Raw genomic sequence first — 115,343 nt, 5'->3', positions numbered from 1 at the left:
GCTACAAATACTGTCTTAACTCCCTTTTGCTGAAGCTCTTCAGCTCTCCTAAAAAGATCCTCTGGACCTGTGCATATAATGATTTCACCTATCGCCATTTCTCATGCCTCCCCTTGGCGTATTTTAATGCTTGTTGTTTGCGCCACAGCGCAATTTGTTAACAACCGAACGTCTTTAATGATAGTACCAAATCCATTGTTTGTCCATTGCTGAAATGTGAACAAATTGTGAATTTGAGATTATAATTAAGAAGAGCCTCTATCATTTTGTATGACAGAGGCTCATTTTTTTTACAAACTGGAATTATTATAAGTTCATGCCCGCATTTTTTTGTCGCGTTTTTCTTTCTTTAATCATTTGCTTGTACTGTGCCAAGCTCATCATTTTCTTTGGGCGCTTTGTGTATTTGATTTTAAGTTCCTCTGGCTTGTACATCTTCATGATGCCAGTGTATGTGATAAGTGAGCCGTCAGACTTTGTAACACATCGTCTGTTTATATGGATATGATAGTTTGAAACCGAACCGTTAATGATAAGCTCTGCAATACCCTTATCATCGCTGATTTCACCACTGTTAACCTTTGCCTGAAAGGTGTAAATATCCATAATCATGCTGGCTTTATCTTGAATTTTCTTTTGAGCCTCTTTAGCAGCCTGGATAGTCTCCTGATCTGGGGCTTCTATTGTAAATCTATTACCCATTTCCTTATTCCTCAAAAACTTCAGTCATTTTATCACAATTTACCCACAATTTAAAGATGCACAATTATCCTTTAATTCTTCCAATCAGATAACATGCTCCAAATAGAATGCAATCTACCGCCACAATTGTGGAACCTACTGGTGTGCCTGCAAGTATAGAAATAATGATTCCTGCAAGAGCACAAATCATTGATGATACTGCCGAAAAGATTGTTACACTTTTAAAACTCTTCAAAATGCTCATAGCTGACAATGCCGGGAAAATTACCAAAGCAGATATAAGTAACGAGCCCACCAAATTCATTGCAAGCACAATTATTACAGCAATTACTGTGGCAATAAGCAGATTGTAAAGATTTACCTTTGTGCCTACCGCATTGGCAAAGTTCTCATCAAATGTAACTGCAAAAATCCTGTTGTAAAACAATATGAAAATCAAAATCACTATAACAGCAAGAATTCCACAAGCCCATACATCAGCCTTTGTAAGTGTAAGGATAGATGTTGAGCCAAAAAGTGTTGAGCATACATCACCAGATATATTAGCTGATGAAGGGAAAAGATTCATAATCAAGTAACCAAATGCAAGTGCTCCTACTGAAAGCATAGCTATTGCTGCGTCGCCTTTTATTTTCGCGTTTTGGCCCTTTCTTAGCAAAAGGATAGCAAACAGAATTGTCAGCGGAAGTACGATAATCATCTTGTTTGTAAGCTGAAGAACTGTTGCTATAGCAAGCGCGCCAAATGCTACGTGTGATAATCCATCTCCAATAAATGAATATCTCTTAAGAACGAGAGTTACCCCTAAAAGCGATGAACAAAGAGCTATGAGCACACCTACAATCAACGCATATCTTACAAATGGGAATCCCATATACAAAATAAGTTTATCTAACATGACATTCCCTCCATATCATTAACATTTAAAACTCTGGTTGCATAGTCTTTTACAGCAACCATATCATGGCTAATCATGATAATTGTAAGCCCCTCATCGTTAAGCTTCTTTATAAGCTGATACATCTCCTCTGTGACAATAGGATCAAGGCCAGCTACTGGCTCATCTAAAAGCAGTACTCGTTTTGTTGCACATAAAGCTCTAGCAAGAAGTACACGCTGTTGCTGCCCTCCCGATAGCTCTCTATAACATCTGTCCTTTAAATCTTCAATGCCCATTCTTTTAATATTTTCCATAGCTAAGGCTTTATGTTCCTTAGTATAGAAAAACTTTTTCTTTAGGCTATTCTGGCAACCTGAAAGAACAATCTCAAATACCGAAGCAGGGAAATCCCTTTGAACTGCTGACTGCTGTGGTAAATAGCCGATTTCATTTTGAATAAGACCATCCCCAAACTCAATGCTGCCGGAAATAGGACTTTGAAGCCCCAGCATAGTCTTCATCATTGTGGACTTTCCCGAGCCATTCTCCCCGATAATACAGAAATAATCTCCTGCATTAATCTCAAAATTAATATCTGAAAGAACTGCCTGGCCTTCATAGCCGACGCATAAATCCTTTGCTGTTAAAAGTGCCATATTGCCTCCTAATTTAGTCCCTGACTAAGTATATCCAAATTTCCTTCCATCACTGAAAGATATGTAACGCCTGCTGCTACATCTTCTGATGTAGTAGACTGCATGGAATCAAGTGTAAGAATCTGAGCATCCTTAGCTGCTGTGTTTTCAATAATAGTTTTAGCTATTTTTTGATCTGAGTTTTCTATCGTAAATACGGTATTAAGATTAAGCTCATCCACCTTTCCTGCAAGGAAAGTGACAGTTTCAAAGCTGGCCTCTGTCTCTGCTGAGCAGCCAACGAATGCAGCATAATAGTCAATACCATAATCATCTACTAGGTATCTAAATGGAAAACGATCTCCAAAGAGAACTGTTTTTACTGATGCTTCATCAATTGCAGCCTGGTACTTTTCATCAAGCGCAGCAAGCTCCTCGATATAAGCTGCTGCATTGGCTGCATAAGTATCTGAGGTATCAGCATCTACTGTTGCGATAGCCTGTTCAATGGCATCCACAAGAACCTGCGCATTCTTCAAAGAAAGCCATACATGCTCGTCGTACTCAACCTCTTCCGCTTCACCTTCTTCAGCCTCAGCTTCTTCCTCTTCCTCGGCCATCATTCCTTCTACTACTTCCTCTTCCTTTACAGATGAGCCTAAAACATCAAGAAGATTTACAACCTGCATATCTTTATTGGTAGCCTCTGAAAGAGCATCCTCAACCCACTCATCAGACTCACCGCCAACATAAATAAACACATCACATGTAGCGATTTTCATAATGTCCTCTGCCGTTGGCTGATAGTTGTGAAGATCCACACCATTGTCCAAGAGCATTGTTATATCAACATTGCCATTGGCGCCAACGATTTCTTTAACCCAATCATACTCTGGGAAAATAGTGGTCACTACAGAAATCGTATTATCTGAATTTGTATTATCCACTGATGAATTATTTTCTGTGCTTGCACCACATCCTGTAAAAGCTGAAACGCCAAGTGTTGCAGCTGCAAGTAAAGAAATTATTTTATTAGTTTTCATTTTTATTATCTCCATTCTTAAAAAATTTTACCAAAACAGAACCTGCATTGTTTCAAAATGCAGATAAAATGACAATAATCTTTAAGAATCTAGTCTTACCTTTTGGGAAATCAATGTAGCCTGAATAGACTCAAAAGAATAGTCCTGGAAAGCTTCTGTTAAAAGCTTATGTATGAATAGGACTACCGCAGCAACTATCAAGCCTGTACCGAATGTTTTTAGAGCATTCTCGCATTGTTCCAAAATAGAACAAACAGGACAGTGATTGCTATCTTCACAGTGATGTGATACATGCTCAGAAATATAAATATTAGAAAAGAACATCATAAATAAAGCAGCTGCGATAGCTACTGTAGCAATTATGATACTTTGAAAATTGCTGTTTTTCATGATTACCCCTTTCCTAATTAGACAAATCTAACCAAATATCACTGTCATGATACTTATTACTAGATACTTTGTCAATTTGCAAAACTCCACATTAAAAGCCAAAAATCAAACTAAAAATTTTGTTATTATTTCTTGACATATGAATAGCTGTTCAAATTAAAGAATTAGTTGTTAGAATATTCACACAACTGCTGAAGTTTTATGATATTATACTAATAGGATTTTTTGAGCGAAAACTAGAATTTAATGAGAGGAGGCTCTTTTATGTACGACTACATAGCAATAGAACGTAAATATGGTAGTGGTGGTCATGAGATTGCAGATAAGCTTGCAAAGAAGCTTGGATATCAGCTTTACGATCGAGGGGTTGTTGTTGAGACTTGCAAGCGAATGGGACTTCCTTATGATCAGGTTTCTGGAATGGACGAGCAGACTCCTGTAAAAGCTCTTTTTAAGGCTTCAGGAACTGACAATACTTCCATGGAAGAAAAAATCTATAATACTGAGGTAGAAATCATTAAAGAAGCTGCCGAAAAGCCTGGCTGCGTTTTTGTTGGTCGCTGTGCAAGTGAAATACTAAAGGACAAAAAATGCCTTAAGGTTTTCATTACAGCAGACGATGCTTACCGTATGAAACGTGCAATTAACGTGGAAAACATTGAAGCTGACAAAGCTGAAGAAGTTATGAAACGTTTTGACAAAAAACGTGAGAAATTCTTTACCACACATTCAGGATATAAATGGGGCTCCACAGACTACTTCGATCTAGTTCTCAATGTTAGTGAACTAGATGAAGAAGCCTGTGTTGCAATGCTTGAAGCATTAGTTAAGTTTTAAATATGCATCAATTCCACATTTTAATCTATCAAGGCCATCCTGTAGGGTGGCCTTTGTGCATGCCACATTCATACGAAGGAAATTGGCACCTGTGCCACCATAAGCTGTACCAGCTGATAGGTAAAGACCTGTTTCTTTTCTAATAAAAGCAGCAAGCTTATCGCTGGAAATATTTAAAGTTGAAACATCAATCCACAAAAGATATGTAGCATCTCCTCTTACCACATGAAGCTGTGGAATGTTGGCATCCACATACTCTTCTACAATACGTCTATTTTCAAAGAGATATTCTCTCAATTCATCAAGCCACTGCTCACCCTTTGTGAAGGCGACAACTGCTGCATGTGCTGCAAAAACATTTGGCTCAGCAACTTCGTCAGTATTGATTCCACGCCATACCTTATGTCGAAGAAACTTGTTTGGAACAAAAATGGCAGCTGTCTGTATACCAGGGATGCTGAAAGTCTTTGTAGGTGCGATGCAAGTGATGCTGATATCCTTACATGTTTCTGACACCGAAGCAAATGGCACATACTCCTTGCCTGGTGCTGTCAAGTCACAGTGGATTTCATCTGATACCACGGTAACCCCATACTTCTTTGCTAGCTCTCCCACCTTGGCCAAATCTTCCTTTGACCAGATTTTGCTGACTGGATTGTGTGGGTTACAAAGTACCATAAGACTAGCCTGTGGATCAGACATTTTCTCTTCAAGGTCTTCAAAGTCCATCGAATATACGCCATCCTCGTATTTCAAAGGATTCTCTAATACTCTGCATCCGTTATTCACAATGCTATTGAAAAAGATGTTGTAAACTGGAGTCTGGATAATAACCTTTTCATTTGGAGTAGTAAGCTTTCGTACAATTGATGAAAGGGCTGGAATTACTCCTGTACAAAACATCAGCCAGTCTTTTTCAATTTTCAGACCATGACGACGGTCCCACCAGGAAATATAAGCCTGATACCAGTCATCGTCTACATCAGTGTATCCAAACACACCATGTGCCACACGTTGCTGAAGCGCCTCTATTATTTCTGGGGCGGTCTGAAAGTCCATGTCTGCTACCCACATAGGAAGCTCATTTTCCTTCACGTCCCATTTCATGGAATCTGTACCACGTCTGTTTATCTCAACGTCAAAATTATATTTACCCATAATTATCCTAAATCCTGTCATAATCAAAATCTTCGCTATGCTCGATTTTAATTATGAATTCTCCACTCTACGACCTCTTCCTTTTTGCCTACTGCCTGGCATTTGATAATAGTCTTTTCAGGATCAACGAAATCCTTTTCTACAATCAAAGTCTCGATTTCAGGTGCTGAAATAGTACCGCTGATTGGGTTAAATACGCTATCAATCTTGTTTGTAATCTCTGCATCGATATTCTTTGCATACTCGAATGAAAGTGTAGTATTGATAAGCTTACAATTTTTCATTGTAAGATTGTCGATGTAGCAAAGTCCCTGGAGACTCTCGATAGTACAATTTACAAATGTAAGATTCTTAGCATTCCATCCAAGGTACTCACCGCAGATGTATGAATCATATACAGTAACATTCTCTGTATTCCAGAATGCATCCTTTGAAAGGATAACTGAATTTCTGATAGTGATATTCTTGCCACCATCAAATGAATAGTTACCATCAAGTCTGAGATTATCAATTTCGATGTTCTCAGAGTTCATAGCAAAGTAATGTCCCTTTGCTGTAACATCCTTGAGATTGATGTTCTTACACATCCAGAATGTTTCTTCTGCATTTGTGAGATCTACATTATTAAGTGTAACTCCATCACATCTTCTGAAATTCTTTGGAGCTGTGATAAGAGAATTCTTGATTTCGATATTGTTTGTGTACCATACACCAGAACGAGCCATCTCGAACCAGTTACAGTTTTCTACCTTTACATTGTTTGAATACCAAATTGGATACTTCCACTTAAACTGAGAGTGGTATACCTCTATATTTTTGCTTTCCTTTAATGGTGACTCTCCCTCATCAAAGATAGAGTCGTAAATAACAGCATCCTCAGCTGCATAAAGGGCTCTCTCTCCTTTGAAAAATTCCTGTCTATATTCTTTCATATTACTATAACCTCCGAATTCATACTTATAATACTTCCTAAAGTTAACTTTAGGTCAAGGTATGTTTTCAATTTTATTCACGACATATATTCTAACATCTAAATTTGATTTTGTAAAATTAAATAGTACGTCTTGATGTCAAAATTCTGTTAAATATCATTATAAGATTGATAATTCCGTCGGTAAGTAACACAATTCCAAGAAATACCATATACCATCCCAAAGTATCCTTTGGCGCTACCAAAATGAATCCTCCCAATATAATGAGGATAGAGATTTCAGCTATAAGCTTTATCTTTTCCCCTCGTCTTTCCTTCTTTTCCGTTCTCTCACAGAGATTTCTAAAAGCAATGGCATTGCGGTAGGCCCAAGCTAAAAATGATACGCCAATTACTGCACTACCTATCAAGAAAATGGCATCTTCTTTTACAAGAAGCATAGCGTATACACCAACCATTCCAAGACATATATATACTCTTGCAGATTCTTCCTGTAGATTCCACTTCGCCTTGTATAAATGCCTGATAGTAACCCCTACCTCAAACACTATTACTGCAAACAAAGCCAAGCTAATGGCAGTCTGTAAAATGTATTCTGGAATGATAAATAAAACTACACTACACAGAATCATTCCCAGATAAGGAAGCCAATCCTTCTTTTTAATCTCTTCCTTTATCTTTTTAGCCTTCTTTTCATCTGGCGCTTTATCTAAAGCTGCTGTGATAGGCAGCTTCATAAAGGTCTTTACAGTCTCTTTATCAAGAGCTAAAAGCTCAATCATAATCTTTTCTATGGCGAAAGGTCCCTTCGCCACTACCTGACTGGTTGTTTTAATGCCTGCCTTATCGATAGCATTAAATAGGTCGTTAACAAAGCTTGTTCGCTTAGTATTGTTAACACTTTCAATCCACTGATTAAGAACCTGATTTATAAAAACACATCCCGGATCAAATCCATCACTAAAAAAGGCATGTCCATGATCAACTGCCCAGGATGTAGGGTCATGCTGCATGACGCCTTCATTTGTGCTCTTTACAATTACCTGTGGAATATCGTGTTCTTCAAACAGCTGTCCAAAAATAGAATACTCCGGAACATATCTGGTTGCTTTATCTTTTATTTTTGAAACACAGGATTTATCGCATACTTCCGGACAAAGACCTGGGCCATCATTCAGATACACTTGCTCTATCCACTTTTGATATTCGTCTGAAATATGTGTAGAAGCATAAAGCGCAAGATTGGCACCTTTGCTGTGACCTGCCACTATTACCTGATGTTTTTCATCGAAGGCTTCTTCCAAATAAGCTAAGGCTTTCTTTTGTGCCTCAGTCTCAGTAAAGCTTATCATGAAATCTTCCTTCCAGCCTGCCATGGTATCGTCCGTTCCACGGTATGCCACGAATCTGATTTCATCTGTTAAATCAAAGGTCATAGCAGAAAACTGGGCTGATATTGATTCATCCAATACATCCTCATGCTTTACTAAAAGCATTTCTCCGTATCTTTTAGAATCGGCAGCTAAAGTAACAATTTCTTCTCTGCCGTAGAATGTGCCCTGGATTCCAGTTTTGGCCATCACTTCATAAACAACATCCCTAAATGGTCTAGGCTTATCAAGCTTTACATCCTCAAGTATCAGATATGCAAGCTTACATAGGATAAAGTTGTCCACCTCTGTAAGTGGCTTCTCCTGAAATGAGCGGTCTTTGTACCATTTTATATAATCAATTACGTTATCCATATTATGCTCCACAGATTATAAAAAAATAATAGTCACTATAAAAATAGTAACTATTACTTTTCCCAAATACAATAAAGCAAATATTAAATTTTTGAAAACTTTTTGTTACTGAAGGTTTTCATCATAATCCATATAAATTTCCTTATTCACTGGTGTGTAAACCATGTATGTTTCTTTACCATAGATAAGTGATGCTGGCACCTCCCATGGCTTGCCATAGTAATAACAGTCAGCCACCAACTTTTCATCTGCAATAATCTGTGCCACATCGAATTCCATATTAATAGAAACCAGTCCATCTGGACTATCCACAGATAGCTTTTTGCATTGCAACTCTTTTCCGCCACATACTGAAAACTCTTCTGGATAATCTAGCTCTGGTATATAAATACTGTCCTCAATGGCCAACTTTGTGTGGCATGTTTCCTTGCTGATATTTCTTTCAACAAAGACTTTTCCATCCACCTTTCGCAAATATAGTGCAACCTCCCATGGAATAGTGACTATAGTTAAATCTCCTACCTGGTCATGGCTTACATGGGTAGAATCATCCACCGCAATCACCTTTCCATCCACAGAATACTCAGACTTTACCCCAGGCACTGCTGCAAAGAACAATGTACTATCATACTTGCACAGTAATTGAGCAGTAGCATATTCAATGTTGTGTTTTGCAAATGATAAATTGAAAGGCAGAATAAATGCCACATCACCCTGCACGTCAAACTGAGGGAATTTTCCGCTTCCAGTATCTATTACCACATTCTTTACATCGTTAAGCTTCAAGCTTCTTTGGTGATGATTAATAAATACGAAACCACTATGACCATCAGTACGCATTGCATATCTAAGGCTATCTGCATCATCAGCTTCCACAAAAGTCTGACTTCCTACATGCACCATTGGTGCCAAAATATCGCCAAAATCATTTATAAACATGTGAAGCAGATTGCATAGTCTGTATTGATTCCTGACCTGGCCATACTGACCGATGCAAGTCATGAAATCATAGTTTAAGATTGCATAGTCATTTGGGTATCCTGTAGCCTTGCTTTCATGTAATGTGGAAAGCTTGCCTAGCTTGTTAGTGCCACCATGATACATGTAATAGCCCACCAAGTTATTACCACAGCCAAGCTTTACCAAACTAAGTGCATAGGCATCCATTGGCGCCACATATGGCCTACGTATATACGAAGTAGGAAGTCCACTGCCCAGCTCACAAGTAGCAAATGGATAATCCTCATAAGGAAGTCTCCAGCCCTCGTCATCTGTTTCATTAATCAAATCTACACCTATGGCAGCATCATTTCTGATGGTATTAAATGTGAAGTGATGTGATGGAGGAAGCGGCTTTGTATGATCTAGCCATGGAGCATCCACATATGCGCCAAACACTGGCAGAAATTCCTTTACTGGAAACTTTGCTCCGTACAATCTATCCCATCCTGTCACAGTCCAAATAGGCACATCAAAACCAATTGAAACAGCTATTTCCTTGAGCTTTCCTAAGTGTTCGCACTGATCTACAAGCTCATTTTCAATCTGAATTCCAATAATAGGACCACCATCTTTGAAGAAAAGCCCCTGCACCTGCTCATAAATCTTTGAATACCAAACTCTAACACATTCCAAATATCCAGCGTCATTTGTTCTCAGCTTGAATCCCTTTTTCAAAAGCCAATCAGGGAAACCACCATTTCTAACCTCTCCATGGGCCCATGGCCCAATCCTTAGCATCACAGTAAGCCCCAGCTTGTCGCAAAGCTCCACGAAATATCGTAAGTCCCTATCCCCAGTAAAATCATACTGCCCTTCTATCTCCTCGTGATATATCCAAAACACGTAGAAAGCCACTGTTGTAATTCCGCCAGCCTTCATCTTGGCCAGCTCCATCTCCCATTCACTACGAGGATATCGCACAAAGTGAAACTCCCCCATTATTCCAATCCAAGGCTTCCCATCCTTCTCAAGGTACAAGCTGTTGACCTGGTAACTTCTACCATCTTCTCTAACCTGCCCCAAATTGAGATGATTACGTTTTATCTCAGCCTTCTTGTACTCTTTAAACCCGTATTCCATTTTCCTTCTCCCAATATTTAAACTACTCCTATGATAACAAAAAAATACTCTTATGGCTTGCCATAAGAGTATTTTCCTTTATAAATCTGTAGTTTCCACTGATTTCTCATATACCTCCGAGCTATCTGTGTGAAATATTGCTTTTTCATCAAAGACGCTTTGTTTATTGTTGATGGCATAGGCATCAGCCATGGCGTGAAACACATCTCCGTTGTCTGCATTTAAAGACACAGTACCAGGCTTTGTAATAAAAAGTTCATCTACCTGCTCGCCGTCTTCGCCTGACCATTCCTTGTGTTTGGCCTGCTCTTCTCGGGCTTCTTCCTCATCAGTTATCATTTGTAAGTATGCTTCCCAGTCAACAGATCTCATAGCAATATCCTTTCATATCACACTAATTATTTGTGTAATTTAATGGTTAATACATTAAGTCCTAGTAAGCTCTGATAATTGGCGCTGTCAGCTAGACGCATTACCATTTTGATACCAATATTCTTTGTCACATCCTCGGAATTCATATGTGAAGACATATCTACTGGATCGAATGAAATACAGTCGTCTTTAATTCTAAGGACCGCTTCATCATCCTTAAAAACAACTCGAGCTTCCAGATAATGCTTTTTACTATCATGAGTAAAGCCATGTTCAATAACATTTCTAGTCATTTCTTCTAGACAAAGAGCTGAATACATAGCCTTTTTCCTGTCCATGCCATGTTCTTCGCAAAAGCCTTGAACAGCTACTGATGTGTTGGATACATCCTCTGTATTTTCTATAGTCATAACAAGTCTATTGTTATCCTCTACACCAAAATCCTTTTTGAATAAAAGCCATTCATCCCAGGTCTTTGGAATACGTTTCCAAAAAACAATAGCATTTATCGGATATACGATAGATGAAATAACAATTCCTATAGGAGTTGCAAGCCAGATTCCCATCGGTCCAAATATAGGTGCCAGTATTGCAGCTGGAACCACAACGCTAAAGAATCCGTCTACCATCGAAAAAATATTTACACAAGCATTCTGCTCCATTGCTTGCAGATAGTTTGACTCAACAAGCACAATCAATATCAGTGGTATAGAAATATCGTATAAAATAAAGTACTGAAGGGCATAATGGTATACAAGCGTAGTAGAATCCGGGAAGAATATTCCAACAAATAATTTAGATGTGGCAAGCACTACAACAGTAATAATAACTGTTAATACAAGGCCCTTTGTAAAACAAACCTTTATCAGTTCCTTTATAGCATCCTTATCCTCTTCACCGATATTTATGCTGGCAAGCATACGAACAACAGCTCCTGCTCCCAGGCAAAATGCAATGAAAAATCCACCTATCATTCCCAGTGCAGATTTTGCTGCCAAACCAGCTTCACCTGCATAGGTCAATATAATTCTGTTCAAAACAAAATCTCTTAATCCAAGACAAAATACAAGGAGTGCTCCAGGTGAACCTATCTTAATTAAATTCCAGGTATCTTTCCAAAGAATCTTTTTAAATTCATAGTAGAGCTGAGGCTTACCAAAGAAATAATAGGTTACCAATATAATGAAATATATCCAGTTACAAAAGCTTGTAGAAAGCGCCAGTCCCCAAACTCCCATATTAAAGTAGGACACAAAAACAATATCAAATGCAATATTGAAAACAATCATTGCACCTATTCCAATATAGTTTCTTCTGCTCTGGCGTTCCAGCTGAAGAAATGCAACCAGCTGCTGTGATAACATCATAGGCAAAATTCCAAGTGAATATCCTACTATGTATGTCATCAGTTCACCCTTCAGCTCAGCATTACTTCCGCAAATATCGGCTATGTAACCTGGAAATAGAATACCTACAGCTGTACTGATTGCACCTACCATTATTGTGAGTGTAACATTTAAAGAAAATATTCCTCGGGTCTTTTCCAAATCTCCACTACCCATGTACCGGCCACTTATTACAGAGCTTCCTCCAAGAAATACCGAACTGATGGCATTTAATGTGCTTACAATTCCCATAAAAAGACCAATAACACCAACTGATTCAGCGGCTATAAATCTTCCTGCGACAACACCGTCAATCATGGAATTGATAGAACCCATTGCTACAATCAAAATCTGCACTGGCAATAATTTAAAAAATAATTTGCTTGTCATTGAACTGTTATTCATAGCCTTCTCCTAGCCTTCCATAACTAAGCTTGTACTACATTTCCATCAACCATAGGAACATACTCATCCTTCATTTCCTGAATATCGTGCATTCGGGCTTGTTTTAAACTCTTATTGTATGCTCCAATTCTGGCTTTTTGAGATTCCTCTGAGGTATAACTCTTAAACTTTTCTTTACGTAATAGATAATTAGGGTCCTCATTTGAAAAATAAGTCATACTAGGATCGGTAGCCATATCCTCTAATGAGGTAATTGCTTTATAATCTTCCGGACTTAAGAAGAAATTTCTACGAGGATCCCCCACTCTATACATTTGACTAAGAGTTTCTCTTTCCACCTTTGCAGCTATCTCTGTCATCTTGTTGACATAGGTTTGCATTCGGGTGAGCTGCATATTTATCTTTTCTTCAGACCAGCCCAAATCACGATAAATCAGCTTTTCAGTATCCCAGTTTTGAATCATTTCTTTGATTTTATCGAAGGCTTCTTTATCTGCATGCATCATTGTTGGTAAAACGATGGTCTTTTTGTTGTTCCTAAGCTCCACCTGTTTGTCCTTCTTTTGATTGACAAATTTTTCTACTAATTCATGGTCATTTTTATATAAGGAGCCTACATGATAAAATAGAGTTTGTAATTGATAATCAAATTTACCGGTGTATACCTCATTGGACCTCGTTATACCATCGCTATAATTCTTATCTACTTGAGTGAGTTTATTTGTTTTATATTCAACAGTTTCTTTTTCCTCGTCACCATAGGTTATACCTTCAACTACCTCTTCAGCATGAAGCTCATTATAATTATCATACATTTCCTTCAACAAACTGACTGCTTCTAGCAGCTGAAGTTTTGATTCTTCATTCAAATCAGCGAATTGGGCTTCCTTTGTCATCTTGCCATCGCGCATGTACAATATTCTCTTTACGGTTTCCAAAGCGTTTTTAATATTTTTCTCTGATATCTCTCCTCTGCCTGTTATAACATTTGCTCTATTCAAGAAAGTTATACATGTGTCAGTATCTTTAAAGACCTCTAGCAGCTTATTTATTTGACTCTGATATGGGTGAGCTTTAACCATCTCTTGCTTTTCTTCATTCCATGCATACCCATATTTACCTCGTTGATTGTTTAATATATACTGAGTCTCGTCAAAGAAACCACCATTTTCCTTTGGTACTTTTACATCAAAAACGCTTCTTGGATTAGCCACATTATAGTAGTAGTTATAATAATCACCACCAACTTCTACTTCATGCTCCAGTGGAGGTAACATTCCCATTTTCTTGTCCAGCGGGATATTGCTTTTTCCAAAAGACTGATCATGGTCATATGATTTAATACTTATAATCTTTATAGTCTTTACATCTTTTGGCAATTTCTTATTTCCACGTAAGATTTCTTCCAATGGTGGAACTGTAACGCATTTAAAATTTCGCCAATGTCTATCTACCTGTAGAGTGATAGTGTCAAACATCTGTAGACGTGTAAGGTTTCTAACTGCATTTGGTGTATATTGAATTTGTGCCCCATTCTTCTGAGCCAGCTCAACTACCTGCAACATTTCTATACCAGGTGCATCCTCTAAAACGGTGCACTCAACTTCTTTTCTCTTTGTCTCACCTTTTAGCTTTACATTTACAATAGCGGACTGACTCTTTGTAACAACATCAGTAAAGCCAAGTCTTTCTGCTGTTCTAGAACATGCTGTATTATTCTTTGCCAAAACTTCATCATTATCATTAAGTCCGCCACGTTCCATCTGCTGACCATATAGTTCTGCATCTTTTCCTGTAGTTCTAGTCAGAAACATTCTTATATTTCTACTACTTGCATTCTTTTCCTTCTGAAGTCCTACAATGGCATTAATCAAATCTTTATCAGCCGCTGCATCAAGCCCAAAAGTGCCGCTATTTATACATTGCATTAATTTATCAGCTTCTGAAATCTCTTCCTTAAGCTTCATGTTTTCCATTTCTGCAATGCGTGCTCTTAAGGCATCGGCTATTTCTTTTTGCTGATTTAATACTTCTTGTTTCTGATTTGTATCTGTTAAATGTTTTAAGCGCTCTCTAGCTGCATTTAAATCTGCTTTCTTGGCTTCATTTTCCTGTCGTATAGCTTCATTTTCCCTGTCTAAATCCTGGAAAAACTTATCAAAGTCTCGGCCTAGGAAATCCAAGTATCTCTTTGTCATGGCAGACTTGCCACCACCAGCATTTTCAAGGTTAGAATGCATTTTATTTAGAATTGCGATACCACCAGCATAGTCCGCTTCTGATAGATAAGTCCTTAATCTAGCTTCCTCCTGCGCCTGATTGTCATGGCTGGCTTGCACCTGTTTAGCTCTTCGCTCTAAATATCCTGATAAATCAGAAGATAAAGGTGGCAAATTTTCCTTTAAGTAACAGGTCTTTATTTCATTTTTTTCTCCTTTGTACTGGATTTTATAAACATCTGTTGAGTTTCCTTCCGGCTGCCATTCCTCGTTAATTACCTGAATAGAATTCATTCTGTACAGTACTTCGTATGCCGGAATCTTACCCTGCTGTTTGTCAATAACAGAATTAGCCAGCTGGTCAACGCCAACTATAAATTGGCCACTTTCCACCTGGAGACTTTCTTTTAAATCCTGTACCTTTTTCAAACGTCTGATGCCTGCAGAATGTTTCGGATGCTTCTTTTCAATATAAATGGAACATGCCTTTATTGCTTCTCTGTAAGCATTAGAATATATTTCTTTTGTCTGTTCCAAATCTACAACACTGCCCTTCATTGGCAATTCCTTGTTTAAAAGGTTATACAGACCGTTAGTCATGTTTTTGACTCTCTTCATTTCTGGAGAGTCCTTGCCATACCATTTTGAATCCTGATCAAGAATACGGGTGCGGTTGTTAATCAAGCTACGTCTAGCCTTAACTCTTTCTTCAAAGGTTGTACTCTGCTGCTCCACTTGCTCCGTATTTAGCTTCTGTTCTAATGCAATATTATCCTGCTTAAGTCTGGCTTTTTCTGTCTTATCAGTAAGAGCATTCTGGCCCAGAAGCATCTGATTTTCCTCGTATTTCATAGGATTCAAATCAAATTCTTCCTGCTGAACCACCTGGTTTTGAGCTTCCTCTTGAATCTGATTTTGAATTTGATTTAGATTGAAATTATCTGACATAAAATTTGCCCCTCCTAATACTCCCTAGAGTAAAACAGATTCTCCAAAAATTCGTATTCACCACTTGGTAAAGAATCCTCATAGAAATGCTCATCCTCTGTAGATTCTCTATCCGCAGCTTCCCCCGTAATATAGTCTGATACATGGGTCCATCTATACCTGATTTCTGCTGGTGTTACTTCAGGAAAGGCTCTCAATATTATTTCCTTACTAAATAAATGAGAGGCAATAACATGAACTAATTGGCTACTGTCAATATTATCTCCTACAGCAATTAATGCCCTACGAAGCACTTCTATTCCTGCAGCTGGACTATCTGCTCCAATAGCAATTGGGAAAAAGCTATTATTAAGCCTTGTTACCGCAAATAATCCATGAGGCTTGCCCTTCATAGTAATAATGAAACTCATCTCATTAACACAAACAGCTCTTAATTTTTCTGGCTCATAACTAAGTATTAGCTTTCCCTTTTTTTCTATAGCGTTTATAGCATCAAAAAAATCCTTGTTGTCACATTCCATCAGAGAAATCTGATTATATTTTGGATTGAGTTTTTCCTTTGCACTTTTATACAATGCCTGCTGATCAAAGCAATCCTTATCTGCTATCCACTCATTATCTAAATCTTCATATAAATCAAAACCCAGGGTTCTGAAATATCCTTCGATTTCGACAGGCTCATCCTCGCTCATCATCTGCCATGATATACGCACAGCCACCGATGGTATGTCATTTTGCTCAGCCACCTTCATAACTCTATCCACAAGCTCTGCTGCAAGCTCTTGATTCCTATAACTTTCATCAATATACAGCCACTCAATTACAATACGATTATCATGAACAGAATAGATTATTACCCCAGCAGGATACAGCTTCCCAATTTCTAAAGGTGCCATAGCTCCGATGCCATATGCATCTGGAAGCTTAAAACGTTCCATAATTGAGTTTGAACAAAGTCCCCCATAATAACCAATGTTATCGTTATCCAAAATATAATAATTCATGCCTTCCTCCTTACTGAATTATGATATTTCCGTCCAATCGGTTTTTATCGTCAAGCCCTGCTGATTTTTCATCATACATTTGTGCATTCATATCAAGATATGTATATCCATCCATAGATGATGTCTTTTCCAGATAGATAATATTTAGGTTTGCACGTACCGGAACAAACTGCCTCAGCAAATACATAATCTGCATCCGCTTGTCTTCTGGCACAAACTGCTCCACAAACAAAACCACATCAAATGGAGTTTTTCCATAAACATTTTCATCAGAATCCTGATTGTCCATCATTGCCTGCTCTACAATGATTGGCTTCTCATCAAGAACAATCTCGCATATTTTTTCTAAGGCACTTCTGGTGCCCTTCATTCTATTTAAGCTGTATAGATTTTTTACAAGTGTTCGTAGCTGCTCCTCTGTAAGGAAATTGCCCTCCACATTTACTCCCATCCAGCTGGCAAATACAGGTAGCAATTCCATAGGTGCAGTATCGATATTTAGCATCTCGGGAGCAGCTTCAAGTTGCTCCTGAAAATCGTTGTATATAGTTGAGAAAATCGAAAGATATTTTTTCAAAAAATCATTGTTTTGCTGATATACCTCAGGCAGTGTCTGGAAGAAGTTGTCACCTGGCAAAAACATTCTGATGTTTGATATCTTGCATTCATCTGTTCCCAGTATTTCCAAATAGATAAAGCAGTATCTTCCAATTACATCAAAAAATATTGCATCTTCTGTGGCAAGATATACCTTTTTCTCTACCAATGAAAACGCCTTCGCCTTTTCGACCAAAGATATTTTTGTATTTAAAAAGTATTCATCCCATGTCAATTCATCATTCATATATTTGTTATCAGTTGCAAATACATGAACTTTAAATAGGACCTCCTCGCTCTTTTCAATCTTCATTGAAAATCTGCCCCAAGGTGTTTCAGTATCGCCGCTATCAAGAGCCTGGAAAAACACACCATGGTCATAACAGTCTGTATTAATGCTGATGGTGTTATCCTCAAATGTGGCTTCATGAAAGGCTGCTTTTTCAAGACGGTTTTTATGAAATGAATAGTTTCTTAAATAAGCCATGTTTACTCCTCAATCTGTGTCTCTATATCAATGAATAATTCACCTGGTACTAGTAACGCATTATTGTTTGGGACAATGTCCATTCCATTTAGTTTTGCATGAACTCTGTCACGTGGTGTAATACTGAAATCGTAAACAAAGTCCACACATTCCAGCTGTTCCAATTCATGGAACAAATCATGGAAGGAAAGAACCTCTCCAAAATTCTTTTGACCGTTTGCATAATCCAATTCTTTATTTAAAAGAGTTTGAATGTCTTCCTTGCAATTTTTGTAATTCTTTTTTACATAAACCGTTCCGTGAACATCTACTGGTACATAGCTAGGCTGCACCAAAGAAACCTTTGTTGTAAGCATCCTGCGCTCCTGTAGATACTCGGTTATAACCTGCTGATAAAGCTCTGAAATGATTGGCTGCTCCTTTTCAGAATATGGCATCAATGTAACTGAAATCTCATTACTATTAGGCTCTTTGTATGCATGAACCTTTCTAATGCAAAGCTCAGGTATTTCCTTTACCAACTGCTCATAATCACTTTCTCTAACAAGTGTGTATGGGCTTCTAAGGTCTCCTAAAAATCTGGTAGAAAGCTCTTGAACTGTCTCTCCTGCACGTCCTCCTTCTCCTGGGGCTGGATTCGTAAATACGATATCAGACTGATAACCCTCTGGAATAAATTTCTTTCCTGCAAGAATATTTCCTTTTTCTCCCTGGGTTACAGCACAACCGCATACATAAATAACAGAGTTGATATATTTGCCTGCATCATGAACAACTATGTGCCCTACATTTTCATCGATGCTGTAATTAACAATCCCATCACCAGTTCTATCTGGCTTCACAAAGCTATATGACAAGCTGTGGTCAGGTTCTTCCGTTTCCACCAAAAGTGAGAAGGATTCTTTCACCACGTTTTCAACATTCAAATCAAATTCCTGATCATCAAATCCATACAATTCGCCTATACGATACTGTCTCATCATTCTATCGTTGTAGGCCACCACCTTAATGGAATCACTGCCTGCTGCAATATGATTGCTAAACTTGAAAATGAATTGACCATAGCCAGCATGTTCATAGTCGTATGTTCTTTGACCTCGCTTTAATTCCCCTGCAATGTACTCATAGTATTTGCCGTCCTTTTCCTTGCAATATACTCTGAAATATCCTGCCTCCAACAAATCCAGATACAAAGGAATTTCCTTGCCCTTTGGAAATGTAAGGCAGGTACTTTCTGTATTCTTTTGCCAAACTTCAAATAGGAAACCAAATACGCCATCTAAAACAGGAACAACATCATAATTTGATTTTTCAAGTGTTCCTCTAATTACATAGCCTTTTTTCTTGTATTGTTTCATGGTGCCTGCAGTCTGTTTGATTCTTAATTCGCCGCTGGCCACCATGCCACCTGTATAATCGTGAACTGTAATAGGCTCAAAGCCTTTTTCGGTATAAACCTCCCATTTGATTTCACCAAAGGAATTAACAAACTTTCTATCCACTGCTGGGTTGCGCCACTCATTGTGGGAATTTCTTATATAGAAAATCACCTCATCTCCAGATGCTATTGGATTTTCAATTTGAAAATAAATGGCCGTCCCTTCCTTGGCTTCTTTTCCAAATGGATAACGCTCAACATTCATCTCCTCCACAAGCAGCATAGAAAGGTCCTCAATTTCTCCTGTACTAGTCTCATTAAAAATACCGATAAGCTTGTTGGTTCCTATTTCAACTTGCCTGTTTGACTCATATGACAGGTCTCCAAGGACAAATCTCTGGTTAACAGGAATCAAAAATGGTTGTGAGGCATTTTTTGTTTCAAGAAGAACTCTTGCACATTTATTGATGTTCCTCTTAAAGTTCATCATGTTTAAAAGCTTCTCCTGAACCTGTGGTGAAACCGAGGCAATCTGACGCTGTTGATTCAACTGGAAGGCAAGCAAATTCTCCAGGATTGTCATTCCTGGATCAGAAAGATGAAAATTTGTCCAGTCTTTACAATACAATGGAATCTGCATTTTAGCTTTGTCCATCGCCTCATCAAATGTATCCAGTTTTTCTTCCTGTAAAAAAATCATCCCCCGTACCTCACATTTGCATTAATTAAATGTATGAATTCTATGCTCTCCGCTTACTACTACAAAAAAGGCGTTGTTTGGTAAATCTTCCAAGCTGACATTATGTGTACCGTTAGCATCTGTGTACTCTGCAACTATTTCCATTCGTTCTACTCTATTGGCCCCAGTTACAGAATTAAGCTTCATAAATATCTGCTTTCTTCTTGGTATCACACCTATATTCCAGCCATGATGACCTTCTGAAGATATTGGATTTAAATATTCATTCAACACCCGCTTCATTTCTTCCATTACAACAAAGCTGTCTTCTGATAAATCACGTCTAATCCATGCATCAACAGATATCTTTACCTTCAATGGCTCAACTACGAAAACATCATCTTCTGATATGGTAAGCTCACTATTTTCCACTACATAACGCTTTATAGATGGTGCCAGTCTTTGGAAAGTAAGAGAATTCTTTTCAAAATCCTTCATCAACACAATAATATTGATTCGATTTGTGTACTCCCTCAGATATTGATCAACTCCGCTTACTACAGCAACATGCTCAATGTTATTTGACATGGCACTAATATCACGAATGAAATCTGATGAGGACACTAGTCTGCCACTATTGCTAAGGAGATTTGCTCCATGCTTTAGTATATTTTGGAAGCTTTCGATATTGTTGCCCCCTGATGCAGGAAGTGGATTGGTTATATCTCCAATAAATTCCAAATACTCCATGGATTGGTTGATTGAGCCTTCGTTTACATTTCCATTTTCTCCGTCGCAGCTTCGTACAAAAACTACAAACGCTGGTCCATCCATAACTGTAGGAGTCTTTGTATACAAACCATCTCCAAAGAATATCTTGTTTGTAACTCTATTTAAAATGTAATGTCTATCTTCCTTACCTGAAAATTCTAAGGAGTCTACCTCATCCCACTTCACATAGAAATTCTGAATAGCACCTAATATATCTACATTGACATGGACTTTTTCCGGGCTATTCTTCATAAGCCCTTCCATTTGTTCCTTTGTAAGGACGTTCTTTTCATTTACCCAAACATCTGCATCAAGAATATTCTTTCCCTCTAAATCAAAGGACATATTTGGTACTATTTCGTCAAGATAGAATACCTGCTCTTCCTTGGAATCCACATTAAGTACTTCTACTGCATTTATCTTCAATTGATTCAATACAGGAGGTATAACCTCATATGTTGTATTTCTAGCTGCAACCAGCCTAAACCAATAACCTTCCTGCTCTTCTATTGTGCGTTTTACTATATCCTCAGGAGGCAAGAATCTGATAACACCGCTTTGAGAAAGGTTGTGAGTTCCATCCTCCAGCTGAATCTGCTTGAAGCCATCACGAGCCATGTACTCAAGACTAAAAGGCTGACAAGGCACAGATGTATCTGAAGTAATTCCTACATAAAGGCCTATTGGACCATTCAGCAAAGGCTTATCCAAGCATAGATAAAGTGCATTATCTATATATGGACTTGGATGGAAAATATCTATGCTTTCTCCTACCAAAACCTTATTACTAACATCACTGTGGCTATTTCCATTTACAAGGACAGCCTCTGTTGGTTTAAATACCTCTCCCTTATACTCGTAAGAGCACTTAAGATTCTTAAAAATAGGATAATGATGAATAGATGGAACCATGTAGCAGTTGTATGACTGTAACAGCTGGAAACGGATGTAATGTCCCGCTCTACCTGCCACATCCACAGACTGCCAGTCCTTTGGCGCTTCAAATGTGAGCTTGATATGACCTTCACTGCCCTTAGCAAACATTCTAATGTCGAATCCTTCCACATCCATTCGTCTCCATGCGCTGCCGTTGTAATAACACATAGAAACTTCATCTGGATACACATCCGGGCCAACTTCATCATTCTGATTCTTAGGCTTTCTTTTAATAATCTTTAAGCTTTCATCCACCTCTCTTTGACTAAGATTTACATTGTTAGTATCAAAATATAAGTCAAATTCAAGAGTCAGCTGAGCTCCCTGTTTCATGAAATAGTTTTCTAGATTGATATAGCATTCCTTGTATAAATCCAGCTTATCTGAAAATGGAGCAAAAATGTCTTCTCTGTAGTTTTCCTCTTCATTTCCTACAAAATCCATCTTTCTTGGAGAACCAGAAGAAGAAATATTAATTTCATCTACAGAAATGGTCTCAATAATAGAATCGTTGGCCATCATTTTTAATCTAGTTGTTTCGTGAGGAATTAGCTCTCCATCCTCTGGATTCACCTCATTTACCAAACAACTAAAATCCTTTTGAAGAATAACTCCAGTGGAAGTAACTCTATAATCTGAAACCGGCTTAAATCCATCTGGTCCTTCAAAAAGGAAAGAGAACTTTCCATCTCGGATTTTTGAAAGCAACGCCTCATTTCCTAACAAATCAAGAGTAATATCCTCATTTTCTATATCAAAAATATAAGGATGGGACAGTATTATGCTGTCCTCTCCTGTGGCTTTCATATTTGTGAAATCAAACAACGGAAATGGATCAAAATATAAACTATCCTCCATTTCTTGAGTAAAATTATAAACTCTACCATCCTCTCTTTTTGTTAAAAATCCCCCAACAAATTTTGAATTTGATACATATAAAGGAGCAGTTGTTTCAAATACGATTCGCTCCCCAGTATCCATTGATAGAAGCTTTGTTCCTGCAGGCACAAAAGTGCCTTCCATGGTATCCGCTATAAGGTCCATAAAAACTACAGTACCAGAAGGCTGGGCTGGCATCAGCGACAACCCCAGAAGATTAATAAGCTGGGCATGGTATCTTGGTAAAATATGATTAAAATGCTTAATATTTCGCATTGTTTGCTCAGCAAACAAAAGGGCAATTGTAGAACCTATGTCTGGATTTTCAGTGTCAAAATGCCACTGAGGTACATAGGATTGTGCCAGTTGCCTGATTCGCTCTATAATATCTTCTTCTGTTCTATTGTCTAGATTTACTGAAAAAGAGTCTTTTGCCATATGTTTCTACTACTCCCCTGATATCTCTTCTGTTGTAATACCTTCGTTTATATAAAATGGAAATACTAAATTATCCATGAAATCACTATCTACCAAGTAGTAATTAACATTTATGATTAACGCCCCATCCTTGGACTGAGCATCCACTTCAATATCCACATCTGCAATTCGTGATTCCTGCTCAAGAATGTTGTTTTTCAATTCTGCAGAAAACATGTTGAGCATTGTCAGTGAGGTATCCATAAATGTGTAGCTCATCATACTGGTACCAAAATTTGGACTCATTATCCTCTCCCCCACTGCCGTCATTAGGATAAGATATAACGATTCCCTAACACTTTCTCTACCTGATGACACCACAAAACGTCCTGTAGCAGGATCCACCTGTGGTGGAAACTTCATAGACTGTCCCAAGTTTGAAAACATATCCATAAACTAACCCCTCTATCCCATTGAAATCATATTGCCAGCTATCTTTGTAGAGCCTGAACTGCTGACTTCTGTACTTGAATTACCTTCTATCTTTACCTTGGCTCCGGCTACATTTACATTTCTATCTGATTTGATATCTGCTCCCTCTGACGCTTCCACCAAAAGCTTTTTCGTCTTCAATGTAACCTTGCCTGTTTCCCCATTCATTATGAGAGAAATATTATCCCCTACCTCTACTGTCAAATTCTTCTTAGCCTTTACTGTCATCTTGCCACTTTCGGTGTTCATGACAATCTGGTTTTCTTTGTCCTTGTCTGACAGGTAAACTTCCTTTTTCTCGTTGTCCATATGGAACTCATAGGCGTTTGTTGCTGTTTTTATAGCAATTGCATCCTTTTCTCCATCGCCTTTATCGTTATCCGTAAATTCGATAGTACTACCATTTTTAGTAGTTATTCTTTTAATCCTGTTTTTGTCATCTGCAGCCTTTGTAAAGAAGCTATCATTGTCCTTTGGAACACACCCTATTACATAAGGCTTATCTATAATGCCGTGATCGAATACCAGCATGACCTGGTCACCTACCTCCGGCAAAAAATAAGTTCCCCAATTCTTACCAGATGACATTTGAACCATTTTGGCCCATTTCAATTCATTGGCATCCTTGTCTCTCATTGGAATGCTGACGCAGATTTTTCCAGGATGATCTTTATCATAGTTACTGACAACTAGCCCAATAACCACGCCGAATATTCTATTGTCCCCAGTTTCTGTCTTTAAAATCTGTTTGTTTGCTATGTCATCAATAACATCGTAAAGTCCCATACACTTCTCCTTTATGGAATATTAGCTGCCTGCCCCACTATGTCCGTCAAATATCCATCAGTCTGATTCAATCTGTGATGAATGCTATAGATATAAAACTTATTTGTAACTGGTGCTCCCATATCTGCTAGCTTTATAAAAGCTCCAGGAATCAAATTAGGAATTCCTATAGTAGTCCCCTTAAATACTCCATATCTATATGATATTGATTCCTTTAAAGAATCCACTCTGTTAGTAGCATCTGCATCTGATTTGATGGTTGGATCTATATACACCTTTTGGCTCCCCTTTATAAATCCCGATGCTTTGCTTCCTAATGAAATCTTATTATCAAGCTTTGCGCTTGCAGATATTACCTTGCCCTTTCCATCATCCATTCCCCTTGCTTCGATGGTTTCTGCCAATCCTGATATGTCATACTCAACCTCGCAGTTAAAAAGCCCCTTGTCAGGTGTTAAATCTATTTCTACAGATGAATCACATTTTGCTGGTCTAAAATATACATTCCCACCTACCGTAAAAAACTCATAATTGAATTTCTTTGCAGCTTTTACAACAAACTCGTAATCTGATTCTGCCACCATTTCTATTTCAGGATTGGTGTTTTGCATGCCAGGCTTTGGAGCATCAGGCGTGTCTGTTATATAAAACTTTTCTACAATTCCAGAAGACTGCATTTTGCTATATGCTGTTTGTTCTAGAATCTCTTTTACCGCTGCTGAATATACCTTTGCCTTTAGCTTTTTAGAATAGCTTCCGGCCATCATAAGTCCCTTTATATCCATTCCTGTAACGGTAATATGAGGTGCACCACCTGCTTCATAGGCAAATGATACTTTTGTGATAACCCCAGTGAACACTTCCTTTACTCTAGCAGCGTATCCTAAGTATATTTGTAGCGCTGCTCCAATAACTACTGCTTTTGAAAGTGTTTCATACTCAAAACGAGCCTCAAATCTATCGAATACATTGAATATGTCAAATGAAGCTATAGAGGCTTCATAACCTGCTGTAATTTCCACATCAATATTGTTAATTACGTTTTGACCAGAGGCTATGTTTTTACCGTCAACTTTGATTATCGCTCTAGGTTCCGCAAAGCCTTCATATTCATTAAATAAATTTGCATATATTAGTTTATCCATTTATGCTCCCCGGCTATTTTAGGTTTAATAGGTTATTAAAATCCTTCATGCTCTTGGTTGCTGAATTACTTCCAAATTGAAGGTCTTTATCACCTTTGCCAAAAAACTTTGTATAGGCATCGTCCCAATACTGATTTGATTTAGAATAAACATCCTCTTTATTATCGTCTTTTCCCAGCTTGCCTGATTGACGAATGTTCATTGATACCTTTGCTCTAATTGGCTTTCCATCAACGTCAAACATTACATACTCTGCATCGACTTCTTCTAAGACTCCATAAAAAACCATGTGGCCCCAGGCGAATATTACATATTGTGTTTCTACATCATTACAAAGTGAACAAAGTCCATCCACTATTGGTTCTATATTATAGTAGTCCCTCCCCTTCACAAGATTTGCTACAGCAGAGGTAGCTGAAGAAATACTCATTCCTGTGGTAGCACTTAGACACATGGTTGAATCTATAAATATCTCAAAATTCATATTAGTCTGCGCATCGATGTTGTACTGAGCAATATGGGAACCAATATCTCCAGTTACGGATTGTTGCTGTTGGAAAGAACCATTCATTGCTGTGTATCTCATTGTGCTAGGATTAAACTCCACTTCAAGCCAATAATAAGACTTGATTTTACTTTTAAACAATTCATTCTGAACATTAGACTTGGTAATTCTTTTTTTCATATTCAATATGGTATTCTGTATTTGGCTCTGCAAATTGTCAGCAGTCGCTTTTGCTTCCAATGCAACTCTTTGAGCCTTATTAACAGCAGCAACACCGCTTATTCGATCATATTTTTTTATAGGAAAACCTATTAAAGCTCTATTGAAATATCCTAAAAAAGCCATACTAAACTCCTATATCAAATCTAAAATGGAATATTTACAAAATTGCCAGCAATGCCATTTTCTCCCCATCTAACTAGCCTGTTCTTATCTGTCTCTCTAAATGCCATATATTTATCAACCCACTGATTTCTAAAGCCAGCAGGGATACTATTTTCTACTGTAAGTATCTGTAGATTAATTCTTGAACGACATGGGCTTCCATCACGATGAAACATTGTATATGTTGCCTGTGCCGATATAATTGAACCTATATAGCACATTTTTGTTCCCCAGAAGAATCCTATATATCTAGTATGTGAATTTCTAAGGAGTGATAAAATTGCTTCCGTTTCTTCCTGAACCTTACACTTACTATCTGTAAAAAAGTTAAGTGCATTCTGTGCAAGGTTGGATGCATTTAAAACATTCACTGAGTCTGAAGAAAAAGCACTGGTATTGTCTTCTTCATCAATAAAAATAGGTATGTTTACAGTAATACGAGGTGGGATTTCCTGATAACCGTAATTATCACTTTTACCTTCTTCCTTTTTCGATGCAGTCAAATCGGAAATCAAGCCCAGCTTACTACCTACAGCATTCACACGAACCTGAGTTGGATTAAACTGAACCTTGATTCTTTTTACTGCAACTCCTTCTGCAGCTTTTACTCTGTCAACAGCGTTTAGTGGAAACAATGCATCCAACAAACATGCAGCTGCCTTTGCAGTTTGCATACCATACTGTAATTTAGCATTTAATTGTTCTGCTACAGCAGCAACGTCAACTGGAAGTTCTATTTTTAACAATGGCTTTTTTGCATCAAGCCTTTCAGCTTCTTCCTCCTGTATGTCCCTTCTAACTCCGGTATCATACACACACAAGTATGCGTGTTCAATGTTTCCTACAGCTCCAGCCAATCCACCCAATAAATCACTCATACCTAATAACCTCTACGCTTTCTTTCACTATCCAACTTTCTTTCAAGCCTTCTAAATACCTGATTTGAAATAGAATCCATTTGTCCCTTCAAGGTTTCATTTACCATTTCACGAACATTACTTGAAATGTTGTTTACTACTTCCTTGTTGTCTATTTCATTTACAACTTCCTGATGTGTAGTCTCCGTTGTATTGATATTTTGTGTTACCTCAACAAGTCTGTTTTCAACATAATTTTTATGCTGCCTGATTTCTTCTAACACATCCTCGGAAATAGTTTGTTCCTCTGTCTTGTGAACCAGCGTAAGATGCTTTTGTTCTGTCTCTACCTGTCTTACAACCTGCTCCACCTGCTTTTGGTTTTCTTTTACGTTTCTTACTATTTCCTGATTTCTGGAAATGTTTTCTATCTCTGTAATATCCCCTGGCTTTCCATTTTCAGCTAGATGTACCAGCAACTCTCTTGTAAATGGATCTGCCACTTGATTTACAATTACCTCTTTTACCTGTTCATAAATGTTATTCTTCAGATTGCTGTCAGGCATTCTGCTTATAACTTCACCTGTCAGTTCTGGATGCTCCAATAAAATCTGGCTGGTGTTATAAATATTCTTCTTATCAGGAACTGGATTTGAAGCTTGATTATTTATTACAATTTCCTGTTCCAGTGCCCTGATTTCTTCCAGCTTTTGCTGATTCTTTATGTTTATCTCGTTTAAAGCTTCCTGCTGAAGATTTTCATAATATTCCTGCTTATAAACAAGCTCGTCCGTTTCCTTTAAAACATTTTCTTCTATCTGTCTGCTATAATCATTTTCCTCTATCACATGGAATGTGCTAAGAGTTCTATCTGTAAAGAATCTGTTTAAAGTATTCTCCGCCGACTGATTATATGCATTTTTCAGCTGATACCACTGCTCATCTCGCTGATACTTATCGCCAGCCCTAAGGCTCATAACATTCTCTATGAGATTCATGATAATAGCAGCGTTTACAGATGAGAGGATATCTCCTTCTTCCGTAACGTTTTCTATTTCATCACCTTCGTTAAGCTGTTCCCAGCGATGTACCAGATAGTTCCTTGTGTCTCCTTCAAAGGTATGGAAAATTGAATTTAAAGTAAGTTCTCTAGATTCATTTTTCTGCTCTGCCAGATGAAACTCCGCCTGCCTGATAATTGCTGGCATATCTGGGTTTGCCTTTAAAAGCTCTGTCACCTCTTTGTATATTTCTTTGCTATGGAGCCTATCGAAAACTTTTTCATACAGCTCCTTCTCTTTTCTGCTTTCTAATACCTCTTTCTTACTATTCTTCCTCTTTTTAGGAATACGATTGTTTTCCTGAATAATCCTTTCCATCATCTTTTCAAATGCCACTGGATTATTCTGATTAATCTTTATGTAGTTGATGGTTTCATCCATCTGCTCCTTAATATCTTTAATCTGCCTAATGAAATTTGTAGTGTTTTCAACGCCAAGCTGTCTTAGCACATTTTCAACATACACCTTGTCCTGATAAGTGAAACGATTCTCATTTGAATAATACAATCTGTTAATCATTTCATTTAGCATTTCCACCTTGATGTTTTTAGTAGAATTGATATTGGTATTATTCGTAAGCCTGGTCATACCAAAATCTTCCAAATACACCTCTGGCGGTTCTGACACCAAATGAATCAGTTCCTCTTTGTCAATTCGCACATTCATTGCTCCATAATTAGTGCGAATGCGCTCAGAAAAACCGCTGTAGAAAGGCGTCAATGGTTTCAATTTTCTCATTGAATCTGCAGATTTTATTTTCAGCATTTATTATTTACCCTTTATTTGTTTATATTTGCTCCAAAGGCACTTTCTGTTGTTGGCCAGGTTCTTGCATTATCCTTAGCCGAATTAATATATGCCTCCAAAATATCTTTACCGTAATAGCTTTCATCTGCCGGATAACTTCTACTGTTATCTATTGCCGAATTCTTATAATTCTCTATTACTTCCTTGCCGAAGTAACTTTCATCCTCTGGATAAGACCTGTGATTAGCTTCAGGATTGGCTCCCATTTCTCCAGTCATATAGGTATAGGTCATATCAGCACTTTGCGCTCCATCAAACTTACCTGGTTCAGTCTTGTAGTATCTTGCATTCTCTGCCTCAACATTGGCTTCCATCTGCATGTTGTATTCCGAATCATCCTTTTGTCTGCCATACTTAGGCGTCTTCATCTGCTCTTCAGTTATTGCTCCATTTCCAAACAATTCGGAATAAGCTGTATGCTGCTTCAGTATTGTTTCTGGTAAATCCAAAACAACAATTTGTCTATAAGCAATTTTGATTGTCTCAGTTAAAAGACCACCCTTTTCTGCATCTAACGCACCATACTCTTTACCTGTAACAGTGCAGCCTGTAAATGCAAAGGTTCTTCTTGAATATCCCATGAAATCTCCCTGATATGGGGAAACGAATAATAGCAATGGCAGCATTAATTCAGTTCCGTTTTGCAAAGGATCATAATACAAATCGGTAGCCGCATAGCGTTCTATTTCAAGTGTGAATGGCTGAGATATAGGCTTACGTCTCATGTGAACATAATCGTTCAAACCACCTTCTTGTATGTATTCATATTCGAAATTCTTAGTAAAGGCTCGCACGCTTTTTACGGGAACATCAAAAACCATTTCCACTCTCAGTAAAAAGTTGAACCCCGGTACAGGGGTGAAGCCTTTGTTATCTGTAAAAATACTCATAGACAATACCTGCTAAACTAACGTGACCTAGATGGTTTCATATCTAGGATGCTTTTTTCTTTTGGTTTATCTGAGGGTCTTAAAGACTGGTTGATGGATGAAATCTCTTTACACCAGCGCCGTCTCTGATTGTGCTCTAAGGAGAGAACATCCTCACTACCCCAATGGAAGTAGTATGAGATAAAGGACATTTCCTCATACATTTCCTTTTCGGGATATAGCTTTAGCCCTCTTCTGTAAAATTTATAGGCACCTGAAATACCTTTCCGCAATCAGGACATACGCACTGAACCTTTGGTGGCTCAATATCGTTTATACGTTGGTACATATCCTGAAGGAATGCCAAATCTGCTGTAAATAATCTTTCGATCAATGTTCCGTTTACAGCTGGCATACCTTCGATTTCTGTAACAACCTCTGCCAAAAGAGCGATTGTCAAATACGATGGATTTGAAAGTACACGTGGATCTCTTGTAGCACTAATTTCATCACGAGCTGTTGCAAGTCTCATCTTGCCTCTCTTGTGAACCCCACCTTCGTTATCTACATATCCCCTTGGTAATTCAAAATCAAAAATAGTTTCCATAAACCCTCCTCCTTAGCTTTATATGTAAGTACCAAAGCCATCACCCAAAGGAAGCCCCCGGATGATGGCAATGGTAACTACATATTAGTTAGGAATAATCAATTCCTCATATGCAATTTCAACTGTTTCAATAGCTACTTCTGACTGAGTTGCATTCAAATCAGGAGCCTGATACTTTGTAACCCACGCATTAACTAAAACCCATACCTTTGTGCCCTCAATTTCGTTTTTAACTGTTGTAGGTGCACCTGAGTTAATGTCGATAAGTTCAATCTGTACACGTGTACGTGGAATAGCACCTCTTGTTTCAGAAACGCATTCACGTACCCAGTTCTTAAATGCATTGTCTGCAGTGTAACCAAACTTGAGTGTTACATTACCATGCTTTACAAGTCCTGGAATTTTCTGAGGTGCCAGTGAATTTGAGTTACCCTGTCTAAACTCAATTACATCAACTGTTCCTTCAATTCCTGTTACCTCGGAGAAAGCTGCCTTTCCATTGACGCTATCCACAGTAACCAGGAAATTCATTTTGGTTAATGGATAAAAATTATCCCCGTCAGCATATGCTGTTAAAGCTCCGTTCGCATTATCTGCCATAATTACTTCTCCTTATCTACTGTGATTTACTCTTCTCCGCCACCAGCTTCTGATGTAAACTGTGTAATTCTGAAGATTACAAACTCTGCTGGCTTTGTAGGAGCAATACCAATGTTACAAATCAATCGTCCATTCTCAATGTCATCTCTGGTCATTGTATTTGTTCCGATTTCAACGAAGAATGCCTCTGATGCTGAATCACCTGCAAGCATTCCTGCTCTCCAAAGATTGTCAAGGAATGAAGCAACTGTAATTGATACTCTGCTCCAAAGCATTGAATCGTTTGGCTCAAATACTACCCAGTTTGTAGAAGCCTTAATACTCTCTTCAACGAAGATGAATAGTCTTCTAACATTGATGTATCTGAAGCTTGATGAAGAGCTGGCTGTACGAGCTCCCCAAATTCTGATTCCCTGTCCAGGAAGTGCTCTAATAAGGTTTATGCCCTCTGGATTAAGGATATCCTGCTCTGCCTTTGTATAGTTAATTGAAAGACCTGTACAAGCTACTGTCTCGTTAGCTGGTGCCTTGTGAACACCGCGGTTAATATCTGTTCTAGAGTAAACACCAAGAACTGATCCTGATGGTGGGATGTAGCTTGATTTGTTTGCGCTTCTATCAAATACCTGCACCCATGGATGATACATAGCAGCGTATGTGCTATCGATTAAGCTTCTAAACTCAATCAAATCCTTTGGCTTTGAAAGCTTCTCAGGCATATCAAGAACTGCAAATCTACTTCCAAGATTCTCACAGTGAGCAACAAGTGCTACCTGAACCTCTGGAATTGTGATACCAGGAACTGCCATCATGCTAACTGTTGTATTTTCAACAAAGCTCTGGATACCAGTTCTCTGGCCAGGTCCCTTATCGATACCGATAAATGTTCCTGCGTTAACCTTTGAAATGCTTCCATCTGTACCACCTTCCAAAGTGAAGGAAATGCTTGTGGAATCCTTTGCAAAGATTTCTTCCATAGGATTTACGCTCTTTGGATTTCCTGTAACTGTAATAGTTGCAATCTCTGAATTCTCAGTTCTGCTAGCTACATAGTCCTTAGAGCCTTCGATGAAGTTGATTCCTGGATAGTTTTCAATCTGATCCTGATATCTGATTATCATATCAGTTTCTACTAAATAAACTATCTTCTTTGGAATAAGCTCCTTATCAACTACATCAGCCTTGAAAGGCTTTGCTAAAGTGATTTCTCTATCGTATACTCCAGCAACTGTGTTGAATTCCTTTTCATATACGATGATGTCGCCTTCGCTAATGCCTTCAGCGTTCTTTACGCGATATGTTGTATCAGAAATCTTTTCCATAAACTGAAGCTTACGCTTTGTAGTCTGCTGGATTGAAACAACAATCTTATTACCCCATTTACCAGGATTAACAGCTGTTGCTGTAATAAATCCCTGCTTCTTAGAAGCTGCCTTTGCATCATCTGGTGCAACTCTCATTACGTAGCATCTTGTTCCTCCATTTGTGAAGAACTGCTCTACTGCATGAGCTAAGAATCTGTACTCGCCGTGTGTAAATTCACTTAAGAATCCACCGTAGAGTCTAATAAAGGAATTAAAACTGGTAACTAATTCCGGAGCCCCCTGGATTGGTCCCTTTTCTGCCATTCCTACGAAGCCAGCTGTACTTGTGCCAACTCCCTCTATAGCTCTAGGGCCATTATCAATCTCTTCTACATATACTCCGGGTGATAAATATTCAGCCATATAATCACTCCTTCTCTAAAAACTTTTTACTTTACAATAACCTTTGTTTGTCCGCTATTTGCAATTGAAACAGTTCCAGCATAAGCGCACATCAGGCAATCACCTTGACAAACTAGCGCTTTCCCTCCTGATCTGGTTTTCTGTCCACTTGCCACCCATGGTCCTGGGAACACCGGAACACAAGGTTGAGGTGTTAATACTCCAAGGGCAGCCGCTGTTGCCGCTGCAACTGCCGGGTTAGCCAGGCTTGTGCACATTCCAAAGGGTTTAATGCTAGCAATTGGTGCATTATCCATCATCGTAGCAGCAGGCATTCCCTCCACCTGAACTTTTGGATTGGCCATAGCTGTAAAAACAGATGGGGCCGTTCCCATTGTACAAGCAAGAGTTCCACCGCTTACCAAGACTGGACCACTCATTCATCTCTCCTTTCCAATTGTAATTCGCGGGCATTCGAAAAATCTAAAACCTGATACCGTCGTTTTCCATCCACGTGATAACAAATAATCACGTTTTTATCTGCTGTACTGGAGGCCTTTACTCTCAGAAGATATTTTCCATCCTTATCAACCCTTCCAAAGATGATTCTTCCGATTGGGTTTGAGACTTCAAATTCCTCCTCCAAAAGCTCAGTCAGCATCAGTTTGGTTTGTACCTTCAATTCTATTGCCTCAACGGCCTCGAAGCTTAATCCATCTGAGTGAATTAGACCATAGTCTTTTCCTATAAGCTCAACCTTGTGAGGATTTAGAATGTTGACCATTTTCCTTGCCCTATCATATGAATGATAAGAAAATGGTGCTGCTGACGGTACCACTGCCGAAATATCAGTTATTCCTGGCAGTTCCCCTTCTATACTCCACAAACTTGTAAAGTTACTGTCGGTAATCTGTGGAATCATTAAAACTTGTATCAGCGGTCGCATTTCATCAAGCTCTTCATAATTGACATCCACAATGGTGGGCTCGTATCCGTAGATTTCCACTCTTATTTGGCGGTTGAGCCTGGGGCTGTCAATCAGAATGTAATTGCCATTTTGCCTTCTTACCATTGGAAAGATTTTACCGTCCGAATAGAAAACTACTCTTGAATCGGTTATTCCTATTCCAGTGGTGGCATCAAGCAATTCCAAGTCCAAATCCATGCGATGCTTGATAGTTATAAGAGCCATATGATTACCTCCTTTCCTTTAAAAGTTTGATGTAGGGCTATTATTTCTTTTTCATGTCTACGTTGAATGTTGCATCAACAACCTCTGGTGTAGTTATAATATCCTCAGATGACATGAATACTGGGCCAGCTTTGAAGAATAAGCTAAGGTTGTATGGCTTATGCAAAGCCTGCCAAATTCTATGCTTTTCATCTATGGTTATTTTTGCTTGTGAAAATACGATTGGTGGTTCTGGATATTCCAACCATGGCTGCAATTGAACCGGTAGTACCGAATCATTGTCATTTATTATCTGAACTACCTTGCCCAGGATTTTTTGAACATCCAAATCCTTAAGTCCCATCTGGGAACCACCATTTACAAAGATGCAATAGTAAAGCATGTATGGTCTTGGTGGTCTGGTAAGTCTCACTCGACCTTTTCTGATGTTTGGACCAAGAGCTATATCCTGCATTTCAACAATGTCGTACAGGTAAACACCTACTAGGTAGTCAACGTCCTGCGACATTGGTGATGACACCTGAATATTGTTTGATGATGGAATTGGCTCTGGGCACATTTTTTCTCTCATCAGTGCAACCAAGTGGTTACTGCAATCTGAAATAATTGAATAATCTGCCATATTACTACTCCTATAAAACCTCTTACAGTAACTGCATCAGCATTTCCATAATCTGGTCAGCCCAGGTTGCTACCTGCTCAGTTACTACTATTCCATACTCTGTATCTGGTACGTAGTATGCATTACAATCGAAAATTTCCTTTGATGAATCTTCATCCAGGTATACTGTTTTTCTAAATGCCAGTGGTGAATTTAGGTCTAGCACTTCTCCATTAGCATTTTCGTATGTATCCTCGTATGCCACGAAGGTGTAATACTCTCCTCGATTTGAAAGTGTTGCTTTTGTTTCACTGGCATTGAATACATATCTGTAACCAGTTACAAGTGCTATATGTTCCAAATCCAAGTATTCTGGCGTTATCTCTGTTGGCTGTGTATAAATGTAAATGTTTTCCTCAGCCACACATTGGTTAAGCTTGCCAAGTCCGTAGTTGGTAACAAATTCATTACCATAGGTGTTACCAAATTCAGTGGTAGCTTTAATTAATGCCACCTTCTGTCCATCCGACAGGCTATCAAAGCCTCCGCCAAACAAACTGTTAAGAAGATTGTCCAAATCGTCTGCGGAAATATTTCCACTAAATGCATCCTTAGCATCAGCTAAAGCATCACCAACAGCATCCAAAAGGCCATCTATTTCTTCATCAGAAAGCTCTGTACTGCCGGCTATTCTGCCTTTTGCATCATCCAGTGCTTGGCTAACCTGCCCTGGTTTTAATGCACTAAGTGCCGCCAATCCATTGATTGCATTCATAGCCTGACTTGAATTACCTTCATTCAGAGCGTTTGCCAAACTGTTCATCAAATCTGATACAGAAGAATCTGCATTGTCACCAAGCTGATCTGATACTGCGTCTATCAATGCTGCATATCTGTCTGCTTCTCCTAAATCGTTGTTATCTAACGCTGACTGATATCCTTCCTGATACTCATCAAGGAGAGCCTGCAACTCATCGGAGCCACCATCCATGCCACTTTCTATGTCAGACTTAAGTGCCTCAAGGAAATCGATGTAGGCTTGAACTACTTCATGTCCATAATCTTCAAATGCATCTCCCTTTACTGCTGCATACATCTCGTTTGCTTCCTGTAATCTGGCATCGATATATGCAATCATGTCTGTCTCATTCATTCGATTTCGCAGATTGGTAATAAAGAACTGAAGCTCCAGTCTAGTTGATTCTGCATCACTCTTTTGGTCTGAAAGAGCTGCATCTAATAATTCGTTTGTTACATCTTCTGTTCCTGAAAGTCTGTTGTAATCTTCCCCCGCACCAGATGTTGTCTTTGCTTGCAATACTGCCTTTCCGTATGGAACCAACTCATCTGTAAGAAGGGATTTTTCTAAATCTCGTCTATAGCCTACGATTGATTCAGAAATGTTATCCATCGCTGCCAATCGCTGGATATTTGCTTCCCCGGTTTCACCATGTTTAAACACAGGATTTACATCTGAGGTTCTATTGAACTGTCCACCACTGACGTTGTAATAAAGGTACTGTGTGTCAGCGTATTGAGCCTGTGCAAGAATTGATTGTCCCTGAACCAGTTGCTGTGACTCATGATTCGTAAGACTTTCTTCGATGGCCTGGTAAGCATCTGTCTCAGCGTCAACTGCCATTGTGCTTGTAGACTCTGGTGGGTCTTCAAAATAATCTTCATATGGGTCTGGATAATCTCTGTTGTCCTCAGTAGGAGCTGCCAATCGGCTGTTCAAATCACCAAGCCCGTTTTCCTCCAGATTGGTCATTACGTGGGCACGTCTTTCATGGTCTATATACTCTTCTGCTACAAGTATCTGTACCAACTCCTGTAGTGGAATATCCTGATAAGCTTCTGTAAGGTAAAAGCTGTGAAGCTGATCTAATGTGCTATCACAAAGGTTTGTGGTGTCATCCTTAACCTGCGTGTGATAAAAGAAGTAATCAATTGCGTAATACTCATATTCTATGGCGTCAGTCTCCACATCATTTCTGATTGCCTCTTTGTCATAATCGTAAATATTCTTCAGTGCCATTGTTTCTGTTAAATCAGAAATATCGTATGGGTCTGTCGTGTTATAAGGACAAATAGGATTGCCTGTTTTTAAATCGTAGGTAATTGCATCTGATCTAGTTTCGTTTGTAAGACCAAGAGCAAGTATTGTGCTGTCATCAACCGGTGTGCCTGTATAGGAAATATCCGCCAATGCGCTGGCACTTGAAATCTCGTACCACTGTCCATCTCCTAGCTCTGACTTGTAGTAAAGGTTTGATTGGCCTGTATCATTCTGGCTTATTTCTGCCACTTCATATATCTGGTCATTTATAACGCTGATATGAATCAAATGCGTTCCGATTAAAAGAGTGGCATCCTCTACTGCGTCCAGCTGCTGCTGGTTGAAATACACTGCCCTGTCCAAGTTAAATCTGGCAAGAGCAAAGGATACACCTTGCCAAATACCTACAGCTAAAACAATAGTTCCCAGAGCTATTGCCAAGGTTCTTTTTCTTATGGACTTGATTTTACTTAAGAGCTTAATATTTGGTTTATGCTCTTCGCTCTGGTGACTTCTGTTTATCATAATCACTCATCCTCTTCTTCTACTTCCACTTCTTTTACTACTGTAAATTCAGCAGAATTGAAGTTTGCCTGGTATAACAACTCTTTGTTCACATCGTACATTTCGATTTGAACATTATCGATATCCGTAAGAAGCATTGTCAGATATCTGAATTCATCATCTACTGATGTAAGTTCATCGTCGATAAGTGGTGAGCCTGTAGAATCTAAAAGCTTATAGTATTTAATATCTTTGTCTTTAACATCCTTCAGCCTGAAGCTAACCACTCCGCTTTGTGCAGATTTGAAACTGTATCCAGCCACCACTTCATATGTTTTCTTTGGTGACTCCACATATCCATCAGTGATAATCAACTCACCTTCATATGCCCTCGGATCTATATCACAATCACTAACAAATGTATCTCCATCGTATAAACGAATAAAAACTCTGTCCTCTCCGTTTATCTTTCCAATAGCTAAATGTCTGATCTCGTATCCAATAGGAGTACGCTCACCGATTTGTTCATTACCTACCCAAAGTTCAAAATGGGTAATATTCTTATCAAAGTTTTCAGGAATTGAAACACCCATTCTAAATCCATTTTTTGCTACCAGTGTTCTGATATAATACTTTGGACCTGTAAGTGTTTCTGCTTCCAAAAAGCTATCTCCACCAATGGAGTTGTAAAGTGCTGCATCTCCTGAAAGAAGATAAAATGTGATAGCTCCACATGTGGTTCTATCGTATGAATAAAGCGCTCTCGTATAATCATCAAGGGCCTTTAATGTATTCATCTGAGTCTCTTCATAGCTTGTCTGTAAATCTGTATATTCTTCATATGTCAGCTTTCCTGATTTGTTCAGAAGATATGCATCATCAAGCTCTACGGAAAGTCTTGTTTGATCCTTTACATATGCTTTGTATGTATTCCTTAGAGTCGTTATATTGTCAAACCCTGATGTAAGGTTGGTTTCTAGCTGATTTTCTATGGATACTCTTTCCTTATGTGCTGACATATATTCAATTAATGAGTCATAACAAACATAAGGATCATCATCAATGTATCTGATACCATCTAGTGTCTTCTTAGTCCATTCCTTAGGGAAGCTTATCTTGATAAACCATCCAATCTTAATTGTTTTTTTACCTACCCAGTAGGAATCTATCTGCTTTAAAAATGCTGCATAAGCTTTTTTGAATTGGGTTTTATTAACCTCGCCTCCCGACATGATTGTGTCGTAATAAGACTGAATCATGTGTATATCTTTAGCGTAGTGTCCTTTGTAAAGATTAAAATTTGTTTCAGCTGCTAACTTCTCTACCTCCTCAATAACTTCTGCTTCATAAAGAGCTCTATCTCTATCCTTTGTGTAATCAATAATATTGTCTAGAAGCGCTCTGTCTAATGTACTTTCCACGTAAGGAGCAATATATGTATAAACCTCAGCTGGAATTGTAAGATTGATTATCTTTCCAAGCTCCTTTTCACTGGTTGCCTTTGTATTTTTATGTGATGCTAATGACGTAGTCAGATTCTCCTTTTTAGTATTCATCTTGTCCAAATCTGACTGCTTAGCTGTTCCTATAACTACCTGAAGCTGTGTGGTGCCAATCTGTTCTTCTAGAATTTCAAGCTGTGCTGTCTCGTATTTAATCTGTTCCTGCAGGGTATAAATCTTCGTATAAAGATTTCCTGCAGTTTCATAAACAGCGAATACTTTATCATCCAGCTCCTGTTCTATCTTGTCTATCTCTGCCTGCTTTTCTATGGCAGTGAACTGATAATCATAGTTTTCCGCTTCTGTTGGTTTTTGTGGAAGCTTGAAGCTTAAAAGTGGAGACCAGCTGAAGCTTTTGATTTTTCTATACTTTTCATACGCAGACTTTACAGCTGATTTGTATTGAATCTGTGCCTGGTCATATTTTAGAAGTAGTGCCTCCAAATCCTCGGAGTTGGCCAGTGCCAGTGCCTTTACAATATCTATTGTTAAAGTATTAGAACCTGCGGCCTCTATCCTTGGCACACTAATCGAGTTGCTCAAAAATACTACAATCAATATGAAAGCTATAGCTTTATTTATACGAGATTTAGTACATAGCAACTCCATAAAATCCGAAATCCCCTCTCTTTTCAGGACAGAAGAACTGATACTCTATTCCATCCTTTAAAAAGGTGTAAAGGTAAACTGTTTCATTTCTGGAATAACCAGTTACATTAAAAACATCATTGTTGTTACTCTGTGATAGATTTACAGTCACACCTTTAAATGTGGTGTCTCCGCTTTCTACCATTTTTTTGATGGCTATTTGCTCTGAAAGCTTAAGCTTTGTATATCCCTGATAACTTGGTGTGCCAAAATAATTGATTAAATCTGACACGCTGGACATTCGCTTGCCACCAAAGCTGATGTAATTATGGGTAACGTAAATAGTGTCCACCATAATCTCATCTTCTAAGTTTGTGTCTGAGCTATCTCCATAATAAACAGCATCTATATCCTTAAGGCTTGCAACAAATTGATTGTTGTCCCCCAGGTAAAACTCTGTAGTTCCTGAATATACGCCGCCAATTTCAGCTGTAGACTTGCCAAGCAAATCGCTGTATACCAGCTCATCCTGGCTGAATAATCCTTCGTACACCTGGTTTGAACTGGAATTATAAAGAATTCCATGTCCATCCTTCTTTCCCTTTGAGAAGGAACCTTGGTACTCCATGCTTCCATTGGCTCTATAGAGAGTTCCTTCGCCTTCATATAAATTGTCTGCAAAGGTTCCCTCGTATTTAAGAATGTTTCCTGGGTAGTAGGCTTTGCCTTCTCCCTGAAACTTATTGGCCTCAAAATCTCCTATATAAACTGTATCTCCCTCTTTGCTATAAAGAGTTCCCTTTCCGGTAACTGCACCTTTTTTGACGTTACCCTCATAAGCTATATATCCTGATTTTGCTTTGATTTTTACATTGCCTTCTGCAAATCTAAGTGGAATAGCGTTGTAATAATATTCTCGAATCCCCGCAACGCTCTTGAAAGAAAATACTGGGTTTAAAACCAGCAAGTAATACGCACACAATACACCTACCGCAAGTACTATGAAGTAGATGAGCCGCCTTGATACCAACCATTTTGAAATGGTGTAGTAATCCTTTTTGTGCCGCGGCTTAACCGAAAGTGTTTCGGTAAAGAACTTTCTGATTACCGTAGTAACTTTGGTCTTAACATATGACGGTGTGGTCCACAGTTTAAACTGTGTATATATGCCCATCACCCTGGATTTAATGGCATTAATTAGAATCTGTAAAATATTTTCCATTTATTTACCTTTCAGCAAATAGGCTATAATCATATTCCTTTTCGCCAGCAAGCTTTAACAAATCCTCACATGCAAATACATACCATTTAGCAATTTCATCGTCGCTATCCTGTTTAAGTATTTCTGTGAAAATACTTCTAGCCAAATAAAAATCGTTGTGATAGTACATTGATAATGCTTTTTTGAACTGCTCTCTGTTGGCAAGTCTTCTCTTTCCAACTGCTGCAGGTAAAACATCAAGTACTTCATAAAGATTCATGTTACGTCCATCATTTGAAAGATTTACATATCCTATACATCTGGTCTTTATACTGTCGTCTACGTAAGCAATCATTTGCTCTGTCATGACCATACCTACGTTGTATTCCTGGATTTTCTTTGTTACCCCCTGAAGAAGCTCCATGTCCTCAGAATCTATATAGGTAAATGCCTGGTCATTGGTTCCAGCCACACCAAATGTAAGCTTTGTTTCATGTAGCAATAAAACTGGATTTCTATTGCTAAGTTCCTTTACTGTATTAGAAGCGAAGTTGATTGCTTTCTTTGGATTGTCCTCAAACAAGAAATGCATTGTTCCAAGTGTAGGTTCTCCAAATAAAAGCACTCCGTCGTTCTCTACCTGATTGTCGCTGATGGTTGCAAAGTCTTTGTTCATTTGCTCCACCAACTGAAGTTCGCTAACATCTCTGTTCCACTGCATACACAGATTGACAATGATGCCTCGCATTTTTTGATTCTCTCCAGGATTAATATCAAGCATGCTTTCTTTGTTGAGAAGTGCTGTGATATTCTTTGGAGCGAATCTGGAATATGCTAAAAACATTTTGTCCCTGGTATAGTTAGCACGTTTCTTTTCCTCTAAAACATCCTTTGCTGCCAACCAGATTCTCTCGTAGTCTCTATTGACCTTTGCAGGTATTTTTACATTGGTATCGCTTCCTCTTGAAGCGCTTTCCACAGCCATTACAAGTGTTTGTAAATCATCGTGTTCTCTCTGAGTAAAGTTTAAAAGAACTATGGATACAGCCACCCAGATAATGACTATTGCAAGGAAATAGATTTTGTTTGTAACAAAAAATGTGCCACAAACAATTGCGTATATAGCCATCTGCTGCATTGCAAATCGTTGCCATACAAATGAATTTGTTTCTCTGTAGAGGTAAACAAATACAAGCAGTAACGCTACCGCCATACCGACCATAAGCATGGCTATAAATAACCTAAGACCGCTAAGTGATATTGCTACTAGCAGTCCCTGTGGAAATGGATTAGGAAGGAACCCTAACAACGAACTATCCTTAAGGTTATAGTCCTGTTCCACTATTTCGATTGTCTTGTCATAAATGGCTGCACAATTATATTCAGAAAACTGAAGGAAATATCTTACTCCCTCCCCCTCTGTGGTAGATTTCATTACCAAATACAGCTGATCATTCAATACGAATAAACCATAAGGGTCGTTTTCTGCCACACCTGAAATTGTGTAGGAATCTGTGTTTTCATAGTTTTCATCAGACACAACTATTGAAAGCTTATCTCCTTTATAGAGAAGATAATGGCTTCCTAAGATTGCCATTCCTGATAATGTGCCATCAGCGTATTTTGTGATATTAACTGGTGCTGAAGCCATCTTACTTGCTGAAGTCAGCTCATAGAGATATGATCTGCTTGTATCACTTTGGACAAACATGCCATTTTCCTCAGCGGTACTAATGCAACCAGCAATCTTGTCCTTAGTAGGCACTGCAGGCAAAGCTATCACTGCAGCGGCTATAATCCATATTAAAATTGTAGAAATGATTCCATAAATCACATATTTTTTCATGACTCACAACCCTACTGAAGCATTGTCTCAGTTCCAATTTCTTTGAATGGATTAAAGAATAATCGTAAAAAAGGTACTCCCCCTGTAAAGATCTGGCTAATCACCATGATAATTACAAGCACTAAAAGTAATATGCAAAAAACTAATAGTATTCTAAATAGTATTTCTTGGTTTCTTTTGAACCATCTTTTAATTCTGACTCTCAGCTTATATTTCTTGGCTGGAGCCTCTGCCATATGCACATCCTTGTATAATTCAATGAAAGTGTTATAGCCATTGCGCCATCTTTTCGCCGATAAAATCATGTGAGAATTTGCTTTCTTTTCCACAAATGGATCAAGCATCTCCAAAAGAAGTCCAACGCATTCATTGGCACAATCTCTTTCCTTTATCTTTTCCGAATAATCCGTAAAATCGATACAGTAATCAAAGTAAACACTGTTGTCCTTTGCCAGATTTACTCTGCTCTGGTTAAGGATCAAATACATAACCGGGAATGGAATTTTCGATGTCATACACTCCATCAAAAGCCTGATGCAGATTGCTTCACCTTCATTTAATGTCAGACTGCTTCCATTATAAAAATCTTTCAAAGGTCTAAAGTCTCTGTATGGAAACAAGAAATACATTCTATTTCCTATAGAGAACATTTCACAGCCCTCATAATTTCTAAAATCACGTATAAGCTTTTTTGCCAGGGTGTGGTCCTTTATCTCCCACAATGTATAGCGAGTGCCGCCTGCTTTGTATTTGCTTTCGCAAATATGAACTGCATTAACCGAATTATCTATGGCAGTATATATGGAATTTAGATGATGTTGGTTAGATACAAACTCCATATAGGTTTACTCCTGTTTTTCGTTTACATCCTTTTTGACTATCGCATATGCGTATGTGCATACAACAGGTATATCTGTAAGTGAAATACGAATCTCGTATACACCTTCCTTATTAGGTGCTGTATAAACACCCTCAGAAGTAATCTCGCCACTGTTAGGCTCTGTCAATTCGTATGTCACACCGCTCTTTTCAATTCCTGTGAATTCAACGTCGAAGAAGTAGTTATCCTTAAAGCCAAGAACCACTGTTGGAGTGGTTGCTGCAATGGAAATATTTTCAATTTCCTGCTCAAGTCCAAAGTCATCTTCTGTTGGGAATTTAATAGCTGTCCATCTAAATGAAAGAATCAGCTGATCTACATTTTCAAGTAATGTAGCTCCTACAATAAAGCTTCCTTTATCATTGAGAACCTTCACTGCCACGTCCACATTTGGAAGTGCATTATCTTTATCTCTAAAGATATTTGCCGCGCCATAAATGGTACTTCTATTGTCTCCAGGTACCACTGAATTGCTGTCGTACACTTCAAATCCAACGTCTACATAAACATTTCCTTTTCCAAGTCCATGTAGAACTTCACCAGAGAAATGAGTTGTACCCTTGGCATTATCATCTCCAAGTGGTATCTCTACTATTCCGCTGGCAATCTGTGGTGCTCTTGTATCTCCCACATGCTCATATCTAACAACCTTACCTGATTCGTTTTGATAATCCATTGGTGCGGATTGCTGTTCTTTTGCAAAATTGCTGGTGTACTCTCTAGTAAGATTTTCGTTCTGTGGTATTGTTATATACTTTTTAACATCTGCTTCTATCACTTGATCAATGATGTAAGCCATGTCTGTTTTTACCAGCTTTATCTTTGCCAATGTCACATCGTTCCCCTGACCTGTGGCATTTCTCATTTCCAGACTAAGCTTTCCTGCATTTCTAGCTGCCAAGCTTTCTGGACCTTCCTTTAGAATAGAAACATCAATTGTACCTTTTACGGTAACTCTCTTTTGCTCTCCAAATATGGTTATCTGAGTTTCCTTTAATATCAGTTCTGTACTGTCAATGGAGTTGTTTTCTGCCTTAATCCAAAAATCTTTATAAATAACCTGCTCAGGGTTCAGCTTTAATTCAGGAATGTTGATTTCCATTTCATGATTGCCGTCGCTTGTGGTAAATACAGGCATCTGCAATATTCCCTGGAACGCAACAGGCACGTTCTTGTCGCCTTTTCCTGTAAAGGATAAACGTATACGAGAATAAATTCCGGCACAGTTTTCAGCTGGAAGAGATAATTCCACCAGCACATCATCATTCTCATATACTTTAGTAGAACGATAGAATTCATCGTCCAACTGCAATGCACCAAATTCATCTGACGCATCTTTCAAAAACAGTTCGTATCCCTCATGCATTCTGTTGAATTCATAAGCCTGCTCTCCAGCAGTCTGATTCAAAGAATAAACAGCATGAACCGGTTCTTCTTTGTAGCGGATGCACAAATATGCTTCATCAGAAGAGAGCTTGTCAAAATCCTCTATAGCAGACAGCTTTTTTACTACAGATGATTCAACAACGATTTCTCTTCCGCTGCCATCGATTGCAACACCGCTTTCAATTAACAGAGATAAATCATCCAGACTTACCACATTAAGGCCGCAAACAACTCCACTTCCGAACATCATATTGTTCAAGAAGCGTCTCTTATTGTTCATGTATGTTTGCTCTGCTTCAAAATCTACACTAGTAAGCATCTTTCCAGTGTAATAACGATTTCTTTCAAAAGGTAACAACTGATTATTTCTCATATTTAGTTTCCTCACCCAATACAGTTTACTGATACTAACATTTTAACATCGGTATGTTCAGACTTTTCTAAAAGTTTCTTAAAGATTTCTGTTAACCGGTAGTAACATCTTTACCGTAAAACCTTTTCCCACATCAGAAACTACATTTATAGTCCCTCCGTGATCCTCGATAATCTGATACACAAAATACATTCCCATACCTTGTCCTGGCTTTCCTAAGTTGGTTCGACTTCGATACCCCTTTTCGAAGACATGCTCAACCTCCGCCGCTGGCATCCCCTTACCATTGTCTTTATAGACAATCAGTATGTTGCCGTCATCCGCCTCACTGACAAGGACATTAATTTCCCCTTTTTTCCCCATGTACTTAAGTGAATTTTCAAAAAGATTGTAAAACAATCTGATGAACTGCCACCGATCAGCAGTAATAAAGATTTGATCTTTCGAACCTACAACATTTACGGTAATTTCATTCCGGGTTGTAAAATCCTTTACATACTGGGACACTTCTCGAATTACATCCAGAATATCTACCGTTTCAAACTTGTATTCAATTGATAGCGAGTCGTTATCTATTACAAGCTTCAGTATGTTGGAAAGATATTTGATATTCCCACAGATTTTTGTTACAACCTCTTTCTGCTTATCCTCGTCTAATTTGCCTTCCTCCAGCAAATCCCCATAGCCTTGGATAATAGAAAGAGGCATGCGGACATTATGCGATAGCAAGCTTCGCATCCATTTTACGTCATCCATTCGTTCTCCTTTTTATTGTTTTCCCCAAGTAGTTATGTCTATGTCTATGTTGTAGTCATGCATCATTCTATCTAACTCAATGTCTTTCTTATAACTTTGTGTCACCAACGATGCATCTTTGCAAAATGTCGATATAATTCCAAATACATATGGATTATCAAAATCTAAAAGTACATCTTTAAACCCTTTATCCCTTGCTGCTGTTGCAAATCCTTTAAATAGTTTTCCAATTTCACTAGCCTTGAGATTTGCCACCATATAGAAATATGCCTCAGGTCTTCCCTGATACTCATTAGTCGCAAGAATAAACCCTTGTACATCACCAGCATCGTTAAAAAGTATTTGCGTTAAGTCATTATCAATTGGTTTTATAAATAGCTCTTCTGCAGATATCGAAAGTCCCGTTTTCTTAATATCATTAATGAACCATCCAAAAACTTTTTTATCGCACTTTGACAATGGTTTTACATTACTGCTTAACGATAATTTTGAATAACTTCCTTCAAAAAAACTGTTTACAGATGTTTCAAATATGCCATAATCAAAATTCGGCACTTGGATAAACCCCATATGTTCTAAGAAATCTTCTAAGTGTCCACCATCAGTAGAAAAATTCTCGCAATCCACAGTTATGCTGGTTATTTCTTTAATTGGATATAATGCATTCTCTAATCTTTCTATAAGTAGCCTTCCACCTCCTAGCCATCTATAGTCATCGTCAATATAAATTGAATCAATAACAAAGACATTAAAAATGGCATGTCCAACGAGGCAACCAATCGCCAACTCTTCGTTTAACTCATCCTCATCAGTAAGCCCAATAACTATATAATCATCACTTATTTTCGCAAGAGTTGATTTCTCTATTAAATTTTTGAAAACACTGTACTCATTAGTGATAATTGTTTCCATGATTACCCCTTACTTGTTTTGTAATCCTTTTGAACTTTCCGAATTTCATCGTCTAGGTTTTCAATGTATATCTTATTGTTAACAGGATTGCTTTCTTTTTTTAGTCTTTTAATAAGTTGTTCAACATCCTCCTTGTTTTTCACCACCTCTGCTGGCTTCACTTCATTGTCAATTTTAGAGTTTAATTCAATACAGATTTGATTAGCTTGCTGTATTTCATCATCTTTTAATTTCTTTAGCCTCTCTATGGCCTCCTTATAATGAATTTTTCTAGCTTCTAACCTCAGCTCCCTTTCTTTAAGATAATCGAATCTTTTATTTTCTGAGTACATTATCTTTTTATAACTAGCTGATTGTATATCTGAACGTTTATTCATTATAAAGTTTTGTTGTTTTATATATTTTAATTCATCCTCAATTTTTTCCTCGCCAATCTCCTTTTCCAAAATAGAGATTCTTTCCTGAATAGACATCTTGCTATCCCAATTTGGCTCCTGCGGCTTTTCAAAATCCACATATGTGCCTTTGTATATCTTTGCTTCTGCCTCTTCATATAGTTTATTTATTTTTTCAAGATCTTCTTCTTTTTCAATTTGCGATAAAAGTGCAGGGTATTCATTCATTTTGTTAATAATTATTTTTTTATTATCGTTATAGCCTTCCAATTTGAGTCGATTTTCCTGTTGCTTCTGATTTTTTTCTATTAAACGCTCACCACTTACTGGCCCATGTACATGACTTGTTAATAGGTTGTATACTTGCTTGTTTAAAAAACTTTGTCCATATTTTCGATCTGACGTATCCATGACATCATCATTTAAGTAGCCTATTAAATACTTATAAATATAACTAGTTTTCTTTTCATTTGAAGATATGTTCATCTTCATGTCACGAATTTTGTTTTCCAAATCTATCTTAGCATTACTTTCGATTGGGTCCTTTTCAGATAGATTTTTCCCCATATTTTTATAAATCTCTATATCTGACTCTTGACTTCCAATCCTATCAAGATATGTAGCATATTGCTTTACTAGCTCATCGATAAGATAGCTATATGGTCTATATTTATCAATATTGCTATTGATTGCATTTTGTATATCCTCAACACTTTTTATATCATTCTTATCACAATAGACTCCCAGGGTATTTTCCCCAAGTTCAGCATTCTCTAACTTGATATTTTTTTTCTTTTCAAACTCTTGCATTTTCAACTGTGTGTATACTTTATTTACACCTTGACTAATAAATGCATTCTTCATCTGTGGATTCTTTACAGCATGAATTACCCCAGTCATTTTATCTTCAAGTAAATCTAAATTTTTCTTCTTTATAGTCCTAAACTCTTTACTTTCAAATGCTCCATCTTTAGTAAGCTGTACATTATCATAATAAGCAATAGCAGCCTCAGCGAAGTTAACATAAGTATTCAGATAAGTAACTTTTGATTCTGCCTTTAGTAATAAACTAGTGTTTTCTAATTTGATATCTTTTTTATATATTCCAGAACCTTGTAACGTGCTTTTGTACTGCTCAAGTAACGATCTTAAGCCGATTACATCTTTGAAATGTGCTCGAATATAGTCTTTTGAACACATATCAGCTGTAAGTGGGGTATCTACTATTTTTTGAATGATTTCCAGTGTGTTTGGCTCAGTATTCTGTCGCTTTTTCCCCATAATCTGGTTGGATTCTTGAGCTTCATGTTGCTCTTTTTCCATACTCTGGTAGACTTTTTGAGCTTCATCTAATTTTACCTTAGGTTCTTTAACAAATTTCTTTTTTACCCAATGACATAGCTTTCCAAAAATGCCTCTTTTAGGTTTTAACTTGACAATGCCTTCAGTGTATTCACGGGCAGGTTTCACTTTAACCTCGCCAAACATATCTACCCTATCCCTAATTACAGGCAATGCGACGTTCATATTTTGAAGAGCAAGTAGCTGTTTATGCGTATATTGTTGTAAATCATCATTCATATATGATGGATACTGATTTTCACTTATAAAAGAATCAAAAACATTAACTTGCCCCGTATTGGTTTCTTCTAAGTTATCTTGCTGTAAACCCAATTGTGGTTCTGGCTGCTCTTGATTAATGTTATTAGCCTTCTCATATTCCGCATTTATATTAAATGCGTCCATATTTTCTTCTAGCTCCTCATTTATATTGATTTGCTTATTTAACATTAAATCACTCATAGGCCTACCCCTAATTAATTAGGTACTAATCCAGCGTTATCCTCTTCCGCTGGAGTATAATTAAAAACGTATGAACTCGTATTGCGATATGGTCCAAAAATCATCGCGGTATAATTTATTTTTCCATAAGCTCTGGTAGAAGCATATTTAAGCCGATTATCGCTCTTCATCAGTTCTCCAAGTGACGTTGGACCATTTACATACGTTGGCGCATCAAACATTGCTTCATAATGTGCCATCCATTCTTTCGGAGTATAAGGACGTATCAAAGTAAATGGCGACTTGTTACTTCCACGCATCTTATTAATAGCCTTTCCAATCAACCAAGGCACAAGCTGTATAGACATTACTGCTGTATTAAGCACATTTTGGACCATACCTAGGGTACAAGCTGCAACTGCAGCTTTTGAAACTGAAAACGAATTACTTGCAGAGTATTTTTTCTTTTCTTCTTTTGCCGCATCCCTTAACGCCGAAATAGCTTTAGCTCTAATTTTTCCTTTTTTTGTAAACCTAAATGATCTATGGCCAATATAATTGTCACATGCTTCTATAAGTCTATTAAGGTTAACTGCCACATTGTCGAAATCATTATAATTCCCTTGTTTTGAAACTGATCTATCATAATAATTTGCTGCTTCTGAATTAGCACTAACTTCCTCTACTTCTACCGGACTATCGTGTCTAGCCCCCTTCGAGAACTTATTAGATAACTTTTTTAAGAATGGGGCAGGCTTTACATTACTCCTATTTTTTTGATAATCATTCAATGCAGCCTTTACAGCTATCATTTCTTCCGAATCATCTACGCATACCTCGGTAAATAGACCATTCTGTTCCAAAAGTTGTGAACCTTTTGCATGCTCTATTCTTTCTAATTCTTCTGCAATTTCCTGGTCTCCCATCCATTTCATAAAAGCTTTTTCTTTTTTGGTTACACTATATTTTGCACCTTTCTTGTCCTTTTTCTGATGCTTTTCTAATGATTCATATTTTATATTTTGTGTCTTCACCTTAGATTTGAAAAAATCTGTAGACTTCTCATATCTTTCCTGATACACCGGTACCTCTACATTCAATCTATGATGATGATAGTCTTTAAGCTTTTTCCATGTTTCGTCATCAAATTTTCCATTTTTATAAGACTCATCATTAATGATTTTTTGGATTTGTTGATACTCATCTTTATCAAGATTTAATACTTGAGCCTTCTTCTCCATCTCTTGCTGCTGGTTATACTTTTGTAATTCTTCATCAGGATCTAGTCTGAAACCTGTATTTAATTCTTCGTTTACCTCATCCTGAATAATATTATTTTGAATAATACTCTCATCCAGTAAATTCTTATCATGCATTAAATCACTCATAGACTACCTCCTAACTAACTCTGAAGGACAAATTTCTCAAATAAACCATCAAGTAAAGCTCTATCGTCCGGCTCTAAATAATCAACAAAGTTTCCTTTTACAACAACCTCTTCTTTTAGGCTATCGTATATTTCCTGAGTAAACGCACCATCTCTTTTTACAGAGAATTTAAATATTCTTTTGATTCCATGCCCCTTAAATACCTGATCTGTTAATGCAGCAATCTTCTCATCTCGGATTACATATTTCACTATGGTTTCCGCCGTATATTTTCTTGCGGCTAAAGCTGCTGCATTTTTTGCCAATATAAGCATTGCAGGTGAAATAGTGTTATCTGTACTCTGACATATGTCCAGTTCTAATTCCTGTGCACCATTCTTGTGAACGAACAATGCGGAAATATTATTTTTCTGCTGTATAATCCCTGACAACTGTGGATCATAATACTCTCTGTCTACATGATATTTATAGTAATCATTGTCATCACTATTCTTCTTTTCTAATACCTCCATTATCTTTTTGTATTCTTCATCACTGAGAGCTGATAATGGTGTAATCCTAGAAGTATCTACATTTATAAGCTTTACATACTCACTCTTGGCTATCTCTTCAAGGGATACTTCTACTTCTGGGCTATATGTAAAATCTGAGAAGAAGTGCCATCTTTGTAAGAAGTATGTTAAAGCTTCGATATTTCCAGCCATTGGACTTACATCACAATCTACTATCTCAACCTGTGCGTTGTTTACCTCTGCAAAAAACATCGCCATCAACTCATCAGCAACACCTTTATGCTCATACTTTTGGCGGACATTTAGCCATAAAAGATTGGCGCATATCTTTTCTATTGAAGCGTCTAATGACTCTTGGAAAATGATTACACCAGCTGGATTTGTAACACCATTTTCTCTACGGACAGCACCAAAGGTAAAATACTCTGGTAGTCCGACCTTATCTTGAAGCTCTGCTGGAATCAATGGACCAAAAGCATCCAAATCATCTTTATCAAGTAAGAAGATATCCTTTAGCTCCATTTCATAATCCATAAAATATTCAAGACGTTCTGCACCTACTGCACTCATAGGACTAACAAGCTTTACAAAATAAAATAGGTGAGCCATTAAATCATAGTAGAAAGGTGTGAGCTCCTCCATTATTTTGTACTCTTCTTCGTTGCCAATGCCTTCTTCCAAAATCTTGTCTAAATCAACGCCTTTTGCTCTTATTTCATCCTGCTTTTTATACAGTTCGTTTTGGCGTTCTCTGATTTTTTCTCTAAGCCAATCATCATCTACAGCTGCCCCAACAGGGTCTTCCAAGCTCAAGTAAGATATGAAAGTAGCCAGCTCATCGCTATCTAATAGTCCTTCTAAATCTTTGTTAAAATCCTCATCTACCTTAATAGCCTCACCCATATCCCTTCTCCTCTCTTAACGCAATACTAACATCTATTTGCGTATACTTTTCTAAAGATTTCCTAAAGATGTCTGTTCTTTGAAATTCCCCTTTTCGAGTTACCCCTGTTTAACTTCTTCTAATACTTCGTATGCCAAATCATCCCATTCAAATAATTTTGGTTCCTCATCTAACTGCTCTATGAATTCATAAATACTTGCAACTAAATATTTTCCTGGATAGTTGTTATTATTGAACACCTCATTTAACAGCTTCTTTAGCATTTCATAATCAACTGTATCCTCTGGGTAAAGATACCAGTCGTACCCCTGTGGCTCCTGACGTAACAAGAATCTAACTGTTGTGGTATCTTCATAAGATTTTTCTATCAAGGATTTCCATTCACCAAGAATTTTCTTACCTTCATCAATATCGTGAGCAGAAAAAGCAATAGGATATAAAGCACCACCCGCTTTTCTTGCAATAATACCGCCCTTTACCTCTTTATCCTTCATCCATAGAAAACTACATTTTTTATCTATATCTTCATTGTTATGATCAAACGGATACGTAAATACGGTATTATCCAATTTCATGAAATCAAGGAAGTTCTTCTCTAAACTATCCTTTGGAATTTTTGAAAATGGTACAGCAACACCGCCCCCGTTATTCTTTTGCAATCCTACGTTTAGGTCGCCTATAGTCGAATGCCATTCTCCAGGTGCCACTACTTCTTCAGTAAATAATCTATCCTTAAAGTAATGGTCACAGGCATTAACAAAAATATCTGAGTATCCATTTACATACGCAAAAAGTTTACCTGTACCTAGGTTGATGGCCAAATTGTATGCCTCCACTAAAAGCTTTTCACCTACACCGCACTGTCTAAACTTTTCTCCTACGCAAAGCCACTCGATAACCATACCCTGTACATTTACAGAGCAAATCATTAACCCCATAGGGATATCTACATCCTTTTTCTTGTTGTGAGCAAAAGCCCCCACTGCAAAATAATTATCAAAGTTGAGTCTCTCCGATAACATAAAAGGATCCATATCACTAAAGTATTTTAATTGGTCAAGTTCAAGCCTTATTATTTGCATAAAAACCTCCCACTAAGCCTTAGTTATTTTTCTCACTCTCATTATCATTCTTATTTTCTTCCATGATTATTTGAGTCTGAATTATTTCTTCATCAATTAACTTCTTATCTTCCTTCTTGTCCTCTTGAACGTTTTCGTTCTTGATTTCATTTGCATTTTTCTTTTCCGCTTCGAATTCAGGTATAATTATTTTTTTCTCATCTTCATCTTCACCTTCATCTTCAAAATCCAATTCATCAGGATCTACAGGTTTGAAAAGGTTATCATACTCCGCCTTAAGCTTGTCTTCATTTCTAACCATAGCATCATCAAGCTTTGTATCACCTTCTGTAACTTCATCGCCAAATAGCTTTTGATATACAAGCTTAGTAACATATTTTCCAGTTCTAAAGAATCCGATCATACCTGGAACACTAGTCCACTTAGCCTCTAAAACGCTACCCATTGCTCCTTCAAAATCATGAAGAGAACCTGGTCCATCCAAAGATGCATCTGAGATTTGAATCCATCTTTTTAATACAGTCTTTACCCTTCTAGAACTAATGATGTTATATTGCTCCTCAATCTTTTCGATGAAAGGTTTTAGCTCCTCGGCGCTAAGTCCAGCATTTCTTTGCGTTTCATACTCATTGAAAGCAGCCTCTAACTCAGTGCCGCCTTTTTCCTTGAATAAAGGTTTAATTTCCGATTTAAGCTTCTCAAACTTCGCATCTCGCTCCTCTTGATTTTCAGGGTCAGTAAAGGCATTTATGAACTTAGTATGGGTATTAAACTTTGATGCTCTATTTTTAATTGTTGTTTTATACTTTTCAAAGAACTGGTTTTCAAGCTGCTCTTTTTGATCTGCAGTAGTCTTTTTATTCTTTTTTGCATCAAGCAATGCTTTATACGCTACATCCAATTCATCCTTGTCTTTGAAAGTATTTATAAATGCAATTACCTCACTCTTTTGTGCTATAAATTCAACATTACTTAAACCATTGAAGTTTCCCCATCTAGTCTTGACTTGGTTTATTTCCTCCTGATCCATAAAAATAGCTGACTTTTCAATTAACATTTCCATATATTGATTAACTGTTCCTCTTCGGTAAGTATTCATTCTGTCTATCTTTTCTTTTCCCTTTTTTGTCCTAAACTTACCCTTAACACCTGAAGCTGGGTCGATAACTTTATTAACGATGTTCTTTATTGAATCTATATCATCATTAATACCAATCATATATGTCTCTTTAAAGTTCTCAGTATCTTCACCTCTAAGTTCCTGTAAAAACTCATCCTTATCAACAGTACCATAACTTTGAAGCAGCATTTTGGTGTGGTCTCTATACTGCCAGTCATAATTAATTTTATCATTTTCCGGTATCAAGGACTGTTGGTCAGGATTGATAGTATCTTTTGGAACCTTCAGTTGTTTTCTAACTTGTGTCAAATCATACAAATCTGAGTCTAATTTTTCTACTTCTATATTCATTTCCTTTACAGTGTTCGTTAGACGGCACATACACTGAAGGAAATTATATATAGACGCTGGCATCTCAAATCCAAGCTTCTGCGCATTTGACATAATTACATATAGACGACTAATTGTGCCGTCAATAGTTCCCATTTTAGCAACCTTTTCAATCATTGCATGAAGCTGCCCACCATTTTTGTTTAGCTGAGCCTTTCCTGCTTCTGATAAAAGATTTATGAAAGCTTCCTCCATATTGGCAGAATCACTCATTGCTGAAGCTGCCATAAATTTTAGAATACATGATTGGTCTTCTTTTGAAAGCTGAGTAGCATTACCAAAATCGATTACTGTTGCTTCATCATCAGAAATCATAATATTACCAGCATGTAAATCACCATGATAGAAACCGCTACCAAATAAAGCTTCATAAATCCATTTGTCGGCAACTTTAGCCAAATGAGACTGTCGCTTCTTCATCTCCTCTAGTTTTTCAACCGCCTGCTGCTGCAATAAGTTAATAGATTCAATATCCTCTACATCAGCATTTTTTTCTTCTTTACTTCTACGAACTATTCTTCCATCGCCAGTTCTTTTTACTATAAAATTATCCTTTCCAAGCTCTTTTCTAAATTTCTCTACATCCTCTATATAGCCTGATACTGTATCTCCAGAAGCAAGCTCAAGTGCTAAAGCATTTTGAGTAGGTGCAATGAGAGCCTCAATTTTTACAGATTTAACATCGTCTGTCTCTTTTACCTTCTTTTCAATAGCTGACCCCTTGCTATAAATCTGCCCCTTCTCAATATTCTCAGCTTCGATACGAAGATCCATTTCCCGTCTGATATTCTTCATTTGGCCTTCATAGGTTGTAACCATACCTTTGTTAGTGGACTCGGCAGCATCAAGCATGATTTTCTCTTCACGCTTCATTTTGTTTTGGATATCAGGGCGCAATAACTTAACCACAATAGTTTTTCCTTCTTGTGGCAACTTTGGACCATATGCTTTACAGAAAAATGCTTGACCTACAGACGCTGCACCAAGGGATTTTACAAGCTCAATTTTTGTTACTTTTCCCTTAGAACGTTGAACCATACCTGCAAGTTGGGCTTCTACATACTCAGGTGGTAAAGGCGCTAGATTGTCCTTTACATCTTTTAATGCAGTTGCTAACTCTGGTATATTATCTGCTGGAATAGCCTGCATTATTTTTTGTAAAAGAGGACCACAACCTTTAAGCGCCGCACCAAATACTAAACCCATAGCTGCTTTCTGGTCTTCTTTACCTTCAAAATCAAGCTTTACCACCTTCTTAGTGCGAATAAGGGATGCTAAAATAGCCCTCTTATCCATTTCTGATATCTCTCTAAAGTAATTATCAAATATATTTTTGTAGAAACCACCTAAACCATCGGCACTCTTCAAATCCTTTGTCTGAGTGGCAGATAATACTCTGTCTTCCTCCTCTTTTGTTAAATTTCGAATTACTACATTCTTGTCCTTATTATCAAGGGTCATTTCATTTCTTAAAAGATTATACCTATTTTTACTAATAATCATGTATAATCTAGCCACTTCGGCCTCAATTAGTGGTGCTTCCGGATCATCATATTTGGTATTACGGTATTTTCTTACAGCTGCTTCAAATTCAGTACCATAGTTATTCTTATCATCAAACCAACTCTGAAGCGCATCCAACGACTGCCCTTCAGCATTGATTAGAAGCAAAAAGGTTTTTAGAGGATATGAGGTATTCTCTAGAAATGCCTTATAGGAATTAAGAACATAATAATTAGCTAGTTTTTTCCTATGTTCCTGTGCCTTTTCCTCTTTTTTTGCTGCTACAGCATCATCTAAAGCTTTTTTCTTTGCATAATCTAATAGTTCTTGGTCCGTCCAGTTTTCTTGCTCAGGCAGCTTCTGCGGTATCTGTATATTCAGCTTTTCCACACTTTTTTTGACCGCATCCATCTCTTCTTTGCTAAGAGACATGCGTCCCTGACCAAACTCTATCAATGCTTCATAATGCTCATAAGCACCCATGCAATTACCGTATTGCATTTTTAACATGTCGTTTACAGATTTAGTAAGTGCCTCTGGTGTTTTATTATCATAATATTCTCTTACAGTTAAAAACGGATAACTATCCCCAAATATTTCTTGAATTGGTTCTCCAACCTCTGTCTTAATTCTTTCGAAGATGTTATCCATCTCCACCTTTTTTTGCTTTTCAGTAAGGCCTTTTTTGTTTTCAATAGCATCTAGCATTTGCGCAAAAATCACCTTAAAAAGCTTTAATTTGCTACCAGCCTGTATTAATTGATCGTTCTCATATAAATGTCTAAACTTTCCTGTTTCAGATGCAGTTTTACAACTCGCATCTTTTATAATATCCTCACTAAAATACAAAGGTATCTGCTCAAACATTAAGTCAACGCTAGCTGCTGCATTCTTACATAGTTCTTTAGAGGATTTATCCTTAGCATATTTACCAAGAACTTTAAGTTTATAATAATAACTAACCACATCTATTTCGCCAGGAAAGGCTGATCGAACAGAGGGTATTCTTTTTTCTTTTACCTCCTTTATCTTCTTAATTGAACCTGGAATTGTGTTTCTAACAGCCTCTAATGCATTTGCATTTTGAGTCTCTGTACGTGTAAATACTGTCTTATTTTTCTCAGCCTTGCCAAAAGCATTCTCAGTATGCTCTAGCAGCTTATCGGAAATCATGTCAGTGCATTTATTGACCAGCTCGTTGATTTTTTCATCAGCCTGCTCAAATAATCCGCCTATTAATTTATAGCTAGCTTTTATCATTTCAGCCTTTTTAACTGGATTATCTGCAAAAAAGCCTAGAACTCCATTAATCTTACCGAAAACTGTATCAGTATATTCTTTTATTTTTGCCTGAAATTCCTCTTTTTTATCATCTGGAATAATAGCGCTTATAGCCAAATCCTCTAAAATCTCCGTTATCCTTTCAGGATTATCCATTAGATAAACTAAAGTATTAACATGCTTTGTAATCACACCTTGTATTCTCTCTTTAGGAGACAAAGCTTTCCCATCTGCATCCCACTGCTCAGGATTAAATAATAAATCACCTAAAAATGATCTTACCGCCTCGGATTCTATTTCAGATCGTTCTTTCTTTAGATTCTCATCTTCATCATACTTATTTGTAATAAACTCCTTGAACTTTTCTTCCTTGAGTTTTTGTATATCTTCTTCTGTCAGTTCAGCCTTCTCTTTTGAAAATGAAGCTTTAATCTCTGCCAACTTAATAAAAATGACATTTCCACCCTTTTTCGCTTCCTCTAAATCCCTATACCAATCTGGCTGCTCATCTAACGGTAATTGACCATAGGATTCATCTAATTCTTTTTGTTTTTGAACAAGTAATTCTTTCTTTGCCTGTTCTAAATCATCAAGATAGTCCTCATCATTTGCTTTGGCCTTTTCTTGGGCCATACCGATAGAGAGTTCTATAACTTTCTCGTCAAGATTAGTCTTTGTAAGGCCTTTTACCTTATCAGCTCTTTCTTCCTTGCTTTCCTTTGCAAGAACAGCAGTGATTTCTCTAGCCTCTGCTACAAGCGCTACAGAATGCTTATCACCACCCTGATATTTATTAATTCTACCAATCGCATCAGTGGACTTAATATTATTGTTTGTAAGCTCTTTTGCGAGATCTATCAATTCATAAGTTGGGACATTATAAAGTAACTCAGGTGCAATTTTCTCTTTCCTGAGTATCAATTCTGTCATAAGCTGACGGGCATTTATTATTTCACCTGCTGTAACATCTTTTAGATTCTTAAAATCTTTATTTGCATAATGAAGGATAGCTTCAGTTGTAACATCCTTGCCAAAGAGCTTTTCATTTCTAACCATGTCATCTTCCATATAAGAAATAAGCTCATCTGGTGAACCTGTTAAACTAAATTCAGCATTTCCAGCACGAAGAGTAAGCTCATTATCCTCATTTGCGCATAATAAAATGTAGTTGTTATTAATATAAAGACTCTTTACATATGCTTTTCCGAAAGGAATTTCCCTAAGGGCTGAAAGTATTGCTTTAAATTCTAAAACCGCTTTATCTCCAGCTGTTTTTACATATTCTGAAGGGGTTTTATCACCATTTAACACATCTACAAATGGCTTTACTTCCTTCGGAATAGCTTGTACCTTTTCTGGTTTTGCTTCTACATTTTTACCAGCTTTTTGTTTTTTTGAGACCTTAACATCTTCTCTAGATTTAACCTCGCCAACACTCATATAGTACCTAGCATTAGTAAGCAAATCTGGGAAATTACTTGCCTCTGCGGCCTTAAATACACCAGCCTTTACAAGGTCACGACCTACACAAATCTCACCATACTCTTTTTCAAGATTTTCAAGGACTTCCTTAACTGCCGCAAGGCGCTGTTTTCCCTTAGAAAACCATGGATTACGATTTTTGCAATAACTTCTACAAGCCTCCATCGCACTATTGTAAGCTTCAAGCATTTGAGTAAATTGCTGGTCAGAAATAGTTTGTTCAGTGGTAGCACCTCTAAGAAGGGACATATTACTTTCCACCTCATTCAAGGTAGTTTTAATTTTGCCCATATATTTACTATCCCACATAGCCTCATTATTAAGGAGCATATGTGACATATTTCTAGACTGCCTTACCTGAAGATTATAGTAGTCCTTATCCACATTTATATTGCCTGACTTAAGCAAGAAATTAATACGTTTAATATCTCTTTGTGTTGATTTAAGGGAATAAAAATTATCTAACCCTGCGTTCCTATCTTGCTTTCTGCGAATACTTGCATCACGATAAGCGCTTTTAAGGACATCCTTCTTTAATGCATCAGCAGTCATTAAAAGCGACTTACCCGAATCCTGTTTTTCAACATAAGCAGACTCCAAGTCCTCAATTGTCATATAATTTTTTTCATGAATATAATCTTCATTTCCTTGAATATTCTCCTGAACATTCTCCTGAGCTTCTTCATTATCGTATAAATAGTTTTCTATAATGTTAATGTTATCTGACATAAAAACTACCCCCTAGTGTGCATAAACTATATACTATATACTCTATACTAAAGCCTTTTTGTTTATACTTTTCTAAAGTTTTCCTAAAGATGTCTGTCATTTTATCAAACCAAGATAATTTCCAAATTGTTCCTGGGTCAATATTCCACCATTTTTCGTAACATCCCTCGCTATCGACTTCACAATATGTACCATAGAAAGCTTTTCATCTGATTCTGCTGCAATAAACGCTGCATTCAACGCAGCATTTTTTATCTCCCCGCCTGTGTATTCAAAATTATGAGCCAAAAAATCATAATCAATATTTCCCGTATCAAGCTCCTCAAAACATCCTTTCCAGATTTGTAACCTTATGCTTTCTTCTGGGATTGGGAAATCCACTACATACCTAATACGTCTCAAAAACGCCGTATCAATATTGGCCTTTAGGTTTGTAGCCATAATGACAAGCCCTGGATATCTTTCTATTCTCTGCAATAGATAAGCAACTTCTGTATTGGCATATCTATCTTTTGCTTCCTTTACCTCACTTCTTTTTCCAAAGATTACATCAGCTTCATCAAAGAATAGGATTGTGTTACTTTTTTCAGCAGCTCTAAAAATCTCCTCGAGCTTCTTTTCTGTTTCTCCTATGTATTTGTCTACTACCTCTGCAATATTTAAAGTATATAAAGGAAGTCCTAGCTCGCTAGCTATAACATTAGCTGCCATTGTTTTACCTGTACCGGGATTGCCGCAAAACAATGCGCTTGTTCCTGCTCCATATGGATATTTCTTTTTTAAACCCCAATCATCAAATACTTTTTTCCTATACAAAACTTGGCTGCATACGCTTTTAAGCATTTTTATTTGAGATTCAGGAAGCTTCAAATCATCCCATGTAAAATCCGTTGCAAGTTCTGCCAAACGGCCCTTTGCTCTCATAGGAACAATGTCTGTACAAATTGTTGCTATATCCCTGGTCGTAAGACTTTTATCTGCTGCTAATTCCGCCATTCGCATAGTGGCCATAGCTATTTCTGAAGGATTCATTCTGTAAATTGTGGCAAGTACTTCCGAATCAAAAAAACCTTTTTCTAATAAGCCATATTTACTGCCATATCCTTGCCACAATGCTATTAACTGTTCTCTATCACAAGCTGATAGATTAATATTTACGCAGAAATTTGTTCCTACAAGGAGTTTTTCATTCATGTTTTCCTGTGCTATAAAAACAACAGGCATATCACTAGTCACAAATGGTTCCACGGATATACGATAAAACCACTGCTTTCCTTCTTTCTTGTTGAATTCTTCTTTGAAATCATGGAATACAATGCATACCTTAGTATTAGCTTCAAAATATGCTTCTCTTCTTATCTCCCATATAAGCTCAAGTATTTCTTCTGACTTTCTTGCACTGGTAAAAAGCATTTCCACATCCACATATATAAGGCCATATCCAAGTTTCTCAAATGCTTTTTCGCATATTGTTTTTCTTCCTCTTCCAGCTGCCCCTTTTATACAAAAAATCCGGTGTCCTCGCTCATACTCAGCTTGAAGTAATTCCACTTTTTCGCTGTCACAAAAGATTTCAGTTTGCCCATTGCCTTTAGAAATAACTTTTTCCACTCTCTCTGGAAGCATGAAACTGTGGGCCAAAAATCCCACCACTCTATCATCGATTTCAATGCTGCTATCAGGGAAGAAATCTGTTCTTTGGAAATGGCAAATCTTTCCCAGGCTTATGTACGCATCCTCCAAATCACTATAGTCAATATCCTGATCTGATAGACTTTCCACTATCATTTTGGCCATAGAAATACACATATTTTTCCTGCCAAACAGAATCATCAGCATTTCATTAACATCGCTATCCATCCTTCCAGCTACTGCAACTACAAACGCAACCTGCTGCAAAGAGGTGGTAAGGACTGGTAATGATTCTTTAAATAGAATATCTATATCTTTTAGTGATGCCTTAGGATAACCATATAAGGACTCAAAAAGCTCTGTTTCTTCACCCTCATCAACGGTTTCTTCTGCATATGCTCTGATAAGCCCTATTGCAAGATTATGAACTTTTTCCAATTCTTCCAAAGCTGAATTCATTTAATCTCCTGTATGTAATGTGTAATTCTCCTCAAAGTTATTTTGAATCATATAAGTATCTAAAGTTTCCCTAATCTCCTGTGTTTCCACTTCTTTTTTTAATATTGTTGCATATTCCTCCGTTTGCAGGTTTCTAAAACCTACGCCTTCTGACTCACGCATCTTACCAACTAGCATATAGAAGGCATTCTTTGACATTGCTTCTTCAAGTTTTTCAGTTTCAGACTTAATTTTCTTATTGAGCTTGTACTCATGACTATCGCCATTAATAGCAGTTTTATAAGCATCCTCATTTATATAATTCAAGGAACTCATGTTATTTTTGTAATAGTGAGCAAATAACTCATTTATTTCTTTTTGTCCTTCTTCTCCAATGGATTTTGGATCATCTACAAAAGTCTTGAATAGATTTAGTATATGTAGATTGGCGGCATATTTATTTTCGTCTATTACTCTATACTCTTTTTCCAAATTTCCATGGTCATCAAATTTACGTACACTTGTATCTATAACATTTTGATGTAACATTGGTCTTATTGCCAAATATAGTTTTGGTGTGATACCTTCTTTCACTTCACTAGGAAGCTTATCATCTGTTCCCATTACTTTATTAACAACTCGAGCAATATTTAGTGTTCCATATTCTACCTTTTTTGCCCCCTTATCAAACATTTTTCCAGTTAAATAATTGTTTTCTTCTTCTATATTCAGAGTATCAAAATATAGTTGCCTGTCGTCTCCAAGGATACCTTCGTATTTTTGTTTTAATCTATTCTTTGCCTTGACACTTTCAAGTTGTATTTGCGCTAATTCTAAATACTTTTTCATATGCTCAGGCATTTTTCCAAGAAGACTTCTTGACGATTTATTGATTTCAATAATCAATCTTTCCAAGCCTTCCTGTTCCATATATAAAATAGAGGGTTCACCCTCCTTATCTAATGGTAGATTAAAATGAATGCCGGTCTTTATCATATAAATATATGGTTCCCATCCTTTAAGTAAAAACTTTGCCATTTTTCCGTTTACATGAACATTTTGTACTATCTCCTGTGGTTTATCCTTAAGCATATTATTAGCAATTATGCTGTCATAATTAACTGCCATAGACTTTATAAACTCATAGTTGCCAAGTAAGGTTTCTTCTCCACCCGCTCCCAAGAAGTTGTTGAATTTAGGTGCAGCATATCTAATGAGATAGTCAGATTTATATTTAGCAGTTAGACGAGAATCCAATTCCTTATTCTTTACAAGCGTCTTGGCAGTTTCTTCATATTTACTATCTTCCAGTCTATCCCTCATTTCTTGCTTGATAAATGTGTCCTGTCCGCGCATTCCATCCACAAACACTTTTCTATGATTTTCTGCTCTAGACTCTCCATACCTAAAGTTCTTGTCACCTATAGATCTATAATGAGCTTCGTGGTAATCTTTTCTAACACCGATTTCTGTTATACTCTGCTCAATTTTTTCAAACTCCATGGTGTCTTTTATAAGAAATGTTTCTTCAGCATTAAATCTTCTTGTACTATCAACTATAGAAAGGATTGTAAGTTCGTAAGCTTTGTACTGATCTTCATATTTTGCATAGGTATTTCGTAAATTCTCTACTATTGTGGAGGCTGCATTTTCAGAAAGCACCCGATCTAAAGTATTATTTTTTTCGCCTGCCACTAAATCCTTATATGCATCTATTTGAGCTTCCAATTCAGACAGTATTGCAGCATATCTACCTGCTTTACCTGCTAATCTACGCAATAAATCCTTGTTAGCATCATAAACACCAGGATTCTGAGCCACCCTTTTAACCAAATTGTCATATCTTCTGTCTACTTCTGCATAATAATTCTTATCAACCTTTACAGTTGAAGCCAGCATTTTTCTATACTCTTGGCGAGATTCATCCTTTAGATTATTTACAGATTCCAAGGTCGTTCTAACCAGATTATCCCTATCCTGAGCCTTCTCGGTATCCGTCTTTTTAATCTTATCTGGAATTGTTGTGGTTGTTTTTGTTGACCAGTCAATCTGAAGTCCTTGTAGTCGCAAATGTCCCGTTACAAAATCTTCTAGGGTTTTTCCACGGGAAAAAACAAGTTTTTCTATAATTCCCTCTTTGTTTCTGAAATAAGCCTCATTGCATCTATATAAATCTTTGAACGCCCTAAATTTATAGACCATTTCCACCATATTTGTAATGTTTGCCGAAAGATACGCGTCAGTAAACATTTTTTCATCCATTTCGAAGTTGATTAACTCCTTCAAGGCATTATTCAACATTTTTTCCTTGCTATCTTTATTCTTAAAATAGTCTTCAATCGCCTTTTTGTTATCAGCAATCTGCTGTGTTTTTGCCTCTTCTGTCGTTGTCTCTTCTCTATTTACAAAATACTTAAGGGCATCAACTTCTAAATCATGTGCACCTGGTATCTGCGTAGTATTACGGGCCTCTAAAAAATTTTTATCAAACTCATCCTGATTCTTTTTGTACGCCTTAAGCTTGTCGCTCTCACGTACAGTCACAGCAGTTGCATTTGTGTTTTTAAAACTACGCTTAAATACTCGATATTTTTCTTTTACCTTACCAAAGCCTAATTTTGAAGCAGCTGCCTTTTGCTTTGGTACACCAGTGGCTTTCTTACGAATAGTCTTTGGAACAGATGGCACCATTGCATCCAAATTCTTTTGAAATAATGTATTTAGCTCATAGTTTTTCTCATCATGGTATGATTTTAGATATTCAAGTCGTCTACCATACCCCTCCTCCATCTCATCAGATGCAGCTCTTCTAGCAGACTCTTCATCTTTATAACGGCTCTTATCATAGCTGTGCTCGTGAATATCATCCACAATCATTTTTCCCTGCAAAATTGAAGGGTCCTGCTTATCTAAATATTTGTCATATCTGAATTCATCACCCATAAAAAACCTCCAAAACTATCCGTAATAGCTGTATCCTATTTCTTCTGCTGTAGGTATAAAATACTTTATTAATGCATCCACGCCATCTGTAACAGCATTAATATGCATTAGTTGATTTCCATCACATTTATCCTTTAATAAATATGCCAGTTCATAAAGCAAATAAGTGATAACAGTATTTGCCTCCCCTGATGAATACATTGTGTTAAGTTGTAACACATTATCGTTATCTTCCTTTAATACAACGTATGCAATTGGCTCTTCACCTTTTAAATATGCAAGGCTAAGGTCTTTTCTTATATCCTTTGCGAGAAAGCCTCCCTCTGGAACCATTCTACTTTTATTTGCATCCTTATCTTTTTCCATCTTTCTTAAAAACTCTTTACCGAGACTTTCAAAAGACACAACTTTATCGCTTCTCTTTTTCATTTTCTCTGTCGGATTTATGTCTGAAATATGGACAGAATAACTTCGTATTTCTTTTTCTCTTTCTTTTGTAAATCCTTGGTTCAAAAGGAATAAACAGATCTCTTTGGAGATTTCAGGTTCTCCCTCCCAAGCTATATGTATAGGCACATTTACATAGCTAAGGATTTTCTTTAGCGTACTTATTAATAGCTTCCCCCCACCTTGTCTTCGATGCTCAGGTTCTACGTAAAGCCAATACACCTGATACGCTTCATTAACAATTGTACCTATCAATGTACCAACCACATCGTCCCCATCTATCAGTACAAAAGCACTTATATCCTCATCCTCATAAAAAGCATTAACATCTTCTTCAGGCGCCAATCCTTCAAGTATTTCATATTCTTCTTTTTCAACTTTACATACGATCATAAGCACCCCTCACAATTTCTATGCATTTGCATTATTTTTTATCCTGCAATTATAAAGAGCAGTTGCCAGCTTACCTATAAACTCCTTCTTTAAAGACGAGCTAATTGCATCCTTAACATATTTATCATCCATTATTCCTTGTGGACCAAACCAAGGCATTAAATCATATTTATCAAGCATTTTCTCAAACTCTGCCTTACCAATTCCTTCTTCACATACTTCTCTTAACTTATCATTCCATACTTCCTTCGATGCAGTGGATTTACTAGTTAACCAATCCTGAGCTAAGCTCATTCCTATTCTTCTTGAAGCTTCATCAGAATTAATATCAATTTTGCTATTAACATACTTTCCAAAATAAGAACTATTATCTTCTCCTGCTTCTAGAAAAAGATCACCCTTATTTGCCTCCCAATCTTCATCAAATACCACAAATGCTCCAGGATCCAAATCCATTTGTTTTTGTATAGCAGTCTGAAGCCTGCTAACTCTATCCCAAGCACCTGCTATTTCTGCATCAGATATTAAATCTTTTAACTCATAAACCAACATGTCTTTAGTAAGTAATCTAATGGATTGTGCAAGATTAAGATCCATATATGCAAGATTAAGCATTCCCTTGGACAACACTCCATTGTCCGGCTTTCCTGCTCCAAAAGCAGTTGTATTATTTATACCTGTAACTGACACCACCTTATTCTGATCATCCTCTTTAACTACCATATCCTCCAGTTTTCTTTCTGGAACATTGCATATATAATCCAATACTTGAAGGTTCAGCATGCTTTTTATAAAAGTACCAGATACAGCGTTATATAGTTTGTCATATTGCTTTTCGTATTGTTTAATGGAGCCTAACCCCATAGCCTTAAATCGTTCAATATCATCCTTTAAAATTGATTGATGTGCTAATGCGGCATTTGTACCATTAACATTTTCAACAATAGTCCCTGTCCTTGATTCTTCTTCACCGCCTGCTTTGCTCTTTATAACACCTCTTTGCGCTCTTGCAAATAATGAAGGCTGACCTAATAGCACAGCAATCTTATATGCTGCCACCTCTCGATTATTGAGATTAGTATATTCCTGCTCATTTATATCTTTTTGGAAAAACTCTGTCTTTGCGCTGGTTGCTTTTCCCCAATTTCTCTTTTCGAAATCCAGAGCAATTTGAAAATACTTTTTAAATAAAACTATAGATGGACTGTTAGACTGAATATCGCTAAATCCAAAAAAAACTGAATACGACAGTTCTTCTCTCTCTTCAGGAGAAAGCGGATACTCAGATTTATCGCTAAGTGCATAAGCCATATTAAGTACACTATGCATATTACTATTTTCATTTTTATACACATTCATATCTTCTTTAAAATATGAACCTCCTAAAGTATCAACATTATCCCCCAGTTGTTTTATTCCAGAGTATTCTCCATCCACATCCTGCAATGTATCATAGCTTACATTTCCCAAATCTACAGTCTGTTCTCGCATAAAGTGGTACCAAGAAAAACCGGTCAAATTTGAATTGTGTTTTTTATAATCATAGCTCTCTGCACCAGCTTGCAGTCCCTGTCTATCCTCATAAAGTTGTTTGATCAATGCGCCAACTAATTTCTTTCTTGCTTTTCCTTGACTAAAAAAGCCTCCTGTTTTACGCATATATTTTTGGCCAGTATTAATTAAATCCCTCATTTCATTAGCAAGTCTATCTGCCGCTCCCACTAAATACTCATTATTTGTTGGTGTTTCAAGACGCCCTATCGTTGCAATAAGATCTTGAAGATTTCCAAGAACCATAAGAAACTCCTCGGAATTATTCTTTTTTTTGCCGAAAATATTAGTCTTCTTTGATTCCTCCAATTGTTTTCTTGCTTTTTCATATGGCTCAACTACCTTTGAAATCTCATTATCTCCTACAACATCAGCTTGATTTGTCTTCGCCTCATCCGGAATCTCATTTAACTCATCAAAAAAACTATTATCCATAAGTTTCTCCTCAACTTTATAGTCCTACCAAATCTGCATAAGGCTCGAAATCTGCCTTTGTAAATACCTTACCAACCTTAACAAACTCGTACTTAACTGCGTTTAGATAATGCTGCATGTGAACCTCTCCCCCAGCATTAGGATCTGCTGCTGCAAGGAACGCCGCATTCAAAATACAGTTTTTGATATTACCACCAACCAACTCGTACTTTTCAGCAAGGAATCTGATATCCACATCCTTCGCAAGTGGAGTTGTTTTTGGAATTGTAGTGCGCCAAAGCATTTCTCGTGTATCCACATCTGGGAACTGGAACTCTACAATGTATTTCATACGTCTAAAGAACGCCGGATCAATGTTGTGTTTGTAGTTTGTGGCTAGAACTGATACACCGTCGTAGGCTTCAACTTCCTGCAAAAGCAATGCTGTCTTGTTATTGTTAGAAGATTGGTTAGATCCACCATCATCACTTCGTTTTGCAAACAAGGTATCGCACTCATCAAAGAAAAGAACTACATTACACTTCTTTGCCTCGCGGAAAATCATAGAAATTGATTTTTCAGTCTCACCAACGTATTTATCAATAACCTTCGACAAATCTACTCTATAAAGCTCCAGATTTAGTTCGTGGGCAATAACCTGGGCACACATTGATTTACCTGTACCAGGGGCACCAAAGAGAAGTACAGAAAGACCACGACCATATGGATACTTCTTGGTGTAGTTCCAATCATCGTAAATCTGTTTTCTAAAGTTCATCTGGTCTATAGCATGCTGTAATGTTTCTCGCTGTGTTGGATTCATTACGATATCTTCAAATCCAAAGTTCGCTTTTACCTTTGTAGCCTTCTGAGTCAGTTCAGAACTCATCTGGTTGTAGCAGCCTCTGAAAAGAGTTTCCCTTGGAATATCCACACATTTATCCATAGTAGCAAGAGCTCTTGCATTCTTTAGAGCATCCTTGATTTTTCCAGCAGTAAAAAGGAACTTTATGGCCATTTCAGGAAGCTCTACATCCTTGCCCAAGGTGTAATCCTTGGCAAAGAAATTCCAGCACTCTTCGCGCTCTCCTGTAGTTGGAGTTGGAAGCTCTAGCTCTGTAAACTCTTCCTTTGTGATATCCTTCATTGGCAACTTTTCTTTACTCATAGCAAAGCAAAGAATGTCTTTCTCAATCAGCTTGCCAAGTGCCAAATCCATATATCCAAAGAACTTTTCCTTTTCCTCTTCCCTAAATGTCAGCTCTGTAAGGCAACAACAAGCCCCTGTCAAAATACATTCTCTTGTGACAGCCCACAAAGCGTGATCAACATATTTAAAGTCATAATTGAATAGCTTTTTACAGTTTATAGTGATAGCCTTTAAGCCATTTTTCTCACAGAATTTTTTAACAAAGAAACGTCGACCGCTGCCTTCATCTCCGTAATAATGGAACACCCTTACACCTTCGCTATAAGAGATTTCCATGGCGTCCAAAACACCCTCATTAGCCATAATAGGATCAAGCTTTTCGTCCTTCTTTGTAAGCATTTTGAAGAATCTACTATAGTCCGCATCCAGCTTGTCATCTTCACTGCCAAACAGGAAATCTATAAGCCTCTTATCAGGGCTGACTGTTGTAGAAAATGGCATTGCAGGATTGATGTTTAGAGACATTATTGGCTGCAATTGTTCAAGACAGTGACTCATATCATCGTAGAATTTGGCTACCTGATAATCGCTGCCATAATATATTTTTGCTGCCAATTCAATAGTTGGAACTGGCAAGCCACTATTCTGATTAATAACCTGGAAAATGGTTCCGTACTCGGTCTGTAAAGATGAAAGAATTGCCGCTGTCAGGCAGAATACAGCAAAATTGGTATACCCCAATTTCTCTGTAATATTCAAAAAAGGCAGAATCATCCCCTGTTCACGGGACAATCTGCCTCTCTCCATTACATAAGATATCATCTCAGTAATGTCCATACTTTCTACTTCTTCTTGCTCTTCTTCATCCTCAGAATCCTCACCTATCGTGTTGAGGATATCTAATAAATCCATAGGAATATCAGCGTCAAACTCCTTTGAATCATCGTCTTCTTCCTCCGAAAAATCCTCAGAATTATCCTGGTCCTTTTCGGAAAAGAAGCTCTCATAGCGCTTCTGATTCTTTACTTCTGCAGTCTCCAAGTCCGGATACATTACATTTCTGTATCCGCCCCTTTCAGATGCATAATCATGCTGCATAATACTTATCTGTTCTTTTATTCTCACATCCACGCAAGAGAACAGATATCGCATAAACTCATCATAGCTTTCAAACGGTTTGTCTCTATCTACATTAAATTTTTGTATCATAACCCCACCCTGCTTTTGTACTGTACTAAAGCCACTTTACTGATTTTTCATTACTCTCTTCTACTTCTCCAATTTTGCCTTCAGCAATACGTGTACCTGCTGACGATGCATCATATCCCTTTAGCTCATCTGGGAAATCCTCTGGTGCTATTTCCTCCAATTCCAAATAAGAATCACTGCAATATCCGATATATCCATCTGCACAAAGGAGTGTCCAATGTCCTGTCATTTCTACCACGTAACCTTTATACCCCCTTGGTATTGTGGCAACCGGATCATTGTCCTTTCCCTCTTCGCTTCTGATGTTTAGCCAGCTGGCTCCTTTTACCGTATAAACGTAGTAGGTAACATCTTCATCTACTGTTTCTTCCTCTGGTTCCTCTTCTGCTGGCTCCTCTACTACCGGTTCCTCAACAGTCTGCTCTTCGATAACCGTCTCCTGAGTCACCTGCTCCTCTACTACTGTCTCAGACTCCGGCTCTTCCATATCTGTTACCTCTGCCGTCTGCACTGGTTCTGCAGCATTTGTGTTTGTATCGTCCTTATTCGCAACTAGTGATACTGTAAATACTGCAATTAAAAAGAATAAAACAGTTGTTATCGTATATACGTATTTGTTCATATTTCCCCCACTTTTAAGCTACTCTGCCTGCAAATGAATAAAAATACCTGTTCCATCGTTCTGTGTACTTCTTGCATATATTTTGCCACCAAGGTAATCCACAATAGCTTTTACCTGGGCCAAGCCTAAGCCGTTGCCTAGAGTGCTATTGTCTCCCTGATAGTTAATATCAAAAATGTGATTTAGCTGACTTTCGCTGATGCCTATGCCATTATCTCGAACAACCACTATAGCCTCATCATCTACCTGCGAAACAGTGATTATAATCTTGCCATCTCTATCTATGAACTTCACTGCATTGTCTATAATATTGCTGAAAAGTCTTCGAATAATTTCTTCTTCCGCTCTTACGTATATAATCTCATCCGGTTCTGAAATCTGTACTACAATACCTGCTTCTTTTATAGCCTGATGATAATCTCTAATTACGCTTCTAATTACAGGCACCAGTGATATAGCATCCATATCCTTGTTGAACTGGGCCTGAGCCGGCAATATAGCTTTCAATGCATCAAATCTCATTGCACTATTAAGCTGACTATTAAGAGCTGCTATCTCCTCAGTTGACGCCTCAAGCTTCCGTTCATTTAGCTCAACCTGATTTTCAAACTCGCTCTTCATTCGGTCATTTCTTCCCTTCAAATCTGAGTACTTAGCTTGCAAATCCTGGCTGTTTTCTTTCTCGTCTTCCAGCTCCTCTTCTGATTCCTCCCTGCATGCCCTTGCATATTGCATGGCACACATAGAAAAAATCACAAATATGATGAACATTATCCATATCTGGCTTTGATAGAAACTAATCATTTCCACTATAAATAAGGTAAACAGTACTGCTAATAGTAATTTCTGTGTATTTGTTTTCATTATTTTCTCCATTCAAATGCAAACATATCGTAAATACGAACTACCACTATTTATCAGTAAAAATATATCCTGCACTTCTAACCGTATGAATACAATCACGCTTCTCCAAATCAATCTTCTTCCTGAGATTTGAAATATGAACCATTACAGTTCTTACATCCCCTTCATCTGAACAGCCCCATATTTCGCGATAAATTCTGTCATACATAATCAGTTCATCTGCATGATTCACAAACAATGTCAACAGATTATACTCTGTAGGTGACAGGGCCACTTCCTTGCTTTGACCATTTTGCTTGCTATATACCGTATGTGTCTTTTCATCAATATCAAACTGTTGAAAATGTCTTACCTCTTTTTCACCTCTTAATGAAAATCCCGAATTTGCCCTTCTGATATTCGCCGCCATTCTAGAAACTAACTCTTGGTAATCAATGGGCTTTACCATATAGTCATCGGCCCCTGCATCAAAGGCATCTATTTTGCTCACATTATCGCCTATACAACTGATAAAGATGATTGGCGCATCTGTATGTTCACGAATAAACGGGCATAGCTCTATCCCCGTTATTCCAATAAGCATCATATCGATGAGAATAATGTCAAATTTATGGTCACGAATCATATCCTCTGTGGTCTTTCGATCTACTGCGGTATAAACCTCATAACCAGCATCTTTCAGTCTGACCTTGTAGATGAACAATAAATCCTCATCATCTTCAATAACTAATACCTTCTGACTCATACTCCCCACTTCCATTACTTAATCACAAAGATATCGCTAAAACCGGTCATTTTAAATATTTCCTGTACAGGTTCTGCCACATTGAGTAGAACCATGGAACCTTGCTTCGACTGGGCTGTTTTAACTCCCATCAAAAGAGCTCTAAGGCCTGCACTGGAGATATAACTTACTCCTGCAAAATCAACTTCCAAATTTTTCATTTTTTGAAGAGACAATAAAATCGCATCCTGCAGCTGTGGAGTAGTCATACTATCTATCTTTCCTTCAACTTCAAGGACTATTTTATCGCTTTCAATTTTCTCGTTAATTGTCATAGGCTACCCTTCCTTTGAACTCCCGTTTTTCTATAGAATCAGGCAGCTAAGCTACCCATATTGAAAAAAATGTACACTTATCTACATTACCTTCTTTAATGCTACCATACTTCACAATCAATAACTTTGAACTTTCTGTTAATTATATGTAAACAAAAAAGACGAACCACCACATGGTGATTCGTCTTTACGTTTTAATTAATGTTTAGTTTTCATCAACGTACTTCTGGATGTTGCTTGCGTTAGCATAACGCTTAACATCATCGCCGTTAACTACTACAAGAGTAGGTGCCTGCATAACACCATATTTCTTTGTCATATCTACCTGCTCTTCTGCATCAACAAGGATATAATCCTCATCCTCAAGGATTTCCTTTGCTCTTGCGCAGTTTGGACATGTCTTTGTAGTGAAGAGGTATTTAACACCTGTTGTAGGCTCCTCTGAAACTACCTCAAGGTTGATTTCAGGCTGTTCAGCCTTTGCTGCCTGCTTTTCTCCAGCACGACGGCATACAGAGCCTGCAATATCGTAAAGCTTACGGTTCTTGTATTCCTGAGTCTTGCCCTCGTTCCAGTTCTGTACTGGACGATAGTAGCCAGTGATACGGCTATAAACTTCTGCTGTCTTGCCACAGTGTGGGCATGTGTAGTGCTCGCCAGCGATGTAGCCATGGTCCTTACATACTGAGTATGTTGGAGACAATGTGTAGTATGGAAGCTTATAGTTTTCAGCAATCTTACGTACAAGATTTGCTGCTGATTCCCATGTAGGAAGCTTCTCACCAATAAATGCATGGAATACTGTTCCAGATGTGTAAAGTGTCTGGAGCTCATCCTGAACATCAAGAGCATCAAAGATGTCTGATGTGTACTCTACTGGCATGTGTGAGCTGTTTGTATAGAATGGTGTGTCACCTTCTTTACCTGCTGTAATGATATCTGGGAACTGCTCTCTATCATGCTTTGCAAAGCGGTATGTTGTTGACTCAGCTGGTGTAGCCTCAAGGTTGTAAAGATCTCCGTACATCTCCTGATAATCAGAAAGACGCTCACGCATGTGATTAAGGACATCCTTTGCAAACTCCTGTGTCTTCTTACTAGTCATATCTGCACGAAGCCAGTTAGCATTGAGACCTACTTCATTCATACCGATAAGACCGATTGTAGAGAAGTGGTTGTTGAATGTTCCAAGGTATCTCTTTGTGTATGGGTATAATCCCTCATCAAGAAGCTTTGTAATAACGCCACGCTTAATCTTAAGAGAACGTGCGCTGATATCCATAAGCTTGTCCAATCTAGCATAGAAATCTGCCTCATCCTTTGCCTGGTATGCAATACGAGGAAGATTGATTGTAACTACACCTACAGAACCTGTGCTCTCGCCTGAACCAAAGAATCCACCTGACTTCTTGCGAAGCTCACGAAGATCAAGACGAAGACGGCAGCACATAGAACGAACATCGCTTGGCTCCATATCGGAATTGATGTAGTTGCTGAAGTATGGTGTACCATACTTTGCTGTCATTTCGAATAATAGTCTGTTGTTTTCTGTATCAGACCAATCAAAATCACTAGTGATAGAGTATGTAGGAATTGGATACTGGAAACCACGTCCATTAGCATCACCTTCGATCATGATTTCAAGGAATGCCTTGTTAACCATGTCCATTTCCTTCTTGCAGTCCTTATACTTGAAATCCTGCTCCTTGCCACCTACGATAGCTGGAAGCTCTGCCAAGTCATTAGGTACTGTCCAATCAAGAGTGATGTTTGAGAATGGTGCCTGTGTACCCCAACGTGATGGAGTGTTTACACCATATATAAATGCCTCAAGGCACTTTTTAACTTCCTGATATGAAAGGTTGTCTGTCTTAACAAATGGTGCAAGATATGTATCAAATGATGAGAATGCCTGAGCACCAGCCCACTCATTCTGCATGATACCAAGGAAGTTTACCATCTGATTGCAAAGTACTGAAAGGTGCTTTGCTGGAGCAGATGTAATCTTTCCTGTGATTCCACCTAAGCCCTCCTGAATAAGCTGCTTAAGTGACCAACCTGCACAATAACCTGTAAGCATTGAAAGATCATGAATGTGGATATCTGCATTGCGGTGTGCCTGTGCAATTTCCTCATCATAAATCTCTGAAAGCCAGTAATTAGCTGTGATTGCACCAGAGTTTGAAAGAATAAGACCACCTACAGAATATGTAACTGTGGAATTCTCCTTAACTCTCCAGTCCTCAACCTTAACATAGCTATCTACAACGTTCTTGTAATCGAGAACTGTAGACTTCATGTTGCGCATCTTTTCACGCTGTTTTCTGTAAAGAATATATGCCTTAGCAACATCTGTATATCCAGTCTGCTCAAGTACGTTTTCTACTGAGTCCTGAATATCCTCCACCGAGATTTTGCTTTCTTTAATTTTGTTCTGGAAATCAGCCGATACTCTAAGCGACAATAATCCGATAATATCGTCGTTGTATTCCTTTCCAGTAGCTTCAAAAGCCTTTGCAATCGCATCGTTAATTTTGCCTAAATTGAATTCTGCGACTTGTCCATCTCTTTTTACAACATCAAACAATTCTACTCACCAAATATTCCTTTCTCTAGTATCCTTATAATGTCAAAAAAAGGACTCCCCCTTCACCTTCTTTCAAGGCACTTTCGACTTGTTTATATGTTATCAAAATATAGGGTGATATTCAATTTAAAAAGACTAGATATTGTGCTTTTCGTCATAATTACCTAAATTGCTTCCAAGAATTTGATTATTTTCTAAGTAGAATCACGTTTCAACACACACAATATTTGGTATTTTAACACAAAATGGACACACCATATATAGTGTGCCCATTTTACGTATTTTATCTTGTCTCCAAGAATATTAACTCTTTTGATGCCTCTTCATCATTTGGATAACTCTCAAGATATTGTGTCAACACATCCTTAGCTTCTGAGTATCTTTCCAGCTTTTCAAGTGCTGCAACCTGTCCCTTCATAAGTTCAGACATATTGTCTATTGAATCCAGACTCAACCCTGCCAGATAGTATCCTAAGGCGTTTTCATAATTGCCATTTGTCATCTCAATATCGCCTAGTGCTGCAAGAGCGCTGCTAGTAACTTCATCTGATGCAGCATACTCTTCTAACAGAGTCTGTGCTGAATCATAGTCCCCAGAATCCTGATATAGCTTTGCCAGATAAAGCTTTGCTTCTATTATATCTTTATCTACTGCAGCCTGAAGGTATTCCTGCGCGTCATCGGTTTGACCAAGCATGTAGTATATTCGGCCTTTGTAGTATTTTGCATTGGCTGATTTATCAGATACATCCAAAGCATTGTTTAAATAAACCAATCCCTGATCTGTGTAACCTAAAGAATTAAGGTTTTCATAAATCTGTATATATAATAGGTAGTTCTTTTCATCAATGGCTACAGCAGCATCATAATCTGTGATGGCCTCTCCGATTTCCCCTTCTGTTGCATATATGCTTCCTCTAAGGAAGTAGGCCTCGTAATTATCGCCGTCATATTTGATAAGGTAAGTGTAAGTCTTTACTGCATCGTCAAATGAACCTGCTGAGAACTGAGCTGCTGCTTTGTAATAGTTTATGTCTATTTCCAAATCAGTAACCTTACCAATGGATTTGGCAAGTGCCTGGTCGAAAAGAGTGATGGCTTCTTCGTAGTTTCCTGCATCCATCTGCTCAATTCCCTGGTCTCTAAGGTCGATTTCAGACTGGCTATATTTACCACATCCTGCAAGGGATGCTGTCATTATTAAAGTTAGTAATACACATAGAATTCTTTTTCTCATAGCATCCATTTTAGCAAAGATGAAGTCCTTTGGGTAGGTTATCCTTGCAACAACTTTTTACCATATGTATAATTCTAGTTATTAACTGACGAAATAATATTTTTGGTAAAAGGAGCATACATTATTGGATACACACCTGTTAATTAGACTGATAATTCTTATATTATTGTTAGTCCTTTCCGCTTTCTTTTCATCAGCTGAAACAGCACTAACAACAGTAAATAAAATCAAACTGAAAACTATGGCAGACGATGGCAATAAGAAAGCCGCCAGGGTTTTAAATGTTGTCACCCGTCCTAAAAAAATGTTATCTGCCATACTAATAGGAAATAATATTGTTAACCTATCAGCATCTTCCCTTGCAACAACCCTTGCAATAGACATATTTGGCAGCGTCGGAGCAGGAATCGCTACTGGTATTCTTACATTATTAATATTGATATTTGGAGAAATCACTCCAAAGTCTATAGCAACTATTAATTCCACATCCCTCAGTCTTCTATTCGCACCTATAATCAGTGGACTGATGTGGTTGCTTACTCCAGTTATTATAATAATTAATTTTCTGGCAGGACTTTGTATAAAGCTTTTTGGAATCGATCCTGATTTCAAGGATGATACTATAACTGAGGATGAGCTTAGAATAATGGTGGATGCCAGCCATCAAAGTGGTGAAATTGAAGGAGATGAGCGCACCATGATACACAAAGTGTTCGACTTCTCTGATGCTTGTGCAAAAGAAGTTATGATTCCACGTATCGATATGACCATGGTTGACGCTGATATCTCTTATAATGATTTGATTTCAGTATTTAAAGAAGACATGTTTACACGACTTCCTGTTTGTGAGCCAGACAGTGAAAAAATTATCGGCATGGTGAATATGAAGGATTTCCTTGGACTTGTTCCAGGCGATGACTTCTCTGTTAGAAACTACCTTCGTGATGTTTACTTCACCTATGAAATGAAAAACGTATCTGACCTTTTTGATGAGATGCGTGAAGAATCTACAACAGTCTCCATTGTTTTGGATGAATATGGTGATTTATCCGGAATGATAACCATGGAAGACTTGTTGGAAGAAATTGTCGGCGAGATTCGTGATGAGTACGATGAAGATGAGGAAGACCCAATCGTACGTCTAAACGATAGAGAATACCAGGTTCTCGGTTCAATGAATCTGGAAGATTTATGTAATATAATCCCTCTAGGCTTTACAAGCGAAGACTATGATACCATCGGCGGATACATAGTTGGAGCCTTTGATCACTTTCCAAATGCCGGTGAAACCTACGTATCAGAAAATGGCACCATAGTTCGCGTGCTTGCAGTTGATAAGAAGCGTATCACAAAGCTTAGAATCAAATTACCTTATCAAGATACTGCTCCACAAGCATAGTTACATTGATTATCAGACCCAGACTAGCTACAGTTTGAAAGATTTCTTTCATTCTGTGGGCTGGTTTTAGGGTCTTTTTTTCTATAGTATTATTTCTTGCAAGTTTTCTGTCACGGAATTCCTCATCTACAACAACACATTCATAATCCAGAACAATGAACAGAACTACGCCAATTGTATTGACAACAATAAATATAAACAGGGTAATATTTAGTCTACTCCTAAAATATAACGCCAAATTTGCAATCATAAAAATTGTCTTTTCAATTATGTAGATAAGCCTGTTAGTATTTAAATGTTCTTGCAGCTTTTTTCTGGAAGTTATCCACAATTCAAATTGCTCTCGAAAATACTCCAACGTATCTTGGGTCAATTTTCTATCCTTGCTATTTATAAGATACCCATTTAATAGTCTAACGGGTTCACAATATAAAGCTTTCGTCATATATCTAAATCCGCTATTGGGGTTTTGTAGACTCAAAGCCTTAAAAAGCAACCTCTGTAATGCCTTGCAGGATGCGGTATTCAAGTAGCATTCCTGAAGTAAGCTCTCCCTTTGCACCTTTCTTTCCATTAAATATAGCATTCTGTTGAAATATAGCTGTTTCATACGAAAAGCCTTATTACTTCTACGTTTATGGCAAATGGCAGCAAGTATAGAAATAGCCTCTACACCTATCCATAAAGCAAAACAAAGCCTTAAATTATTAAGTTCCATAATATTATTGGGATATGAATGAAATAAATGAAAAAGCGACACGCAAAACGCGTGCCGCTATGATATCACAACATTATGATTGTGGCAATAGTTGTTTTAGCAAAGCTAATAATTAGTACTTCTCAGGCTCTGGATACTCAACTCCGAAAGTCTCAACTGTAACCTTCTTCATCTTCTGCTCGTTAAGAGGTCTATCTGACCAGTCTGTATCTGTCTCAGCGATTTTGTTAACAACATCCATACCTTCGATAACCTTACCAAATGCAGCATAGTCGCCATCAAGATGTGGACTATTCTTGTGCATAATGAAGAACTGGCTACCTGCTGAGTTTGGCATCATTGTACGAGCCATTGAAAGTACACCTGGCTCATGCTTTAAATCGTTCTTAAAGCCGTTGCTTGTAAACTCACCCTTGATAGAGTATCCTGGGCCGCCCATACCTGTTCCATCTGGATCTCCGCCCTGAAGCATAAAGCCTTTGATAACTCTATGGAAGATAACTCCATCATAGAAGTTGTGGTTAATCAAGCTAATAAAGTTATTAACTGTGTTTGGAGCGATTTCAGGATAAAGCTCAGCTTTCATGATATCGCCATTTTCCATCTCGATTGTAACTACTGGGTTCTGTGCCATAATTAATTCTCCTTTAAATAATTTACTCTGCTAGTTACACATACTAGCTCATCTAAAATCTAGAGCTTCTCTAATACGTCTTGTGCCTTAACAAGGTAGTTATTAGGCATATCGAAGATGCGTCCTGCATCTGCAGCTGTTGCGAAAGCTCTATCCATTGGCATCTTGCCAAGCACTGGAATATTAAGGCTAGCTGCAACCTCATCAATGTGGCTTTCACCAAAGATTTCGATTTTCTTTCCACAATCTGGGCATGCAATATATGAGTAGTTTTCAACAAGGCCAAGCACTGGAATGTGCATCATATCCGCCATGTTGTATGCCTTCTTAACAATCATCTGTACTAATTCCTGTGGGCTTGTTACGATAACAATTCCATCTACAGGAAGTGACTGGAAGCATGTAAGAGGAACATCACCTGTTCCTGGTGGCATATCTACGAATAGATAATCCACATCGCCCCACTGTGTGTCTGTCCAGAACTGCTTTACAACACCTGCGATAACTGGACCTCTCCAGATAACTGGAGCTTCCTCATCCTCAAGCATAAGGTTGATAGACATGATTTTTGTGCCATCCTCAGCAACCTCTGGGAATGTACCGTCATCATTAGCCATAGCTGGGCCGTGTACACCAAACATCTTTGGAATAGATGGGCCTGTAATATCTGCATCAAGAATACCAACACTATAACCTGCTCTAGCCATAACACCAGCAAGTGAAGATGTAACTAATGATTTACCAACTCCACCCTTACCAGATACAACTCCGATAACATGTTTTATATTAGAATTCTTATTTTGCTCTTCTAAAAATGCTGTATTTCTAACACCCTTTTTTGCTGCCTCTGCAGATGGACAGCCCTCACAAGAGCCTCTGCTACAAGAACTAGCTGAAGCACATGTTTCTTTCTCTGCCATTATTAGACCTCCTAATTTCTGTAATCCGTCAAACATTATATCATAAATACCTTAAATGCCCTACAACTCATAGGTTTATTTAAGAAAACATTAATAAATATTGCCTTGTTGATATTACCCTCAACCAGTAACTTGACTTATCCACAATTTCCACAATGGATTTTTTTCAGTTGAGGATAACTTCTATTTTCCATGTTATTAACATATTTATCCACAAATTGCACTCAACCAAAATGCCAACAAACGCTGATTTTATCAGCGATATCGTTTTAGTGATACACATTTCAACGAACAAAGTTTTCCCCAAAAGTTATCCACAATTGTAAATAACTACACATTTGGTTGAAAAACTTCTGTTAATAATGGATAATCATTGTAGAATTTTTATTTTAGGGAGCAACAATGTCAGATACAAAAAAAGTATTGTCCTTTGCTGTGGAACTAGGAGACATTCTTCTTAGAAATGGAGCAGAGGTCTATAGGGTCGAGGACAGTGTCCTCGCCATTTTAAATTCATACGATATTACCGACTGCGATGTGTACGTATTGAGTAACGGAATATTTGCAAGTGCAGATGAGGTTACAGAGCACGCCAGCTCAATGATCAGACATGTACCGATGTATCCAACTCACCTAGGACGTATCGCCGGGCTGAATGCATTATGTCGTGAAGTCTGTTCAAAAGAGATCACACTAGATGAAGCATGGGCAAAGCTGGAAGAATGTAAACGAATTCCATCTTACAATTTTCCAATGTTGATAATTGCCACTGCCATTGGATGTGGTGGATTTTCTTATCTATATGGAGGAACAGTTTTAGATGCTTTAATCGCCTGCATAGTTGGTGCAGTCCTTAGATTATTCCTTCATTTTGAAGCACGCATGGGTAATTCAAAAACAATTACCAACGTACTAGCAAGTATGGTTATATCCCTTACTGCTATTCTCTTTTATGCAGTAGGACTTCCAGTTCACTACGACAAAATAATCATCGGTGCAATTATGCCATTAGTACCTGGTATCCCTCTTACTAACAGCATTCGTGATTTTATCAACAGCGACTATTTGTCTGGCTCTATTCGACTTATAGACGCCCTTCTTACAGCCTTCTGTATTGCTGTAGGAGTTGGTGTTGTTATCACCTTTGCTCATTTCATAGGAGGAGGTGCTTACATCTAATGATAGCTGATTACATTATTCAATTTATAGTAGCTATGGTAGCCACCTTAGCATTTGCAATGATTTTTTCCGCACCAAAATCAGAGCTTGTGTATTGTGGAATTTCTGGTGCCATTGGCTGGATATCCTATTCACTAATATCCTCCTTCCTTGGAGCACCAACACTTGGAAACATGATAGGTTCTTTGTTCCTTACACTGTTTTCACGTTCACTGGCTGTAAAAAGAAAAAATCCCGTCACCGTGTACCTTATAGCGGGAATATTCCCACTGGTACCTGGTGCCGGAATCTACTATACTTCTTACTATTTAATTATGAACAACATGGAAACCTTCGGTTCTTACGGGTTATCCACCATCAAAACAGCAGGTGCAATCGTAATGGGAATCATCTTTGGTATGGCATTCCCTCAGAGCTGGTTTAATACAGTTTTTGCACCTTCCTGTCATAAGTCATCAAGCCATTAACTTCGTCTTCGATGTCAGTAGCTTGAGTAAATACAGCAGCACTTAGTCCCTCTTCCTGGAGGGACTTTATTTTTGCCATAAGCTCATCATAAGCATTCTGCAACTCATGTTGCTGTTGATATTTTTTGTATCCATAAACAGCGTCTCTCTTCACGTGAGTACCCACTTTAAGAGAATATCCACCATATTCAGAGATAACATAAGGCCTTCTGTTTCGCTTTACCTTTAATTCTTCAAAATAAACATGCTCAGAGAAAACATCTCCACACCCCTCATGGAACCATCCGGAAGCTGCATCAATTGGCCTTGTACCATCGATTTCTTTGGCAAAATCAAGGCAACCTGCAGCATCAAACTGCCCCCATCCCTCATTAAACAAACACCACTGGCCTAATGAAGGCACATTATAAAGCTGATGCATCATTTCCTTGCATTCTTTGAACCATACTTCCTTAGATTTTTCAGTATTTCTACCGGTAAATCTAAGGAAAAGTCTGTTTTTATCCTTTGCATTACCAAATGGTCGTACCACTGTAGGAATATTGCAAATCATGTTCATATCGTATTTAGTTCCACCATTTACAATATCCTGCCATACAATCATTCCTAGCCTGTCACAATGGAAGTACCAGCGCATAGGCTCGATTTTGCAATGCTTACGAATCATATTGAAACCCAATGATTTGATGGTTTCAATATCATTTATCATGGCTGCATCAGATGGTGGAGTCATAAGACTCTCAGGATAGTAACCCTGATCCAATATACCATTCATAAAATAAGGCTTATGATTCAATGTAAGGCGAGGAATTCCCTTTTCGTCCCTAGCCACACCAAAATGCCTCATGGCAAAGTATGTAGAAAAGCTGTCCTTGCCATAGCTTATATTTAAAAAGTAAAGTACCGGGTCTTCTGGTGACCACAGCTGATACTGATTGAGTTCTATAGTCACATAAAGCTTATCATCCTTGATATTATTAACCCTGTACCCTTTTATTAAATCTTGATTTGAGGATGATATATCCAGATGTCCCTTCATTTCAGACACCTTTATTATCATATTTAGCTTATTTCCATCAATGTCTGGATTAATCTTTAAATCCGTTACAAAAGCATCTGGCACCCATTCCATCCATACTGTCTGCCATATGCCGCTTTGTGCTGTATACCACATGCCTGATGGCTCAATGCTTTGTTTTCCTCTAGCATAGCCAATTCTGTCTGTATAGTCCCTAACCTTAACTTTTAGCTCGTTATTTCCCTCTACAACGTAATCTGTGATATCAAAGGTAAATGCTGTAAATCCACCTTCATGAGAGCCTAAATTAATACCATTTAAAGACACATGGGCCACCTGATCAACAGCTCCAAAGTGAAGTAACAAATGCTTTGATCTTTTCACCTTATCTATCTCAAACACCTTTGTGTATTCCAATGTTTCCTCTGGAAGAAGGATGTGCATATCTGTACCAGAAAGCTTAGTTTCTGGTGAAAAAGGGACAAGTATACTGCCCGAACTGCATACTTGTCCCTTACCATTTATAATTCGATAGTCCCACTGACCATTTAAATTAATATAAGATTTGCGCTGAAGCTGAGGACGTGGATACTCTAACAAGCCTTCAAACTTATAGTCTGTTGAAAGCTCATAAGTCTTTCCATCCTTATTAGGCTTAGCAATAGCTCCAAGCATTTCTTTCCAATACATAACTAACCCCCTAGTCCGCAAGTTACGCCTACAAGCCTTAGAGTTTCTCCGCTCGACAACACGTCTCGCTTGAGAAACCTAAGAGCTTGCAGTCTACTTGCTCATCTAATTATATTCTTACCTCAGAAGACTTGCGTCGTACCCAACCACGATATACCACTACGAGGCAGATACTGTGGACACTAAGTGTCAACAGCCAGCTTCCAGGGTATGAGAAAAACAGTACTGATTGTGTATGATGAACGTGGAAATATGTGGCAATCCAGATTAATCTAGTTACACATGCTCCCAACAACGACACTATCATTGGAACTGTAGAACGTCCCAATCCTCTCAGCCCACCTGTTAGTGTATCCATGACTCCACAAAGGAAATATGGACAGCAAACCCAGAAAAGACGCAGTGTTCCGGCTGCTATTGCATCTGCACTGTCTGTGTAGATACCAAGCAGTGGAGTTGCAAAATGGTAGGCTAAATTGCCCATTGTAAGACCAACTACAATTACTATACCAAGTGTCTCAAATATTACCTTCTTGACACGATGCTCATCTCCAGCTCCATAGTTCTGACCAACAAAGGTAACAGTAGTTTGAGATACTGAGTTCATTGATACATATACAAAGCCTTCGATGCTGGCAGCAGCTGACGAACCAGCTATTACCGCAGTACCAAATGAATTGATTGCCGACTGAATAACAACATTAGACAGAGAGAAGACAGTTCCCTGAATTCCAGCAGGCAATCCAATTCTTATAATACGATTTAATATTCTCTTATCTATTTTAATCTTAGAAAACTCAAGTCGTAATGCATCTTCTTGCTTCATAAAGAACCCAACTAATAGGAAACAAGAGATATAGCTAGATGTGGCAGTGGCAATAGCAACTCCTGCAACACCCATATTAAAGCATATAACCAGAATAAGATTTAAAATAACATTTACAACACCGGCAATACTAAGGAAAACAAGAGGATGAGTAGTATCTCCTGCTGCCCTAAGAATTGCTGCCAGGAAGTTGTACAGCATGATAGCTGGCATTGCAATGAAATATATACGAACATACAAGGCTGCCAAGCCAATAACATCCTCAGGCGAACCCATTATCTCAAGTATAGGTCTGGCCAAAAACAATCCAACAAATACAAGAAATACGCCACAAATCAATGAAAAAGCAGTGCTTGTATGAACTGTCTTTTTAACGTCGTCATGGTGATTTGCGCCATAAAACTGAGCTGCGCATACATTTGCACCAACGGACATACCAATAAACAAGTTAGTCATTAAATTTATAAGAGCACCTGTGGAACCTACGGCTGCTAGACTTGCTTCGCCGGCAAAACGACCCACTACTATTACATCAGCTGCATTAAAAAGAAGTTGCAAAACACCTGATAAAATAATAGGTATTGTAAAGATAATTAATTTGCCCAAGAGCGGGCCATGGATCATATCGATTTTTTTTGAATTATTCATAGGTTGATTGTAGCACTTTACCATGCAAAATAAAAGCTTGAGGGCAAGCCCGCATGGACTTGCCCTCATAAAATTAAAGAAAGAAATTATAGGAAAAATCTATACTTCTAAAAGAATAGATATTGCCCTTAAAGGAATTATTTTGAAGCAACCTCAGCCTTGAGTGCCTCTGTAAGAGCTGGAAGGATCTTGTTAAGATCTCCAACGATACCGTAATCAGCTACGTCAAAAATAGGAGCTGTCTCATCTTTGTTGATAGCGATGATGATATCTGACTCTTCCATACCTGCTGTATGCTGAATAGCACCAGAGATACCGATTGCAAAGTAAACGTTAGGACGAACTGTCTTACCTGTCTGACCTACCTGAAGATCCTTTGGCTTCCAACCAGCATCTACTACTGCACGTGAGCAAGATACTGTACCACCAAGAACCTCTGCAAGATCATCAAGGAGCTTGAAGTTCTCTGGAGAACCAACTCCACGACCACCAGATACAAGGATCTTTGCATCCATGATATCTACTGTTGTTGCAACGTTCTTTACAATGTTAAGAATCTCAACAAATCTATTGTTTTCCTTAAGCTCTGGCTTGAAGTTAATAACTTCTGCCTTGCGACCTGCCTGCTTTTCAAGCTTCTGCATAACACCTGGACGAACTGTAGCCATCTGTGGACGGTTGTCTGGGCATGCGATTGTAGCGATTGTGTTTCCACCGAATGCTGGACGAGTCATAAGAAGCTGATTGTGCTTCTGCTCCTGACCTTCTCTAGCCTGAAGTGGGAAATCACCAATCTCAAGTGATGTACAGTCAGCTGTAAGACCTGTCTTAACTCTAGCTGAAACTGTAGGACCAAGATCACGACCGATAGCTGTTGCACCAACGAGCATGATTTCTGGCTTGTACTCATTAATATAAGCTGTAAGAGCCTGTGCATATGGCTCTGTACGATATGTTTCAAGTGCTGGATCATCAATAACAACAACCTTGTCTGCACCGTACTCAGCGAGCTCATCTGCAAGGTTAGCAATGTTGCTACCAAGTACTACTGCTGTTACATCTGTTCCTAAATCTGCTGCAAGCTCATGTGCCTTACCGATAAGTTCGAAGGCAATTGAGCTAAGTTTATTATCAACCTGCTGAGCGAATATAGCTACGCCCTTGTATTCTTCTAATGACATTATATTTGCCTCCTCTTATTAAATTACATGCTTTTCTTTAAGCTTGCCAACGATATATTCTACTGACTCCTTAGGATCAAGTGCAACCTTCTCGCCTGCACCCTTACGTACCTTATCAGAAGCCTTTGCAATCTTTGTTGGAGAACCAGCAAGACCGATGTTTGCATCATCAAGATCTGTAAGATCATCACGGCCCCATACTGTTACTTCCTTATCATAAGCATCAAAGATTCCGCCTGGAGTCATATAACGTGGCTCGTTGAGCTCTGAAAGAGCTGTAATAAGACATGGCATCTGAGCCTTAATCTCATGATATCTGTCTTCATACTGACGCTTAACGATTACGCTGTTTCCTTCAACCTTGATGTCCTCTGCATAAGAGATAACTGGAAGACCAAGGTGCTCAGCGATCTGTGGACCAACCTGAGCTGTATCACCATCGATAGCCTGACGACCTGTGATGATAAGATCATAATCAAGTTTCTTTACTGCAGCTGCAACTGTTGAAGATGTAGCCCATGTATCTGCGCCACCGAGGCGTCTATCTGTAACAAGTACTGCTTCATCAGCGCCCATAGCAAGAGCTTCACGAAGCATATCATCTGCCTTAGGAAGTCCCATTGTAAGAACTGTAACCTTTGCACCTGTCTCATCCTTGATACGAAGAGCAGCCTCAAGGCCTGCCTTGTCATCAGGATTCATAATTGCGAGCATAGCTGCTCTATCAAGAGTTCCATCTGGGTTAAACTTAACGCCGCCCTTTGTATCAGGAACCTGTTTAATACATACTACGATATTCATGTATTTAATCTCCTTTAACTTAAATGCTACTAATCAAAATTATTTGAGCATTGAGCCAGAGATAACCATTCTCTGAACCTCAGATGTTCCCTCATAAATTTCTGTAATCTTTGCATCACGCATCATGCGCTCAACATCGTACTCTCTTGTATAACCGTAACCACCGTGGAGCTGAACAGCCTTTGTAGTAACAGCCATAGCAGCCTCAGCAGCGAAAAGCTTAGCCTCAGCAGCTTCTACAGAGTAGCTTGTCTTGTGATCAACAAAATACTGATCCTTTGTGCAAGCAGCCTTGTAAACAAGATACTTAGCAGCATCCATACGAGCCTTCATATCAGCAAGCTGGAATGATGTATTCTGGAATGCAGCGATTGGACGACCAAACTGCTTTCTCTCCTTTACGAAATCAATTGTCGCGTCGATTGAGCCTTCACCAATACCAAGTGCCTGAGCAGCGATACCAATACGTCCACCATCAAGTGTGTGCATAGCGATACCAAATCCCTTACCTCTCTGTCCAAGGAGGTTCTCCTTTGGAATACGGCAATCCTGGAAAATAAGCTCGTATGTAGAAGAAGCACGGATACCCATCTTCTTCTCCTTTGTACCGAATGTAAATCCTGGTGTGTCCTTCTCTACGATGAATGCAGAGAACTTCTTAGACTTACGTCCCTTAGCATCTTCAACGATATCTGTAACTGCGATAACGATGTAGATGTCAGCTTCCTTACCGTTTGTGATGAAGCACTTAGAACCGTTAAGTACCCAAGAATCTCCATCTTCAACAGCCTTTGTCTGAGCACCCTGAGCATCTGTACCAGCGCCTGGCTCTGTAAGTGCGAATGCACCAAGCTTCTTACCACTTGCAAGTGGAACTAAGTACTTCTGCTTCTGCTCTTCTGTACCATATGTAAGAATAGGATCGCAGCAAAGTGATGTATGTGCTGAAACGATAACACCTGTTGTACCGCAAACCTTTGAAAGCTCCTCTACGCACATGATGTATGTAAGAACATCACATCCCTGTCCGCCGTACTCCTTTGGTACTGGAATACCCATGAAGCCATACTTCATCATCTTCTCAACGTTCTCACGTGGGAAGCACTCTGTCTCATCAATTTCCTGAGCAACTGGCTTAACTTCATTCTGAGCGAAATCTCTGAATAACTGTCTAGCCATCTCATGCTTTTTATCTAATGTAAAATCCATGATCTGAATCTCCTTAATTTATTGTTAGAATTCATTACTTTAGTTATTCTCTCGCCTGTTACACATACAAGCCTGATGAATTCTCCGCTCGACTATATGTCTCGCTTGAGAATTATCAGAGCTTGTCTGCTACAGGCTATTTTTACTCTGTAGTAATGAATTCAATTTAATTTACATAAAGCCTTATCTGGCTTGTTACGATTTATTGAGCGTCTACAGCAGTCTTAGTACGGTCTGCGTTGTATACGTAGAATCCCTTACCAGACTTGCAGCCAAGGTTACCACCACGAACCATCTTACGAAGAAGTGGGCAAGCACGATACTTGTTGTCACCTGTTTCGTTGTAAAGAACGTCCATGATTGCAAGGCAAATATCAAGACCGATGAAATCACCAAGCTCAAGTGGTCCCATTGGATGGTTAGCACCAAGCTTCATAGCTGCATCGATACCAGCGATATCAGAAACACCTTCCATCTTGATGAAAGCAGCTTCGTTGATCATTGGGATAAGGATACGGTTTACTACGAAACCAGCTGCCTCGTTAACCTGTACAGGAGTCTTTCCGATTTCCTCAGAAATCTTCTTGATTGTCTCTACAGTCTCAGCAGGTGTGTTAACACCAGCGATAACTTCTACAAGCTTCATTCTATCTGCAGGATTGAAGAAGTGCATACCGATCATTGGACGGTTAAGACCATTTCCGATTTCTGTGATAGAAAGTGAAGATGTGTTTGAAGCGAAGATGCACTCAGGCTTAGCGATTTCGTCAAGCTCCTTGAATGTTGTCTTCTTAACTTCCATATTCTCAAAAGCAGCCTCTACGATGAGGTCGCAATCCTTGCAAAGGTCTTCCTTAAGACCTGGAGTAATCTTAGCTAAGATAGCATCTACAGCTGCCTGCTCCATTTTGCCTTTTTCAACAAGTCTTGCATAACCTTTAGCAATCTTGTCCTTTCCGCCTTCTGCCCACTCCTGCTTAATATCGCAAAGAGCTACTTCATAACCATCAACCATAGCAAATGCCTTAGCAATGCCCTGGCCCATTGTACCTGCGCCAATTACGCCTACCTTCATTTTATTATCCTCCTAATTAACCTTCATATTTTTCTACGATAGTAGCGCAACCCATTCCGCCACCGATGCAAAGAGTAGCAAGACCCTTCTTGTACTCTGGGTTGTGAATCATATCGTAAAGTAATGTTACAAGAATACGAGCACCTGAAGCTCCTACTGGATGTCCAAGAGCGATAGCACCACCGTTTGGATTGAGCTTGTTAAGATCGAAGCCAAGCTCCTTACCAACTGCTACTGACTGAGCAGCGAATGCTTCGTTTGCTTCGTATACATCAAGATCATCAATTGTAAGACCTGCCTTAGCAAGAGCCTTCTTTGTTGCTGGAACTGGACCAACACCCATGATTTCTGGAGCGCATCCGCCAAGTGCACCAGCTACCCATGTAGCAAGTGGCTTAACACCAAGTTCCTTAGCCTTCTCCTCAGACATAACAACAAGTGCTGCTGCACCATCGTTGATACCTGAAGCATTACCAGCTGTAACAACTCCGTTTGGATAAAGAGCCTTAAGCTTAGCAAGACCTTCCATTGTTGTACCAGGTCTTGGGCCTTCATCTGTATCGAAAAGGATTGTCTCCTTCTTCTTCTTAATTTCTACAGGAACGATCTCATCCTTGAATGCACCAGATTCCTGAGCTGCAACTGCCTTGTTCTGAGAGTTTACTGCAAACTCATCAAGCTCTTCTCTTGTGAGCTTCCACTGCTCAGCTACGTTATCAGCTGTCTTGATCATGTGGTAATCATTGTATGCATCCCAAAGAGCATCCTTTACCATTGTATCTACTAAAGCACCCTGGCTGTTTGATGGCCATGTCATTCTGTAACCGAAACGACCATTTGGAAGTGCGAATGGAGCAAGTGACATGTTCTCCATACCACCAGCTACAACAACATCAGCGTCACCAGCGATGATCATCTGAGCTGCCTGGTTTACACAGTTAAGACCTGAACCACAAACAACGTTTGTAGTAACAGCTGTTGTCTCGTTTGGAAGACCAGCCTTGATAGCTGCCTGACGAGCAACGTTCTGTCCTAAACCTGCCTGGATAACGCATCCCATGTATACGTGCTCTACGTCCTCTGGCTTGATTCCAGCTCTCTTAACTGCTTCCTTAATTACGATAGCACCTAAGTCTACTGCTGGAGTGTTGCTAAGTGATCCGCCCATTGTACCAATGGCTGTTCTACATGCGCTAGCAATAACTACTTTTTTTCCCATTTTTTCTTTCTCCTTTGTAGAAATAATTTGTTTTCGGTATAGATAAGTACCTTCTTTTGTCAAAATTCCACAATTATCAGCTTTTAAAACTGTTAATTTTTTAACGAACCTCTTCAAAAAAAAAGCGCTCACCTCTCGCCGTCGTTGTGAAAATATTAACACAACTCCAATTTCATTTCAATGAGAATTTTTGTCATACTTTACTATGTAAATGGTAACTTTCAGAATATTCATCATCAAATTGCTCAATTCTCACACTCCGCTCGTTAAATAATTATCAAGAAATGGCTTATTTTCGTTATAAAGGAAACCACAATTTTAAATTGCGGTTTCCGAATTGTGTCTATGCATGTGAAAATTTATTATAAATTCGAACATGCTATTATTCTCTAATCCATACCTGCATCTCGTTTTCTCCTCTATTTGCCCATGCATAATATGGAATAAACTTAATCTTTGTCTTTTCTTTCTTTAATGTATCTGTTGAATATAATGAGGTTCCATAATTGGTCACAAGTCTCTCTGCATCACCCTCAATAACACCTACACCATTCAAAAGCTTTTCGTCAAAATGATATTCAAGCTTATTGTCAGCAGGTAAACTGATGTTATTAAGATTATCTCCGTTATCAACACCTTCTATACAATAAACAAAAGGACCTCTGCCGATTGCAACCTTACCATTATTTTCTGATACAAGTGGATTGCAGTAATAACGTCTGATTGCCATCTTAAACTTTAGAACCATGCTGGCATTTCCATTAGCTTCCAATTCCAAATATTGATAGCCTTGATCAGCATTTATAGGTACTTCTTTTCCATCAACTATAAGACACTTTTCATCTGCCCAACTTGGTATTCTTATACCAAATCTTATGGCATCTACACCTGAATTCTTTACAGATACCTTTACAGCCTCATCCCAAGGGAACTCTGTCTCTTGAATTATTTCCACATAATTGTTGCCAACTTTGATATGTGAGTCTGAGTCAACATACTGATTAAGCAGTATTCCACCATCCTGTACAGTGTAGATATAGTCATCAAGTGATGTAATCATTCTTGCCAGATTAGGAGGACAACATGCACATCCTAGCCAAGCTGGGCGAACAGGCTTTACATGACTTTTAGTAGGATCAAGCTTTGATTTTTTAGGATTAACTTCCAGAGGGTTTACATAGAAGAAATGTTTACCATCCAAAGCCATTCCTGCCAAAGCGCAGTTGTACAGTGCTCGTTCCATAACTTCTGCATATTCACTATTTGGCTCTATTCTAAGCATTTGTCTTGCAAAGAAAATTAGTCCAATTGCAGCGCAGGTTTCACAGTACATTGTGTCATTTGGCAAGTCATAATCAAGTGTAAATGACTCTCCTATAACGGTAGAGCCAATGCCTCCGGTAATGAACATTCGCTTTTCTACAACATCTTTCCAAAGACGTTTGCATGCTTCGAAGATTTCTTTATCTCCTGTTTCTGCAGCCAGATCTGCAAGTGCAGTACACATATATACCAGTCTAACGGCATGGCCTTCAGCAGTTTCCTGTTCAAGTATTGGCTTATGATTTTGGAAATATGTGTCAGGCATGTTCTCAATTCCATTTAACGCATTAGGACCATCATATTCCTTTGCCTGCTCTTTGAAAAACTGAGGATTCTTTCCTCTTTCAAGCAAGAAGTACTTTGCCAAATTCAAATAGCGTTTTTCCTCAGTTGCTCTGTATAATCTCAGCAAGCCTATTTCGATTTCCTCATGTCCATCATAGCCATGAATTTTTCCGTCCTCTGGCCCAAAGTTTGCATCAATATTATCAGCACATTTCTTTGCTACATTAAGTACTTTTTCATTTCCTGTAGCATCATGATAAGCCACTGCAGCCTCAATAAAATGACCCATACAGTATAGCTCATGGCTGCCTGCTAATCTTTTGTATCTACTATCCAATCCCAAGATTGAAAAGTAAGTATCTAAGTATCCGTCCTCTTCTTGGGCGTCAGCTATTAAATCAATAACTTCCAGTGCTTTAGCCTCAAGCTCAGGATTCATTTTTTCCCTAAGGGAGTATGCTACGGCCTCCAACCATTTATACACATCACTGTCCTGAAAAGTCCAACCATAATGTGTCCCTTTTTCTCGTCCTGCTGCAATTTTAAAATTAGCAATTGCATGGCTTTTCTCGTTTGGGATTGAATCGTCGTTTCTTTCCTTCTCAATGACGATATCCGCCTGGTCGTTTAAAACGCTCCACTGAAAAGGAATCATTTCTGTCCTTACAAGTCCGCGATATCTTCCCCAAAACTTTGATGTAATACTAATCTGTCCCATCGTAATTCCCCCTTTTTTCATAAAAAATGAAGTCACTATTAAAAGTGACTTCATAATACTCATATTAAATTAAAGCGCAATAGCTGTTTCAAGCGCAAGCTTCATCATCTCTGTGAATGACTTCTGACGATCCTCAGCTGGGATTTCCTCAGATGTAACGAAAGAATCAGAGATTGTAAGCATACATGTAGCGTTCTTTCCAAGCATGTTTGCGTTGTTGAAAAGAGCAAAGCTTTCCATTTCTACGCAGTCGCACTGGCAACGCTCTTTAACTGCCTGCCATCCACCCATTTCTGGTGCTGTATAGAACTGATCTGCAGAGTGTACCTTTGCAACCTTTGCATCGATACCAAGCTCCTTAGCCTTTGCAATAGCGATATCGTTGATCTTCTTGCTTGGGTAAAGAGTCTTCTCCTCTACGCCATTTGTGTACTTAGCAAATGTGCTGTCTGAATATGCACTCTCAGAAATAACTACATCAAGAACGTTAAGCTTGTCTGTGTAGCTTCCTGCAGAACCGATACGGATGATGTTTTCTACATCGTAGAAAGCATAAAGCTCGTATGAGTAGATACCGATTGAAGGCATACCCATACCACTAGCCATTACAGATACTGGTACTCCCTTGTATGTTCCTGTAAAACCAAGGCAGTTACGAACTGTATTAACACATTTTACATCCTCTAAGAAATTTTCTGCTACAAACTTTGCTCGTAATGGATCGCCTGGCATAAGTACTGTCTTGGCGAAATCCCCTTTTTTCGCTTCATTATGTGGTGTTGCCATAAAACAAACCTCCTTTATTAATTATAATTATAGAAATAATGGGCATTTATAACTGTACCCGAAGTTCTATCTAAAAATCCTGACTGCCCAGCAGCTACCTGCGATTCGTGCAAGCTCTGAGCATACGAATATGTACAGAAGAATAAAGCGTCTGTATTTGTGTTTCCTGCAATTGCCTGAGCTGCCGCGTATTGGCATGCACTGTTTGGCCCTTCTGCAAGAATCATAGCCACACGACCTGATGTTACTGGTGCAAACTGACCTGATGCATATATTACACCGGAAACTGTGTTAGGAAACTTTGAACTGGCTACACGGTTCATAACAACTGAACCAACTGCTAGACGACCTGCGTCTCCCTGATTTGCTGCCTCTGCCTGAATAAGAGCAGCAAGGATAAGTGTTTCCTCGTCTGTGGTGGTGTAACCGCCCGTATATCCACCAGTTTCACCTGCAAGCTTTTCAGCCAATGCAACCTGAGCTGCCTCATATTGCTGCTGAATCTTTTGCTCGTATGCTTTTGCTTCCTCTAACTGTTTTTCTAATTCTGCGATAGCAGCCTCTGTAAGCTCTATCTGAGAATTTGTGGTATTTAATGCTGAAGTGGTGCTGCTTACAAGTGTACCAAGCTCCGACCTCTTGCTCTGAAGAGTATCCTGGTATGCTGTAAGCTCGTCATTTTTAGTCTCGATAGCAGACTTGGTATCTTCCAACTCCTGCTGAGTTTCTTCGTATTTTTCTATGGCATCCTGATCGTAAGCTGTAATCTGTGCCATATATTCAAGACGTTGTAAAAACTCCGAAATAGATCCGCTTTCCAAAAAGTTAACAAGCGTGTTTGTAGATTTGTTTTCGTACATGTACTGAATGCGAGCCTTCATGGCTTCCTTTTGTGTATCCAAGGAAGCTTGTGTTGTTTCAAGCTTTTCATTCAAAGATTCGATATCTGCTTCTACAAGTGCTATGTTGTCTTCCGTTTCGGAAATTTCACTTGATACCGTGGTAATCTGCGTATTTAAATCGCTTATTTGCCCACTAAGTGAATCTGCCTGGTCCTCAAGCTGTCCCTTTGCATCTTCTACCTGTTGCTTGGCATTGTTGATATCATCAACAGCCTGTGAGGCATTTTCCGACTCTTGTTTTAATCGGTCTACCTCTGATTGTGAAGCTCTGGCAGATGTACTACAAAGGCACAAACTAACCACTAAAAGCAGCGCTAAACTCCCTTTTAGCTTTTTCATTAATTTCTCCTACAATATATATTATCTGCAAGAACTGCTGATTGATTCTACAGCTACTGCTCCACCACGAGTGACTTCAATTTTCTTAAATCGTGATTTGAGTAGTTCTATAATCTCATTGTTCTTGCGCTCTGTCAACATACACTCAAAGAGTACTGAATCAGCGCCAATATCAACAATTTTAACGCTTCCTCCCTGATTGAATACGTTGGCTATTTGAAATGCTTCGGTCTTGGACTCACTGTTGAGCCCATTTACCCTAGCATAAAGAATCTCTTTCATGTGAATTGACATAGTGGTCAAGTCTATAACTTTTATAACCTCAACCATAGCATTGAGCTGTTTTTTAATCTGCTCAAATGTGGCATCGTCAGCTTTAACCGAAATAGTCATTCTAGAAACATCGTCTCTTTCTGTCGTACCAACAGTGAGAGTTTGAAGGTTGTAGGACTTTGCTGAAAACAATCCTGAAACCTTTGCCAAAACACCAACCTGATTTTCTACATATAATGCAATCCATCTGTTCTTCATATTGTTAGCCCCTCTACATCTACTTCAAAATCATTTCACTAAGTGGTGTACCACTTTTAACCATTGGTAATACTAAATCGTCTGGAGAGACAATAAATTCCAAAACTGTTGGGCCATCTGTATTTGCCCTTGCTGTCTCAAGCGCTGACAATACATCGTCCTGATTAGTAACGCGGATAGCTTTGCAGCTGTATCCTTCAGCCCACTTTATAAAGTCTGGATAATAACTTCCATCTGATGCAGAAAGATCTGTAATCTCGTATCTCTTTCCATAGAATAACTGTTGCATCTGACGAACCATGCCCAGATTTGAATTGTTAAATATACATATAATAACTGGAATCTTTTCAGTCATTGCAGTGGCCATCTCCTGCATATTCATTTGGAAGCCACCATCACCGGTGATTAATACAACCGGCTTTTTAGGATTGCCTACTGACGCTCCAATTGCTGCTGGAAAACCAAATCCCATGGTACCAAGACCACCTGAAGTGATGAATTCCTGACCCTCGCTTAACTTGATAAACTGTGTTGCCCACATCTGATGCTGACCAACATCCGTAACGATGTTTGCATCAAAGAATACCTGATTGATTTTCTCACATATAAGCTGTGGATTAATGCCTACCTTTGTGTCAGGCATTGAAAGAGGATGTTCACTCTCCCACTCATTTATCTTTGTAAGCCATTTTGCTGTGTTCATTGGCTCGGCATATTCTACTAATCGCTCCAGTGCGATTTTGGCATCTGCTGTAACAGGTACATCTACTACTACATTTCTTGAAATAGATGCAGAAGCAATATCAACGTGAACGATTTTTGCCTTTGGCGCAAATTCATCAAGCTCACCTGTTATTCTATCATTAAAACGTGTGCCAATTGAGAACAATACATCGCACTCTGTAACTGCTTTGTTGGCAGCAAAGCGGCCATGCATACCACAATTGCCAATGAAAAGCTCGTGGTCCTCAGGCATAACACCCTTTCCCATTACTGTAGTAGTAACCGGGACATTCATTTTAGCAGCGAACTCAAGAAGCTCCTTCTCAGCGCCAGAAATTCTAACGCCGCCACCAGCAAGGATTAAAGGCTTTTTAGCTGATTTAAGTAAACGATAAGCCTTTTTTAACTGGCCAATATGAACTGTTTCATTAGGGTGATAGCCTCTGATATCAACATGCTCTGGGTACTCAGGATCACCAGTCTGAACCTGAATATCCTTTGGAATATCTATAAGCACAGGGCCTGGCTTGCCAGTTGAAGCAACCTGGAATCCCATTTTAATGAGACGGCCCATGTCTTCTCTATCTCTGATTGTCACGCCATACTTGGTGATTGAACGAGTCATTCCAACAATATCTACCTCTTGGAATGCATCGTTTCCAATAAGGTGAAGAGGAACCTGTCCTGTAAAAATCACCATAGGGATACTGTCATAATAAGCATCTGCAATACCGGTGATTGTATTTGTTGCGCCAGGACCTGAAGTAACTAGGACGACCGCAGTTTTCCCAGTCGCGCGGGCATAGCCTTCCGCCTCATGAACAAGTGCTTGCTCATGACGGCCCAAAATAACACGAATTCCTTCGGTTTTGTATAGCTCATCCACGATGTCAGTAATCATGCCTCCTGGATAAGCGAAAATGGTATCTACGCCTTCTTCTTTAAGTGCCTTAACAAATAACTTCCTTCCAGTAATATTTAATGCCATGTCAGTACCCTCTTAAGTTGTGCCAATTAACGTGTATAAGTTCTAAAATAAAATTCTATATCGTAATAAGTTTGCTCCTCTGATTCATCCGCAAGCTTCCAATCTGAAAGCTCGTCCAAATTTGGAAAATATGTATCTGCATCGTAAGCATAATCAACATATGTAACAAATGCTCGCTTGCAGTCATTTAACATCATGCGATAGATACTTTCGCCACCGATGACAAAAATATCATCCTGATTATATTTTTTAAGTTCTTCATCAAGCTCTTCCTTTGAATGAACGATGGTTGCATCCTTCACTTCGTAATTAGGGTCTCTTGTAAGAACGATATTAACTCTGTTTTTGAGAGGCTTACCATTTGGAAAGCTCTCAAGAGTCTTTCGGCCCATAACAACAACCTTGCCTGAAGTAGTCTCCCTGAAAAACTTCATATCATCAGGAATGCTCACTAGTAGCTTGTTGTCCTTGCCGATTGCCCAATTCTTATCTACTGCAACAATTAAATTCATACACACCTCCTAAACCGCAATAGGAATATTACGGATTTGTTCGCCAGCCTCGTAGCCTTCCACGATGAGGTCATCAGTTGTGAAATCGTAGAAGTTCTTAACATCCGGGTTCAAGCGAACCTTTGGAGCTGGAAGCTCTGGGCGGCTAAGTAATTCCTTTATAGCATCCACGTGTCTATCGTAAATATGTGCATCAGCGATGACATGTATAAGCTGACCTGGAATCATATCATTGACCTGTGCAACCATCATAAGTAGGATTGCATACTGACAAACATTCCAGTTGTTTGCAGCAAGAACATCCTGTGAACGCTGATTAAGAACCATATTAAGAACTAGCTTGTCTGAGTCCTTATCCTTTGTAACATTGTATGTAGCTGAATAGCAGCATGGATCCAAGTGACCTGTTGCTAAATCATGGAACTGATAAAGGTTTGTCATGATTCTGCGGGAATATGGTGTCTCCTTGAGCTGCTTGAGAACATAATCCATCTGATCAATCATCTCGCCCTTAAACTCAAACTTTTCTCCTACAACATAACCGTATGCTGTGCCGATTGAGCCTTCTTCATCTGCCCATTGATCCCAAATATGGCCCTTTAAATCCTTGATATTATTTGACTTACGCTGGTAAATCCAAAGGATTTCATCCATAGCTGTTTTAAGTGCTGTCTTTCTAAGAGTAAGAGCTGGGAACTCTTCTCTTAAATCGTATTTATTGACCACACCAAACTGCTTAATTGTATATGCCTTTTCGCCAGTATCCTCCCAGATAGGGCGCACAATTTCATCTTTTGTATCTGTGCCATTTTCTAGAATATCACGGCACATCTCTTTAAAAATCACATCAGCTTTACTCATAACTTATATCTCCTTCGTAAAACTACCTAGACTACGTCTATAATATATTCAGTATAAATTCTACCACAATATCTTGCGGTTTGAATAGTTCTTTTCCTGTTTTTAGTTAATATTTAGTTGTAACCTCTTTCTGCCTAAATTTCCTTGAAAATCCAAGTTAATTGCGTTACTATATCTTGTAGTTGTTAATATCAGACCGTTCCTATTGGAAATATCACGGTCTGTTCTAGGAGAAGAAATGAGTCAAGAAAAGGTAGATAAGAAAAGATACGAGCGCGAGCATCGTAGATCAATTATCAGAAAGAAGAAAATCGAGGAAGCTCTTAGCATCCTTTGTGTAGCCGTTATTGGATTGGCTATTGTTGTTTGGATTGGTTTTTCAATTTATACAAAGGCTACAACAGCAGCTGAAGAAAATGCTACATACGAGTATTACGATATCACTACTGAAGCTATTCAGGATTATCTTGGTACTTTAAATTAATTTCATATGCAATAATTAAGGTCCATGTCATTTTGACATGGACCTTTGTTGTACTTCTGGTCAAATCCATATATTTATTCCATATAAATATCTATTACTCAACTGTTACTACCTTTGCAAGGTTTCTTGGCTTATCAACATCAAGCCCCTTATCTGCAGAAACGTAGTATGAATAAATCTGAAGAGCAACGATTTCTGGGAATGACATATACTCGTCATCTAAATCTGGAAGACCTATTACATGATACTCATCAGAGAAATCAGCCTTTAATTCATTCTTTGCAATAAGCACAACGTTTGCTCCACGGGCTCTAATTTCCTTAACATTTGACAATGCTTTTGAAATCAAATGTGTCTGAGTAACAGCAGCGATAACTGGAGTTCCCTCTGAAATGAGAGCGATTGGACCATGCTTTAATTCGCCAGCTGCATATGCCTCTGAATGAATATAAGAAATCTCCTTAAGCTTTAAGGCGCCTTCCATAAGTACTGTGTAATCCAAACCTCTACCAATCATGAAAAGATCAGAAGCTGTGATTACTTCTTTTGCTAATTTGTGAATTGCATCCTTCTGTCCGATAACCTCTGCCATAGCATCAGGGATTTTTCTAAGGTTGCTAGTAGCTTCCTCAAAATACTCCTCTGTTATTGTTCCTCTTACAAGGCCTGACTTAAGGGCAAGCATGTAGAACATCAACATCTGTGTTGTGTATGCCTTTGTGCTGGCAACTGCTATTTCTGGGCCTGCATCTGTGTAAAGGGTATAATCTGCAACTCGTGAGATTGATGAACCTCTTACATTTAAGATTGCAAGACATAGTGCACCTGCTTCTTTTGCCTTTCTAAGGGCCTCTAAAGTATCGATTGTTTCACCTGACTGAGAAACTGCAATAAAAAGTGTATCAGGGCCAACTGTAGTATCAGAATAAATAAACTCTGAAGCCATCTCTGTATCAACATTTATTCCTGTCCACTTCTTGAACAACTGAGCTCCCATAATACCTGCATGCAAAGCTGTACCACAGGCAACAATGCAAATACGATTGAAGTTCTTTAAAGCATCGTCTAATGTACCGCCGAAACCAAATTCAATATCGTTATTAACAAGATAGTTGCTTAAGATTCTGCGAATGCAAGTTGGCTGCTCATCAATTTCCTTTGCCATGAAATATGGATAGCTCTGCTTTCCTGGAGCAGAAACATCCCAATCAACCTTTGTGTAATTTGGCTCAACTGGATTACCATCGAAATCTTCTAAAGAAATGCCATCACGATTTGCTGTAAGAATAATTCTCTCATCAAGTACAAAGTACTCCTTTGAATACTTGAAAAGTGCTGCTGGGTCAGAAGACAATACAGTCGCCTCATCAGTAGTTGTCGCTACGATAGGGCTAACATTTCTAACTGCGTAGATAGCATCTGGCTTATCATCAAACATGATTACAAACGCAAATGTACCCTTAATCTTTTTGATTACTCTTTTGATTGTCTTCTTTGGATCACCATCGTAGAGCTTATCAATAAGAGCTGCAACAACCTCAGTATCTGTCTCAGTAACAAGCTTATCCTCAAGCTCGTATTCTTCACGTAAATCAGCATAGTTTTCAATGATGCCGTTATGAACTAATGTAACCTTTCCCGAACGATGTGGATGAGCATTCTTATCGCAAACTCCACCATGAGTAGCCCATCTGGTATGACCAATACCGCAGCTAAAATCAGCACCTTCAGCTGGAACAATTCCTCTAAGGTCGCTAACTCTGCCCTGGCACTTGTACACCTGTGAGTCGCCTTCATTTTCACGTCTGATAGCGATTCCTGCACTGTCATATCCTCTATACTCAAGAAGCTCTAATCCATCTAATATATTAGCTAAAGCATCATTTCCTAAAAAACCTATAATTCCACACATATTTTATTCCTCATTCTTTCTATGTATTACAGCAATGCTGTGAAAGTTCAAAACTACCTATCGCATCATCTTTGTTTTGCAGTCACCTGCATATTTGCTAATGCGTTCGCGTTAGGCAACACGGGAGGGCACCCGCCGAATTTTCGATAATCCCTCCTCCTCGTTAACCAGTCATCCTGGTGCATGGCGCTAAAACGAGGAATAAATACATGGATTTCTTGACCTCTATTCAATTATCAAAGTACAACGGAGTGAATTCTAGCATAGTGTGTAGTATGTGTCAAATGACGGCATACAGCTTTTTCTTTCCTGTATATTAATCGCCTGCAATCTGTTAAACTATAGCCAATAATAAGCTAAGGAGATTCTTATGGAAAAGAAAAGTTTAAAGAAAATAATAATTGGAGCTGTTGCTCTTGTTGCTTTAATCGCAGTATTTGTACTTTGCTATAACAAATTCAGTGCAAAGCCTACTGAAGGTGCAAAGTCAATTGTAATTGAAGTTGTGGATAATAACGGAGAATCAACAACATACGATGTACATACTGACGCAGAGTATTTAAAGGATGCTATGGATGAGTTGGCAAAATCTGATGATAGTTTTTCTTTCAGCGGCCAGGATGGTGACTACGGACTTATGGTAGAAGTGATTAACGGAACTCAGGCTATCTATGCAGAAGACAATGCATACTGGGCATTATATGTTAACGGAGAATACGGCCAGTATAGCGCTAATCAGCAGCCAGTAGCTGATGGCGACACATATACATGGACTTACGAATTAGCACAGTAATATGGACAGTAGATTTACAACCAAAGATATCGCCCTCATCGGAATGATGATTGCATTAATTGAAGTTTGCAAAGCAGTTCTTAGTTTTGCCCCGAATGTGGAACTTACAACATTTTGGCTGATAATGTTCACACTCTTTTTCGGACGCAAAATTGTTGCAGTGGTCCCTGCATTTATCCTAGTGGAAGGTGCCATCTATGGCATGAATACCTGGTGGATAATGTATATGTATATATGGCCACTGCTTGTGTTATTGGCCTGGCTCTTTAGAAAAGAAGAATCACCTGTATTCTGGGCAATCTTTTCAGGATTATTCGGACTATGTTTTGGAGCACTTTGTTCGCTAACATATTTTGCAATTGGGCTCTTCTCCGGAGGATTAACAGCAGCCATAAACACTGCATTCCCATGGTGGATTGCAGGCATTCCTTGGGACTTAGTCCATTGCGTATCCAACTTTGTATTGATGCTAGTTTTATTTGTTCCTGTGAGGAGACTATTTTTACATTTTAGTTGATTATTGTTGAGTGTATCTGCTTGGGAACAGTGGGAATTCACACAATACAGTTAAATCAACAAATACTTTTAAAATCACTGTATTTTAAAAAGGAGTGTGGCGTAACTACGCCACACTCTTTCTCATATAAACCATTTTTCTTTATTATATGAAAGTAAACCTTTCTCAAACTATATAACAAATCACTATTATCCTATGATCCTACAGTAAAAATTATACTTTTACTCAAAAAAACTGTACTCCTTAAAATTCTATTCCACAGTAACTATTAAATCTTTGCCTTGTATAGATATTCAAAACCTATTGGTCACACTATAGGCAGGATAAATGTTTAATCTCTATACAAAAAACTTATTAAGCATAAAAAGCCACAGTACTAGATATATTGACTATAATTCAATCCCAGTGCTAGTATAAGGTTTGCACTATAAAAACATCGCATCATCGGAGGACCTAAATAATGAAAAGAAAGCTTATTCTATTAATAATTGCTAGCACATTGTTGCTTTCAGCATGCAATCAATCTAGTGGAGAAACCAACTCACAAGAATTAAAAGAAAACACAGTCGATAATGCTACTAGCTCGCCAACCAATGATGAGTCATCCAGTTCAAACTCTAGCACTGAAGACTACTCTGATTATGTAGGCTTATGGTCTACTGATGGCTCTCGCATAACAGATAGTGGTGCTGAGTTTAATATTGAAATACAAGGTAACGAAATAACAAACGCTTCTCTCTATACACAAACAAGCTCGTTTGATAGATTTGCCGAAGTCGACAATATCACTGGCACAATTGTAAATGGAACTTGTACATATGCATTTACAGATGATGGTTGGGATAACAGCGGAACACTATTAATCCAATTAAAAGACAATACCATTACTATTGATGTGGAAGATTTTGTCCTGTCAGAAGACAACGTGATAGGTTATGGAATTAATGGGCATTATGATCTTATTAAAGTGCAGGACAATGACTCTCAAACTACCACCGATACTACTTTAAATAAATATAATGACGATTGGACCGAGGAACAGATTCTAGCTGAGATTGATAAACGAAGTCACTATAAAGACGAAACTTCATACTATCCTGATTTCTTAAGATATAAGGAAGTAGTTTGCGAATGCACTGATATCTCTGTAGATTGCTATCCACTTTTTAATACAGATACCCAATATTATCAAGCAACTGATTTTGAAAATGTTCCACCTGTGATCATTCATTTAGCAAAAAATGAAATCTATGCCAGACATGGTTATATTTTTACAGATGAAGATTTAAACAATTTTTACCTCACACAACTCTGGTACCTTCCAGAAGTACAAGCATCAGACTTTGATGACAGCGTTTTTAATGAATACGAAAAATATAATCTGGAACTGCTTTCCCAATTAGACACTTACTAAATGAGCGCGAGACGGGGTGCGGGTGTCCAGTGGACACCTCTGCGAAGCAGAAGCACCGACCGAGCCGGCAGGCGAGACCTCGAACCTTCGAGGCCCGTATGGGCCTCGTTAATTAAAAAAGGACATATCCTAATGGATATGTCCTTTTTAATTAATTAGAGCGCGAGACGGGACTCGAACCCGCGACCCCCACCTTGGCAAGGTGGTGCTCCACCAACTGAGCCACTCGCGCATATCTGTTGTTTCCTCAACAACAAAATGTATTCTATAGGATAACCCCCTATAAGTCAATACAGTTTTTTAAAGTTGCAAAGCTTACTTTTTATCGGTTGATTTTCAGAAAATTCAAATATCTATTATTCTGCTTTTCAAATCTCTATATGCTATACTCAATTGTAAAGTATCTAGATAAAAAGGCGGTTTAAATATGAACTTAGAAAATAAAAATGGTGTTTCCTTTCTTACATTTGATTCTTTCAAGAAAGCTGGTGTTAAGCACGGTTTTTCCACTCGCATCGGCGGTGTAAGTGAAGGTGTATTCGATTCATTGAATTTAGGATTTAATCGAGGCGATTCCGATGAAAACGTACGTGAAAACTATCATCGTATCGCAAATGCGTTAGATATGAATTATGACCGTATGTGTCTTTCAAAGCAGACTCATACAACTAATGTAATTGTAGTTGATGAAAAGGATGCAGGAAATGGACTTACCAAACCACTCCCTTACGATGATGTAGATGGTCTCATTACAAATGTAAAAGATATGCCACTTGTGACATTCTATGCTGATTGCGTTCCTTTGTTTTTCTACGATCCTGTAAAAGAAGTGGTTGCACTTTCTCACTCTGGATGGCGCGGAACAGTCGGTAAAATTGGCAAAGTCACCATCGAAAAAATGTGTGCCGAGTTTGGCTGCGATAAAAATGATATCCTATGTGGAATCGCACCAAGCATTTGCAATGATTGCTATGAAGTAAGCGCAGATGTTGCCAATGAATTTATAAAAGCTTTTGGTGAGGAGCATAAGTCCGAATTACTCCGCCCATCTACTTTTAATCCAGATGATAAAGATAAATACATGCTAGATTTGTGGGCTGCATGCCGCCTCGTTTTCCTTGAGGCAGGCATTCCTGAAGACCACATCGAAACCACAAATTACTGCACACGCTGCAATCCTAAGCTTTTTTATTCCCATCGAATCATGGGTGCAAATAGAGGTAGCCTGGCTGCTTTTATTTCTCTTTAGTCTTTCTTTTTTATTAAACTGTAATAATCTCATCTTTTTTACGGCTATATAAGTGTAAGGCGCTTACAAATGAATAAAAAGGGGGACACACATGAAAGACGAGGAAATAATCGAGCTTTATTTCAAACGTAACGAACGAGCCATTGAAGAGACGGACGTCAAATATGGCAATTACCTTGAATCAATCGCAAACAATATTCTTAATGATGATTTAGATGTTGAAGAATGTTTAAATGATACCTATTTAAAAACTTGGGATAAAATCCCACCTACAAGGCCCAAAGTCTTCAAAGCTTTTTTAGCTAAAATTGCTAGAGAACTTGCTTTTGATAAATACAGAGCAAGTCGAAGCAAAAAGCGTGGAAATGGTACCATGCACGAGATTCTTGATGAACTGGAAGAATGTATTCCAGCTTCAAATGGCGTAGAGCAATCCATTTTAGGACAGGAACTTGAAAATATAATAGCAGATTATGTCAGATCCCTTCCTGAAAGGGAAGCGTTTATCTTCCTTAGTAGATACTTTTATGCCGATGATATTACTGCCATATCAAAAAAATATGGTATATCAAAGAACAATGTATCAGTAATGCTTAGCAGATTGAGAGCAAAGCTCAGAACACGTTTGGTAAAGGAGGGATATTTGGCATCATGAAAAAAGAAAATTTATTTTTAGCATTTAACGGCGTAGATGATATTTTAATTACTCAGTGTGCAAGATATCAGTCCGGTAAAAAGATTGTAAAATTTAATAAACGGTTGTCAGTGGCAGCTTGCATATGCTTAATACTCCTAACTACCATCACTGCTACGGCAGCAATACGTCATTTCTGGGGGCATGGACTCAGTAGCTATTTTAATGCCACCGACGAACAGCAACAAACTCTTACAGAACAAGGACAGGCAATAGTATTTTCTGAAGAAGACGATTATTCAAAATATGCCATCACTGACAATGGTATCACGCTTACTCCAGTAGCAATTGTTGCCGATGATAATAAGATTAGTCTTACATTGCAATACTCAGGCGTTGAGATAAACGAAGGCTGTGAGCCAAACATCAACGTTGATGATATTTATATACAAGGCTACGAAGGGGACAGCTTTGGATACGGCATGGGAATCAGAGATGATGAGTTTATCTTTAATATAGATGGAACAGATTCAATTGATTCTGAAATGTCCCTAACCGGCAAAACCATACACTTAGAATTAAGCGATTTTTCGATTGTGAATAGTGATTTCTCCGAAAATAGTTTGGGTGGTACCTGGGTATTTGATTTGCCTATTCCAGAAGTAAGTAATGCTCTTGTAATTGATTTAAACAACTTTATCCCTGAGTTTAATTGTGAGGCTACTTCATTTAAAGTCAGTCCTATTTCTGCGGAGATTCGCTACACTATAACTGACGATGTAAAAGATAGCTGGTTTGCTACTCCAATGGATAAACCTCGCGTACCTTATATTACAAGTTTAACCTTAGATGACGGTACAGTAATTGATTGCAGGGAATGCGATAATCTAAATAGCATTGATGGAGATAATAACACCGCTATTTTTTCTTTGGAATTCAATAACATAATAGAGCCTAGCACTGTAAAATCAATTGAATTAGAAGATATTAACGGAAATACTGCTAGTATTTCTCTTCATTAGCACCAAATACATTGATTTCCAGAGCGATTGTGATACAATCCAATTGATTGCAACCTGATATTAATTATAGACACTTTCACTAGGAGGATTATTATGGAATTCCAACAGGTTATTGACGCTAGACAGAGCGTTAGATCATTCAACGGTAAGCAGGTTTCTGAGGAAATCCTACGCGAGATGGTATCAGCTGCATCAGCTGCTCCTTCTTGGAAGAACACTCAGACATCTCGATACTACTGTATTTCTACTCCAGAACAAGTAAGCAAATTCAGAGAGACTGTTTTACCTGATTTTAATCAGAACAGCACAAAAGATGCAACAGCATACATTGTTACTACATTCCAAAAGAATGTTTCTGGATTTAACAGAGCTACAGGAGAGGCCGACAACGAAGTTGGAAACGGCTGGGGTGCTTATGATCTTGGTTTACATGACATGTTGCTCTGCGCAAAGGCTGTTGAGCTTGGTGTAGACACACTTATCATGGGCTTAAGAGATGCAAAGGTTGTTGCTGATTTCTGTGGCATTCCAGAGGATGAGCAGGTTATGAGCATCATTGCTGTTGGTTACAGATCAGAATCTGTTACTAAGAAGCCACCTCGCAAGAATGTTGAAGATATTGCGAAATTCATATAATTAACGAAAAGAGGCCATCCAAATGGATGACCTCTTAATTTTTTATTTTAAACTCAAATCTATATCCTCAATATTATACATTACTAATGGTTCATTGTTGTAAACTATAGCGACCTTAGTAGTATTAGGGTATAAGTATGCATTAGTTATAAATACTTCTTCATTAGCCATAGACAAATCCCTATATGATGAGAAAGTTAGATTTATTATTTCCCCATTGTTAGAATAATCTATGGCACACCCACCCATACTTCTGTAAAAAGGCAAATCTGTTGCAATAATAAAGTTTTTCCCATCGTACTGAAAAGATTTTATTTGATTGTTAGAAGATATATCCATCCACTTTGTTTTATGCAGCGCAAATCCCATTAATACGATTAATATAGCAATAAATATATATGCAAATTTTAGTTTTTTACTAAGAGATTTTCTTTGTACTGTGTCAGTGGAAATTTTTTCTACCACTGCTGCATCCCCTTTTAACAATATATCTAAAGGAATATCTAATATATCTGACAGCGACACTATTACCTGTAAATCTGGATAATTTCTTTCGATTTCCCAATTTGAAATAGCTGATCGTGATACGCCTATTTTTTCAGCAAGTACTTCTTGGCTCATATTCAATTCTGTGCGTCTTTGCTTGATTCGACTTCCAATACTCATCATTCCCACCTCCTACGATTACATTAAAGGTTTTGTATCGAAAGTACAATATAAGCTGACGTATTTCGTACGTCACAATTTGTGACATGCCTTAATATACCCCAGTTGTCCCCCATATGGGCCTACGCGCGAGACGGAATTTTCTATACGCATAAGTATTTGATAGTGAGTCCAACTCACTAAAAAGGCCAATTTCCCTTTATTGTCAATTGTCCAATCGGCGATTGGACAATTCCACTATTTTGCAAATCACTATTTCATTGTCGAATGTAAATCAGAACAATGCTCTTTTAACCCGGTTATTAACACTCTTAATCCAAGTAAAGATTCTACTTATTGGACTATGTTTTGGTGCGATTTTATCATTCTTGTCAACAGCTTGTAGAATATTGTCATTGGTAGAGTGTACCCTATAATCATAAGTTTTTATAACTGATAATGCCGGCCTTATTTTAATTCGTTTACAATAATTATTTTGTATATGGTATCCCCCTACAAATTGTCTTGTACCATCTGTAAGTCTTTTATAATTGTTATGTCTAAGCTGAACGTTTCCATCATTATCAAGAGAAATAATTCTCCAAGTATCTTCTTTATATTTGATTGTCAATGTTTTTTCAAATATAGAAGTGGTCATCCTATTAGTAACGTATATATCTCTAAGAACTTTAGTGCTTAAAAATGTATTATCAAAAAATGTACAATATCTTTTATAGTTTTTAGGATCTGTAGCTCCAATCCTAAGATATGCTTTGGTGGCGCAAGCCTTACACTGTGATAACTTTTCATCGTATTGATTCAAACATATAATATCTCTATCAGGATATTTTTGTATAAGTTTACATGTTTTATCATGTATTGAATTATCAGTAATCAGTCTAAAAAACTTGATTTTCTCATCACTCAATACTCTATGCCGCCAATCACTTTCTAAAAAGACACTATGATAACTATTATTTGTTTTGCTCATCGTCCCTCCTTATATACCATTGGTATATTGATTGTATATTATTCCATTGGTATAATCAATGTTAAATTCAGGAGGATTATTGATGGCCGAGCTAAATATAAAAAGATTAATTGAATGTAGGGAAAAAAATGAAATTACAAAAATGGAAGCTGCAAAAAGGATGCAGCTTTCGCAACCAGCATATTTAAGATACGAGTCAGGAGAAAGAACTCCTTCAATTCAAACGATTAATGTAATTGCAAATGTTCTACATACATCGGTTGAATATTTGACCAATCAAACCGACGACCCAAGTCCAGTATCTTATACAATATATAAGGCATCTGATCCTGAATTATTCGAGCTAATTAGTCAATGCAAAGATAAAGAGCCTAATATAATAAAAAGGATTCTTGCATATGCAACAATGTTAGGAACTAAGCCATAGAATCAAGAAGGGAAACATCTCGTCAAATTGCGCGAGACGGGGTGCGGGTGTCCAGTGGACACCTCTGCGAAGCAGAAGCACCGACCGAGCCGGCAGGCGAGACCTCGAACCTTCGAGGCCCGTATGGGCCTCGTTAATTAAAAAAGGACATATCCTAATGGATATGTCCTTTTTAATTAATTAGAGCGCGAGACGGGACTCGAACCCGCGACCCCCACCTTGGCAAGGTGGTGCTCCACCAACTGAGCCACTCGCGCAAATCTGTTGATTGCCTCAACAACAATGGTTATTCTATAGGAATTCCAAGGATAAGTCAAGCACTTTTTACACAATTGTTTATATTTTTTTATAATGCTAAAATCATAGATATGAAAGCACAAAAATTGGCCAGGGAATACATTCAAGTCAAAGATGATAATGGCAAAGTAATCGGCTGTGGTTTTAATCAATCATGGCTTAATAATACTGACCTTAAAGGCCTTAGCAATCAAGGTTGCGGTATGATTTCAGCAATCGATTGCGCTCTATATCTTTCTAACAAAGCTTCTATTTCCCAAACAGACTACATTCAACTATGTAAAAACTTTTCTAGTACTATCGTATTTACGAAGTTGTTTACCAGGGAATTCTTCGGCAAACTTTCCATTGGCATTCTACCATTTCAAATATGCAGATATATTAATTCCATGAGATTCATTCAAATGAAAGCAAAATGGAATGGTATTCATGGGCACAGAAATATGCTTTCTACCATGGAAGAAATGCTTAACAACAACATCCCTGTCATCTGGGGATTGTATCGATATAATCGCAGAATAACACTCTATTCCTATGATTCTATAAATGATACATATAAAGCTACCGCATCTACTAATAGTCACTACGTAAATGCGATAGCTATCATTCATAATGATACCCAAATCCACAATACAATGATAAAGGTTTCATCCTGGGGACAAATCTTCTATATTGACTATGATGAATATCTTGCATATGTAGGCAATTCAATCATAAGCAAGTTTTGCTCAAATATAGTGGTTATTGATTCCGTCTGTTGATATTTTTGCTAGTATCAATGGTGCTGGCGCGCTGCACTGCACTATTTCCAAATTTTCCTCTTATAGAATCCAGAGTGGAATCCAATGCCTTTCTCTTCTCTTTATTCTCATCCTGAAATAGCGACATCTGCTCAAATCCATCTCTTTCTATATCTGATAGAGACAGTCCCAGCAACCTAAGAGGCTCTCCATGCCAGCTTTCTCTTATTAGCTGCTTAGCAGTTTCAAAAATAATATCTGTTACATCTGTAGCTTCCGGAAGTTTTTTCTGATGGGATTTGTTTACAAAATCTAGATTCCTAAATGTGACACCTATACATCTACATTTTCCCTCATCGGCTCTCATACGTGCTGCGACTACATCCGTCTGAGCCAACAGCAAACGGTTGATGGCTTCTATATCTACTAAGTCTTCTTCAACCGTTGTTTCTGCAGAATATCCCTTTGCATCCTCTGTCTCCTGAAGCACTGGGGAATCATCTATACCATTTGCATAATTATGAAAATGCACAGCCCCTCGTTCTCCAAGAAGCATTGTCAATTGCTCCACTGGATATTTCGCCAATTCACCGATTGTAAATATTCCTAGGCTCCTAAGCCTTGCCGATGTTGATTTGCCGCATGTGAATAAATCCTCCACTGGTAAAGGCCACATTTTGCTCTCTATTTCATTTAAAAATAGAGTGTGCACCTTATTTGGCTTTTCAAAATCGCTAGCCATTTTGGCACATAATTTATTAGAAGCGACACCCACATTAACAGTAAATCCAAGTTCTTTATAGACTCGATCCTTTATTTCATAAGCTGTTGCAATTGGATCTGGATAAATAAGATTCATGCCAGACATATCCAAAAATACTTCATCGATTGAAAAAGATTGCATCGTAGGGGTATATTCCTGGCATATTACTTTGAAAGCTCTGGAACATTTTACATACCAATCAAAATTAGAGCCTGCAATTACAAGATTAGGACATTTTCTAAGGGCACTGGAAACAGGCTCCCCAGTAACAATGCCATATTTCTTTGCAGGAATTGATTTTGCCGCTACAATGCTTCTTCTAGAATCTGGATCACCACCAACTATGGATGGAACTTCACGCAAATCAGGCCCGCCATTTTTTAGCATCTCCACCGCAGACCAAGAAACAAAAGCACTATTAACATCAATATGAAATATTAATCTATCACTCATATAAAAAACCTCTAGCTTTATATTACACCATTATAAGCTAGAGGCAAACACATGTTTTATAAAATTGTTAAAATTCGAATTCTTTTAGGACTTGATATACGCCCTTTTCAGCCCATGATGGACAGATGTTATTTGCATGCTCTTTAACAACATCTGGGGCAGATGCTACTGCATAGCTATGCTTTGCAACATCAAGCATACCAATATCGTTATTGTTGTCGCCAAACACCATTGTTTCCTCTGGTGAAATATCAAAGATTCTTTGTATAAAGCCAAGGGCTGCGCCTTTATCAACTGACTTATCCATACAGTCAATCCAGTCTTCTCCAGCCATTGTAGCCTTTACTTTGTCTTTCCATTCTGGAATGATTTTGCCCTCACCAAGGTCACGGATAGATGGTCTATTAAATGCTGATATTTTGATAATCTTTTTGCCGGCTGTAAGGATATCTTCTACTTCCTCTACGTGATTACGATATCCTTCGGTGAGAAGCTTAATAAAGCTTTCATCATTTCCTGGCTCAATATAAGTAACGCCAGGGCCTTCCCAAATAATGTTGCAGCCCGGTGTTTCTCTGAGTTCATGTGTAAGTCCCTTCACGTATTCCCAGTTCATTTCTGCAACGTGAATATCCACACCTCTACATTTAACGTGAGCGCCATTACTTGCTATGAAAATCAAATCATCTTTGATTTCATCAAACATTCTTTCAACGCTGGTAGACTGTCTACCACTTGCGATACAAACAATGATATCCTGCTCTCTGAGCTCTTTAATTTTTTCAATAAACTCAGGATAAATTTCAGATGATCCATCTTTAACTAATGTACCATCTACATCTGTGGCGATTAATTTGATCATATTCAAACTACTTTCTCTTATCTAAATTACTAGCAACTTTCATTCCAACATTTTGAATAATCTGGAACAAGATAATCAAAAGAATTACAGTAACAATCATAATATCTGTCTGCCATCTGTAGTATCCATAACGAACGGCGATATCACCAAGTCCGCCACCACCGACTGTACCAGACATTGCAGAATATCCAAGGATATTTCCAGTTGTGATAGTTGCTCCTACAATAAGAGATGTGCGGGCCTCAACAAGCATTACCTTAAACACGATATCCCAGTTGCTAGCGCCCATTGACTTAGCAGCCTCAATAACACCTGGGTCCACTTCATTAAGAGAAGACTCTACCATACGTGCAATGTAAGGTGCAGCACAAACTACAAGAGGAACGATTGTAGCTGTTGAGCCATAGCTCTTTCCAACAACAAGTCTTGTAAATGGAATCAATAAAATAAGAAGAATAAGGAATGGTATTGAACGAACTACGTTACATATAACATCCAAAATTCTATAAACTACTCCGTTAGGCTTAAGGCCATCCTTGCTTGTGACCTTGAGAAGAATTCCAAGTGGTAATCCTAAAACATATGCAATTAAAGTAGAAACAATTGTCATGTAAAGAGTATCGCGAATACCCTCTAAAATCATATTAATAACCTGTGAATCAAACATCTCCAGTCACCTCCTCAATTTCAAGGCCTCTTTCCTTAAGATAAATAATGATATCCTCCTGAAGTTGTTCATCCTCTGGAAGTCCAAGAATCATTTCGCCCTTTGCAAAGCCGCCAACGTTCTTTGTATCTGCACGAAGAATGTTAACTGCAGTCTGGAATTTTAATACCATGTTTGCAATAACAGGCTCGAAAGAAGAATTCTCTGTAAATACAATACGAATCTTTCGTTCGCCATTGAGAGTCTCTACTGTGCCACCAGACTTTTCGCTATCACCACGAAGGATAAGCTCTCTAGCCGCACTAGACTTTGGATGATTAAATACCTCCTCAACCAAACCGTTTTCAACAACCTGGCCCTTTTCAATGATTGCAACCTTGTTACAAATTTCAGATACAACTGACATCTGGTGAGTGATTACAACGATTGTAATACCATACTTTTTATTGATATCTCTAAGCAACTCTAAAATAGAAGCTGTTGTCTGTGGATCGAGGGCCGATGTTGCCTCATCACAGAGAAGAATTCTAGGATTGTTTGCAAGAGCTCTGGCGATAGCCACACGCTGACGCTGACCACCTGAAAGCTGAGCTGGATATGCCTTTGCTTTGTCGGCAAGGCCTACTACTTCAAGTAATTCCTTTGCTCTTTTTCTGGCATCTGCTTTTGAAACCTTCTGCAGACGAAGTGGGAAACAGATGTTATCCAAAACATTTTTCTGCATAAGAAGATTGAAGCTTTGGAAAATCATAGCAATCTGGCTACGCTCAGCTCTAAGCTCAGCCTCTGAAAGCGCACCAAGATTTTTATCTCCAATCCAAACCTCACCACTAGTTGGTCTCTCTAAAAAGTTAAAGCATCTTACAAGGGTACTTTTTCCAGCACCTGACATACCGATGATTCCATAAATATCACCTGTCTCAATTGTAAGATTAATGTCTTTTAACGCGTCGACCTTTGTCTCTGACTGATCGAAGGTTTTCGATAAGTTTTTTACAACAATTTCGTTCATATTTTTTCCTTTATTTTTAGTAATCAAAAGTAAAAACAAGTGTAGTAACACTACACTTGTTTAGATTAACCTTTGTCTTTATATTGGTCAAGTATACGACTTATTTTTCGTAGAATACTACTGCTCCATCATATGTATCTTCGATGAATTTCTTGATTTCATCAGACTTAAGCACTGATACAAGAGCCTGAATCTTTTCGTCGTTCTCATGTCCTTCGTATACAGCGATGATGTTTACATATGTCTCAGCTGCAACTGAATCTGAAGCCTCATATGCGATTGAATCCTTAGCAACTGAGTAGCCTGCCTCAAGTGCATAGTTACCATTAAGAACTACATAAGCAACCTCACCAACTACACGTGCTACCTGAGCAGCCTCAAGCTCCTGGAATTCAAGGTTGTATGGGTTCTCTGTGATATCGTTAACTGTTGCCTCAAGACCAACGCCATCCTTTAATGTAAGAAGACCATTGTCCTGAAGAAGTAAAAGTGCTCTAGCTTCATTTGTTGTGTCGTTTGGAATTGCAACAACATCACCATCTTCTACATCATCAAGTGATGCCTTTGTGCCAGGGTAAATTCCGAATGGCTCATAGTGAATATCACCAGCATCTACAAGATGTGTTCCGTGCTCCTCGTTGAAGCTATCAAGATAAGGTACATGCTGGAAGTAGTTTGCGTCAAAATCCCCAGACTCTACAACTTCGTTTGGCTGTACATAATCTTCAAATACTGTAACCTGTAAATCGTATCCCTGCTCTGCGAGTAATGGCTTTGCAGCTTCAAGAATCTCTGCATGTGGTGTAGCTGATGCTGCAACTGTGATTGGCTCTAAATCCTCTGTAGCCTCTGTGCTTTCTGTTGTCTCCTCTGAAGATGTGTCTGCAGCTGCATCTGAGCTTCCGCAACCTACAAGTGCCCCAGCCAATACAACACATGCTAATGATACGCTAGTAATCTTCTTTAATAAGTTGTTTTTCATATTTGTCTCCTCCTTCAAGCCCATTATTTATATTGGGGTTTTGTTTCGTATTTGTTTATGAATGAGACTTTAACACACCACAAACTCTACTTCAATACGGTTCATTATACCTAGATTTAATAGCTAGTTATCAATTTTATTTATAACCAGCATTTTCTTTTACGAATGCTTTGTTTTTAAGGGAAAATGAACTATAATTTTTTTAATTAAATATATATTTATAGGTAGAATGATTATGAAAAAGAAAATATTTATTATTTTTATTCTAACACCTGCAATTCTATTTGTTACTACCGCTATCATCCTTGGAATATACGTTACAAACCACTCGGACCTTGTATATTCCGAAGTTTTTGTTGAAGCCGGTACCTCAGATTGCAATGTAACAGAATTTCTAAAGGATCCAACCACTTCCGCCAGATTTTCAGATGATTCTGTTTTTGATCCTAATGTACCAGGTGATTACGAACTTACTATTATATGTACGAATTCAAGAGGAAGAGAACGCTCCTTTGCCTCCACCTTGCATGTGCAGGATACCACAGCGCCTACTGTTACTCTTTCAGCAGACTCTATTGATATGTACACCACAGCCGATGTTCCAACAGCCGCTGATTTAGTTGAATCTGTAAATGATGTGAGCAACTGCACCATTGATTTTGCTGATACATACGACTTTACAACAGAGGGCTCATTCGATGCCACAATAGTTGTCACAGATGCATCTGGCAATCAAACCACTGCAACTATCCCTTGTACTGTTAGAAAGGATTCCACACCACCTGTTATTACAGGCGTAGAACCAATTGAAATCACCCAGGGCGATACAGTTTCTTATAAAAAGAACGTAGAAGTGACAGATGATTTGGACCCAAATCCTACGCTTGAAGTTGACAGCTCAGAAGTCAATGTAGATAAGCGTGGCACTTACAATTTGACATACACAGCCACAGATTCTGCAGGTAACACAACCACAGAAACTACAACTGTAAAAATAGTCTCAGCAAAAATTGCCGAAGCCACAGAAGAAAATGTTAATGCAATGGCTGATGCCATTCTTGCTGAAATCATCACCGACGATATGTCACAATACGATCAAGCCAAGGCAGTCTTCGACTGGGTAGTAGACAACATCCAATATTCTGAAACAGCAGGAATTGATGACCTCTACTCAGCAGCCTACAAAGGAATGCACAACCGCATAGGCGATTGCACCGTCAAGCAAAAAACTGCCGAGGTCATGCTCAACAGACTTGGCATTAAAAATATGGAAATCGA

General features: G+C 38.2%; 95 protein-coding genes and 2 tRNA genes (2 of these 97 only partly in view). 15 read left to right on the top strand and 82 right to left on the bottom strand.

Annotation, left to right across the window (positions count from 1 at the left end; genetic code table 11):
* The 6 genes from BM102_RS14225 to BM102_RS01710 all read right to left on the bottom strand — a co-directional run.
* Positions 1-98 carry the 5' portion of a hypothetical protein gene (locus BM102_RS14225; RefSeq protein ID WP_167541192.1) on the bottom strand. Its footprint begins 52 nt before the window's first position, so only the first 98 of its 150 coding nucleotides appear in the window; the start codon lies at positions 96-98; the stop codon falls past the left edge of the window.
* A gap of 208 nt (positions 99-306) precedes the next feature.
* Positions 307-702 (bottom strand): hypothetical protein, encoded by a 396-nt coding sequence (locus BM102_RS01730; protein ID WP_090478316.1) that lies wholly within the window; start codon positions 700-702, stop codon positions 307-309.
* Between the two features lie 64 nt (positions 703-766).
* Positions 767-1,600 (bottom strand): metal ABC transporter permease, encoded by an 834-nt coding sequence (locus tag BM102_RS01725; protein ID WP_090478313.1) that lies wholly within the window; start codon positions 1,598-1,600, stop codon positions 767-769.
* On the bottom strand, positions 1,594-2,238 hold the full coding sequence (locus BM102_RS01720; protein WP_090478310.1) for a metal ABC transporter ATP-binding protein: 645 nt from the start codon (positions 2,236-2,238) through the stop codon (positions 1,594-1,596). Before BM102_RS01720 ends, BM102_RS01725 begins: the two co-directional genes overlap by 7 nt.
* Before the next feature lie 8 nt (positions 2,239-2,246).
* Positions 2,247-3,260: a metal ABC transporter substrate-binding protein gene (locus tag BM102_RS01715; protein WP_090478308.1), complete on the bottom strand. Its 1,014-nt coding sequence runs from the start codon at positions 3,258-3,260 to the stop codon at positions 2,247-2,249.
* 81 nt (positions 3,261-3,341) lie between these two features.
* A complete protein-coding gene (locus BM102_RS01710; protein ID WP_090478305.1) occupies positions 3,342-3,650 on the bottom strand; it encodes a hypothetical protein in 309 nt (102 codons plus the stop codon).
* Positions 3,651-3,914: 264 nt separating this feature from the next.
* Between BM102_RS01710 and BM102_RS01705 the strand changes: the two genes are divergently transcribed.
* Positions 3,915-4,487 carry a cytidylate kinase-like family protein gene (locus BM102_RS01705; RefSeq protein WP_177194878.1) on the top strand — a complete coding sequence of 191 codons (573 nt, stop codon included), beginning with the start codon at positions 3,915-3,917 and terminating at the stop codon, positions 4,485-4,487.
* Here BM102_RS01705 and BM102_RS01700 read toward each other — a convergent pair.
* The 49 genes from BM102_RS01700 to BM102_RS01460 all read right to left on the bottom strand — a co-directional run bounded on the left by BM102_RS01700 (position 4,473) and on the right by BM102_RS01460 (position 75,613).
* Positions 4,473-5,645 (bottom strand): MalY/PatB family protein, encoded by a 1,173-nt coding sequence (locus tag BM102_RS01700; RefSeq protein WP_090478508.1) that lies wholly within the window; start codon positions 5,643-5,645, stop codon positions 4,473-4,475. The genes BM102_RS01705 and BM102_RS01700 overlap by 15 nt on opposite strands.
* A gap of 47 nt (positions 5,646-5,692) precedes the next feature.
* The gene (locus tag BM102_RS01695; RefSeq protein ID WP_090478299.1) at positions 5,693-6,577 is read right to left on the bottom strand and encodes a DUF3737 family protein; all 885 of its coding nucleotides are present in this window, start codon (positions 6,575-6,577) and stop codon (positions 5,693-5,695) included.
* 118 nt (positions 6,578-6,695) lie between these two features.
* Positions 6,696-8,321, bottom strand: coding sequence for an Mbeg1-like protein (locus BM102_RS01690; RefSeq protein ID WP_090478296.1), 1,626 nt, complete (start codon positions 8,319-8,321; stop codon positions 6,696-6,698).
* 105 nt (positions 8,322-8,426) lie between these two features.
* Positions 8,427-10,403: a beta-galactosidase gene (locus BM102_RS01685; protein ID WP_090478294.1), complete on the bottom strand. Its 1,977-nt coding sequence runs from the start codon at positions 10,401-10,403 to the stop codon at positions 8,427-8,429.
* A gap of 78 nt (positions 10,404-10,481) precedes the next feature.
* Positions 10,482-10,775: a hypothetical protein gene (locus BM102_RS01680; protein ID WP_090478291.1), complete on the bottom strand. Its 294-nt coding sequence runs from the start codon at positions 10,773-10,775 to the stop codon at positions 10,482-10,484.
* Positions 10,776-10,801: 26 nt separating this feature from the next.
* Positions 10,802-12,565, bottom strand: coding sequence for an MATE family efflux transporter (locus BM102_RS01675; protein WP_090478288.1), 1,764 nt, complete (start codon positions 12,563-12,565; stop codon positions 10,802-10,804).
* A 23-nt stretch (positions 12,566-12,588) separates the two neighbouring features.
* A complete protein-coding gene (locus BM102_RS01670; protein ID WP_090478284.1) occupies positions 12,589-15,732 on the bottom strand; it encodes a hypothetical protein in 3,144 nt (1,047 codons plus the stop codon).
* 14 nt (positions 15,733-15,746) lie between these two features.
* Positions 15,747-16,736, bottom strand: coding sequence for a GNAT family N-acetyltransferase (locus BM102_RS01665; RefSeq protein ID WP_090478282.1), 990 nt, complete (start codon positions 16,734-16,736; stop codon positions 15,747-15,749).
* A gap of 10 nt (positions 16,737-16,746) precedes the next feature.
* A complete protein-coding gene (locus BM102_RS01660) occupies positions 16,747-17,820 on the bottom strand; it encodes a phage tail protein (RefSeq protein ID WP_090478279.1) in 1,074 nt (357 codons plus the stop codon).
* A 2-nt stretch (positions 17,821-17,822) separates the two neighbouring features.
* On the bottom strand, positions 17,823-19,898 hold the full coding sequence (locus BM102_RS01655) for a baseplate J/gp47 family protein (RefSeq protein WP_090478276.1): 2,076 nt from the start codon (positions 19,896-19,898) through the stop codon (positions 17,823-17,825).
* A gap of 21 nt (positions 19,899-19,919) precedes the next feature.
* Positions 19,920-22,901, bottom strand: a complete 2,982-nt coding sequence (locus BM102_RS01650; protein ID WP_090478273.1) for a baseplate J/gp47 family protein — start codon at positions 22,899-22,901, stop codon at positions 19,920-19,922.
* Positions 22,902-22,910: 9 nt separating this feature from the next.
* The gene (locus BM102_RS01645) at positions 22,911-23,333 is read right to left on the bottom strand and encodes a GPW/gp25 family protein (RefSeq protein WP_090478271.1); all 423 of its coding nucleotides are present in this window, start codon (positions 23,331-23,333) and stop codon (positions 22,911-22,913) included.
* Positions 23,334-23,345: 12 nt separating this feature from the next.
* Positions 23,346-24,158: a phage baseplate assembly protein V gene (locus BM102_RS01640; RefSeq protein ID WP_090478268.1), complete on the bottom strand. Its 813-nt coding sequence runs from the start codon at positions 24,156-24,158 to the stop codon at positions 23,346-23,348.
* 11 nt (positions 24,159-24,169) lie between these two features.
* The gene (locus BM102_RS01635) at positions 24,170-25,303 is read right to left on the bottom strand and encodes a phage late control D family protein (RefSeq protein WP_090478265.1); all 1,134 of its coding nucleotides are present in this window, start codon (positions 25,301-25,303) and stop codon (positions 24,170-24,172) included.
* 13 nt (positions 25,304-25,316) lie between these two features.
* Entirely contained in the window at positions 25,317-26,153 is an 837-nt protein-coding gene (locus tag BM102_RS01630; protein WP_090478262.1) for a CIS tube protein, read from the bottom strand.
* 20 nt (positions 26,154-26,173) lie between these two features.
* Entirely contained in the window at positions 26,174-27,070 is an 897-nt protein-coding gene (locus tag BM102_RS01625) for a CIS tube protein (RefSeq protein ID WP_090478259.1), read from the bottom strand.
* Positions 27,071-27,072: 2 nt separating this feature from the next.
* The gene (locus BM102_RS01620; protein WP_090478256.1) at positions 27,073-28,875 is read right to left on the bottom strand and encodes a ring-infected erythrocyte surface antigen domain-containing protein; all 1,803 of its coding nucleotides are present in this window, start codon (positions 28,873-28,875) and stop codon (positions 27,073-27,075) included.
* Between the two features lie 14 nt (positions 28,876-28,889).
* Positions 28,890-29,807 carry a hypothetical protein gene (locus BM102_RS01615; protein WP_143085448.1) on the bottom strand — a complete coding sequence of 306 codons (918 nt, stop codon included), beginning with the start codon at positions 29,805-29,807 and terminating at the stop codon, positions 28,890-28,892.
* A 17-nt stretch (positions 29,808-29,824) separates the two neighbouring features.
* Complete coding sequence (locus tag BM102_RS14695; RefSeq protein ID WP_442960191.1) at positions 29,825-30,079, bottom strand: DUF6760 family protein; 255 nt, start codon at positions 30,077-30,079, stop codon at positions 29,825-29,827.
* Positions 30,031-30,393 carry a hypothetical protein gene (locus BM102_RS01605; protein ID WP_090478251.1) on the bottom strand — a complete coding sequence of 121 codons (363 nt, stop codon included), beginning with the start codon at positions 30,391-30,393 and terminating at the stop codon, positions 30,031-30,033. Before BM102_RS01605 ends, BM102_RS14695 begins: the two co-directional genes overlap by 49 nt.
* 84 nt (positions 30,394-30,477) lie before the next feature.
* Positions 30,478-30,993, bottom strand: coding sequence for a phage tail protein (locus tag BM102_RS01600; protein WP_051524540.1), 516 nt, complete (start codon positions 30,991-30,993; stop codon positions 30,478-30,480).
* 26 nt (positions 30,994-31,019) lie between these two features.
* Positions 31,020-32,720: a phage tail sheath family protein gene (locus BM102_RS01595; RefSeq protein ID WP_090478249.1), complete on the bottom strand. Its 1,701-nt coding sequence runs from the start codon at positions 32,718-32,720 to the stop codon at positions 31,020-31,022.
* 26 nt (positions 32,721-32,746) lie between these two features.
* On the bottom strand, positions 32,747-33,139 hold the full coding sequence (locus BM102_RS01590) for a DUF4280 domain-containing protein (protein ID WP_090478246.1): 393 nt from the start codon (positions 33,137-33,139) through the stop codon (positions 32,747-32,749).
* Positions 33,136-33,891 (bottom strand): hypothetical protein, encoded by a 756-nt coding sequence (locus tag BM102_RS01585; protein ID WP_090478244.1) that lies wholly within the window; start codon positions 33,889-33,891, stop codon positions 33,136-33,138. Before BM102_RS01585 ends, BM102_RS01590 begins: the two co-directional genes overlap by 4 nt.
* Before the next feature lie 40 nt (positions 33,892-33,931).
* Positions 33,932-34,513 (bottom strand): Pvc16 family protein, encoded by a 582-nt coding sequence (locus tag BM102_RS01580; protein WP_090478242.1) that lies wholly within the window; start codon positions 34,511-34,513, stop codon positions 33,932-33,934.
* A gap of 22 nt (positions 34,514-34,535) precedes the next feature.
* On the bottom strand, positions 34,536-37,076 hold the full coding sequence (locus BM102_RS01575) for a hypothetical protein (protein WP_090478239.1): 2,541 nt from the start codon (positions 37,074-37,076) through the stop codon (positions 34,536-34,538).
* Between the two features lie 2 nt (positions 37,077-37,078).
* Positions 37,079-39,166 (bottom strand): TolC family protein, encoded by a 2,088-nt coding sequence (locus BM102_RS01570; protein ID WP_090478236.1) that lies wholly within the window; start codon positions 39,164-39,166, stop codon positions 37,079-37,081.
* Positions 39,147-40,367: an MORN repeat-containing protein gene (locus BM102_RS01565; RefSeq protein ID WP_090478235.1), complete on the bottom strand. Its 1,221-nt coding sequence runs from the start codon at positions 40,365-40,367 to the stop codon at positions 39,147-39,149. The genes BM102_RS01570 and BM102_RS01565 overlap by 20 nt, the downstream gene beginning before the upstream one ends.
* Before the next feature lie 4 nt (positions 40,368-40,371).
* Positions 40,372-42,192 carry a hypothetical protein gene (locus BM102_RS01560; protein WP_090478232.1) on the bottom strand — a complete coding sequence of 607 codons (1,821 nt, stop codon included), beginning with the start codon at positions 42,190-42,192 and terminating at the stop codon, positions 40,372-40,374.
* 11 nt (positions 42,193-42,203) lie between these two features.
* On the bottom strand, positions 42,204-43,031 hold the full coding sequence (locus tag BM102_RS01555) for a hypothetical protein (RefSeq protein ID WP_090478229.1): 828 nt from the start codon (positions 43,029-43,031) through the stop codon (positions 42,204-42,206).
* Positions 43,032-43,037: 6 nt separating this feature from the next.
* On the bottom strand, positions 43,038-44,831 hold the full coding sequence (locus BM102_RS01550; RefSeq protein ID WP_090478227.1) for a hypothetical protein: 1,794 nt from the start codon (positions 44,829-44,831) through the stop codon (positions 43,038-43,040).
* Between the two features lie 78 nt (positions 44,832-44,909).
* The gene (locus BM102_RS01545) at positions 44,910-45,587 is read right to left on the bottom strand and encodes a sensor histidine kinase (protein WP_090478225.1); all 678 of its coding nucleotides are present in this window, start codon (positions 45,585-45,587) and stop codon (positions 44,910-44,912) included.
* A 12-nt stretch (positions 45,588-45,599) separates the two neighbouring features.
* Positions 45,600-46,499, bottom strand: coding sequence for a GNAT family protein (locus BM102_RS01540; RefSeq protein ID WP_090478223.1), 900 nt, complete (start codon positions 46,497-46,499; stop codon positions 45,600-45,602).
* Positions 46,500-46,501: 2 nt separating this feature from the next.
* Positions 46,502-48,697, bottom strand: coding sequence for a hypothetical protein (locus BM102_RS01535; RefSeq protein ID WP_090478220.1), 2,196 nt, complete (start codon positions 48,695-48,697; stop codon positions 46,502-46,504).
* Between the two features lie 14 nt (positions 48,698-48,711).
* Positions 48,712-50,064 (bottom strand): hypothetical protein, encoded by a 1,353-nt coding sequence (locus BM102_RS01530; protein WP_090478217.1) that lies wholly within the window; start codon positions 50,062-50,064, stop codon positions 48,712-48,714.
* A gap of 14 nt (positions 50,065-50,078) precedes the next feature.
* Positions 50,079-51,479 carry a hypothetical protein gene (locus BM102_RS01525; RefSeq protein ID WP_090478213.1) on the bottom strand — a complete coding sequence of 467 codons (1,401 nt, stop codon included), beginning with the start codon at positions 51,477-51,479 and terminating at the stop codon, positions 50,079-50,081.
* 99 nt (positions 51,480-51,578) lie between these two features.
* Positions 51,579-52,562 (bottom strand): N-acetyltransferase, encoded by a 984-nt coding sequence (locus tag BM102_RS01520; protein ID WP_090478211.1) that lies wholly within the window; start codon positions 52,560-52,562, stop codon positions 51,579-51,581.
* Positions 52,563-52,581: 19 nt separating this feature from the next.
* Positions 52,582-59,067: an AarF/UbiB family protein gene (locus tag BM102_RS01515; RefSeq protein WP_090478209.1), complete on the bottom strand. Its 6,486-nt coding sequence runs from the start codon at positions 59,065-59,067 to the stop codon at positions 52,582-52,584.
* A 96-nt stretch (positions 59,068-59,163) separates the two neighbouring features.
* Positions 59,164-61,158, bottom strand: coding sequence for an ATP-binding protein (locus BM102_RS14470; protein WP_090478206.1), 1,995 nt, complete (start codon positions 61,156-61,158; stop codon positions 59,164-59,166).
* On the bottom strand, positions 61,159-64,080 hold the full coding sequence (locus BM102_RS01505) for a hypothetical protein (protein WP_090478204.1): 2,922 nt from the start codon (positions 64,078-64,080) through the stop codon (positions 61,159-61,161).
* Between the two features lie 15 nt (positions 64,081-64,095).
* Positions 64,096-64,920 (bottom strand): GNAT family N-acetyltransferase, encoded by an 825-nt coding sequence (locus BM102_RS01500; protein ID WP_090478201.1) that lies wholly within the window; start codon positions 64,918-64,920, stop codon positions 64,096-64,098.
* Positions 64,921-64,938: 18 nt separating this feature from the next.
* Positions 64,939-66,717 carry a hypothetical protein gene (locus tag BM102_RS01495; protein WP_143085447.1) on the bottom strand — a complete coding sequence of 593 codons (1,779 nt, stop codon included), beginning with the start codon at positions 66,715-66,717 and terminating at the stop codon, positions 64,939-64,941.
* A gap of 205 nt (positions 66,718-66,922) precedes the next feature.
* Positions 66,923-69,244 carry an ATP-binding protein gene (locus BM102_RS01490; protein ID WP_090478196.1) on the bottom strand — a complete coding sequence of 774 codons (2,322 nt, stop codon included), beginning with the start codon at positions 69,242-69,244 and terminating at the stop codon, positions 66,923-66,925.
* A 25-nt stretch (positions 69,245-69,269) separates the two neighbouring features.
* Complete coding sequence (locus BM102_RS01485; protein ID WP_090478193.1) at positions 69,270-69,866, bottom strand: SH3 domain-containing protein; 597 nt, start codon at positions 69,864-69,866, stop codon at positions 69,270-69,272.
* 18 nt (positions 69,867-69,884) lie between these two features.
* Positions 69,885-70,730, bottom strand: coding sequence for a sensor histidine kinase (locus BM102_RS01480; protein ID WP_177194877.1), 846 nt, complete (start codon positions 70,728-70,730; stop codon positions 69,885-69,887).
* A gap of 46 nt (positions 70,731-70,776) precedes the next feature.
* Positions 70,777-71,475: a response regulator transcription factor gene (locus BM102_RS01475; protein WP_177194876.1), complete on the bottom strand. Its 699-nt coding sequence runs from the start codon at positions 71,473-71,475 to the stop codon at positions 70,777-70,779.
* 14 nt (positions 71,476-71,489) lie between these two features.
* A complete protein-coding gene (locus tag BM102_RS01470) occupies positions 71,490-71,789 on the bottom strand; it encodes an STAS domain-containing protein (protein ID WP_090478185.1) in 300 nt (99 codons plus the stop codon).
* Between the two features lie 205 nt (positions 71,790-71,994).
* Positions 71,995-74,376: a ribonucleoside triphosphate reductase gene (locus BM102_RS01465; protein WP_090478182.1), complete on the bottom strand. Its 2,382-nt coding sequence runs from the start codon at positions 74,374-74,376 to the stop codon at positions 71,995-71,997.
* A 283-nt stretch (positions 74,377-74,659) separates the two neighbouring features.
* Positions 74,660-75,613 (bottom strand): tetratricopeptide repeat protein, encoded by a 954-nt coding sequence (locus BM102_RS01460; RefSeq protein ID WP_177194875.1) that lies wholly within the window; start codon positions 75,611-75,613, stop codon positions 74,660-74,662.
* Positions 75,614-75,737: 124 nt separating this feature from the next.
* On the opposite strand from BM102_RS01460, the gene BM102_RS01455 reads away from it, so the two are divergent.
* Positions 75,738-77,012, top strand: coding sequence for an HlyC/CorC family transporter (locus BM102_RS01455; RefSeq protein WP_090478177.1), 1,275 nt, complete (start codon positions 75,738-75,740; stop codon positions 77,010-77,012).
* On the opposite strand, the gene BM102_RS01450 is transcribed toward BM102_RS01455, so the two are convergent.
* From BM102_RS01450 to BM102_RS01440, 3 genes are all read right to left on the bottom strand, one after another.
* Complete coding sequence (locus BM102_RS01450; RefSeq protein ID WP_090478175.1) at positions 76,975-77,622, bottom strand: hypothetical protein; 648 nt, start codon at positions 77,620-77,622, stop codon at positions 76,975-76,977. The two genes, BM102_RS01455 and BM102_RS01450, sit on opposite strands and share 38 nt — an antisense overlap.
* 220 nt (positions 77,623-77,842) lie before the next feature.
* Positions 77,843-78,364, bottom strand: a complete 522-nt coding sequence (locus BM102_RS01445; protein WP_090395285.1) for a peptidylprolyl isomerase — start codon at positions 78,362-78,364, stop codon at positions 77,843-77,845.
* 59 nt (positions 78,365-78,423) lie between these two features.
* On the bottom strand, positions 78,424-79,284 hold the full coding sequence (locus BM102_RS01440; RefSeq protein ID WP_090478172.1) for an Mrp/NBP35 family ATP-binding protein: 861 nt from the start codon (positions 79,282-79,284) through the stop codon (positions 78,424-78,426).
* A 402-nt stretch (positions 79,285-79,686) separates the two neighbouring features.
* Here BM102_RS01440 and BM102_RS01435 point away from each other — a divergent pair, with 402 nt between their 5' ends.
* On the top strand, positions 79,687-80,463 hold the full coding sequence (locus tag BM102_RS01435; protein WP_044935885.1) for a threonine/serine exporter family protein: 777 nt from the start codon (positions 79,687-79,689) through the stop codon (positions 80,461-80,463).
* On the top strand, positions 80,463-80,930 hold the full coding sequence (locus BM102_RS01430) for a threonine/serine exporter family protein (protein WP_090478170.1): 468 nt from the start codon (positions 80,463-80,465) through the stop codon (positions 80,928-80,930). The genes BM102_RS01435 and BM102_RS01430 overlap by 1 nt, the downstream gene beginning before the upstream one ends.
* On the opposite strand, the gene BM102_RS01425 is transcribed toward BM102_RS01430, so the two are convergent.
* The 14 genes from BM102_RS01425 to thyA form a co-directional block, all read right to left on the bottom strand.
* Positions 80,884-82,638, bottom strand: coding sequence for a glycoside hydrolase family 2 protein (locus BM102_RS01425; RefSeq protein WP_090478167.1), 1,755 nt, complete (start codon positions 82,636-82,638; stop codon positions 80,884-80,886). The two genes, BM102_RS01430 and BM102_RS01425, sit on opposite strands and share 47 nt — an antisense overlap.
* A 109-nt stretch (positions 82,639-82,747) precedes the next feature.
* Positions 82,748-84,181: an MATE family efflux transporter gene (locus BM102_RS01420; protein WP_090478164.1), complete on the bottom strand. Its 1,434-nt coding sequence runs from the start codon at positions 84,179-84,181 to the stop codon at positions 82,748-82,750.
* Between the two features lie 68 nt (positions 84,182-84,249).
* Positions 84,250-85,293, bottom strand: coding sequence for an electron transfer flavoprotein subunit alpha/FixB family protein (locus tag BM102_RS01415; RefSeq protein WP_074790083.1), 1,044 nt, complete (start codon positions 85,291-85,293; stop codon positions 84,250-84,252).
* A gap of 18 nt (positions 85,294-85,311) precedes the next feature.
* Entirely contained in the window at positions 85,312-86,094 is a 783-nt protein-coding gene (locus BM102_RS01410; protein ID WP_044935876.1) for an electron transfer flavoprotein subunit beta/FixA family protein, read from the bottom strand.
* Between the two features lie 39 nt (positions 86,095-86,133).
* On the bottom strand, positions 86,134-87,303 hold the full coding sequence (locus BM102_RS01405) for an acyl-CoA dehydrogenase (protein WP_044935874.1): 1,170 nt from the start codon (positions 87,301-87,303) through the stop codon (positions 86,134-86,136).
* A gap of 202 nt (positions 87,304-87,505) precedes the next feature.
* Entirely contained in the window at positions 87,506-88,378 is an 873-nt protein-coding gene (locus BM102_RS01400; protein ID WP_090478161.1) for a 3-hydroxyacyl-CoA dehydrogenase family protein, read from the bottom strand.
* Between the two features lie 16 nt (positions 88,379-88,394).
* Positions 88,395-89,597 carry an acetyl-CoA C-acetyltransferase gene (locus BM102_RS01395; protein ID WP_074790077.1) on the bottom strand — a complete coding sequence of 401 codons (1,203 nt, stop codon included), beginning with the start codon at positions 89,595-89,597 and terminating at the stop codon, positions 88,395-88,397.
* Between the two features lie 382 nt (positions 89,598-89,979).
* Entirely contained in the window at positions 89,980-91,923 is a 1,944-nt protein-coding gene (locus tag BM102_RS01390) for a glycoside hydrolase family 127 protein (protein WP_090478159.1), read from the bottom strand.
* A gap of 69 nt (positions 91,924-91,992) precedes the next feature.
* Entirely contained in the window at positions 91,993-92,709 is a 717-nt protein-coding gene (gene deoD, locus BM102_RS01385) for a purine-nucleoside phosphorylase (protein WP_033151613.1), read from the bottom strand.
* A gap of 17 nt (positions 92,710-92,726) precedes the next feature.
* Positions 92,727-93,950, bottom strand: a complete 1,224-nt coding sequence (locus BM102_RS01380; protein ID WP_090478156.1) for a cell wall hydrolase — start codon at positions 93,948-93,950, stop codon at positions 92,727-92,729.
* A 21-nt stretch (positions 93,951-93,971) separates the two neighbouring features.
* Positions 93,972-94,481, bottom strand: a complete 510-nt coding sequence (gene ilvN, locus BM102_RS01375) for an acetolactate synthase small subunit (protein WP_033151614.1) — start codon at positions 94,479-94,481, stop codon at positions 93,972-93,974.
* A 19-nt stretch (positions 94,482-94,500) separates the two neighbouring features.
* Positions 94,501-96,192, bottom strand: a complete 1,692-nt coding sequence (gene ilvB / locus BM102_RS01370; RefSeq protein WP_090478155.1) for a biosynthetic-type acetolactate synthase large subunit — start codon at positions 96,190-96,192, stop codon at positions 94,501-94,503.
* A gap of 26 nt (positions 96,193-96,218) precedes the next feature.
* On the bottom strand, positions 96,219-96,704 hold the full coding sequence (locus tag BM102_RS01365; protein WP_090478153.1) for a dihydrofolate reductase: 486 nt from the start codon (positions 96,702-96,704) through the stop codon (positions 96,219-96,221).
* Between the two features lie 9 nt (positions 96,705-96,713).
* Positions 96,714-97,565 (bottom strand): thymidylate synthase, encoded by an 852-nt coding sequence (gene thyA / locus BM102_RS01360; protein WP_074790067.1) that lies wholly within the window; start codon positions 97,563-97,565, stop codon positions 96,714-96,716.
* Positions 97,566-97,803: 238 nt separating this feature from the next.
* Between thyA and BM102_RS01355 the strand changes: the two genes are divergently transcribed.
* Positions 97,804-98,049: a hypothetical protein gene (locus tag BM102_RS01355; RefSeq protein ID WP_074790065.1), complete on the top strand. Its 246-nt coding sequence runs from the start codon at positions 97,804-97,806 to the stop codon at positions 98,047-98,049.
* 94 nt (positions 98,050-98,143) lie between these two features.
* Here BM102_RS01355 and glmS read toward each other — a convergent pair whose 3' ends face one another.
* A complete protein-coding gene (gene glmS / locus BM102_RS01350) occupies positions 98,144-99,961 on the bottom strand; it encodes a glutamine--fructose-6-phosphate transaminase (isomerizing) (protein WP_090478150.1) in 1,818 nt (605 codons plus the stop codon).
* Positions 99,962-100,331: 370 nt separating this feature from the next.
* Between glmS and BM102_RS01345 the strand changes: the two genes are divergently transcribed.
* The 3 genes from BM102_RS01345 to BM102_RS01335 all read left to right on the top strand — a co-directional run bounded on the left by BM102_RS01345 (position 100,332) and on the right by BM102_RS01335 (position 102,685).
* Entirely contained in the window at positions 100,332-100,754 is a 423-nt protein-coding gene (locus tag BM102_RS01345) for a DUF4430 domain-containing protein (protein ID WP_090478147.1), read from the top strand.
* 1 nt (position 100,755) lies between these two features.
* Positions 100,756-101,271 carry a hypothetical protein gene (locus BM102_RS01340; protein WP_044935842.1) on the top strand — a complete coding sequence of 172 codons (516 nt, stop codon included), beginning with the start codon at positions 100,756-100,758 and terminating at the stop codon, positions 101,269-101,271.
* A gap of 460 nt (positions 101,272-101,731) precedes the next feature.
* Positions 101,732-102,685, top strand: a complete 954-nt coding sequence (locus BM102_RS01335; protein WP_090478144.1) for a YARHG domain-containing protein — start codon at positions 101,732-101,734, stop codon at positions 102,683-102,685.
* 159 nt (positions 102,686-102,844) lie between these two features.
* Here the strand turns inward: BM102_RS01335 and BM102_RS01330 are convergent.
* Positions 102,845-102,917 (bottom strand) — tRNA-Gly (locus BM102_RS01330).
* Between the two features lie 195 nt (positions 102,918-103,112).
* Here BM102_RS01330 and pgeF point away from each other — a divergent pair.
* The 4 genes from pgeF (at position 103,113) to BM102_RS01310 (ending at position 106,226) form a co-directional block, all read left to right on the top strand.
* Positions 103,113-103,934 carry a peptidoglycan editing factor PgeF gene (gene pgeF, locus BM102_RS01325; RefSeq protein ID WP_090478142.1) on the top strand — a complete coding sequence of 274 codons (822 nt, stop codon included), beginning with the start codon at positions 103,113-103,115 and terminating at the stop codon, positions 103,932-103,934.
* A 91-nt stretch (positions 103,935-104,025) separates the two neighbouring features.
* Positions 104,026-104,589, top strand: a complete 564-nt coding sequence (locus tag BM102_RS01320; RefSeq protein ID WP_090478139.1) for an RNA polymerase sigma factor — start codon at positions 104,026-104,028, stop codon at positions 104,587-104,589.
* A complete protein-coding gene (locus BM102_RS01315; RefSeq protein ID WP_090478137.1) occupies positions 104,586-105,590 on the top strand; it encodes a DUF4179 domain-containing protein in 1,005 nt (334 codons plus the stop codon). Before BM102_RS01320 ends, BM102_RS01315 begins: the two co-directional genes overlap by 4 nt.
* A 93-nt stretch (positions 105,591-105,683) precedes the next feature.
* Positions 105,684-106,226, top strand: a complete 543-nt coding sequence (locus BM102_RS01310) for a nitroreductase family protein (RefSeq protein ID WP_090478134.1) — start codon at positions 105,684-105,686, stop codon at positions 106,224-106,226.
* 42 nt (positions 106,227-106,268) lie between these two features.
* Here BM102_RS01310 and BM102_RS01305 read toward each other — a convergent pair whose 3' ends face one another.
* Entirely contained in the window at positions 106,269-106,895 is a 627-nt protein-coding gene (locus BM102_RS01305; protein WP_090478131.1) for a helix-turn-helix domain-containing protein, read from the bottom strand.
* Positions 106,896-107,166: 271 nt separating this feature from the next.
* Positions 107,167-107,862 carry a hypothetical protein gene (locus BM102_RS01300; RefSeq protein ID WP_090478128.1) on the bottom strand — a complete coding sequence of 232 codons (696 nt, stop codon included), beginning with the start codon at positions 107,860-107,862 and terminating at the stop codon, positions 107,167-107,169.
* Positions 107,863-107,944: 82 nt separating this feature from the next.
* On the opposite strand from BM102_RS01300, the gene BM102_RS01295 reads away from it, so the two are divergent.
* The gene (locus tag BM102_RS01295) at positions 107,945-108,289 is read left to right on the top strand and encodes a helix-turn-helix domain-containing protein (protein ID WP_177194874.1); all 345 of its coding nucleotides are present in this window, start codon (positions 107,945-107,947) and stop codon (positions 108,287-108,289) included.
* Positions 108,290-108,473: 184 nt separating this feature from the next.
* Here the strand turns inward: BM102_RS01295 and BM102_RS01290 are convergent.
* A tRNA-Gly gene (locus tag BM102_RS01290) sits at positions 108,474-108,546 on the bottom strand.
* A gap of 111 nt (positions 108,547-108,657) precedes the next feature.
* Between BM102_RS01290 and BM102_RS01285 the strand changes: the two genes are divergently transcribed.
* Positions 108,658-109,347, top strand: coding sequence for a hypothetical protein (locus BM102_RS01285; RefSeq protein WP_143085446.1), 690 nt, complete (start codon positions 108,658-108,660; stop codon positions 109,345-109,347).
* Here BM102_RS01285 and BM102_RS01280 read toward each other — a convergent pair.
* From BM102_RS01280 to BM102_RS01260, 5 genes are all read right to left on the bottom strand, one after another.
* Entirely contained in the window at positions 109,328-110,542 is a 1,215-nt protein-coding gene (locus BM102_RS01280) for a DNA polymerase Y family protein (protein ID WP_090478121.1), read from the bottom strand. The two genes, BM102_RS01285 and BM102_RS01280, sit on opposite strands and share 20 nt — an antisense overlap.
* A 67-nt stretch (positions 110,543-110,609) precedes the next feature.
* On the bottom strand, positions 110,610-111,404 hold the full coding sequence (locus tag BM102_RS01275) for a Cof-type HAD-IIB family hydrolase (protein ID WP_090478505.1): 795 nt from the start codon (positions 111,402-111,404) through the stop codon (positions 110,610-110,612).
* 7 nt (positions 111,405-111,411) lie between these two features.
* Positions 111,412-112,071 (bottom strand): methionine ABC transporter permease, encoded by a 660-nt coding sequence (locus tag BM102_RS01270; RefSeq protein ID WP_090478118.1) that lies wholly within the window; start codon positions 112,069-112,071, stop codon positions 111,412-111,414.
* On the bottom strand, positions 112,064-113,083 hold the full coding sequence (locus BM102_RS01265) for a methionine ABC transporter ATP-binding protein (protein WP_090478115.1): 1,020 nt from the start codon (positions 113,081-113,083) through the stop codon (positions 112,064-112,066). Before BM102_RS01265 ends, BM102_RS01270 begins: the two co-directional genes overlap by 8 nt.
* A 100-nt stretch (positions 113,084-113,183) precedes the next feature.
* Positions 113,184-114,065, bottom strand: a complete 882-nt coding sequence (locus tag BM102_RS01260; RefSeq protein ID WP_090478112.1) for a MetQ/NlpA family ABC transporter substrate-binding protein — start codon at positions 114,063-114,065, stop codon at positions 113,184-113,186.
* Positions 114,066-114,300: 235 nt separating this feature from the next.
* Here BM102_RS01260 and BM102_RS01255 point away from each other — a divergent pair, with 235 nt between their 5' ends.
* Positions 114,301-115,343, top strand: the 5' portion of a protein-coding gene (locus BM102_RS01255) for an immunoglobulin-like domain-containing protein (RefSeq protein ID WP_177194873.1). It continues 193 nt past the right edge of the window; 1,043 of the gene's 1,236 nt are visible here — the first part of the coding sequence; it begins with the start codon at positions 114,301-114,303; its stop codon lies off the right edge, out of view.

The sequence above is a fragment of the Pseudobutyrivibrio sp. JW11 genome (genome assembly GCF_900115355.1).
GTDB classification, from domain to species: Bacteria; Bacillota; Clostridia; order Lachnospirales; family Lachnospiraceae; genus Pseudobutyrivibrio; species Pseudobutyrivibrio ruminis.
This window is presented reverse-complemented; position numbering and strand designations above follow the sequence as displayed.

Bases quoted from the DNA above. Each gene is read 5' to 3' on its own strand.
- BM102_RS01415 (WP_074790083.1), bottom strand. From the start codon at position 85,293: ATGTCATTAGAAGAATACAAGGGCGTAGCTATATTCGCTCAGCAGGTT.
- BM102_RS01280 (WP_090478121.1), bottom strand. From the start codon at position 110,542: ATGAGTGATAGATTAATATTTCATATTGATGTTAATAGTGCTTTTGTT.
- BM102_RS01640 (WP_090478268.1), bottom strand. From the start codon at position 24,158: ATGGGACTTTACGATGTTATTGATGACATAGCAAACAAACAGATTTTA.
- deoD (WP_033151613.1), bottom strand. From the start codon at position 92,709: ATGGCAACACCACATAATGAAGCGAAAAAAGGGGATTTCGCCAAGACA.
- BM102_RS01715 (WP_090478308.1), bottom strand. From the start codon at position 3,260: ATGAAAACTAATAAAATAATTTCTTTACTTGCAGCTGCAACACTTGGC.
- BM102_RS01340 (WP_044935842.1), top strand. From the start codon at position 100,756: ATGGACAGTAGATTTACAACCAAAGATATCGCCCTCATCGGAATGATG.
- BM102_RS14470 (WP_090478206.1), bottom strand. From the start codon at position 61,158: ATGAATTCAGCTTTGGAAGAATTGGAAAAAGTTCATAATCTTGCAATA.
- BM102_RS01670 (WP_090478284.1), bottom strand. From the start codon at position 15,732: ATGTCAGATAATTTCAATCTAAATCAAATTCAAAATCAGATTCAAGAG.
- BM102_RS01555 (WP_090478229.1), bottom strand. From the start codon at position 43,031: ATGGAGTTTGTATCTAACCAACATCATCTAAATTCCATATATACTGCC.
- BM102_RS01650 (WP_090478273.1), bottom strand. From the start codon at position 22,901: ATGGCAAAAGACTCTTTTTCAGTAAATCTAGACAATAGAACAGAAGAA.
- BM102_RS01440 (WP_090478172.1), bottom strand. From the start codon at position 79,284: ATGGCAGAGAAAGAAACATGTGCTTCAGCTAGTTCTTGTAGCAGAGGC.
- BM102_RS01275 (WP_090478505.1), bottom strand. From the start codon at position 111,404: ATGATCAAATTAATCGCCACAGATGTAGATGGTACATTAGTTAAAGAT.
- BM102_RS01580 (WP_090478242.1), bottom strand. From the start codon at position 34,513: ATGGCAGATTATTCAATTATTTCAGATTGCAGTAACCACTTGGTTGCA.
- BM102_RS01500 (WP_090478201.1), bottom strand. From the start codon at position 64,920: ATGATCGTATGTAAAGTTGAAAAAGAAGAATATGAAATACTTGAAGGA.
- BM102_RS01700 (WP_090478508.1), bottom strand. From the start codon at position 5,645: ATGGGTAAATATAATTTTGACGTTGAGATAAACAGACGTGGTACAGAT.
- ilvN (WP_033151614.1), bottom strand. From the start codon at position 94,481: ATGAAGAACAGATGGATTGCATTATATGTAGAAAATCAGGTTGGTGTT.
- BM102_RS01445 (WP_090395285.1), bottom strand. From the start codon at position 78,364: ATGGCACAGAACCCAGTAGTTACAATCGAGATGGAAAATGGCGATATC.
- BM102_RS01475 (WP_177194876.1), bottom strand. From the start codon at position 71,475: ATGAGTCAGAAGGTATTAGTTATTGAAGATGATGAGGATTTATTGTTC.
- BM102_RS01660 (WP_090478279.1), bottom strand. From the start codon at position 17,820: ATGGCTTATTTAAGAAACTATTCATTTCATAAAAACCGTCTTGAAAAA.
- BM102_RS01575 (WP_090478239.1), bottom strand. From the start codon at position 37,076: ATGATAAACAGAAGTCACCAGAGCGAAGAGCATAAACCAAATATTAAG.
- BM102_RS01425 (WP_090478167.1), bottom strand. From the start codon at position 82,638: ATGTATTGGAAAGAAATGCTTGGAGCTATTGCTAAGCCTAATAAGGAT.
- BM102_RS01675 (WP_090478288.1), bottom strand. From the start codon at position 12,565: ATGAATAACAGTTCAATGACAAGCAAATTATTTTTTAAATTATTGCCA.
- BM102_RS01265 (WP_090478115.1), bottom strand. From the start codon at position 113,083: ATGAACGAAATTGTTGTAAAAAACTTATCGAAAACCTTCGATCAGTCA.
- BM102_RS01550 (WP_090478227.1), bottom strand. From the start codon at position 44,831: ATGAGAAATAATCAGTTGTTACCTTTTGAAAGAAATCGTTATTACACT.
- BM102_RS01430 (WP_090478170.1), top strand. From the start codon at position 80,463: ATGATAGCTGATTACATTATTCAATTTATAGTAGCTATGGTAGCCACC.
- BM102_RS01390 (WP_090478159.1), bottom strand. From the start codon at position 91,923: ATGGGACAGATTAGTATTACATCAAAGTTTTGGGGAAGATATCGCGGA.
- BM102_RS01355 (WP_074790065.1), top strand. From the start codon at position 97,804: ATGAGTCAAGAAAAGGTAGATAAGAAAAGATACGAGCGCGAGCATCGT.
- BM102_RS01260 (WP_090478112.1), bottom strand. From the start codon at position 114,065: ATGAAAAACAACTTATTAAAGAAGATTACTAGCGTATCATTAGCATGT.
- BM102_RS01725 (WP_090478313.1), bottom strand. From the start codon at position 1,600: ATGTTAGATAAACTTATTTTGTATATGGGATTCCCATTTGTAAGATAT.
- BM102_RS01705 (WP_177194878.1), top strand. From the start codon at position 3,915: ATGTACGACTACATAGCAATAGAACGTAAATATGGTAGTGGTGGTCAT.
- BM102_RS01295 (WP_177194874.1), top strand. From the start codon at position 107,945: ATGGCCGAGCTAAATATAAAAAGATTAATTGAATGTAGGGAAAAAAAT.
- BM102_RS01320 (WP_090478139.1), top strand. From the start codon at position 104,026: ATGAAAGACGAGGAAATAATCGAGCTTTATTTCAAACGTAACGAACGA.
- glmS (WP_090478150.1), bottom strand. From the start codon at position 99,961: ATGTGTGGAATTATAGGTTTTTTAGGAAATGATGCTTTAGCTAATATA.
- BM102_RS01335 (WP_090478144.1), top strand. From the start codon at position 101,732: ATGAAAAGAAAGCTTATTCTATTAATAATTGCTAGCACATTGTTGCTT.
- BM102_RS01685 (WP_090478294.1), bottom strand. From the start codon at position 10,403: ATGGAATACGGGTTTAAAGAGTACAAGAAGGCTGAGATAAAACGTAAT.
- BM102_RS01380 (WP_090478156.1), bottom strand. From the start codon at position 93,950: ATGAAAAAGCTAAAAGGGAGTTTAGCGCTGCTTTTAGTGGTTAGTTTG.
- BM102_RS01655 (WP_090478276.1), bottom strand. From the start codon at position 19,898: ATGATTTTTTTACAGGAAGAAAAACTGGATACATTTGATGAGGCGATG.
- BM102_RS01310 (WP_090478134.1), top strand. From the start codon at position 105,684: ATGGAATTCCAACAGGTTATTGACGCTAGACAGAGCGTTAGATCATTC.
- pgeF (WP_090478142.1), top strand. From the start codon at position 103,113: ATGAACTTAGAAAATAAAAATGGTGTTTCCTTTCTTACATTTGATTCT.
- BM102_RS01570 (WP_090478236.1), bottom strand. From the start codon at position 39,166: ATGGAGTTGCTATGTACTAAATCTCGTATAAATAAAGCTATAGCTTTC.
- BM102_RS01435 (WP_044935885.1), top strand. From the start codon at position 79,687: ATGTCAGATACAAAAAAAGTATTGTCCTTTGCTGTGGAACTAGGAGAC.
- BM102_RS01490 (WP_090478196.1), bottom strand. From the start codon at position 69,244: ATGATACAAAAATTTAATGTAGATAGAGACAAACCGTTTGAAAGCTAT.
- BM102_RS01595 (WP_090478249.1), bottom strand. From the start codon at position 32,720: ATGGCTGAATATTTATCACCCGGAGTATATGTAGAAGAGATTGATAAT.
- BM102_RS01345 (WP_090478147.1), top strand. From the start codon at position 100,332: ATGGAAAAGAAAAGTTTAAAGAAAATAATAATTGGAGCTGTTGCTCTT.
- BM102_RS01485 (WP_090478193.1), bottom strand. From the start codon at position 69,866: ATGAACAAATACGTATATACGATAACAACTGTTTTATTCTTTTTAATT.
- BM102_RS01410 (WP_044935876.1), bottom strand. From the start codon at position 86,094: ATGAATATCGTAGTATGTATTAAACAGGTTCCTGATACAAAGGGCGGC.
- BM102_RS01730 (WP_090478316.1), bottom strand. From the start codon at position 702: ATGGGTAATAGATTTACAATAGAAGCCCCAGATCAGGAGACTATCCAG.
- BM102_RS01560 (WP_090478232.1), bottom strand. From the start codon at position 42,192: ATGAAAAAATATGTGATTTATGGAATCATTTCTACAATTTTAATATGG.
- BM102_RS01565 (WP_090478235.1), bottom strand. From the start codon at position 40,367: ATGGAAAATATTTTACAGATTCTAATTAATGCCATTAAATCCAGGGTG.
- BM102_RS01720 (WP_090478310.1), bottom strand. From the start codon at position 2,238: ATGGCACTTTTAACAGCAAAGGATTTATGCGTCGGCTATGAAGGCCAG.
- BM102_RS01695 (WP_090478299.1), bottom strand. From the start codon at position 6,577: ATGAAAGAATATAGACAGGAATTTTTCAAAGGAGAGAGAGCCCTTTAT.
- BM102_RS01300 (WP_090478128.1), bottom strand. From the start codon at position 107,862: ATGAGCAAAACAAATAATAGTTATCATAGTGTCTTTTTAGAAAGTGAT.
- BM102_RS01645 (WP_090478271.1), bottom strand. From the start codon at position 23,333: ATGGATATGTTTTCAAACTTGGGACAGTCTATGAAGTTTCCACCACAG.
- BM102_RS01630 (WP_090478262.1), bottom strand. From the start codon at position 26,153: ATGGCTTTTTTAGGATATTTCAATAGAGCTTTAATAGGTTTTCCTATA.
- BM102_RS01710 (WP_090478305.1), bottom strand. From the start codon at position 3,650: ATGAAAAACAGCAATTTTCAAAGTATCATAATTGCTACAGTAGCTATC.
- BM102_RS01495 (WP_143085447.1), bottom strand. From the start codon at position 66,717: ATGGTTCTTGGAAATCTTCAAGATCTTATTGCAACGATAGGGCGTCTT.
- BM102_RS01545 (WP_090478225.1), bottom strand. From the start codon at position 45,587: ATGGATGACGTAAAATGGATGCGAAGCTTGCTATCGCATAATGTCCGC.
- BM102_RS01615 (WP_143085448.1), bottom strand. From the start codon at position 29,807: ATGAGTATTTTTACAGATAACAAAGGCTTCACCCCTGTACCGGGGTTC.
- BM102_RS01505 (WP_090478204.1), bottom strand. From the start codon at position 64,080: ATGGGTGATGAATTCAGATATGACAAATATTTAGATAAGCAGGACCCT.
- BM102_RS01585 (WP_090478244.1), bottom strand. From the start codon at position 33,891: ATGGCTCTTATAACTATCAAGCATCGCATGGATTTGGACTTGGAATTG.
- BM102_RS01690 (WP_090478296.1), bottom strand. From the start codon at position 8,321: ATGGATAACGTAATTGATTATATAAAATGGTACAAAGACCGCTCATTT.
- BM102_RS01270 (WP_090478118.1), bottom strand. From the start codon at position 112,071: ATGTTTGATTCACAGGTTATTAATATGATTTTAGAGGGTATTCGCGAT.
- BM102_RS01400 (WP_090478161.1), bottom strand. From the start codon at position 88,378: ATGAAGGTAGGCGTAATTGGCGCAGGTACAATGGGCCAGGGCATTGCT.
- thyA (WP_074790067.1), bottom strand. From the start codon at position 97,565: ATGAGTAAAGCTGATGTGATTTTTAAAGAGATGTGCCGTGATATTCTA.
- BM102_RS01515 (WP_090478209.1), bottom strand. From the start codon at position 59,067: ATGTCAGATAACATTAACATTATAGAAAACTATTTATACGATAATGAA.
- BM102_RS01395 (WP_074790077.1), bottom strand. From the start codon at position 89,597: ATGGGAAAAAAAGTAGTTATTGCTAGCGCATGTAGAACAGCCATTGGT.
- ilvB (WP_090478155.1), bottom strand. From the start codon at position 96,192: ATGGCATTAAATATTACTGGAAGGAAGTTATTTGTTAAGGCACTTAAA.
- BM102_RS01535 (WP_090478220.1), bottom strand. From the start codon at position 48,697: ATGAGTGATTTAATGTTAAATAAGCAAATCAATATAAATGAGGAGCTA.
- BM102_RS01525 (WP_090478213.1), bottom strand. From the start codon at position 51,479: ATGGGTGAGGCTATTAAGGTAGATGAGGATTTTAACAAAGATTTAGAA.
- BM102_RS01530 (WP_090478217.1), bottom strand. From the start codon at position 50,064: ATGAGTGATTTAATGCATGATAAGAATTTACTGGATGAGAGTATTATT.
- BM102_RS01420 (WP_090478164.1), bottom strand. From the start codon at position 84,181: ATGAGGGCAAGTCCATGCGGGCTTGCCCTCAAGCTTTTATTTTGCATG.
- BM102_RS01540 (WP_090478223.1), bottom strand. From the start codon at position 46,499: ATGGAAACAATTATCACTAATGAGTACAGTGTTTTCAAAAATTTAATA.
- BM102_RS01665 (WP_090478282.1), bottom strand. From the start codon at position 16,736: ATGAATTATTATATTTTGGATAACGATAACATTGGTTATTATGGGGGA.
- BM102_RS01315 (WP_090478137.1), top strand. From the start codon at position 104,586: ATGAAAAAAGAAAATTTATTTTTAGCATTTAACGGCGTAGATGATATT.
- BM102_RS01620 (WP_090478256.1), bottom strand. From the start codon at position 28,875: ATGCTGAAAATAAAATCTGCAGATTCAATGAGAAAATTGAAACCATTG.
- BM102_RS01680 (WP_090478291.1), bottom strand. From the start codon at position 10,775: ATGAGATCTGTTGACTGGGAAGCATACTTACAAATGATAACTGATGAG.
- BM102_RS01470 (WP_090478185.1), bottom strand. From the start codon at position 71,789: ATGACAATTAACGAGAAAATTGAAAGCGATAAAATAGTCCTTGAAGTT.
- BM102_RS01460 (WP_177194875.1), bottom strand. From the start codon at position 75,613: ATGAGAAAAAGAATTCTATGTGTATTACTAACTTTAATAATGACAGCA.
- BM102_RS01590 (WP_090478246.1), bottom strand. From the start codon at position 33,139: ATGAGTGGTCCAGTCTTGGTAAGCGGTGGAACTCTTGCTTGTACAATG.
- BM102_RS01600 (WP_051524540.1), bottom strand. From the start codon at position 30,993: ATGGCAGATAATGCGAACGGAGCTTTAACAGCATATGCTGACGGGGAT.
- BM102_RS01480 (WP_177194877.1), bottom strand. From the start codon at position 70,730: ATGAAAACAAATACACAGAAATTACTATTAGCAGTACTGTTTACCTTA.
- BM102_RS01365 (WP_090478153.1), bottom strand. From the start codon at position 96,704: ATGAATTTAATTGTTGCAGTAGATAAGAATTGGGCAATCGGCAAGGAC.
- BM102_RS01450 (WP_090478175.1), bottom strand. From the start codon at position 77,622: ATGAAACAGCTATATTTCAACAGAATGCTATATTTAATGGAAAGAAAG.
- BM102_RS01625 (WP_090478259.1), bottom strand. From the start codon at position 27,070: ATGAGTGATTTATTGGGTGGATTGGCTGGAGCTGTAGGAAACATTGAA.
- BM102_RS01635 (WP_090478265.1), bottom strand. From the start codon at position 25,303: ATGGATAAACTAATATATGCAAATTTATTTAATGAATATGAAGGCTTT.
- BM102_RS01285 (WP_143085446.1), top strand. From the start codon at position 108,658: ATGAAAGCACAAAAATTGGCCAGGGAATACATTCAAGTCAAAGATGAT.
- BM102_RS01405 (WP_044935874.1), bottom strand. From the start codon at position 87,303: ATGGATTTTACATTAGATAAAAAGCATGAGATGGCTAGACAGTTATTC.
- BM102_RS01605 (WP_090478251.1), bottom strand. From the start codon at position 30,393: ATGGAAACTATTTTTGATTTTGAATTACCAAGGGGATATGTAGATAAC.
- BM102_RS01305 (WP_090478131.1), bottom strand. From the start codon at position 106,895: ATGATGAGTATTGGAAGTCGAATCAAGCAAAGACGCACAGAATTGAAT.
- BM102_RS01520 (WP_090478211.1), bottom strand. From the start codon at position 52,562: ATGCAAATAATAAGGCTTGAACTTGACCAATTAAAATACTTTAGTGAT.